The 112791-nt window shown below is 56.0% G+C and carries 120 protein-coding genes, 4 tRNA genes, 1 pseudogene and 1 riboswitch (2 of these 126 running past the window's edge); of the genes and pseudogenes, 95 read left to right on the forward strand and 30 right to left on the reverse strand.

Going from position 1 to position 112791, the window contains the following annotated elements:
* The 4 genes from mshA to CAMM_RS01915 form a co-directional block, all read left to right on the forward strand.
* Positions 1 to 1239 carry the 3' portion of a D-inositol-3-phosphate glycosyltransferase gene (gene mshA / locus CAMM_RS01900; RefSeq protein ID WP_040355151.1) on the forward strand. 30 nt of this gene lie to the left of the window's left edge, so only the last 1239 of its 1269 coding nucleotides appear in the window; the start codon falls outside the window, past its left edge; the stop codon is at positions 1237 to 1239.
* Positions 1240 to 1307: 68 nt separating this feature from the next.
* A complete protein-coding gene (locus tag CAMM_RS01905; protein ID WP_040355148.1) occupies positions 1308 to 2054 on the forward strand; it encodes a phosphoglyceromutase in 747 nt (248 codons plus the stop codon).
* Positions 2055 to 2146: 92 nt separating this feature from the next.
* On the forward strand, positions 2147 to 3400 hold the full coding sequence (locus CAMM_RS01910; RefSeq protein WP_003846757.1) for a sensor histidine kinase: 1254 nt from the start codon (positions 2147 to 2149) through the stop codon (positions 3398 to 3400).
* Positions 3397 to 4089: a response regulator transcription factor gene (locus tag CAMM_RS01915; RefSeq protein WP_003846755.1), complete on the forward strand. Its 693-nt coding sequence runs from the start codon at positions 3397 to 3399 to the stop codon at positions 4087 to 4089. Before CAMM_RS01910 ends, CAMM_RS01915 begins: the two co-directional genes overlap by 4 nt.
* 38 nt (positions 4090 to 4127) lie before the next feature.
* Here CAMM_RS01915 and CAMM_RS01920 read toward each other — a convergent pair whose 3' ends face one another.
* A complete protein-coding gene (locus tag CAMM_RS01920) occupies positions 4128 to 5060 on the reverse strand; it encodes a DUF3109 family protein (protein ID WP_003846753.1) in 933 nt (310 codons plus the stop codon).
* A gap of 34 nt (positions 5061 to 5094) precedes the next feature.
* Between CAMM_RS01920 and CAMM_RS01925 the strand changes: the two genes are divergently transcribed.
* The 5 genes from CAMM_RS01925 to CAMM_RS01945 all read left to right on the forward strand — a co-directional run bounded on the left by CAMM_RS01925 (position 5095) and on the right by CAMM_RS01945 (position 8951).
* The gene (locus tag CAMM_RS01925; protein WP_171974885.1) at positions 5095 to 6024 is read left to right on the forward strand and encodes a Ppx/GppA family phosphatase; all 930 of its coding nucleotides are present in this window, start codon (positions 5095 to 5097) and stop codon (positions 6022 to 6024) included.
* 4 nt (positions 6025 to 6028) lie between these two features.
* A complete protein-coding gene (locus CAMM_RS01930; RefSeq protein ID WP_003846750.1) occupies positions 6029 to 7198 on the forward strand; it encodes a CPBP family intramembrane metalloprotease in 1170 nt (389 codons plus the stop codon).
* Between the two features lie 111 nt (positions 7199 to 7309).
* The gene (gene proC, locus CAMM_RS01935) at positions 7310 to 8107 is read left to right on the forward strand and encodes a pyrroline-5-carboxylate reductase (RefSeq protein WP_003846748.1); all 798 of its coding nucleotides are present in this window, start codon (positions 7310 to 7312) and stop codon (positions 8105 to 8107) included.
* 264 nt (positions 8108 to 8371) lie between these two features.
* Positions 8372 to 8563 (forward strand): helix-turn-helix domain-containing protein, encoded by a 192-nt coding sequence (locus CAMM_RS01940; RefSeq protein ID WP_003846747.1) that lies wholly within the window; start codon positions 8372 to 8374, stop codon positions 8561 to 8563.
* A gap of 286 nt (positions 8564 to 8849) precedes the next feature.
* Positions 8850 to 8951 carry a 30S ribosomal protein bS22 gene (locus tag CAMM_RS01945; RefSeq protein ID WP_003855542.1) on the forward strand — a complete coding sequence of 34 codons (102 nt, stop codon included), beginning with the start codon at positions 8850 to 8852 and terminating at the stop codon, positions 8949 to 8951.
* Positions 8952 to 9027: 76 nt separating this feature from the next.
* Here CAMM_RS01945 and CAMM_RS01950 read toward each other — a convergent pair whose 3' ends face one another.
* Positions 9028 to 10104 carry an HAD-IB family hydrolase gene (locus CAMM_RS01950; protein WP_003846745.1) on the reverse strand — a complete coding sequence of 359 codons (1077 nt, stop codon included), beginning with the start codon at positions 10102 to 10104 and terminating at the stop codon, positions 9028 to 9030.
* A gap of 156 nt (positions 10105 to 10260) precedes the next feature.
* Here CAMM_RS01950 and CAMM_RS01955 point away from each other — a divergent pair, with 156 nt between their 5' ends.
* The 9 genes from CAMM_RS01955 (at position 10261) to CAMM_RS01995 (ending at position 20079) form a co-directional block, all read left to right on the forward strand.
* The gene (locus tag CAMM_RS01955) at positions 10261 to 10476 is read left to right on the forward strand and encodes a glutaredoxin family protein (RefSeq protein ID WP_040355116.1); all 216 of its coding nucleotides are present in this window, start codon (positions 10261 to 10263) and stop codon (positions 10474 to 10476) included.
* Positions 10477 to 10677: 201 nt separating this feature from the next.
* Positions 10678 to 12030, forward strand: a complete 1353-nt coding sequence (locus CAMM_RS01960; RefSeq protein WP_040355114.1) for a glutamyl-tRNA reductase — start codon at positions 10678 to 10680, stop codon at positions 12028 to 12030.
* Positions 12031 to 12032: 2 nt separating this feature from the next.
* Complete coding sequence (hemC, locus tag CAMM_RS01965) at positions 12033 to 12935, forward strand: hydroxymethylbilane synthase (protein WP_003846739.1); 903 nt, start codon at positions 12033 to 12035, stop codon at positions 12933 to 12935.
* 299 nt (positions 12936 to 13234) lie between these two features.
* Positions 13235 to 14959 (forward strand): uroporphyrinogen-III synthase, encoded by a 1725-nt coding sequence (locus CAMM_RS01970; protein ID WP_003846737.1) that lies wholly within the window; start codon positions 13235 to 13237, stop codon positions 14957 to 14959.
* An 87-nt stretch (positions 14960 to 15046) separates the two neighbouring features.
* Positions 15047 to 16039 carry a porphobilinogen synthase gene (gene hemB / locus CAMM_RS01975; protein WP_040355110.1) on the forward strand — a complete coding sequence of 331 codons (993 nt, stop codon included), beginning with the start codon at positions 15047 to 15049 and terminating at the stop codon, positions 16037 to 16039.
* A gap of 49 nt (positions 16040 to 16088) precedes the next feature.
* Positions 16089 to 16982: a hypothetical protein gene (locus CAMM_RS01980; RefSeq protein WP_003846734.1), complete on the forward strand. Its 894-nt coding sequence runs from the start codon at positions 16089 to 16091 to the stop codon at positions 16980 to 16982.
* Between the two features lie 71 nt (positions 16983 to 17053).
* The gene (locus CAMM_RS01985) at positions 17054 to 17539 is read left to right on the forward strand and encodes a hypothetical protein (protein ID WP_003846731.1); all 486 of its coding nucleotides are present in this window, start codon (positions 17054 to 17056) and stop codon (positions 17537 to 17539) included.
* 59 nt (positions 17540 to 17598) lie between these two features.
* Complete coding sequence (gene hemE, locus CAMM_RS01990; RefSeq protein ID WP_040355140.1) at positions 17599 to 18657, forward strand: uroporphyrinogen decarboxylase; 1059 nt, start codon at positions 17599 to 17601, stop codon at positions 18655 to 18657.
* A complete protein-coding gene (locus tag CAMM_RS01995) occupies positions 18658 to 20079 on the forward strand; it encodes a protoporphyrinogen oxidase (RefSeq protein ID WP_003846727.1) in 1422 nt (473 codons plus the stop codon). It begins immediately after the preceding gene.
* Positions 20080 to 20177: 98 nt separating this feature from the next.
* Here CAMM_RS01995 and CAMM_RS02000 read toward each other — a convergent pair whose 3' ends face one another.
* Entirely contained in the window at positions 20178 to 21014 is an 837-nt protein-coding gene (locus CAMM_RS02000) for an NAD(P)-dependent oxidoreductase (RefSeq protein ID WP_040355139.1), read from the reverse strand.
* A gap of 40 nt (positions 21015 to 21054) precedes the next feature.
* Here CAMM_RS02000 and CAMM_RS02005 point away from each other — a divergent pair, with 40 nt between their 5' ends.
* The 9 genes from CAMM_RS02005 (at position 21055) to CAMM_RS02045 (ending at position 28624) form a co-directional block, all read left to right on the forward strand.
* Positions 21055 to 21369 carry a DMT family transporter gene (locus CAMM_RS02005; RefSeq protein WP_003846723.1) on the forward strand — a complete coding sequence of 105 codons (315 nt, stop codon included), beginning with the start codon at positions 21055 to 21057 and terminating at the stop codon, positions 21367 to 21369.
* A gap of 82 nt (positions 21370 to 21451) precedes the next feature.
* Positions 21452 to 21772 carry a hypothetical protein gene (locus CAMM_RS12835; protein WP_147581027.1) on the forward strand — a complete coding sequence of 107 codons (321 nt, stop codon included), beginning with the start codon at positions 21452 to 21454 and terminating at the stop codon, positions 21770 to 21772.
* A 281-nt stretch (positions 21773 to 22053) separates the two neighbouring features.
* Entirely contained in the window at positions 22054 to 23376 is a 1323-nt protein-coding gene (gene hemL / locus CAMM_RS02015; protein ID WP_050759849.1) for a glutamate-1-semialdehyde 2,1-aminomutase, read from the forward strand.
* Between the two features lie 74 nt (positions 23377 to 23450).
* Positions 23451 to 24059, forward strand: a complete 609-nt coding sequence (locus CAMM_RS02020) for a histidine phosphatase family protein (RefSeq protein WP_040355105.1) — start codon at positions 23451 to 23453, stop codon at positions 24057 to 24059.
* Between the two features lie 37 nt (positions 24060 to 24096).
* Positions 24097 to 24711 (forward strand): TlpA disulfide reductase family protein, encoded by a 615-nt coding sequence (locus CAMM_RS02025; protein ID WP_003846716.1) that lies wholly within the window; start codon positions 24097 to 24099, stop codon positions 24709 to 24711.
* Between the two features lie 39 nt (positions 24712 to 24750).
* Entirely contained in the window at positions 24751 to 25506 is a 756-nt protein-coding gene (locus tag CAMM_RS02030; RefSeq protein WP_003846715.1) for a cytochrome c biogenesis CcdA family protein, read from the forward strand.
* A 27-nt stretch (positions 25507 to 25533) separates the two neighbouring features.
* On the forward strand, positions 25534 to 27168 hold the full coding sequence (locus CAMM_RS02035; protein ID WP_003846713.1) for a cytochrome c biogenesis protein ResB: 1635 nt from the start codon (positions 25534 to 25536) through the stop codon (positions 27166 to 27168).
* Positions 27169 to 27300: 132 nt separating this feature from the next.
* Positions 27301 to 28359: a c-type cytochrome biogenesis protein CcsB gene (gene ccsB / locus CAMM_RS02040; RefSeq protein ID WP_003846711.1), complete on the forward strand. Its 1059-nt coding sequence runs from the start codon at positions 27301 to 27303 to the stop codon at positions 28357 to 28359.
* A gap of 4 nt (positions 28360 to 28363) precedes the next feature.
* Positions 28364 to 28624, forward strand: a complete 261-nt coding sequence (locus CAMM_RS02045; RefSeq protein WP_003846710.1) for a helix-turn-helix domain-containing protein — start codon at positions 28364 to 28366, stop codon at positions 28622 to 28624.
* 13 nt (positions 28625 to 28637) lie between these two features.
* Here CAMM_RS02045 and CAMM_RS02050 read toward each other — a convergent pair whose 3' ends face one another.
* Complete coding sequence (locus CAMM_RS02050; protein WP_040355133.1) at positions 28638 to 28958, reverse strand: hypothetical protein; 321 nt, start codon at positions 28956 to 28958, stop codon at positions 28638 to 28640.
* Between the two features lie 42 nt (positions 28959 to 29000).
* Here CAMM_RS02050 and CAMM_RS02055 point away from each other — a divergent pair, with 42 nt between their 5' ends.
* Complete coding sequence (locus tag CAMM_RS02055) at positions 29001 to 29330, forward strand: DUF4229 domain-containing protein (RefSeq protein WP_003846706.1); 330 nt, start codon at positions 29001 to 29003, stop codon at positions 29328 to 29330.
* A gap of 14 nt (positions 29331 to 29344) precedes the next feature.
* Here CAMM_RS02055 and CAMM_RS02060 read toward each other — a convergent pair whose 3' ends face one another.
* Together CAMM_RS02060 and CAMM_RS02065 are read right to left on the reverse strand one after the other, a co-directional pair.
* Complete coding sequence (locus tag CAMM_RS02060; protein WP_003846705.1) at positions 29345 to 30244, reverse strand: AEC family transporter; 900 nt, start codon at positions 30242 to 30244, stop codon at positions 29345 to 29347.
* Positions 30245 to 30247: 3 nt separating this feature from the next.
* A complete protein-coding gene (locus tag CAMM_RS02065; RefSeq protein ID WP_003846704.1) occupies positions 30248 to 31129 on the reverse strand; it encodes a 1,4-dihydroxy-2-naphthoate polyprenyltransferase in 882 nt (293 codons plus the stop codon).
* Between the two features lie 213 nt (positions 31130 to 31342).
* Here CAMM_RS02065 and CAMM_RS02070 point away from each other — a divergent pair.
* Together CAMM_RS02070 and CAMM_RS02075 are read left to right on the forward strand one after the other, a co-directional pair.
* A pseudogene (locus tag CAMM_RS02070) lies at positions 31343 to 32518 on the forward strand (MFS transporter).
* Positions 32519 to 32698: 180 nt separating this feature from the next.
* On the forward strand, positions 32699 to 33877 hold the full coding sequence (locus CAMM_RS02075) for an NAD(P)-dependent malic enzyme (RefSeq protein WP_003846698.1): 1179 nt from the start codon (positions 32699 to 32701) through the stop codon (positions 33875 to 33877).
* Positions 33878 to 33894: 17 nt separating this feature from the next.
* Here CAMM_RS02075 and CAMM_RS02080 read toward each other — a convergent pair whose 3' ends face one another.
* The 6 genes from CAMM_RS02080 to CAMM_RS02105 are packed head-to-tail and all read right to left on the reverse strand — an operon-like array spanning position 33895 to position 39707.
* On the reverse strand, positions 33895 to 35166 hold the full coding sequence (locus tag CAMM_RS02080; protein WP_373871610.1) for an alpha/beta fold hydrolase: 1272 nt from the start codon (positions 35164 to 35166) through the stop codon (positions 33895 to 33897).
* Positions 35167 to 35177: 11 nt separating this feature from the next.
* A complete protein-coding gene (menE, locus tag CAMM_RS02085; RefSeq protein ID WP_040355097.1) occupies positions 35178 to 36317 on the reverse strand; it encodes an o-succinylbenzoate--CoA ligase in 1140 nt (379 codons plus the stop codon).
* A gap of 15 nt (positions 36318 to 36332) precedes the next feature.
* Positions 36333 to 37175 carry a metal ABC transporter permease gene (locus CAMM_RS02090; protein ID WP_003846694.1) on the reverse strand — a complete coding sequence of 281 codons (843 nt, stop codon included), beginning with the start codon at positions 37173 to 37175 and terminating at the stop codon, positions 36333 to 36335.
* The gene (locus tag CAMM_RS02095) at positions 37159 to 38046 is read right to left on the reverse strand and encodes a metal ABC transporter permease (RefSeq protein WP_003846692.1); all 888 of its coding nucleotides are present in this window, start codon (positions 38044 to 38046) and stop codon (positions 37159 to 37161) included. The genes CAMM_RS02090 and CAMM_RS02095 overlap by 17 nt, the downstream gene beginning before the upstream one ends.
* Before the next feature lie 9 nt (positions 38047 to 38055).
* Positions 38056 to 38766: a metal ABC transporter ATP-binding protein gene (locus CAMM_RS02100; protein WP_003846690.1), complete on the reverse strand. Its 711-nt coding sequence runs from the start codon at positions 38764 to 38766 to the stop codon at positions 38056 to 38058.
* On the reverse strand, positions 38763 to 39707 hold the full coding sequence (locus tag CAMM_RS02105) for a metal ABC transporter substrate-binding protein (RefSeq protein WP_415270370.1): 945 nt from the start codon (positions 39705 to 39707) through the stop codon (positions 38763 to 38765). Before CAMM_RS02105 ends, CAMM_RS02100 begins: the two co-directional genes overlap by 4 nt.
* 87 nt (positions 39708 to 39794) lie before the next feature.
* Here CAMM_RS02105 and CAMM_RS02110 point away from each other — a divergent pair, with 87 nt between their 5' ends.
* The 4 genes from CAMM_RS02110 to CAMM_RS02125 all read left to right on the forward strand — a co-directional run bounded on the left by CAMM_RS02110 (position 39795) and on the right by CAMM_RS02125 (position 42205).
* Positions 39795 to 40313, forward strand: a complete 519-nt coding sequence (locus tag CAMM_RS02110) for a metal-dependent transcriptional regulator (protein ID WP_003846685.1) — start codon at positions 39795 to 39797, stop codon at positions 40311 to 40313.
* Between the two features lie 126 nt (positions 40314 to 40439).
* Positions 40440 to 41618 (forward strand): IS256-like element ISCoam1 family transposase, encoded by a 1179-nt coding sequence (locus CAMM_RS02115; RefSeq protein WP_040355768.1) that lies wholly within the window; start codon positions 40440 to 40442, stop codon positions 41616 to 41618.
* Between the two features lie 49 nt (positions 41619 to 41667).
* Positions 41668 to 41862, forward strand: a complete 195-nt coding sequence (locus CAMM_RS02120) for a FeoA family protein (RefSeq protein WP_003848007.1) — start codon at positions 41668 to 41670, stop codon at positions 41860 to 41862.
* Positions 41863 to 41905: 43 nt separating this feature from the next.
* Positions 41906 to 42205 (forward strand): hypothetical protein, encoded by a 300-nt coding sequence (locus CAMM_RS02125; protein ID WP_003848008.1) that lies wholly within the window; start codon positions 41906 to 41908, stop codon positions 42203 to 42205.
* Positions 42206 to 42425: 220 nt separating this feature from the next.
* On the opposite strand, the gene CAMM_RS02130 is transcribed toward CAMM_RS02125, so the two are convergent.
* Together CAMM_RS02130 and CAMM_RS02135 are read right to left on the reverse strand one after the other, a co-directional pair.
* Complete coding sequence (locus CAMM_RS02130) at positions 42426 to 42887, reverse strand: DoxX family protein (protein WP_050759876.1); 462 nt, start codon at positions 42885 to 42887, stop codon at positions 42426 to 42428.
* Between the two features lie 187 nt (positions 42888 to 43074).
* Complete coding sequence (locus CAMM_RS02135) at positions 43075 to 44022, reverse strand: 1,4-dihydroxy-2-naphthoyl-CoA synthase (protein ID WP_040355771.1); 948 nt, start codon at positions 44020 to 44022, stop codon at positions 43075 to 43077.
* A 35-nt stretch (positions 44023 to 44057) separates the two neighbouring features.
* On the opposite strand from CAMM_RS02135, the gene CAMM_RS02140 reads away from it, so the two are divergent.
* The 3 genes from CAMM_RS02140 (at position 44058) to CAMM_RS02145 (ending at position 47094) form a co-directional block, all read left to right on the forward strand.
* Positions 44058 to 45083: an o-succinylbenzoate synthase gene (locus tag CAMM_RS02140; RefSeq protein WP_003848012.1), complete on the forward strand. Its 1026-nt coding sequence runs from the start codon at positions 44058 to 44060 to the stop codon at positions 45081 to 45083.
* A 96-nt stretch (positions 45084 to 45179) separates the two neighbouring features.
* Positions 45180 to 45371 (forward strand): hypothetical protein, encoded by a 192-nt coding sequence (locus CAMM_RS12840; protein WP_003848013.1) that lies wholly within the window; start codon positions 45180 to 45182, stop codon positions 45369 to 45371.
* Positions 45337 to 47094: a vWA domain-containing protein gene (locus tag CAMM_RS02145; RefSeq protein WP_003848014.1), complete on the forward strand. Its 1758-nt coding sequence runs from the start codon at positions 45337 to 45339 to the stop codon at positions 47092 to 47094. The genes CAMM_RS12840 and CAMM_RS02145 overlap by 35 nt, the downstream gene beginning before the upstream one ends.
* Here the strand turns inward: CAMM_RS02145 and CAMM_RS02150 are convergent.
* Positions 47009 to 47665 (reverse strand): response regulator, encoded by a 657-nt coding sequence (locus CAMM_RS02150; RefSeq protein ID WP_003848015.1) that lies wholly within the window; start codon positions 47663 to 47665, stop codon positions 47009 to 47011. The genes CAMM_RS02145 and CAMM_RS02150 overlap by 86 nt on opposite strands.
* A 9-nt stretch (positions 47666 to 47674) precedes the next feature.
* Positions 47675 to 48439 carry a sensor histidine kinase gene (locus tag CAMM_RS02155; protein ID WP_050759877.1) on the reverse strand — a complete coding sequence of 255 codons (765 nt, stop codon included), beginning with the start codon at positions 48437 to 48439 and terminating at the stop codon, positions 47675 to 47677.
* Between the two features lie 85 nt (positions 48440 to 48524).
* Between CAMM_RS02155 and CAMM_RS02160 the strand changes: the two genes are divergently transcribed.
* The 8 genes from CAMM_RS02160 (at position 48525) to CAMM_RS02195 (ending at position 56283) form a co-directional block, all read left to right on the forward strand.
* Positions 48525 to 49223, forward strand: coding sequence for an ABC transporter ATP-binding protein (locus CAMM_RS02160; RefSeq protein ID WP_003848017.1), 699 nt, complete (start codon positions 48525 to 48527; stop codon positions 49221 to 49223).
* The gene (locus CAMM_RS02165) at positions 49220 to 50626 is read left to right on the forward strand and encodes an FtsX-like permease family protein (protein ID WP_003848018.1); all 1407 of its coding nucleotides are present in this window, start codon (positions 49220 to 49222) and stop codon (positions 50624 to 50626) included. The genes CAMM_RS02160 and CAMM_RS02165 overlap by 4 nt, the downstream gene beginning before the upstream one ends.
* On the forward strand, positions 50619 to 51587 hold the full coding sequence (locus tag CAMM_RS02170; protein WP_003848019.1) for a S41 family peptidase: 969 nt from the start codon (positions 50619 to 50621) through the stop codon (positions 51585 to 51587). The genes CAMM_RS02165 and CAMM_RS02170 overlap by 8 nt, the downstream gene beginning before the upstream one ends.
* An 11-nt stretch (positions 51588 to 51598) precedes the next feature.
* On the forward strand, positions 51599 to 52132 hold the full coding sequence (locus tag CAMM_RS02175; protein ID WP_003848020.1) for a hypothetical protein: 534 nt from the start codon (positions 51599 to 51601) through the stop codon (positions 52130 to 52132).
* Between the two features lie 31 nt (positions 52133 to 52163).
* A complete protein-coding gene (gene menD, locus CAMM_RS02180; RefSeq protein WP_003848021.1) occupies positions 52164 to 53792 on the forward strand; it encodes a 2-succinyl-5-enolpyruvyl-6-hydroxy-3-cyclohexene-1-carboxylic-acid synthase in 1629 nt (542 codons plus the stop codon).
* A gap of 8 nt (positions 53793 to 53800) precedes the next feature.
* Positions 53801 to 54241 (forward strand): DUF3592 domain-containing protein, encoded by a 441-nt coding sequence (locus CAMM_RS02185; RefSeq protein ID WP_003848022.1) that lies wholly within the window; start codon positions 53801 to 53803, stop codon positions 54239 to 54241.
* 154 nt (positions 54242 to 54395) lie between these two features.
* Positions 54396 to 55583, forward strand: coding sequence for a glycosyltransferase family 4 protein (locus tag CAMM_RS02190; RefSeq protein ID WP_003848023.1), 1188 nt, complete (start codon positions 54396 to 54398; stop codon positions 55581 to 55583).
* 10 nt (positions 55584 to 55593) lie between these two features.
* The gene (locus CAMM_RS02195; RefSeq protein ID WP_003848024.1) at positions 55594 to 56283 is read left to right on the forward strand and encodes a demethylmenaquinone methyltransferase; all 690 of its coding nucleotides are present in this window, start codon (positions 55594 to 55596) and stop codon (positions 56281 to 56283) included.
* Here CAMM_RS02195 and CAMM_RS02200 read toward each other — a convergent pair.
* Entirely contained in the window at positions 56280 to 57494 is a 1215-nt protein-coding gene (locus CAMM_RS02200) for a geranylgeranyl reductase family protein (RefSeq protein WP_003848025.1), read from the reverse strand. The genes CAMM_RS02195 and CAMM_RS02200 overlap by 4 nt on opposite strands.
* 109 nt (positions 57495 to 57603) lie before the next feature.
* On the opposite strand from CAMM_RS02200, the gene CAMM_RS02205 reads away from it, so the two are divergent.
* A complete protein-coding gene (locus tag CAMM_RS02205; RefSeq protein ID WP_040355775.1) occupies positions 57604 to 58593 on the forward strand; it encodes a polyprenyl synthetase family protein in 990 nt (329 codons plus the stop codon).
* Positions 58594 to 58718: 125 nt separating this feature from the next.
* Positions 58719 to 58801, forward strand: a tRNA-Tyr gene (locus tag CAMM_RS02210).
* A gap of 144 nt (positions 58802 to 58945) precedes the next feature.
* Here the strand turns inward: CAMM_RS02210 and CAMM_RS02215 are convergent.
* Entirely contained in the window at positions 58946 to 60550 is a 1605-nt protein-coding gene (locus CAMM_RS02215) for a CitMHS family transporter (RefSeq protein ID WP_003848029.1), read from the reverse strand.
* Between the two features lie 229 nt (positions 60551 to 60779).
* On the opposite strand from CAMM_RS02215, the gene CAMM_RS02220 reads away from it, so the two are divergent.
* The 13 genes from CAMM_RS02220 to CAMM_RS02280 all read left to right on the forward strand — a co-directional run bounded on the left by CAMM_RS02220 (position 60780) and on the right by CAMM_RS02280 (position 69644).
* Positions 60780 to 62462, forward strand: coding sequence for a sensor histidine kinase (locus CAMM_RS02220; RefSeq protein ID WP_003848031.1), 1683 nt, complete (start codon positions 60780 to 60782; stop codon positions 62460 to 62462).
* Entirely contained in the window at positions 62459 to 63115 is a 657-nt protein-coding gene (locus CAMM_RS02225) for a response regulator (protein WP_003848032.1), read from the forward strand. The genes CAMM_RS02220 and CAMM_RS02225 overlap by 4 nt, the downstream gene beginning before the upstream one ends.
* A 124-nt stretch (positions 63116 to 63239) precedes the next feature.
* Positions 63240 to 63312 (forward strand) — tRNA-Thr (locus CAMM_RS02230).
* A gap of 47 nt (positions 63313 to 63359) precedes the next feature.
* Positions 63360 to 63431, forward strand: a tRNA-Met gene (locus tag CAMM_RS02235).
* Between the two features lie 98 nt (positions 63432 to 63529).
* Positions 63530 to 63605: transfer RNA gene (locus tag CAMM_RS02240), tRNA-Trp, on the forward strand.
* 147 nt (positions 63606 to 63752) lie between these two features.
* A complete protein-coding gene (gene secE, locus CAMM_RS02245; protein ID WP_040355780.1) occupies positions 63753 to 64070 on the forward strand; it encodes a preprotein translocase subunit SecE in 318 nt (105 codons plus the stop codon).
* A 109-nt stretch (positions 64071 to 64179) separates the two neighbouring features.
* Complete coding sequence (gene nusG, locus CAMM_RS02250) at positions 64180 to 65067, forward strand: transcription termination/antitermination protein NusG (RefSeq protein WP_040355782.1); 888 nt, start codon at positions 64180 to 64182, stop codon at positions 65065 to 65067.
* 167 nt (positions 65068 to 65234) lie between these two features.
* Positions 65235 to 65681: a 50S ribosomal protein L11 gene (gene rplK, locus CAMM_RS02255; RefSeq protein ID WP_003848036.1), complete on the forward strand. Its 447-nt coding sequence runs from the start codon at positions 65235 to 65237 to the stop codon at positions 65679 to 65681.
* Positions 65682 to 65762: 81 nt separating this feature from the next.
* Positions 65763 to 66479, forward strand: coding sequence for a 50S ribosomal protein L1 (gene rplA, locus CAMM_RS02260; protein ID WP_003848037.1), 717 nt, complete (start codon positions 65763 to 65765; stop codon positions 66477 to 66479).
* 85 nt (positions 66480 to 66564) lie between these two features.
* Entirely contained in the window at positions 66565 to 67083 is a 519-nt protein-coding gene (locus CAMM_RS02265) for a DUF1990 domain-containing protein (RefSeq protein ID WP_040355783.1), read from the forward strand.
* Between the two features lie 288 nt (positions 67084 to 67371).
* Positions 67372 to 67887: a 50S ribosomal protein L10 gene (gene rplJ / locus CAMM_RS02270; RefSeq protein WP_003848042.1), complete on the forward strand. Its 516-nt coding sequence runs from the start codon at positions 67372 to 67374 to the stop codon at positions 67885 to 67887.
* A gap of 76 nt (positions 67888 to 67963) precedes the next feature.
* Complete coding sequence (gene rplL / locus CAMM_RS02275; RefSeq protein WP_040355786.1) at positions 67964 to 68350, forward strand: 50S ribosomal protein L7/L12; 387 nt, start codon at positions 67964 to 67966, stop codon at positions 68348 to 68350.
* Between the two features lie 283 nt (positions 68351 to 68633).
* Complete coding sequence (locus CAMM_RS02280; protein WP_040355789.1) at positions 68634 to 69644, forward strand: NADP-dependent oxidoreductase; 1011 nt, start codon at positions 68634 to 68636, stop codon at positions 69642 to 69644.
* Here CAMM_RS02280 and pgfA read toward each other — a convergent pair.
* Positions 69641 to 70597 carry a cell envelope lipid trafficking protein PgfA gene (pgfA, locus tag CAMM_RS02285; protein WP_003848050.1) on the reverse strand — a complete coding sequence of 319 codons (957 nt, stop codon included), beginning with the start codon at positions 70595 to 70597 and terminating at the stop codon, positions 69641 to 69643. The two genes, CAMM_RS02280 and pgfA, sit on opposite strands and share 4 nt — an antisense overlap.
* A 503-nt stretch (positions 70598 to 71100) precedes the next feature.
* Here pgfA and rpoB point away from each other — a divergent pair.
* The 10 genes from rpoB (at position 71101) to tuf (ending at position 87855) form a co-directional block, all read left to right on the forward strand.
* The gene (rpoB, locus tag CAMM_RS02290) at positions 71101 to 74595 is read left to right on the forward strand and encodes a DNA-directed RNA polymerase subunit beta (protein ID WP_003848052.1); all 3495 of its coding nucleotides are present in this window, start codon (positions 71101 to 71103) and stop codon (positions 74593 to 74595) included.
* 110 nt (positions 74596 to 74705) lie between these two features.
* The gene (locus CAMM_RS02295) at positions 74706 to 78701 is read left to right on the forward strand and encodes a DNA-directed RNA polymerase subunit beta' (RefSeq protein WP_040355792.1); all 3996 of its coding nucleotides are present in this window, start codon (positions 74706 to 74708) and stop codon (positions 78699 to 78701) included.
* A 110-nt stretch (positions 78702 to 78811) separates the two neighbouring features.
* Positions 78812 to 78929: riboswitch (TPP riboswitch) on the forward strand.
* Positions 78920 to 79525 (forward strand): ECF transporter S component, encoded by a 606-nt coding sequence (locus CAMM_RS02300; protein WP_003848055.1) that lies wholly within the window; start codon positions 78920 to 78922, stop codon positions 79523 to 79525. It overlaps the preceding riboswitch by 10 nt.
* Entirely contained in the window at positions 79525 to 80961 is a 1437-nt protein-coding gene (locus tag CAMM_RS02305) for an ABC transporter ATP-binding protein (protein WP_003848056.1), read from the forward strand. Before CAMM_RS02300 ends, CAMM_RS02305 begins: the two co-directional genes overlap by 1 nt.
* Complete coding sequence (locus tag CAMM_RS02310; RefSeq protein WP_003848057.1) at positions 80954 to 81724, forward strand: energy-coupling factor transporter transmembrane component T family protein; 771 nt, start codon at positions 80954 to 80956, stop codon at positions 81722 to 81724. Before CAMM_RS02305 ends, CAMM_RS02310 begins: the two co-directional genes overlap by 8 nt.
* Positions 81725 to 81860: 136 nt before the next feature.
* On the forward strand, positions 81861 to 82634 hold the full coding sequence (locus CAMM_RS02315) for a nucleoside/nucleotide kinase family protein (RefSeq protein WP_232051023.1): 774 nt from the start codon (positions 81861 to 81863) through the stop codon (positions 82632 to 82634).
* A 321-nt stretch (positions 82635 to 82955) separates the two neighbouring features.
* Positions 82956 to 83327 carry a 30S ribosomal protein S12 gene (rpsL, locus tag CAMM_RS02320; protein ID WP_003848060.1) on the forward strand — a complete coding sequence of 124 codons (372 nt, stop codon included), beginning with the start codon at positions 82956 to 82958 and terminating at the stop codon, positions 83325 to 83327.
* 4 nt (positions 83328 to 83331) lie between these two features.
* Positions 83332 to 83799: a 30S ribosomal protein S7 gene (rpsG, locus tag CAMM_RS02325; RefSeq protein WP_003848061.1), complete on the forward strand. Its 468-nt coding sequence runs from the start codon at positions 83332 to 83334 to the stop codon at positions 83797 to 83799.
* A gap of 347 nt (positions 83800 to 84146) precedes the next feature.
* Entirely contained in the window at positions 84147 to 86276 is a 2130-nt protein-coding gene (fusA, locus tag CAMM_RS02330; protein WP_003848062.1) for an elongation factor G, read from the forward strand.
* Between the two features lie 388 nt (positions 86277 to 86664).
* Positions 86665 to 87855 carry an elongation factor Tu gene (gene tuf / locus CAMM_RS02335; RefSeq protein ID WP_003848063.1) on the forward strand — a complete coding sequence of 397 codons (1191 nt, stop codon included), beginning with the start codon at positions 86665 to 86667 and terminating at the stop codon, positions 87853 to 87855.
* A 76-nt stretch (positions 87856 to 87931) separates the two neighbouring features.
* Here tuf and ppc read toward each other — a convergent pair whose 3' ends face one another.
* Positions 87932 to 90694: a phosphoenolpyruvate carboxylase gene (gene ppc / locus CAMM_RS02340; protein ID WP_003848064.1), complete on the reverse strand. Its 2763-nt coding sequence runs from the start codon at positions 90692 to 90694 to the stop codon at positions 87932 to 87934.
* Between the two features lie 146 nt (positions 90695 to 90840).
* Here ppc and CAMM_RS02345 point away from each other — a divergent pair, with 146 nt between their 5' ends.
* Positions 90841 to 91524, forward strand: coding sequence for a GTPase domain-containing protein (locus CAMM_RS02345; RefSeq protein WP_040355795.1), 684 nt, complete (start codon positions 90841 to 90843; stop codon positions 91522 to 91524).
* Here the strand turns inward: CAMM_RS02345 and CAMM_RS02350 are convergent.
* The 6 genes from CAMM_RS02350 to CAMM_RS02375 are packed head-to-tail and all read right to left on the reverse strand — an operon-like array spanning position 91521 to position 94918.
* Positions 91521 to 92084, reverse strand: coding sequence for a hypothetical protein (locus CAMM_RS02350; protein WP_003848066.1), 564 nt, complete (start codon positions 92082 to 92084; stop codon positions 91521 to 91523). The genes CAMM_RS02345 and CAMM_RS02350 overlap by 4 nt on opposite strands.
* Positions 92077 to 92838 (reverse strand): DUF6286 domain-containing protein, encoded by a 762-nt coding sequence (locus tag CAMM_RS02355; RefSeq protein WP_003848067.1) that lies wholly within the window; start codon positions 92836 to 92838, stop codon positions 92077 to 92079. Before CAMM_RS02355 ends, CAMM_RS02350 begins: the two co-directional genes overlap by 8 nt.
* On the reverse strand, positions 92835 to 93752 hold the full coding sequence (locus CAMM_RS02360) for an Asp23/Gls24 family envelope stress response protein (protein ID WP_003848068.1): 918 nt from the start codon (positions 93750 to 93752) through the stop codon (positions 92835 to 92837). The genes CAMM_RS02355 and CAMM_RS02360 overlap by 4 nt, the downstream gene beginning before the upstream one ends.
* Entirely contained in the window at positions 93752 to 93943 is a 192-nt protein-coding gene (locus CAMM_RS02365; RefSeq protein ID WP_003848069.1) for a hypothetical protein, read from the reverse strand. Before CAMM_RS02365 ends, CAMM_RS02360 begins: the two co-directional genes overlap by 1 nt.
* A gap of 37 nt (positions 93944 to 93980) precedes the next feature.
* A complete protein-coding gene (locus CAMM_RS02370) occupies positions 93981 to 94331 on the reverse strand; it encodes a hypothetical protein (RefSeq protein ID WP_003848070.1) in 351 nt (116 codons plus the stop codon).
* Between the two features lie 41 nt (positions 94332 to 94372).
* A complete protein-coding gene (locus CAMM_RS02375) occupies positions 94373 to 94918 on the reverse strand; it encodes an Asp23/Gls24 family envelope stress response protein (protein WP_003848071.1) in 546 nt (181 codons plus the stop codon).
* Between the two features lie 743 nt (positions 94919 to 95661).
* On the opposite strand from CAMM_RS02375, the gene rpsJ reads away from it, so the two are divergent.
* Genes rpsJ through rpsQ form a run of 11 tightly spaced genes read left to right on the forward strand, consistent with a single transcriptional unit; the run spans position 95662 to position 100813 of the window.
* Positions 95662 to 95967, forward strand: a complete 306-nt coding sequence (rpsJ, locus tag CAMM_RS02380) for a 30S ribosomal protein S10 (protein ID WP_003848085.1) — start codon at positions 95662 to 95664, stop codon at positions 95965 to 95967.
* 29 nt (positions 95968 to 95996) lie between these two features.
* Entirely contained in the window at positions 95997 to 96653 is a 657-nt protein-coding gene (gene rplC / locus CAMM_RS02385) for a 50S ribosomal protein L3 (protein ID WP_147581028.1), read from the forward strand.
* A complete protein-coding gene (gene rplD, locus CAMM_RS02390; protein WP_003848087.1) occupies positions 96650 to 97315 on the forward strand; it encodes a 50S ribosomal protein L4 in 666 nt (221 codons plus the stop codon). Before rplC ends, rplD begins: the two co-directional genes overlap by 4 nt.
* A complete protein-coding gene (rplW, locus tag CAMM_RS02395; RefSeq protein WP_003848089.1) occupies positions 97308 to 97610 on the forward strand; it encodes a 50S ribosomal protein L23 in 303 nt (100 codons plus the stop codon). Before rplD ends, rplW begins: the two co-directional genes overlap by 8 nt.
* Before the next feature lie 28 nt (positions 97611 to 97638).
* Positions 97639 to 98475, forward strand: coding sequence for a 50S ribosomal protein L2 (gene rplB, locus CAMM_RS02400; RefSeq protein ID WP_040355823.1), 837 nt, complete (start codon positions 97639 to 97641; stop codon positions 98473 to 98475).
* Between the two features lie 13 nt (positions 98476 to 98488).
* A complete protein-coding gene (gene rpsS / locus CAMM_RS02405) occupies positions 98489 to 98767 on the forward strand; it encodes a 30S ribosomal protein S19 (protein WP_003848093.1) in 279 nt (92 codons plus the stop codon).
* Between the two features lie 3 nt (positions 98768 to 98770).
* Positions 98771 to 99133: a 50S ribosomal protein L22 gene (gene rplV / locus CAMM_RS02410; RefSeq protein ID WP_003848094.1), complete on the forward strand. Its 363-nt coding sequence runs from the start codon at positions 98771 to 98773 to the stop codon at positions 99131 to 99133.
* Complete coding sequence (gene rpsC / locus CAMM_RS02415) at positions 99133 to 99876, forward strand: 30S ribosomal protein S3 (RefSeq protein WP_003848095.1); 744 nt, start codon at positions 99133 to 99135, stop codon at positions 99874 to 99876. The genes rplV and rpsC overlap by 1 nt, the downstream gene beginning before the upstream one ends.
* A 3-nt stretch (positions 99877 to 99879) precedes the next feature.
* The gene (rplP, locus tag CAMM_RS02420) at positions 99880 to 100296 is read left to right on the forward strand and encodes a 50S ribosomal protein L16 (protein ID WP_003848096.1); all 417 of its coding nucleotides are present in this window, start codon (positions 99880 to 99882) and stop codon (positions 100294 to 100296) included.
* Entirely contained in the window at positions 100296 to 100526 is a 231-nt protein-coding gene (rpmC, locus tag CAMM_RS02425) for a 50S ribosomal protein L29 (protein WP_003848097.1), read from the forward strand. Before rplP ends, rpmC begins: the two co-directional genes overlap by 1 nt.
* A 2-nt stretch (positions 100527 to 100528) precedes the next feature.
* Entirely contained in the window at positions 100529 to 100813 is a 285-nt protein-coding gene (gene rpsQ, locus CAMM_RS02430) for a 30S ribosomal protein S17 (protein WP_003848099.1), read from the forward strand.
* A gap of 190 nt (positions 100814 to 101003) precedes the next feature.
* Here the strand turns inward: rpsQ and CAMM_RS02435 are convergent, their stop codons facing one another.
* Positions 101004 to 101762 carry a hypothetical protein gene (locus tag CAMM_RS02435; RefSeq protein ID WP_003848100.1) on the reverse strand — a complete coding sequence of 253 codons (759 nt, stop codon included), beginning with the start codon at positions 101760 to 101762 and terminating at the stop codon, positions 101004 to 101006.
* A gap of 164 nt (positions 101763 to 101926) precedes the next feature.
* On the reverse strand, positions 101927 to 102742 hold the full coding sequence (locus tag CAMM_RS02440) for a sortase family protein (RefSeq protein ID WP_040355828.1): 816 nt from the start codon (positions 102740 to 102742) through the stop codon (positions 101927 to 101929).
* 65 nt (positions 102743 to 102807) lie between these two features.
* Here CAMM_RS02440 and CAMM_RS02445 point away from each other — a divergent pair, with 65 nt between their 5' ends.
* From CAMM_RS02445 to CAMM_RS02470, 6 genes are all read left to right on the forward strand, one after another.
* Positions 102808 to 103497, forward strand: a complete 690-nt coding sequence (locus CAMM_RS02445) for an NUDIX hydrolase (protein WP_003848102.1) — start codon at positions 102808 to 102810, stop codon at positions 103495 to 103497.
* A 252-nt stretch (positions 103498 to 103749) separates the two neighbouring features.
* Positions 103750 to 104118, forward strand: coding sequence for a 50S ribosomal protein L14 (rplN, locus tag CAMM_RS02450; RefSeq protein ID WP_040355831.1), 369 nt, complete (start codon positions 103750 to 103752; stop codon positions 104116 to 104118).
* A 4-nt stretch (positions 104119 to 104122) separates the two neighbouring features.
* Positions 104123 to 104437 (forward strand): 50S ribosomal protein L24, encoded by a 315-nt coding sequence (gene rplX / locus CAMM_RS02455; RefSeq protein WP_003848104.1) that lies wholly within the window; start codon positions 104123 to 104125, stop codon positions 104435 to 104437.
* Between the two features lie 2 nt (positions 104438 to 104439).
* Positions 104440 to 104991 (forward strand): 50S ribosomal protein L5, encoded by a 552-nt coding sequence (rplE, locus tag CAMM_RS02460; RefSeq protein ID WP_003848105.1) that lies wholly within the window; start codon positions 104440 to 104442, stop codon positions 104989 to 104991.
* A gap of 159 nt (positions 104992 to 105150) precedes the next feature.
* Complete coding sequence (locus tag CAMM_RS02465) at positions 105151 to 106242, forward strand: HNH endonuclease signature motif containing protein (RefSeq protein ID WP_075761510.1); 1092 nt, start codon at positions 105151 to 105153, stop codon at positions 106240 to 106242.
* 94 nt (positions 106243 to 106336) lie between these two features.
* Positions 106337 to 107122 carry a formate/nitrite transporter family protein gene (locus CAMM_RS02470; RefSeq protein WP_003848328.1) on the forward strand — a complete coding sequence of 262 codons (786 nt, stop codon included), beginning with the start codon at positions 106337 to 106339 and terminating at the stop codon, positions 107120 to 107122.
* On the opposite strand, the gene fdhD is transcribed toward CAMM_RS02470, so the two are convergent.
* Both fdhD and CAMM_RS02480 read right to left on the reverse strand, forming a co-directional pair.
* Positions 107119 to 107973 carry a formate dehydrogenase accessory sulfurtransferase FdhD gene (gene fdhD / locus CAMM_RS02475; protein ID WP_003848327.1) on the reverse strand — a complete coding sequence of 285 codons (855 nt, stop codon included), beginning with the start codon at positions 107971 to 107973 and terminating at the stop codon, positions 107119 to 107121. The genes CAMM_RS02470 and fdhD overlap by 4 nt on opposite strands.
* The gene (locus CAMM_RS02480; RefSeq protein WP_003848325.1) at positions 107973 to 108251 is read right to left on the reverse strand and encodes a DUF6457 domain-containing protein; all 279 of its coding nucleotides are present in this window, start codon (positions 108249 to 108251) and stop codon (positions 107973 to 107975) included. Before CAMM_RS02480 ends, fdhD begins: the two co-directional genes overlap by 1 nt.
* A gap of 342 nt (positions 108252 to 108593) precedes the next feature.
* On the opposite strand from CAMM_RS02480, the gene rpsH reads away from it, so the two are divergent.
* The 7 genes from rpsH to secY form a co-directional block, all read left to right on the forward strand.
* Positions 108594 to 108977: a 30S ribosomal protein S8 gene (rpsH, locus tag CAMM_RS02485; protein WP_003848323.1), complete on the forward strand. Its 384-nt coding sequence runs from the start codon at positions 108594 to 108596 to the stop codon at positions 108975 to 108977.
* Positions 108978 to 108992: 15 nt separating this feature from the next.
* A complete protein-coding gene (gene rplF / locus CAMM_RS02490; RefSeq protein WP_003848320.1) occupies positions 108993 to 109529 on the forward strand; it encodes a 50S ribosomal protein L6 in 537 nt (178 codons plus the stop codon).
* A 3-nt stretch (positions 109530 to 109532) separates the two neighbouring features.
* Entirely contained in the window at positions 109533 to 109934 is a 402-nt protein-coding gene (gene rplR, locus CAMM_RS02495; RefSeq protein WP_040355942.1) for a 50S ribosomal protein L18, read from the forward strand.
* 34 nt (positions 109935 to 109968) lie between these two features.
* Positions 109969 to 110589, forward strand: coding sequence for a 30S ribosomal protein S5 (gene rpsE / locus CAMM_RS02500; RefSeq protein WP_003848315.1), 621 nt, complete (start codon positions 109969 to 109971; stop codon positions 110587 to 110589).
* Positions 110590 to 110593: 4 nt separating this feature from the next.
* Entirely contained in the window at positions 110594 to 110779 is a 186-nt protein-coding gene (rpmD, locus tag CAMM_RS02505; RefSeq protein WP_003848313.1) for a 50S ribosomal protein L30, read from the forward strand.
* Between the two features lie 7 nt (positions 110780 to 110786).
* A complete protein-coding gene (gene rplO / locus CAMM_RS02510) occupies positions 110787 to 111236 on the forward strand; it encodes a 50S ribosomal protein L15 (RefSeq protein WP_003848312.1) in 450 nt (149 codons plus the stop codon).
* Between the two features lie 318 nt (positions 111237 to 111554).
* A protein-coding gene (secY, locus tag CAMM_RS02515) for a preprotein translocase subunit SecY (RefSeq protein ID WP_075761511.1) crosses the window boundary here: on the forward strand, positions 111555 to 112791 show its 5' portion. Its footprint extends 92 nt past the window's final position; 1237 of the gene's 1329 nt are visible here — the first part of the coding sequence; the start codon lies at positions 111555 to 111557; its stop codon lies beyond the right edge, outside the window.

Raw genomic sequence — 112791 nt, forward strand, 5'->3', positions numbered from 1 at the left:
TCGCCGATTGCCCAGCCCGGCTCAGGCGATGCCGGCGGGATGAATGTCTACGTGCTGTCGATTGCAACGCAGCTGGCACGCATGGGTATTGACGTGGATATTTTCACCCGCGCGACGCGTCCCAGCCAGGGCGAAATCGTGGACGTCGAGCCGCACCTGCGCGTCATTAATATTATTGCTGGGCCGTATGAGGGCTTGAGCAAGGAAGAATTGCCCACGCAGCTGGCTGCATTTGCCGGCGGCATGGTGCAATTTATCAAGTGCAATGAGTTGTACTACGACTTGGTGCATTCGCACTATTGGCTCTCCGGCCAGGTCGGCTGGTTGTTGCGCGATCTGTGGGGCACTCCTTTGGTGCACACCGCGCATACGCTCGCGGCGGTGAAAAATGCGTACCGCGCCGCTGATGATTCCCCGGAATCAGAGGCACGGCGTATCTGTGAGCAGCAGTTATCAGATAATGCAGATGTCTTAGTGGTTAACACCGACGAAGAAAAAAGCGAGCTCATTGCGCATTATGACGCCAATGATTGCCATATCTCGGTGATTACCCCAGGTGCGGATACTGAGCTTTTTACCCCCGGGACTGACCGTAATACCGAGCGCAGTCGCCGTGAGTTGGGTATTCCTTTGCACACCAAAGTGGTGGCTTTTGTCGGCCGATTGCAGAAATTTAAAGGCCCCGAGGTGCTCATCCGCGCCACAGCAGAGCTTTTTCAGCGGGATCCGCACCGGGATCTGCGCGTGGTTATTTGTGGTGGGGCATCCGGAGGGTCGTCAAAGGTGCAAAATTATCATGACTTGGCCAAGGAATTAGGTGTTGCGCACCGCATTCGTTTCTTAGATGCGCGCCCGCCGGAAGAACTCGTGGCTGTTTACCAGGCTGCGGATATCATTGCCGTGCCCAGCTACAACGAGTCTTTTGGGCTGGTAGCCATGGAAGCCCAGGCCACGGGGACCCCGGTCGTCGCAGCGCGCGTTGGCGGATTGCCCATCGCCGTGGACCACAATGTCACGGGCTTGCTTATCGATGGCCATGATCCCTCACTGTGGGCAGATTCTTTGGCCGAATTGTTAGATGATGACCAGCGGCGCATCACGATGGGCGAGGAAGCCGTGCGGCATGCGGCCAAGTTTAGCTGGGCGGCATCAGCGCAGCAGTTGCTGAAAGTCTATGAGCACGTCACCCAGATGGATATGTCGGAGTGCCACGGTCCGCGGCAGGCCACCGGAATTTAGCAATTTAGCCACCCACATCACAGTATTTAACAACGCGTGAGGGGTATTTTCGTGGCATGCTTGAAGGCATGACTAACGGAAAGCTAATTCTTTTACGCCATGGCCAGTCCACGTGGAATAAATCCAACCAATTCACCGGTTGGGTCGATGTGGATCTCACCGAACAAGGTGAGGCAGAAGCAAAGCGTGGCGGGCAGATGTTGGTAGAAAGCAATAACCTGCCCACTGTTGTGTACACCTCCTTGCTGCGTCGCGCGATCCGCACTGCCAATATTGCGCTGAATGCGGCAGACCGTCACTGGATCCCAGTTATCCGTGACTGGCGTTTGAATGAGCGCCACTACGGCGCGCTGCAAGGGCTTAATAAAGCAGAGACCAAAGACAAGTACGGCGAAGAGCAGTTCATGCAGTGGCGTCGTTCCTACGGCACCCCACCGCCAGAGCTTGCCGATGACGCTGAGTACTCCCAGGCCGAAGACGTTCGTTACGCAGACCTAGATACTGTTCCGCGCACCGAGTGCCTCAAGGATGTTGTGGAGCGTTTCATTCCGTACTTCAAGGAAGAAATTCTGCCTCGCGCACAACGCGGTGAGACCGTGCTGCTGGCAGCACACGGCAACTCCCTGCGTGCGCTGGTGAAGTACTTGGACGATATCTCCGATGACGATATCGCCGGATTGAATATCCCCACCGGTATTCCGCTGGTGTATGAAATCACCGAGGACGGCAAGGTCGTCAACCCAGGTGGTACCTACCTGGACCCAGAAGCTGCGGCAGCTGGGGCAGCAGCAGTTGCAGCGCAGGGCGGTAAGTAAGTTAGTTTCGGCTGGCACAAATACCCCAGGGAGAGCATAATTTCCCTGGGGCGTTTGCACGTTAACGCTCACACCATCAAACAAGGAGATCCGTGGGGATAGTCATTGCATTTCTCGCAGGTATAGTTGCCTGCCTTGTGGCAATGCCAGTTTCGCGTTTCATCCAGCGCCGAATTTTAAGCTCTCGCCAATCTAGCTCCATTGAAGCTAATCAGGTCACGACGGTAAGCCAAGTTCTGCACTTGGCTATTCAGGGCGCGCCCACGGGCGTGACGGTGGTGGACCAAACCGGTGACGTCATCTTGTCCAATACCGCGGCTCATGAAATGACGATTGTGCATGATCGCTCCATTAACCCTGAGCTGTGGAAAGTGGCAGAAAAGGTCTTTGAGGACAAAGAAGAGCGCACCATTGACCATTCCATTTCCAAGCGCCGAACGGGCAACCGCGTGTTGCAGATTCGCGCGGTGGTCAAACCGCTCACGCTTATCGATGACCGGTTTGTCATCATTTTCGCCACCGATGAATCCGAAGCCACGCGCATGGAATCCGCGCGACGGGATTTCGTGGCCAATGTGTCACACGAGTTAAAGACCCCGGTCGGCGGCATCGCCTTGCTGGCGGAAGCCTTATTGGATTCGGTTGATGATCCTGACCACGTGGATTATTTCGGGACCCGCGTGCAAAAAGAGGCCTACCGCATGGCGGATATGGTCAATGAACTTATCGCGCTGTCGAAACTACAGGGCGCCGAAGCACTGCCTGAGCTGGAACCAGTCTCTGTTGATGCCGTCATCAATGAAGCCATCGTGCGCAACCAGTTCACCGCCGAAGCTCATGAAATTCAGATCACGCGCGGTGTGAGCGTCGATGCCTACGTCGAAGGCGATAAGGCTTTGTTGGTCACAGCCGTGTCCAATCTGATTTCCAATGCTGTGCACTATTCCCCGGAGGCAATGCCAGTATCGATTTCGCAAAAACGCGTCAACGATGATGTCGTGGCTATCCGCGTGACAGACCGCGGAATTGGTATCGCGGCGGAAGACCAGGCGCGCGTATTTGAACGCTTTTTCCGCGTTGATAAAGCCCGATCTCGGCAAACCGGCGGCACTGGCCTAGGATTAGCAATTGTAAAGCACGTTGTGGCCAATCACGGAGGAAACATCAAGCTGTGGTCTCGCCTTGGTACTGGCTCAACTTTTACAATCGAACTTCCTATTTATCACGAGCCCGAGCCGGAAAAGATCCCAGCGGCGACAGATAATGAACATGAGAGGCCTGCGAAGGCTGACCTGCATTCCGCGGTCGCTAGGGCAGCTTCTCGTCGAAAGGATAAAACCTCATGACGACCATTCTCATCGTCGAAGACGAGGAATCGTTGGCAGATCCGCTAGCATTCCTGCTTCGCAAAGAGGGGTTTGAACCGATCGTGGCACACGACGGCAAAACCGCACTAGCGGAATTTGAACGCCACGATGTGGACATCGTATTGCTCGACCTGATGCTGCCTGGGATGTCCGGCACTGATGTGTGCAAGCAATTGCGTGCGACCTCCTCCGTGCCAGTCATCATGGTGACCGCACGCGACTCCGAAATTGATAAGGTCGTTGGCCTTGAACTCGGCGCCGATGATTACGTAACGAAGCCTTATTCTTCCCGCGAGCTCATTGCGCGTATTCGTGCAGTCTTGCGCCGCGGTGGGGAAGCAGCCGAAGTCGATGAAGAATTTGAAGACCAGATTCTTGAAGGCGGGCGCGTGCGCATGGACGTGGAGCGCCACACGGTATCTGTGGACGGCGAACCGGTATCCATGCCGCTGAAAGAATTCGATCTGCTTGAGTACTTGCTGCGCAATACCGGACGCGTGCTCACTCGCGGGCAACTTATTGACCGTATTTGGGGCGCCGATTATGTCGGCGATACCAAAACCTTGGACGTGCACGTCAAGCGCCTACGTTCCAAGATTGAAGCAGAACCGTCCCGCCCACAGCACCTCGTCACCGTGCGCGGGCTGGGATATAAGTACGAGGTCTAAAGACGCATACGGTACGAAAGCCGGCAGGTAGGAAAGTGCTACCAGCCGGCTTTTGTGCTTGCTGGGTGAAGTGGCAAGTCGATATTGGCCGACTTGGCGGCATCGCGAAGCCGGGCACGCTCTTCGCAGTGCGCGGCCAAAAGCTCATAAGATTCCTTGCCCATCAATGCAGTGAGCTCCGAAACATGCGAACGCCACATCGGCTCTGGTGAATTATGGCAGGCAGAATCCGTGGTGCAGTACCAATCAAAATCTTCGCCGCCATTGCCCCAACCGCGGCGGTCATATTCACCGAGGGTGGTGCGCAAGATTTCTTGGCCGTCCGTGCGCTCTTCCCATTCCTCATGGCGGCGAATAGGCAGCTGCCAGCACACTTCTGGTTTTGCAACGGTAAGTTCCTGGTCTTCTGCCACAGCCCACTGGTGCAACGCGCAGCCCGCGTCAGTCGCCCAGCCAGCACGGTTGGCAAAGATGCAGGCACCATCTTGGACTTGGGTTTTCAAGGCGGGTTCCGGCTCGCCATCATCGCCGTCGAGTTCATCCCAGACCAACCAGGGTTCAATTTGAAGCGGGTCTTCCGCAGCCAAGAAAGAATCCACGTCTGCTGGACGGTTTTGCCAATATTTCGCGGGCATTTGGGCCACGGCGTCATAGAGTTGATCGCGGTCGGTTTCATCAGCCATGAATGCGCCGTGACTACAGCAGCCCACATCGGGGTTAGCAGAGTCGATGCCAAGGCAGCGTTCGGTGCCGAACTGGCAGGTGTAATGGGACTCTATCCAGGTTAAATCCACGCTGAAGACATGGTGTTCATCTTCAGGGTTGGTAAATTCAAACCATTCCCTGGGAAAGTCCGGCGCTAACTCGCGGCCTGCGCGGATGGATGCGGCGGCCGGAGAAAAATCGGGGAAACCAAGATGAACGGTTTTCGACGATGGTTGATACTGCTGTAAAAAATCCGGGCGATTCACACTTACCCACGGTAGACCTACTACGCTATTGGGTGTGCGATTAGGTGTATTAGATGTCGGAAGCAATACTGTCCACCTCGTGGCAGTCAATGCCACAATTGGTGGTCGGCCGACCCCAATGAGTGACTGGAAGACTCCGTTGCGCCTTGTGGAGCAATTAGACGACGACGGCAATATCCACCCCAAGGGTGTCAAGCGGCTTATCTCTGCCGTCAGCGAAGCTTCTGAGCTGGGCAAAAAGCTTGACTGCGATGAATTCATCGCCTTTGCTACCTCCGCGGTGCGCTCTGCGCCGAATTCTGATGAGGTCTTGGCGCTGGTGGAGAAAGAAACCGGTGTTGCTCTAGAAATCCTCACGGGTGAGGAAGAAGCACGCCTGACCTTTTTGGCGGTGCGCCGTTGGTATGGCTGGTCTGCGGGCCGCATTACTAATATCGACATCGGCGGTGGATCCCTTGAGCTTTCGACCGGTACAGATGAAGAACCAGAGATGGCCTTTTCCTTGGATCTGGGAGCTGGCCGGTTGACGCATAACTGGTTTGATACCGACCCACCTGCCAAAAAGGATGTACAAGCCTTGCGCGATTACATCGACGCTGAGCTGGTTGATGCCGCAAAGCAGATGAAAACCCTCGGACCCGCACGCCTCGCAGTCGGAACCTCAAAGACGCTGCGGTCTTTGTCTCGACTGACAGGTTCTGCACCTTCATCGGCGGGCCCGTTCGTGCAGAGAACGCTGACTGCGGCCGGTTTGCGCCAGCTGATAAACTTTATTTCTCGTATGACCGCGGCAGACCGCGCCGATCTTGAAGGCGTAAGCTCAGATAGGTCACACCAAATTGTTGCTGGTGCTCTCGTGGCTGAAGCAGCCATGCGTGCACTGGGCCTAGACAAGTTGGAGATCTGCCCGTGGGCATTGCGTGAAGGCGTGATCTTGCGCCGGACTGACAAGGGACTGGATTAAGAACATGGCTGAGGATAAGCAATTAACTGTTGCCGAACTGCTTGCTCGTAGCGCCAAAGAGCGTGAGCGTCGTGGAAGCGCAGATACCTCTGCGCAGGAAGAAGAGGGCAAGGAAGTGCCACGTCGTCGACGTCGGCGCAGCCTGGATGAAGGCGGCATCTCCGTTGCGGAGCTCACCGGCTCCATCAAGCGTGTCAAAGCTGAGCCTTCACGTTCCCGCCACTCCGAAGCAGCAGATTCAGCTAGCTCAGTAACCCCTGCTCCAGAAAAGACCGAGAAGCCTGCTGATACTTCGGCGGCTAAGTCTTCAAGCGCTGCAGAAAAGGCGAAGCCAAAGGCCGCGGAGACTCCTGCAGCTTCGAAAACCTCCGCACCATCGAAGGCCTCGACTGCTGATAAGCCTGCCGAAAAGAAGGAATCGCCAAAGAAGACTGCGAAGCCTGCAGCTGCTGCTGCCTCTGGAGCTGCGGCCACGGCTGGTGCTAAGGCAGATGCGAAGGCTGATTCTGAGCCAGTAAAGAAGCCTGATACTCCTGCCACCGATGACACGACAGTCATCAAAAAGGTAGAGACCGAGCCGCAGGCTGGTTCTGCCCCTGTTGAATCCAAGGCCACCGCTAAGGCTGATAAGCCGGCGGCAAAGGCGGACAAGCCTGCTGCTAAGGCCGAAGGTAAGTCAGCCGCAGCGCGCGTCGATGAGACCACCGTGATGCCGGCACAACCGGCGCCTGGAAAACAGGCGAAGAAACAATCGGCAGCAGCGGCTGCTCCGGCAGCGGCATCAGCTTCGGCTGCACCAGCCGCGGCTACTACCGACGCAGCCACAGGTGAGATCCCGGTGGTTACAGAGGACACTCGTCCTTCCGAAGCGCAGGTTGCTCAGCGTGAAGAATACAACGTTGACGCGGACGATGATGACAAGCTCAGCGCAGTATCTATCGTGGTGCTGTCCTTGGTGGGAATTATCCTCGGTGCGATTGTCTTCAAGGGTTTTGAGGTTCTGTGGGGTCGCTTCGATCGCATCATCGTGTCGATTCTCGCACTAGTCGTCACCGGCGCGATGGTGGGAGTTGTGCACGCTTTGCGTACCGCACGTGATTCCGTGTCTATGACCTTGGCCGCAATTGTGGGTTTGGTCTTAACATTTGGTCCCTTGCTCATCATCGTGCTTTAACAATCAAGCTCTACTTTTCTGGTTCTTAACGTCCAGATGGCTTCAAGAAAATAGCCGGTCACTTCAAGTTTGTGGTGGCCGGCTTTTGCGATTTCTGGCACGCTGGATCGCATGACAAAAATTGCAGTTATTGGCGGTGGCCAGATCGGTGAAGCACTCACCGGTGGTCTCATCGCATCAGGATTTGATGGACAAGACATTGTTGTAACCAACCGCCGGGCCGAGCGCCGGGAAGAGTTTGAGAGCACGTACAAGGTCAACACCACGGATAATAACCAAGACGCCGTCACAGGCGCGGATGTTGTCTTTGTCTGCGTCAAGCCGTACGCCATCGTGGAGATGTTTGAAGAAATCAGCGATAGCTTGTCGGATAACGCAGTGGTTGTGTCCATGGCTGCAGCAATCACTCTCGACAAGCTCGAGGGGGCAGTGGGGCCGAAGGTTCCAGTGGTGCGTTCGTTGCCAAATACGCCGATGTTGGTTCGTAATGGCATGAATGTTGTCGTCCCGGGTAAAAACGTCACCAGCGAGCAGCTAGACACCGTTAAGGAGCTACTGTCGACGGTCGGTCAGGTTTTGGAAATCACCGAAGACAAGATGGATGTGGCAGCAGCTCTGGCTGGCTCAGGCCCGGCGTACTACTTCCTGGTGACCGAGGCGCTTATCGACGCCGGCGTAAACCTTGGCCTGACCCGTGAACAAGCATCGGAATTGGCCAACGTGACGGCCGCTGGTTCCGGTCAGCTCTTGGTGGAATCAGAGCGTAACGCCAGCAGCTTGCGCTACGGCGTGTCGTCGCCAGGCGGCACCACGGTGGCTGCTTTGCGTGAGTTGGAAGAGTCTGGCATTCGCGGCGCATTCTTCCGCGCCATCGATAAGTGTGTAGAGCGCACCCGCTCCCTGAACTAGTCGTTCGGCTGGATCGTCGCTTTTGTGAATAATGTGACAAATCTGACTCGAGTGTCCTGAGCGCTTCATGTTTCCCTCGTTATGCGCAGGGTAAATAACGTACGTGTGATACATGCGGGGGTGAAATAAATAGTTGTGACAGGAAATTTTTACACTTGAGTCGCATTAGTCACATGTTTCACGTTAGGCTGGTTCCAGCACGAGCGTGAAAATTCTGTGGGAGGGGAAGCCTGCAGCGCGTTTCGGGCTGAAAGGTATTGAATTATGGCTAATGAAGATAAAGGGACCTTTCTCACTGTCGCAGAGGTCGCAGATATTATGCGTGTCTCGAAAATGACGGTGTACCGATTGGTTCATGCAGGTGACTTGCCAGCCGTTCGCGTGGGACGTTCGTTCCGTGTGAATGACAAGGCGGTTCAGGACTACTTGAATAACTCGATTTACGACGTTGGATAGTCTGCCTGCACTCGTTCTCGCAGCGCCCTCCTCTTTGTGTCACGCAACGTGCAAGTAACACGCACCATGCGGACAGAAGGTGGAGGGCGCTGTTGTATCTCATAGGCATTCCGCTGCGCACAAAGCAGGGTCGTTTTGGGAGCTGGTACATCGATCAGTAGAATGGTGTGCATTCGTGTCAGTGCCCGCGCGCCGATTCTGGCTGCGGCCTGCTAAAGAGTGCACCTTGAGCGGGCAAGGACCTGACAGGTTTAGTACGTACTAAAAGTTCGAAAGGAAACCTCCTATGGGTTCAGTTATTAAGAAGCGTCGTAAGCGCATGTCGAAGAAGAAGCACCGCAAGATGCTTCGCCGCACCCGCGTGCAGCGTCGTAAATTGGGCAAGTAGAGCTTCTCGCCCCAAGGCTCTGAGTCTTCCACTTCGGTGGGAACTCAGAGCCTTGTTCTATATCCGGGCGTATTTCTTAATTTCTGGGCTGGTTGCCCTTTTTATTGCTGCGCTTGAGTAGAAAGCGCCAGCTGCCGACGGAAAATACGGCAGTCAAAAGCGCGGGGAGGCCATAGGCGCGAATGGCGCGGCGGACTGAGCGGTAGTCGCGGATAAGCCAGTCATTGTCTTCGGCGAAATCACGCAGCTTCTTATCGGGGTTAATCGCCACGGCGGTGCCGACCATGGACAGCATGGGAACGTCATTGGCGGAATCGGAATAAGCGGTGCAGCGGGAAAGATCGAGCTGTTCAATGGTGGCTAGGGCTGCCACGGCATGGCTTTTGCCCGGCCCGTGCAAAATATCGCCGACTAATTTGCCGGTGAATTTGCCATCTTTGACCTCCGCGACGGTGCCAAGCGCGCCGGTAAAGCCAAAACGCTGGGCAAGAATCTGCGCCAACTGCACAGGCGTTGCGGTAACCAACCAGACCTGCTGGCCGGCATCTAAGTGCATCTGCGCTAACTCGCGGGTGCCGGGATAAGCGCGTCGGGCCATGGAATTGTCCACAATCTCTTCGCACAGGGCCACCATGTCGTCCACGGACCGGCCGCGGAAAAAGTCCAGGGCCAACTCGCGGCCTTTGTCCACATCCTGGGCGTTTTCTTTACCGGAGATGCGAAATTTAATCTGCTTCCACGCAATCATGCGGATTTGTTTGAAAGTTAAAAACCTTTTGCGGGCAAGGCCTAGCCCAAAGGAAAGGAGCGACGAGCCTTGGATCAACGTGTTATCCACATCGAAAAACGCCGCAGCACCGGTATCGATCGGGATATCCGGGTCAGCGGCGGTGATGTGCTTGCTACCTGCAGCGTCAAAAGAGCCGGATACTGAATCCACGCCTTTGGCGTAGGAATCAAAATCTAAACCATAGACTTCATTAATGGCAGCTCCGGCCGCGGCTTCGCCGGCTTCGCGCTGTTCCTCATCGCCAATGGGTGGCAGGTAGGTATTTTCAAGGAAATTACGCAGGTTGCCCCGGCTGGCAGTCCAATTTGCTAAGAAATCGCGAGGAGAATCCGGAAAGCCTGGAGGGGTAGGGTTAGATGTCATCGCGTTCCTGGGAGAGAAGTTAAAACTTAAAGTCTTTCAGTAATGTTTCTATAGTAATGGTTTTAGCCCTGCTCGTCTTGTGCAAAACAGGACGGGATAGTTTGAGGGGCCCACGTGCTGGTCAAAAGGAGATGTGCCATCCACACCGTAGAATTAATGGTTCGTACAACCTGCGGATCCTGCAAGCGTGTTCATGAACAAATCACCCCAGTGGTTGAAGCAGCAGGCGCGGAGTTAATCGTGCGCAACGTTGACCATGACCAGGAGCTCGCAGCGGAATACGGGGACCGCGTTCCGGTTGTAGTAGTTGACGGGGAAGAATTTAGTGCCTGGGAAGTCGACAACGAAGAACTCGCAGCGGAGCTTGCATAAACCATCGGCGTGTCGGCGGCGGTTCGGGAATCGTGGACTAAAAGGGTATCCTTTGGTTTGATCTAATTTATCGTACTTTTTATTGATACACGGAGTGTGGCGTTCAGGCGCTGAGGTTGCCATGACGCGGCGAAAGTGCCGGCCCTACATACAAGCTGCCATCGACGTTTGCGCTGCACCCGAACACCTGGAGGAATGTTCATGAGCATGCTCGTTGTGGGAATGTCCCACCAGTCCGCCCCAGTGGCGCTGCTAGAACGACTCAGCATGGATGACACGGTTCGCAATGACACCTGTGAGGTTTTAATTCAAACGCCTTCGTTGTCGGAGGCAATGATTGTGTCGACGTGTAACCGGCTCGAGGTCTACACCGTCACGAATTCTTTCCACAGCGGTGTGCAAGACGTGGTGAAGGTTTTAGCCGCCAATTCGGGCGTGGATGAAGACGAGCTGCGTGGCTACTTATATGTCCGCTATGCCGATGCCGCAGCAGAGCACTTGCTCACGGTCACCGCGGGCCTTGACTCCATGGTGGTAGGCGAACAGCAAATCATTGGCCAGGTGCGCACCGCGTATCAGCTTGCAGCAGAACAGGGCGCAGTGGGCCCACGCATCCATGCGCTGGCACAATCTGCGCTGCACACGGGCAAGCGCGTGCACTCTGAAACCAAGATTGATGAAGCCGGCTCCTCCATGGTCTCTTTTGCCTTCGACCAGGCCATGATGGCCATGGGTGCGGTTGATCTGACAGGCAAGACCGCTTTGGTCTTAGGTGCTGGAGCGATGTCCTCGCTCGCTGCTACGCAGGCCGGACGTTTGGGCGTGGACAAGCTGATTATCGCCAACCGCACCTTCGACCGCGCTGAGCGCTTGGCTGGGCATGCGCAAGAAGCTGGGGTGTATGCAGAGGCCATCGACTTTGCTCAGCGTGCTGCAGTGCTTGTCGATGTCGACGTGGTCATCTCCGCCACCGGCGCCCAAGAATTCACGCTGAGCAAAAATGATATCCCCGAGGGTCATAATTTGATGGTCATTGACCTGTCCTTGCCGCGGGATATCGATGATGCCGTGGCAGACCACAAGGGTGTGACCTTAATTAACATCGAGCGGCTGAGCCATTCTTTAGACGCCGCAGATACCGAGGTCGCAGGCGGCACGGATCCGCAGGTAGAAGCCCGCGCCATCGTGCGCGAAGAACTCGAAGCCTATAGCTCCGCTCAGCGTGTACGCGAGGTCGTGCCCGCAGTCGCAGCATTGCGCCGTCGCGCTGCCGACGTGGTCGAATGCGAATTGGGACGCTTGCAGCAAAAATCGCCGGAGCTTACCGATGATCAAATTGGCGATGTCTCCCAAGCGCTGAAGCGAGTAGTGGACAAACTCTTGCATGAGCCCACCGTGCGCGCGAAGAAGCTGGCTGCAGATTCCGGTACTGTAAGCCATGAAACTGCACTGCAAGAGCTATTTGGCCTGCAGCTAGAAGGCTCCGGCGTAGCCGTCGATGTCAAAGAATTACCCGAAAATCTTGATGTTCCTGCATCAGGAAAGGATGTTTAACCATGTCTGAACTCAAAAAAATTGGCACCCGCGGCTCCAAGCTCGCTACCACCCAGGCCGGCCATGTGCGCGATTGGATTACTGACAACGGCACCCCGAGCGAATTACATATCGTTACCACCGCGGGCGATGTGAATATGGCACCCGTCGAGCGCATCGGCGTCGGCGTATTTACCCACGCTCTGCGCGAGGCACTGCATGAGCAAGAATGTGATATTGCAGTCCACTCTTTTAAGGACTTGCCGACCGCGCCCGATGAGCGCTTTCACCTGATTGTGCCCAAGCGCGAAGATAACCGCGAAGCATTGATTGCACGCGATGGACTCACTCTCGATGATCTGCCCGAAGGTGCGAAGGTCGGCACGTCTGCGCCACGTCGAATCTCTCAGCTGAAGGCAATGCGTCCCGATCTGGATATTCGCCCTCTCCGCGGCAATATTGAAACCCGCATGTCGTATGTCACCAACGGTGAACTCGACGCTGTGATGTTGGCTTATGCCGGTTTGGTGCGTGCAGGTTATGCCGATCGCGCAACGCAGGTCTTTTCTCCCGACGTTCTCATGCCAGCTCCCGCGCAGGGCGCGCTGGCAGTAGAAGTAAACGCGCAAGACGCTGAACTGGTCAACGCGGTCAATGCCATCGCGGATGCCAAAGCTGGCCTGCAGGCCGCGGGCGAGCGCGCTATCCTGCGCCGCCTCGAAGCCGGGTGTACCGCACCGGTGGCTGCAACGTCTGTCATTGAAGACGACCTGATCACCGTCCACGGCGGGGTCTTCCAGCTTGATGGTTCCCGCCAGGCCGTAGCTTCTGAGACTGGTCCGTTGGAAAATTCTTATGAGCTTGGCATTAAAGTTGCCGAAGCGCTCATTGAACAGGGAGCGTTTGAAATTATCGAAGCCAGCTAGGCACCCGCAAAACAGTGTGAGATGGCACCTGATATAGGCGCGGGTTTTGATTGCGGCCTATTCAACTTATATGGTGTAAATATCACAAGGTCTATTGCGGATGTTTTATCGGCTCCCTTTAAGGGCCCCCAGGGCATAAAACCCTGGGCTTTTGGCCGTAATGACCAGTTTATATTTTCCGTTTTCCACATTGGCTCAACGGTCTTTAGCGCGCAGCGCAGTCACCGGCACGTTGTAGATGGCGGCGCGCGGCGGCAAAGACCATCTTGATTGCCGTTGACACTAGAAAAGAACCCTTAATGAGCAATGCCGTGCCCCAGCTTGGGAAAGTGATCTTCGTTGGCGCAGGCCCAGGAAATCCTGAGTTGCTGACCGTACGTGCCCGTGAAGTGCTAGCCCATAACGCGATCGCGATCGCCGATACTGAGGTTTTAAACGGTGTGAGGGACATAGTCGGCACAGCTCTTCCTGTTCCTGAAGATAAACTCGCCGCGCACGAAGCCGAGTATGAGCAAATGGTCGCTGATGCCAAGGCTCAAGGCGCACGCCGCAAGCCACCTCGTCCGGCAGCACCAACTGCTGCGGAATTGCGCGAAGCAACCCCCACGAATGGGGAATCCGGCGTGGAAGCCAATGTGGCCGCCATGCAGCAGGGACTCAAAGATGCCCAGGATTTTGCGGTTACGCACTCACATCCGGAATCTTTAGACGTTATTCGTCTGGTTACGGGCAACCCGCTCAACCGTGAGTCCATCAAGGCAGAAATTACTGCCGTGGCGGCCGCCGGCCTAGAATTCCAGGTGGTGCCAGGGATGTCCTTGCCATCGACAGTTCCATCATTTGCCGGTCTGGCGCTGGGGTCCACGTACACGGAAGCTGATGTCACCGATGGGGAAGTGGACTGGGACTTGCTGGCGCAAGCCGCACAACCTTTGGTGCTGCAGGCTGCAGCAGAGCACCTGCCACTGATTTCCGAAGAGTTGCTCTCGCGCGGATTGCCCGCGGAGACTGAAGCTTTTGTCACCGTGCACGGTACAACCCGGTTGCAGCGGACGTATGAAACGAACCTGGGAACCATCGGCAAGCTCAATGCGGAGCTCGTCGGGCATTTGGTGGTCACTTTGGGCCGTACCTTTGATGACCGCACCAAGTACTCCTGGTGGGAAAACCGTTCGCTCTATGGCTGGCGCGTGCTCGTGCCACGTCCGAAGGCGCAGGCCGCGCCGATGTCGGCACGCCTGGCATCCTACGGTGCAATCCCGCAGTCCGTACCCACGATTTCCGTGGAGCCACCGCGCAACCCCACGCAGATGGATCGCGCAATCAAGGGAATTGTCGAAGGCCGCTACAAGTGGATTGTCTTTACCTCCGTCAATGCCGTGACCGCGGTGTGGGATAAAATTGCCGACCTCGGCCTGGATGCTCGTGATTTTGCTGGCGTTAACCTCGCTGCAGTCGGCGAGAAAACCGCAGAGGCCATTCGCCAAAAGGGCATGACGCCAGAGGTTCTGCCTAAGCCCAACCGGCAAAACGCCGAAGGCCTGGTGGATGTCTTCCCGAACTTCGTCGAAGATATTGATGCCGTCGGTCGCGTGCTGCTACCGCGCGCAGATATTGCAGGCGAAGCCCTCGTAACCGGCTTGGAAGCACTCGGCTGGGAAGTCGATGACGTGGTGGCTTACCGCACTGTGCGCGCTGCACCGCCGTCAGCAGAAGTACGCGACATGATTAAATCCGGTGGTTTTGATGCCGTGGCATTTACCTCCGGATCTACCGTGCGCAACCTCGTTGGCATTGCTGGCAAGCCGCATCAGCGCACGATTATCGCCTGCATTGGCCCGTCGACGAAGGCCGCAGCCGAAGAGATGGGGTTGCGCGTTGACGTGGTTCCAGAAGTTGCTGACGTGCCATCGCTTGTCGATGCCCTCGCGGACCACGTAGCCGCCCTGCGCGCTGCCGGTAATCTACCTGCGCCGCGCAAGAAGCGTCGCGCACGCAAAAAGACGGTTAAAGTTGAGAAGTAAAAGCACAGAGTAGCTGATGTTTATCCAGCATCAGGTTCCTGTCTTTTAAACCATATTGAAGTCTTTGTTGAAGGAGCCTGATTAAAGGTGAGCTATTTCCCTCATCGTCGTCCACGTCGTCTGCGCCAAAACCCGGCCATGCGCCAGCTGGTTGCCGAAACCCAGCTGTCGCCGCGGGATCTAATCTTGCCGATGTTTTTCGCCGATGGGATTGAGCAACCGAAAGAGATTTCCTCGATGCCTGGGGTATACCAGCACACCGAGGAATCCTTGGTTCAGGCCGTCCGCGAAGCCTATGAGGCCGGCGTGCGCTGCGTGGACCTGTTTGGCGTCCCGCGCGAGGAAGACAAAGATGCCCAAGGCTCCCCAGCCTGGGATCCGGAAGGTGTACTCAACCGCGCGCTGCGCTTGTTGCGCAAAGAATTTGGCAATGACATCTTGCTGATGGCCGATACCTGCCTGGATGAGTTTACCGACCACGGTCACTGCGGCGTGCTTGATGAACAAGGCCGCGTGGACAACGACGCGACCTTGGAACTCTATGTCGCTATGGCCATTGCCCAGGCGCGCGCCGGTGCTCATATTGTGAGCCCCTCTGGAATGATGGACGGGCAAATCGGCGTGATCCGCGAGGGCCTGGATGCCGCTGGCTTTGAAGATGTTGCCATCATGGCTTATTCCGCAAAGTACGCCTCGGCCTTTTTCGGGCCGTTCCGTGAGGCGGTTGGTTCCTCGCTCGAAGGCGATCGCCGCACCTACCAGCAAGATCCGGCAAACTACCGCGAATCCATGCTGGAAGTAGACATGGATATCGAAGAAGGCGCGGACTTTGTCATGGTCAAGCCCGCTCTTCCTTATCTGGATGTACTCGCCGGTGTGGCTGAGCGTTCGCCCGTTCCTGTTGCTGCCTACCAAGTCTCTGGTGAGTACGCCATGATTAAGGCGGCGGGAGCAAATGGTTGGATAGATGAAAAAGCCGTTATGATGGAGTCTTTAATCTCAATCAAGCGTGCTGGCGCTGATCAGATTTTCACCTATTTCGCTACCGAAGCAGCTCGCATGCTGGCGAAGGATGCTTAAGCGCTAGCTTCTTCCCAGTTCGAAGCCGTCTCAAGGAGGCCTCCCCACAGTGATTTCCGTGCCATCGACTGCTAAGCAGCACAACACCCCCGCCCCTCACGGAGCAAGCCCAGTAGAGCAGCCGCAGGATAAAGACGCCAAGCGCAACTTGCCGGAACATCACGAGGCAGCACCGAAGCCTCCTGCTAACGACGAGAAATCGGGCAATTCCGAACAACAACCGGAATCCGTACGTTTACTCATTGCGGTGATGGCCGGCGCCATCGCCCTGGAATTTATCCACCAAGTCTTTTCTTTTATTCTGGCCATCATTAACTTCGATGTCCTCAAGGCCACCGCGAAGCGCACCGTGGGTGAAGATTCGGCGATGTCAGAGACGCTGATCAATATCGGCGCGTGGGGTTCTTTGGCACTGACCACATTGATCTCCCTATCCATCATCGCCGTGCTGGCGATCATGGTGTGGCTGCTCAATAAAAAGTCTAAGCACGCTGGTACTGCCCGCCGCATGCTCTTTATCTTCTCCCTGTACTTCACCTTCCGTCTCTTCCTGGTATTTATGACCAGGCCCGCTACGGGAACAGACTCTCCAGACTGGTTGTACGTCATTGACGGCTCGCTCCAGATTCTGGTCGGCGTAGCTGCAGTCTTGGTGCTGGTCTTTTCCTCGCGTGAGGAAACCTTGGAATATACCGGCGAGATGGAAAAGCTGCGTCAATTAGAACAAGAGCAAAAGAAGCTGCAGGAACAGCGCGCTCGCGAGGCCAAAGAGAAACTGGACAAGGGCGGCAAAGGCGGAAAGAACGACAAAAACCGCAAGAATGTCCAGGATGAAGAAGACTACGGCACCTTCAAGGGCATGGTCGGGCGCTGGTTTAAGTCGGGTAAGAAAAACGATAACGAAAAGAATAAGAAAAACGACAAGAACCAGGACTCGAAGTAAGGTCGAAGCTAGCCAGCGCTGGTGACAGCACTAGAGTTACAGCAGAAATACACAACATAAGGATTTGCGCGATGGACGATTTCGATCGACGGCAAGGACCGGTTGATTACAACCGCGGGTACACCCCTCCGCGCATTCCGCATGAGGTTTCACCGGCGTCGCTGCGCTGGGCTTATTGGATTCTGGTTGTTGCCGCCGTGGTCATGCTGTGCGCGGGACTGTTTGGTATTTTCGGCACCGGTGCAGAGCCGGTAGTAGAAGAACCTGGACCGGTGAAATTTAACCGCTATTTGATCGCCGGGATCAATATCGTTGGCGCCATTATTATTTCCGTGACCTCGCCGCAATTGGCGCAAGGTTCCAAACTCGCCCGCCGCATCATCACGGTCACGGCAGCAGTGGTGCTTTTTGTCATCGTCGCTGGCTTCCTCATTGGAGTCTCCGGGTTCTTCCTAGTTGTCATCCCCGTGCTGGTAGCCGCCGGATTACTGTTGATGTTCCGGCCGGCATCGAATGACTTCATCGCGAAGAAAGCTGGCGACCCGAACTGGGATTGATCCCCACGACATACTGCAGGACTCATACTTTCGGACGATAGTGGGGCATAATGGCAGTTATGTCGAAACGTCATCTCACCAATGCTCCCTTGCTTGATGCTGCTGCTGGCAAAACCCCATCGCGCCCAGCAGTGTGGTTTATGCGCCAGGCAGGTCGTTCACTACCGGAATACCGCACCGCACGCGAGGGCATCACGATGTTGGATTCGTGCTTCATGCCAGAGCTGCTAGCCGAAATTACGCTCCAACCAGTACGCCGTCACGATGTTGACGCCGCGATTTTATTCTCCGATATCGTTGTTCCGCTGCGCGCTGCTGGAATCGGCGTTGATATTGTCGCCGGACGCGGCCCCGTAATGGACAAGCCGGTTCGTACCCGCAGCGATATTGATAATCTTCCTATCCTCGATGAGCACGTGGATGAGGTCGCTGATGGTATCAGGATCATCTTGGATGAACTCACCGATACCCAAGCGCTCATCGGCTTTGTTGGCGCGCCCTTTACCCTGGCGTCGTACCTTGTTGAAGGTGGTCCTTCGAAAAACCACGAAAAGACCAAAGCGCTCATGCATTCTGAGCCAGAGACCTGGCACGCACTGATGAAGCGTTTGGTTCCCACCATTATTAACTTCCTGGATGTTCAAATTGATGCTGGCATTGATGCCATGCAGCTCTTTGACTCCTGGGCGGGCTACCTCAACCGTGAGGACTACCGTAAATACGTACTGCCATATTCCACGCAGATCCTTGACCATGTACAAGGCGTAGTACCTCGTATTCACTTTGGCGTGGGCACCGGAGAGCTATTGCCAGCGATGGCCGAAGCGGGTTCGGAAGTCATGGGCGTGGATTACCGGGTGCGCATGGATGAAGCTGCCGAACGCATCCACGCCGCGCACGGTGCGCATGCATTACAGGGTAACTTGGATCCCGCAATGTTATTTGCTGGCGACGATGCCGTGCGCCAGGCAGTACGCTCAATCCGCGACCAGGTGGCAACCGCCCAACAAGCAGGTCATGCAACCGGGCATATCTGGAACTTGGGACATGGCGTCCTGCCAACCACGGAAGCAGAAGCAATTACGCGTGCTGTCGCGATCATTCACGAGGAGGGCTAAATGAGAATTGCCATTGTTGGCGCAGGTCTAGCGGGGTTAACCACCGCGTATGAGCTTCGACAGGCACAATCTGGACACGATGTGCACGTTGACGTATTCGAAGCCTCAGATCGAATTGGCGGCAAGCTTTTTACCGTGCCGTTTAATGATGGGCCCGTCGACCTTGGCGCGGAAGCTTTCTTGGCACGCCGCGAGGATGCGCTGGAGTTTTTCGCCGACCTTGGCCTAGAGCAATCCTTGGTGGAGCCTTCCGGAAAATCCTCGCTGGTTTATTCCGCTGACACCTTGGATAACCTGCCCCGCGGCGGAGTCATGGGCATTCCCTCGTCTTCAGCCCCGATTACACACTTGATCAGTGCGGACACCGCAGCGCGTATCGATGCGGAAAAAGACGCGGAGGCCATTGACTGGACACCGGGAGAAGACCGGAGCATCGGCAAGCTAGTGCGCGAGCGCTACGGCGATGAAGTAGTCGACCGCGTGGTCTCGTCGTTACTCGGTGGGGTGTATTCCTGCCTGGCTGATGATTTAGGCATTCGCGCGACTGTCCCGCAGTTGGCAGAAGCACTTGACGGCTTGGCTGAAGCAGGGGAGAAGGTCACCTTGTCCGGTGCCGTATCCAAGATTGAGCAGTCCCGTCCAGCGCCGACTGATGGACCAAGTAAGCCCGTATTCAATGCCTTTTCCGGCGGCTATGCCGAGTTGTATGAAACCCTCGCGGAAAAATCTGAAGCAGATATTCACCTGGATACCTTCGTTTCAGGCATCAGCTTTGATACCAAGACACAGCAATACACGATCACTGGGCAGGGAATCCCGGGGGATACCGAGCCATATGACCGCGTGGTTGTAGCGACCCCGGCGCCGACGACTGCGCGCTTGCTCGCCAAGGTGGCTCCAGAAGCTGCCGAAGCACTCCGGCCGGTCAAGCTGGCAAGTTCTGCGGTGGTGGGGCTGAAATTTGATTCGGATGAAGGTTTGCCTGATGCCTCCGGCGTGCTGATTGCTGCGGATCAGCCGGGCGTGCACGCCAAGGCGTTTACGTTTAGTTCGAAGAAATGGCCACATATCAAAGACCGCATTGGCCAGGGTGCGCTCATCCGCGTGAGCTTTGGTCGCTTCGGTGATGACTCTTTGGCGCGCGAAGAAGAAGATACCTTGGTCGACTATGCCTTAGATGATCTGCTGACCATCACCGGCTTTGATGCCCGCGCAGCTGGGGTGAGTGAAATCTATACTCAGCGCTGGTTCGGCGGGCTGCCGCGTTTTGATGAACATCATCTGGCAACGGTTGCCACAGTGCGGGAGAAGATTACCGCGCAGCCAGGACTCGAAGTCACCGGCGCTTGGGCCGGCGGGGTAGGAGTACCCGCGGTCATCGCCGATGCGCGTGCGGCAGCTAACCGTATCCTCAGTAGCTAGATATTAAGGCGACCTGACCGGCGATAATACGAAAGCCCAAGCTGTTTCCACATGTGGAAGCAGCTTGGGCTTGTGCGTTAGCTGGTTAAAACCTCGCGCTAGTCTTTGCAGTAGACGAAGATGGAGGAGAAGTCCTCATCGCCGTGGCCGAGTTCTTGCTGGCGTTCAAAGTTTTGCATCGCTGCTTCCACGGCAGGCAGCGGCACTTTCGCGGTATCTACCATCAACTTGGAATCCTTACACAAAGCATCCACAGTGAAATCACCCGGGCTGGTCGCGCGTTCGCCCACGATAAATGGTGCTTTCATATTCTTCATGAATGCCAAGCCGGTGATATCCAGCATCTGCAAAATCTCATCTTGCGCCAGGCCTTCCGCCTCACCCAGGTTGAGTGCTTCCAGAACACCTTGCGCGGTGACTGAGAGCGCCAAGTTGGCCAGCAGCTTGCCGGTGGCGGCTTTGGCCGCAGAATCTACACCGATGAGCTTTTCCTCACCGGCCCACGGACGGGCAATATCTAGTGCTACTTCCCGGCGGGATGCATCTGGGGTTCCGACATAAACGCCTAGTTCGCCGTTGCGCGCTGGGATCAAGGAACCGACCACGGGTGCGTGCACATAGGAGTCAACAGCCTCGGCGAATTCGCGGGCTGCCTCCGGCGAGACAGTCGTGGTATCAATCCAGGTAATACCCTTAGGAATCAGGTTCTGGGAGATAACCACCTCGCGGATGTCATCAGGACCAAAGAGGGACGTGATGATCACTTCTGCGTCCTTGACGGCGTCCGCCGGGGAGTCGGCCAGGGTGGCGCCTTCGTCAACTAGAGGCTGCGCGCGCTTAGCCGTGCGGTTCCACACTGTGACGTCGTGGGATTTCATCACGTGACGCGCCAGTTCGGAGCCCATGCGACCAGTACCTAAAAATGCAATCTTCATAGTTGCCCATTGTGCCAAAGATTTGCCAAAGTAGGAGGTTATGGCATGGATCATTCTTATTCTTTCCGGCGCATTTGAGTCCGTGTGGGCTATTGCTTTGTCCAAGGCAGAAGGATTTACGCGATTATGGCCGTCGGTAGCCTTCTTTGCCGCACTAGCTATCTCCATGGGCGGGCTGGCCTGGGCCATGAAATCTCTTCCTGTGGGTACCGCTTATGCGGTGTGGGTAGGTGTTGGCGCTTCGATTACCATCCTGTATTCCTTTGCCGCCGGCGAAGAAGCCGTGACGACGTTAAAAATTATCTTCCTGCTGATGATCGTCGCCGGCATCATTGGCCTGCGCGTGGTCAACTAAGGAACCACAAGGCGTAGATCTGGGATATCTGCACCCGGAAATTTCAATACCGGACCTTGTTTCGCCGGCGGGGGAGCTGGCTGTGGAGCAGGACGCGGTGGTGCAGGCCGAGGAGCTGGTGGGGGAGGCGGCGGTGGCGCCGGAGCTGGCGCTTGCGGTGGTACAGGCTGCGGTGCTGGAGCCGATTGTGGCTGTGGCACAGGCTCGGCAGGTGCGGGCACTTCCGGAGGAGATTCTGGGGTGCCTTCTTGTTCCTCCAGAGGGTCAGGCAAGGCGGACGATGACGCTGATTGTGATGTCCGTGACGCAGCGAGACGCTCAACAAAATCCTCGCGCCGAGAAATCGGCTGCGGCACATGCGCGGGTTGCCACTGATGAGCACTGTGCGAGGCCGTGCGCGTAATTGGTTTTTCATCAACTCCGCATGCAGTCAACCCGCTTGCGCCGATAGCTAAGATTAAGCCCACCAGCAGCGGATACCTTCCACGGCGGGTGGTGGGATAAACAACAGATGGAACATCGAAAAGCATTGCCGAACCCCCGAATCTGGCAAGAAAGATAAAGAAGAATCCCCCGAGACTTCTCATATAAAACCTAAGGTGAGTTTAACCCGGCTGAACCGATGCCGCATCACAGCAGTTACTCAAACTTTTGTATAGCCACAAAATACGTACAATGAAGGCTATGGTTTCTTCCCCGGACTCTTCCTTGTCGTCTGCAACGTCTACTTCTGCGCAGTGGTTTTCGCGCGCCGAGAAGGTTACGCCAGGTGGCGTGAACTCTCCTGTGCGCGCCTTCGGCTCCGTCGGTGGCCAAGCGCGTGTCATTGCCTCGGCGCAGGGCTCCAAGCTTACCGATGTTGATGGCAATACCTTTGTTGACCTGGTTGGCTCCTATGGCCCGATGATTCACGGCAATGCCCACCCGGATATCGTTCAGGCCGTGCAAGATAGCGCACGTGATGGCCTGAGCTTTGGTGCACCAACTGTTGGCGAGACCCTGTTGGTGGAAGAGATTATCTCTCGTACCGCTGCGGAAAAAGTCCGCTTGGTCAACTCCGGTACGGAGGCCACCATGTCCGCGGTGCGCTTGGCACGTGGGTTTACCGGCCGCGCCAAGGTCTTGAAGTTTGACGGCTGCTACCACGGTCACGTGGATGCGTTGCTGGCCGCGGCAGGTTCCGGCGTGGCAACGTTGGCGCTGCCAGATTCCCCGGGTGTCACCGGTGCGGCGGCCGCGGATACCATCGTGGTTCCTTATAACGATCTGGACGCCGTCAAGCAGGCTTTTGCCGATAATCCAGGAGAGATTGCCTGCATTATCACCGAAGCCGCAGCCGGCAATATGGGCACCGTGGCACCGGAGGAAGGTTTCAACCATGCGCTCAAAGACATCGCGCATGCTGATGGCGCGTTGTTGATTTTGGATGAGGTGATGACTGGGTTCCGCACCTCGCACCAGGGCTGGTTCGGCGTCGACCATGTCGCCGGTGACTTGGTCACCTTCGGCAAGGTTCTCTCCGGCGGGCTGCCCGCAGCCGCTTTTGGTGGACGCGCGGACATCATGGATTACTTGGCACCAGTCGGGCCCGTCTACCAGGCAGGAACGTTGTCCGGTAACCCAGTGGCAATGGCATCAGGTTTGGCATCGCTAAAGCTTGCCGATGAATCCCTGTACCCGCGCCTTGCCGCCCACGCCGATAGGTTGTCGGATCTGATTTCTTCCGCACTAGATGGCGAAGGTGTAGCGCACCATATGCAGCGTGCTTCGTCGATGCTGTCGATTCGCTTTGCGGATGGTGAAGGCCGCAACTTTGATGACATGAAGGCAGCGGATACCTTCCGCTTTGCTCCGTTCTTCCACGAGCTATTGCAGGCTGGGGTCATGGTTCCACCGAGCCCATTTGAGACGTGGTTTGTATCTGATGCGCTAACGGACGATGATTTTGAGGTAATCGAAAAAGCGCTCAAGCCCGCAGCACGTGCTGCAGCACAGGCAACGGCGTAAGTTTTTTAAGCTCCACTTAGCGGTTTAGGCTGTTGAGTTGAGCCTGGAAAAACCAATTGGAAGGAACCCCAGCTGTGACGAAAACTCTCGTCCACCTCGTGCGCCACGGCGAGGTCCACAACCCAGATCGAATTTTATATGGCCGCATCCCCGGCTATCATCTCTCGGCCCGTGGGCACTCCATGGCGGCGCGCACCGCGAAGGCTTTTGAAGACCACGATGTCACCTATTTGGCGGCGTCACCGCTGCAGCGCACCCAAGAAACGGCACAGCCTTTTGCTAAGGTCACCGGTCTGGACGTGGAAATCGATAAGACGCTGATTGAATCCGGCAACCGCTTTGAAGGCTTGCACGTTAAGGGTCTGCGCTCCGCGCTGTGGAATCCGCAACGCTGGCCGCTTTTGCACAATCCCTTGCAACCAAGCTGGGGTGAGCCGTTTACTGAGATTGCTTCGCGCATGATGGACTCGGTCGAACGCGCGCGTGCGCACGCCGAAGGTCATGAGGCGATTTTGATCAGCCACCAGCTGCCCATCGTCATGGTGCAGCGCACCGTCTTGGGCTTGCGTTTAGCGCATGCGCCATGGAACCGTGAATGCGATCTGGCTTCCGTATCTACCTTGGTCTTTGACGGTGAGCAGATTATCGATATTTTCTACTCATCACCTGCACAAAGCATCTAATTTTCCTGCACCATACCCCGTTGAGAAAGTCTAGTTCATGTTTGATACCAAGCGCCTTGCGTCAGCAGCTGTAATTGCTGCCGCTAGCGTGCTCTTAGCCTCGTGTGCCCAAGAATCCGACAACGCGCAAAATGCTGTTGCACAAGGCGCCACGTTCGAATTCATCACGCCAGGCGGACAGCAAGAGATTTTCTATGAGGAACAAGACCGCAAACCGCTGCAGTCTTTTTCCGGCGAATCCTTGATGGATGAATCCGAAACCATCTCTTTAGATGACTATGAAGGTGAAATCGTAGTCCTGAACTCGTGGGGACAGTGGTGCGCACCGTGCCGCGCGGAAGTCGATGATTTGCAGCGCGTGCAAGAAGAATTAGATGAACGTGATCTTGGCACGGTACTAGGCATTAATGTCCGCGACTACAACCCACAGATCGCGCGCGATTTTAAAGAAGACAACGGGGTGACCTTCCCGTCGATCTATGACCCGCCATTTCGCACGGCAGCAGCACTCGGTGGTGTTCCCACCTCCGTGGTGCCCACCACCATTGTCCTGGATGCTCAACACCGTCCAGCAGCCGTCTTCTTGCGTGGCATCACCGAGCAAGATGTCTTAGATGTGGTCGATGACCTCGAGCAGGAACAAGCGAGTTAACACGTGACTGATATTGGAAGTGCCTTTGCAGATACGGCCATGAGTGGGCCGTTATTGCTGGGGCTTTTAGCAGCGGCTGCCGCCGGGCTGGTCTCATTTGCCTCGCCATGCGTGGTGCCGCTGGTACCGGGCTATATGTCCTATCTCGCCGGGCTTGTCGGCGGCCAGGTGGAATTTAAAAATAACCAACCCGTGGTCACCAAACAACGCCAATGGGCAGTCGTGGGTGCAGCATTGCTGTTTATCCTCGGGTTTACCATTGTGTTCGTGCTCGCGACCGTGTCAGTATTCGGCGCGATTTCCATGCTCACACTCAACGCGGGCACACTCATGCGCATCGGCGGCATCATCACCATCTTGATGGGCATCGTGTTCATGGGCGGTATCGGCTTTATGCAAAGCGATACCCGCATGGCCCCGAAGCGCTGGACCAATTGGCTGGGCGCGCCACTGCTCGGCGGAGTATTCGCCTTGGGCTGGACCCCATGTTTGGGACCCACCCTGGCCGCGATTATTTCCGTATCCGCAGGAACCGAAGGCATGACAGCGGTGCGTGGCACCTTGTTAATCATTGGTTACTGCCTGGGCTTGGGCTTGCCATTTCTCCTTGTTGCGTTGGGCTCTGTTCGTGCCATGCGCAGCGTCGAGTGGATGCGTAAGCACTCCCGCATGATTCAAATCATCGGTGGTATCACCATGATCATCGTTGGTGTTTTGCTTGTGTCAGGCGCATGGGCATACTTCATCAACTGGGTTCGTCAATGGACCGTCGAATACGGCATGACGCTAATTTAAGCGTAGAAATAGGAGACCGTCCCCACCATGAAGAAAATCCGCACTGCCCTTCGCCGTTCCTGGCACTGGCTTACCAGCATGCGCACCGCGCTGGCATTGTTATTCTTGCTCGCTCTGGCAGCGATCCCCGGATCCCTGCTGCCGCAGCGTGACCTAAATGAATCCAATGTCAATGATTTCATTGCCTCCAATGGCCGCGTCGCAGAAATCTACGACAAGCTACAGCTTTTCGATGTCTTCAACTCCACCTGGTTCAGCGCCATTTTCGTGCTGCTGACCATTTCCTTGGTGGGCTGTATCGTGCCGCGTTCCTGGGATCACTACAAAGCGTGGAAGACCCCACCAACCCGTGCGCCGCGCAACCTGCACCGGATGCAGATGCACGCCAAGGGCGAGACCGAACGCAGCTTTGAACAGATGCAGGCGCAGGTCAAAACCAAGCTCAAAAAGTGGCGCGTCTCCGAATTTCAACCCAACGAGGACCGCGCGGGCGCCTATGCCATTTCCGCCGAACGTGGCTATGGCCGCGAGCTGGCGAACCTGATCTTCCACATTTCTTTGGTTGCGGTGCTCATCACCGTCGCTTTTGGCCGCTTGGTCTACTACGAAGGCCAGGTCATCGTGGTCACCGATACCGGTTCTACCGACTTGGAACGATCAAACGAGTTTTGTAATACCTCGCTGTCGAACTATGACAGCTTCCGCGCCGGAGCGCTTTTCGATGGCACCGGCTTGCATGACTTCTGCTTCCAAGCCCATGATTTCGTGGCAGATTACCTGCCTAATGGCCAGGCAGAGATGTTTACCTCGAATATCTCCTTTGCCAAGGGCGATGAGATCTTCCAAGACCCAGAGACTTGGGAAGATTATGAGCTCAAGGTCAACCACCCACTGCGCACGGATAACAACCGCATCTACCTGCAAGGCCACGGCTTTGCACCGACGGTTACGGTGGAATGGCCCAATGGCGAAAAGCGCACCCAAACGGTGCAATTCCGCCCCGATGACCCGACTTTCTTCCTGTCTTCTGGCGTGATGCGCTTTGACCCACCAGCGGGCATGTACCCGGATCTTTATGATCGCCGCCAAAACCAGCTTGCTATTCAGGGGCTATTTGCACCGACCGCCAGCTGGGACGGCGAAAATAATGAACTGCTGACTTCCAGCTACCCATCGATGACAGATCCAGCGATGGCCGTGGATATCTACCGCGGTGATGCCGGGTTAGATACCGGTACCGCGCAATCTATCTTCGACCTGGATTCTTCATTGGTGCACTCTGGTCAGCTCCAGCGCATCGACCGTGTGAACTTAACGATGGATGAATCCGTAACCCTGGATGATGGCACTACGGTGACCTTCAATGGCGCGAATGAATACGCCAACTTCCAGATCTCTTACGACCCCACACAAAAGTGGGTCTTGGTCTCCGCAATGACCATGCTGATCTCTTTGGTCTTCTCACTGGTGATTAAGCGTCGCCGTATCTGGATCCGTCTGCGCCCGATTGAAGGTGGCACGGGCACCGCCATTGAAATGGGCGGTTTGGCACGCACAGATCGCGCCGGTTGGTCAGAGGAATTCGACGAGCTCTACCGCGACTTGCTGGAGCTGCCTGACCCGGATGAAGTCGAGGAAGACGTATTGTTCGCAGAAGACTAAACCTCAAGTATTTCTCGTGCTCAGCACCCTGTACTCAATCGTCCGAAAGTTGGTTACGGTTGGACAAAAGTAGTAGGGTGTGTGGGTATATACGCCACTTTGTGTGGTCTAACTCCGATAGGTAAGAAATTGATGCCGGTTAATCAGAATCTGTCTAACTTCTCAGACATTGCGTTTCAGACTGCATTTGTGGTCTACGCAGTCGCACTAGTGTTTTCGCTGGTATATTACGGCCGTCTCAATGGTGTTATTACCGCCCGCCGCGAACACGCCGAGGCTCAAGCGAAGACTCGTGAAGACTCCAAGGCCAGCGTTAAGGCCACGGCCAGCGTTGCTGCCCAGGGTGGTGACTCGAGCGATGCTCTCGCTGTGGATGAGGCGGCGAATGAAACATCGACAAGCGTCTCTGCGTCCGATATCGCTGCCCAAGAATCCAAGGTGGACCGCCTTGGCGGCATGACGAACTCGCTGCTGTGGGTTGCCTTGGCACTTCACCTGGCCTCCATTGTGCTGCGTGGTTTAGCGGTTAATCGCTTCCCACTGGGCAATTTGTACGAGTATATGATGATGATCACCTTCGGCGCGATGGTGGCGGTCATGATTGCAATGCAGCGCAAAGAGTGGCGCACCTTGTGGCCATGGGTTCTTACCCCGCTGCTGGCATTGATGTTTTATGGCTCCACCAAGCTTTATGCCGAATCTGCACCCGTGGTGCCGGCGCTGCAGTCCTACTGGCTGCCCGTGCACGTGACCATCGTGTCCCTGGGTGGTTCCTTAGGTATTGTCTCCGGTATTGGCTCCATCTTGCACTTGCTGCGCCGCGCGCAGCCCAAGGGCAAGGAAAAGGGCTTTTTCGGCACCGTGGCTAAGCCGTTGCCATCGGCGAAGAAGCTCGACCAGATGGCTTACCGCGTCGCCGTGGTGACCTTGCCAGTGCTTGGCCTGGGTATCGTGCTGGGCGCAATTTGGGCCGAAGCTGCCTGGGGTCGTTTCTGGGGCTGGGACCCGAAGGAAACTGTCTCGTTTGCGACCTGGATTTTGTATGCCGCGTATCTGCACGCCCGTGCAACACCATCGTGGGCGAAGTTTGCGCCGTGGATTAATATCATCGCCTTGGCTACGATGATCTTTAACTTGTTCTTTATCAACATGGTGGTCTCCGGTCTCCACTCCTACGCTGGGCTAAATTAATTTCATGAGCAATCCAACACGCAAGAAGCAAGGAAAGCCCGCCAGCGATAATCACACGCTGGTGGAGTTGGGTCAGCTGCTTGCGCAGCGGCGCCGTGATTCTGGGATCGTGCAGCAGGATTTAGCAAAGACCGTGGGCGTATCCCGCTCTACGTTGCACACCATTGAACACGGTGGGGAAGGCGTGCGCTGGGAAAAGGTCGTTGCCGTGGCGCACGCGCTGAATCTTGATATCGAGTTCGTTCCCCAAAAATCCGTGAGCTAATTTTTTCAGCTAGCTAGTCTTCAGACCGCGGATTATTCCTATTATCCGGGTTATCCCGGTTGTCCGTGTCATCGGAGGAATCCGGTAAATCTTTCCGGTTGCCTGATTGTGGGCGACGCTTTTCTTCTGCCGCACGCTCGCGTTCGCGGCGTTGTTTGAAAGCTTCTTTTTCTAATTCCCACAAGAAGTTTTCATCATCATCGGGGCCTTTAATTTCCCGCTGCGGTGGCGCAGCGGTGGTCTTTGCCTTCTGGTTCCACGAGCTGGGGCCAAAGGCTTTCCAGACTAAAACAACGGCTGCGATAATCAGTAGCAGTATTAATATTCGACCCATGTAGGCCATTCTACGGGGCGAAAATCGAAGGAGGTAAACTCAATGCCTGTGGATGATCAAGCACCAATTCCAGACCCTGAACTTCGGAAGAAGTCCCGCCGGGCTGTTGTAAAATATGGCCTCGCGCGCCTTGCCCTGTTTGTGGTTTTGACTATCGTCATTCAAACCGTGGCGGTTGTGATCGATGCACCGATTCCTTTGGTATTTACCGCCCTGCTGGCGTTGTTTGTCGCACTGCCGCTGTCGATGTTGATTTTCTCGCAGTGGCGCATGGAAGCTACCCAATCCATCGGGGAATACTCCCAGCAGCGTAAAGAACACAAAGCCTGGGTACAGCGCGAGCTGTCCGGCCGTGGCGATAGCGAAGACTAAAGCTTTGCTGGGTTTTACCGCCCAAAGAGCATAGCGATAATCAACATCACCGGCAGCGATGCGAACGTGGTGATAAAGACCGTATCGCGAGCAATGGTTTGACCCGTTTCATAGGTCGCCGCGTAGTTATAGACATTTTGTGCTGTCGGCAATGCACACAAGATGGTGCAGGCATAGACCAGGTTCTCATCCATTCCCAGCAAGGTGGCGGTAAGAAAACCGGCCAGGGGCATAGCAAAGAGTTTGAGCGCGGATGCGGTCAGGACTGCTGGGCGCATCTCCTTGTCGGAGAGCACGGTGCTGCCGAAAATAGACGCACCGAAGCTCATGAGCACCATTGGAATGGATGCGCCGCCCAACAAGGCGATGGGTTCGGCGACTGGATCAGGAAGTTGCCAACCCATGATTGCGACGACAAAGCCGGCAATCGATGCGGCGACAACGGGGTTGAGCAGTCCTGCCTTGATTGAGCCCAAGATGGATTGACCGCCAATCAGACCCAAATAGATCGGGGTAAAGACCATCATCTGCAACAACATGATGGGAACGACGTGCGTGGCATCGCCGATAACGTAAATACTGACCGGCAGGCCAATATTGACGGAGTTGAAATAACTCGCTGACGCGGAGCCAATACCAATGCCGCCTGCACCTTGGCGAAAGAAGATAGCGCCATAAATCACCGAAACCGCAACGGTGGCCACGGTGATGACCAAGGTGACAGGGGTGAGGAAGTTTTCCGGGTCGGCTGTGGAGACGGCATCGAAAAGCAGCGCTGGCGTCGCGGCATAAAAGGCGACGCGGTTGAACATGAGCCGTTCCATATCGGTACGGATGATTTTCGTGCGTGCCAAAAGCCAGCCGACCGCAATAACGGCCAAGATGATGGCAAAACCTGTAATGACGCCCAGCATAAATTACACCAACGCCACTGCAAGACCGGAAACAACAGCCCAAATCAGCATGGCCCGGCCCGTCAGGCCCAGTACCGGAATCAGCTGCGGACCACGCGCACCGCGATTGACCGTGCGCACGGATTTCAGAGCAAACGGGATGTAGACCAAGCCGACAAGCGCCAGCCACGAACCAATAGCAATGAGGATGGTGTAGACCACCGGCAAGGTCAGCAATACCGTAAAGAGCATGCGTGAGCGGGCATCACCCAAACGCACCGCGAGGGTGATCTTTCCGGTTTCGGAATCCGAGGGGATATCGCGAATATTATTGGCTAGGTTCACCGCCGCGCTCATGCCGCCCACACCCAGCGCGAGCAGCAGACCAGTCCACGACAGCGTTCCAGCCTGGGTAAATTGCGTACCCAATACGGCGATGAGCCCAAAGAAGATAAAGACGGCGACTTCTCCCAGACCACGGTAGCCATAGGGGTTTTTGCCGCCGGTGTAAAACCATGCCCCGGCTATGCAGAAGGCTCCGATGAGGATAAACCACCACGCGCCAGCAGCCAGCGATAACCAAATGCCAGCGATGGCTGCGACGGCGAAGGAACCAAAGGCTGCATATTTTACGTGCTGTGGCTTGGCCAAACCGCCACCGGTCAGCCGTTGCGGGCCAGAGCGATCATCATCGGTACCTCGGATGCCATCGGAGTAATCATTGGCAAAGTTGACGCCAATGATTAACGCCCAGGCCACAATCAGTGCCAGTAGTGCCCGGCCAAAGTGAAACCCGCCGATCCCCGCCGCGGCACCGGTACCTGCGAAAACAGGGGCAAATGCATTCGCCCAGGTGTGTGGGCGCGCGCCCTCAAGCCAATTTTTTGCACTAGACATAGCGTTCATTGTCTCACGAAGAGCGAATGCGCGTCGCAGCGGTGCAGCACGACCACGAATTCTATCGTGACGTAGTCGCCGATGATGTCAGGGGAGTTGCGGTGCTTACTTCACTGCATTTATGCATGGTTCGTAGTTACAGATAGCCAGGTGAGCGCTACTGTGTAGGGGAGTTTTCTCTCCACCCTTTCCCACACCCCATTTCCAGGAAGAAGTGTCGCCATGTCTAATGCCGCCGCAACTGAATCCCGCTTCCCGCTGATTCCTTTGACCGCGATGAGTTTTGCGGCTTTTGTCTATGTGACTTTTGAGATGTTTGCCGTGGGCCTCATTAGTCCCATGGCCCAGGACTTAGACGTGGCGGAATCCCGCATCGGGTTATTAATGACAATCTATGCCGGGGTTGTCGCCGTGGTGACCATCCCCGCGATGATTTAGCTGGGCCGATTTAATAAGCGCACCGTATTCTTAACCACCCTGGGCTTTTTAATTACCGGCATCGTGATTCAAGCACTCACGGTCAATTACTCGATGCTGGCTGTTGGGCGTATTACTGCGGCGCTAACCCATGGCGTGTTTTGGGCATTAGTGGGACCGATGGCCGCGCGCATGTCGCCGGGCAATACAGGCAAGGCCGTCGGCATTGTCTCCGTGGGCTCGACGATGGCCTTGGTCGTGGGTTCTCCTTTGGCCACTTGGTTGGGAGGACTGATCGGCTGGCGCCCAACCACCTGGGTACTAGGTGTGCTTACTATCGCAGCCGTTGCGGTCTTATTGCCGACGGTGCCGTCTTTGCCACCGCTGCCCAAAAATGACGCGGCGCAAACAAAGCACCACATGCCCTGGGATCTGATCTCCTTGGTGCTGTTTTTAATGCTCGCGGTCACCGGCGTATTTTCCGCCTACACCTACCTGGGTCTTATTCTTTCTGAAACTGCTGGTGCCGGACTTGTCTCCATCGGACTCTTTGTCTTCGGCGCACTCGGCTTATTGGGCGTTACCGTTGCCACCCGCACCGTCGACCGCCGCATGCTGCGCGGCAGCGTGCACACCACCACGCTATTTCTTCTCGCGGCCATCGTGGGGCAGCTGGCGTTTGGCTCAGATGGCGTGATGTCCGTCGTGCTGATTTTCATCGCCATCATTGTCTTCGGTGGGGCATACGGCGCATTACCGACGCTGGGAACCACCATTTTCTTGCACGCAGGGCGGAAAAACCCGGATGCGGCGTCGTCTTTGTATGTCGTGACCTATCAAGTGGGTATTGCCTCCGGTGCGGCTTTAGGTGCGATGGCAGTCGATGCCTCCTGGACCGCCGGTACCTTATGGATCATGGCGGCGCTGGCTTTGGCGTCCACCTTGGTCCTCGCGCTATGGTCGCGCCCACTGCTGCGCTAATTGGGTGAGGTCTGATTTATATTCACTGTTAAGTGACGTTTTGCAAAGATGGCAACAAAGGTCAGCCGAATATTCACAAATGTTCGCAATACGCATTTCCTATTGGGTGACCGAATTGGTTACTGTTTTCGGTTTAGAAACTACTCCCGATAATCTCGCAAGAGATAGCTAGGCAAAACGATGACTGCAGCATTGAAACGCAATACTCAGAATCTCACCGAAGAAGAAATCTTTGACGCGCACGCTGGCGGCAAGCTCTCGATTGCTTCGACCCGCCCCCTACGCGATATGCGTGACCTTTCTTTGGCTTACACCCCAGGTGTGGCCAAGGTATGCGAGGCCATTGCTGCCGACCCAGAAGTTGCCCGCACGCACACCGGCGTTGGCAACACCGTTGCTGTTATCTCCGATGGCTCCGCAGTTTTAGGTCTGGGCGATATCGGACCGCAGGCCTCCCTGCCTGTCATGGAGGGCAAAGCACAGCTGTTTAGCGCGTTTGCTGGCCTGAAGTCCGTCCCCATCGTGCTCGATACCCAAGACGTTGATGAACTAGTTGAGACGATCGCTCGCTTGGCACCATCCTTCGGCGCTATCAACCTGGAAGATATCTCCGCACCACGCTGCTTTGAGATCGAACGTCGTCTCATTGAGCGCCTCGATATCCCTGTTATGCACGATGATCAGCACGGTACTGCCGTGGTTATCCTCGCCGCACTGCGCAACTCTTTGAAGCTGCTCGGTCGTGAGCTTGCAGGCCTGAAGATTGTCATCTCTGGTGCTGGTGCGGCCGGTGTAGCAACCGTCGACATGCTCACCAATGCAGGCGCGACCGATATCATCGTGCTGGATTCGCGTGGTGTTATCCAAAAAGACCGCACCGACCTTTCGCCAACCAAGCAGGCGTTGGCTGCCAAGACCAATCCACGCAACGTTACTGGCGGCGTCAATGAAGCCTTTGAAGGCGCAGAGCTTTTCCTCGGCGTGTCTGGTGGCAGCATCGGTGAAGAAGCCGTGAAGTTGATGGCTCCCCAGCCCATCATTTTCACCCTGGCAAACCCAACCCCAGAAATCGATCCAGAGATCTCACGGAAGTACGCCGCGATTGTTGCGACCGGCCGCTCTGATCTGCCGAACCAGATCAACAATGTCCTGGCTTTCCCAGGTATCTTCGCTGGTGCACTCGCTGCGAAGGCCGCGAAGATCACCCCAGAGATGAAGCTGGCTGCTGCCGATGCCATTGCGTCCATCGTCGCAGACGAACTCGAGCCAGGCTGTATTGTGCCAGAAGCTATCGATGGCCGCGTTGCTCCAGCAGTTAAGGCCGCAGTCCAGGCAGCCGCTGAAGCGCAAGGCGTTTAGTAAAGGCCTTAAGGCCTTTACCTTTCTTCTACTAGACCGCGCAGGCGGGCAAAGATGCCTGCTCCATCATGGCCAATGCCGTCGTGTTGGAACGCATTGGTGACGTCGAATCTCAGGTCGCCGTAGGTCTGCGCGGTCTTTAGTGATTCTTCGAAAGGAACATAGATGTCATCGAGGTATATTTCAGCAGCGGAGATGGGGGCATCGCTAAGCGCTGTGGCATCATAGGGCGAGGATTGCCACTCGTGCGCTGCTACTGCCATCGCTGCTTCTTTATCGGGAATAAGAGCCGGATCTTCGTCGAATTGCCACGGGAAGATGTGCTCGCCGGTGAGATAGAACTTTTTAGCCGTACGCGGATCGAGGTCCTCTTCGAATCCCGGGATTTCTTCACGCATGCGGTGCGCCGACCAATTGGTGGCCTTTTGCCCACCGACGCCGCCATAAATGCTTTCGTGGATTGAGGCATACAGAGGATTACCGGCAAAAGAGACTTGCGCGCCGACGGTGTTGAGGAAATCCGTGCGCAGGCGCTTTTCGCCGCCGTGGGCGTGGAAAGGATTTTCCAGCAGATACGCCAGCGAGTGGAATCCGACTCCGCGGCCTAGATTGATGCCGATGGTGCGAAAACGTCGTGCCGACAGCTGCTCGCCGGTCGGCAGAATTTCCGCTGAGTCTTCCAAGTGTGCGCAGATTTCGCGAATGCGATCTTCCGCCCACGGATACTCGCGGTAGAAACGATCGTGGCGTACTTGCAGCTTGGCAAAGGTGGTGCGATATAAATCATCGACGCTTTTCTCCAGCGTCGGCAAACCGCCAGTAAGGTAAGCGTGCTCAACGGATTCGGGGTGGCGGGAAAGATACGCCGTAATACAGAAGCCGCCGAAAGACTGGCCAAAGAGCGACCACTTGTCGATGTTCAAATGCTTGCGCAGCGCTTCTGCATCCTCGACGATGTACTCCTGGCGCAGTAAGTTCAGACGCTTCGCATCCGCTGGGTTTGCCGAATCGATGCGGTGCGAATTCCCTGTGCCGCGCTGATCAAGCAAAATAACGCGAAACTCTTTGAGCATTTCCCCAACCACGCCCGTAGCATTCAGTGGTCGAGGAGCGGGCGAGCCCGGTCCGCCTTGCAAATACACAATCGCAGGTGCGTCATGTTTATCGGGGGCAACAATCTCGCGTGCGAAAAGCTCGAAAGTCTCACCATCCGGGGCATTAAAAGGATCCCAGGGGACCTGGATGGTGTGGGTGAAAAAGTCATAGCCGAAATGTCGATTATTGCGCATAACACCTAACATTACGGCGAAAATAGTTTCACTACCGCCTGTCGGTCAATCTTGCCGGGGCCAGTGACTGGCATCTCCGCTAGATGCTTGAGATCTTTCGGCAGCTGCCAGCGTGGAGTGTGTGCTTCTTCGAGTGCTTCTAAAATATCGGTCATCGACGCATTACCGGTATAAGCCGCGACAATTGCCTGTCCCAAGCGTGGGTGGGGGATACCCACAACACATGTCTGGTCAACGCCTGGAACTTTTAGCATCGCAGTCTCCAGCACCTCTGGGTGCAGCTTGAGCCCGCCAGAATCGATGATGTTATCCAAGCGCCCTGTCACGGTGAGCACGCCATTTTCTAAGACACCGCCATCAGAGGTTTGAAACCACCCGGGCTCCGCGAAAGCTTCATGGCCGGGCGCATTGCGATAACCATGCGCGATGGTTGGCCCACCTAGATAAATGCGGCCCTCATCCACGCGTACCTGCGCGCCGGGCAAGGCTACTCCGTCATAGACACAGCCACCGGCAGTCTCAGAAGAGCCATACGTGGTCACAACGTTGATCTGCATTCTGGCTGCTGACTCCAACAACTGCGGATTAGTGGCAGCACCGCCGACCAAAATTGCATCATAGGATTGCAAAGCTTCGATACCCACCTGGGTATCCATTGCCTTGGCCAGCTGCATCGGAGCGAGCGAGGTATAAGTACGCTCCCCAGTTTCTTTTAACTCCCGGGTAGCGCGCGCGAACTCTGTGATGTGAAAGCCTGCTGAGACATCAATAGCTAAGGGCTCAACCCCTGCGACCATGGAGCGAATAAGCACTTGCAGACCAGCGATATGGTGCGCTGGCATCGCGAGCAACCAGTGCCCCGGCCCACCCAGGTATTGGTAAGTCGCATCTGCACTAGAGATCAGGTTATGCGCCGTGAGCTGTGCGCCCTTCGGAGTACCAGTCGAGCCTGAGGTGGGCACCACCAATGCGATTTCCGCGTCGATTTCTTCGCCCGCGCGCTGTGAATTTTTCAACAGCGTGGACTTAGTCTTATCCGCAGCGGGCAAAGGTAGCAGCGAATAGCGGCCCGTGATGGCTAATTCCAGGTCAGGAAGGATAGCAAGCGGATCGGCAGGCGAGATAGGCAAAGGACGAAGAACATGTGGCACGACTGAAAACCTTAGTCAGTTAATGCCAACTTTCGCGGTGCGACGTTGCACGATAGTGAAACGGAGAATAAGAATTACGACAAAGATTCCCGCGTAGGTCACGGCCATAAAGGCCGAGGTTGATGCGTTAGCGTGATAAGCCAGCCAGAAACCAACCGGTGCGGTGCAGATGGCAATAATGCAGGCGGTAAGAAACAGCATCGGCACGCGATTGGTGAGAAGGCGCGCGCAGATGGCGGGAAAAACCATGAGTGCGATGACCAGCATGGCACCAGCTGCGTGGAAAGCAACGGTAGCAGTGGCAGCAACCAAAGCCATGAAGATGGTGTGCAGGCCCCGTGTGCGGATGCCAGCGACACGGGAGTAGCTGGGATCGAAGGTCGCGGTAGTCAGACGCGGCATGGTGGTCAAGATGAAAGCAGCATTGACGGCGGCTACGGCCATCATGATGAGGCTATAGCCGGGATTGGTAAAAGCAACTAGGTTCAAGTCACCGATGAGCACTACGTGAACGTCTAAGTGCACGTTAGACATGCGAGTGGAAATCAGAATAATGCCGGCGGAAAAAAGTGCAGGAAAGATCAGGCCGAGTGCCGCATCATTAGTGATGATTCCGCTTCGTCCCAACCAATCGGTGCACAGGGCCACGGCGAGACCACCGAGTGCGGCAGTCAATAGCAGCCAGGGGGAATCGATATCGGAGGTAAAGAGATATCCGACGGCGATGCCGGGTAAGACAGCGTGGCCGATTCCATCGATAAGCATGCTGTCGCGCTTTAAAACCACGAAGACTCCTGGAATCGCGCAGGCCAGCGCTGTGGTAATCGCTAATATGCAGGCGCTAAGAGCTAAAGACATGAGTGGAGCGCACCTTCTTTGCTGTGAGGGAAGCGGCTGCGATGAGTCCTTGAACCAAGACAATCGCGGGGCCGGTGGGGATGGATCCAACTGCAGTTTCGCCCGCGGCAATAGAGAAATACGTGCCAAGCACAGCCGAAAGCCCGCCGATTGCCCCGGAGCAGGCGATGAAAGGGATTAGCCGGTTAGTCCATTGCCGCGCGGCGACGGCGGGCGCAATGACGACAGCGACCATCAGCACGACGCCAACCACTTTGACGCCGATGACGGTGATTGCTACCAGGGCGATAAATCCCAAAGATCTGACGATATTTAGTTTGATGCCCGCTAGCTGGGCGAAAGGGGCGTCAAAGACGACAGCGGATTGCTTAAGGTGTACCAACGAAAGAATAAGCAATACGCCGCCGCCAATGACAAGTGCGGATTTCACATCGGCGCGGGTGAGCGTCGAGGCATTGCCCAAAAGGTAATCTTGGATTCCGGCTTTGCCGGGGATGGGATTACGAGAAATGTATTGAAGCAATAGCATGCCGAGTGAAAAGAAAGTCGTTAATGTTGCAGCCATCGCAGCATCCCGATGAATCACCGTGCGGTCAGTGATAACGGAGATAATGGCGACGGCTACTAGGCCCGTGATGATAGAGCCTGCGATGAGCAGCAGGGGATTGCGGCCATCTAAGCCAAAAGTGGCGACGAAAAGGAATACACCGAGGAGACCAAGCAAACTGGAGTGCGCGATGGCATCGGCGATCAACGCTTGGCGCTGGACTAACACTAAAGGTCCTAAGGCGCCGGCGCAGACACCGATGATGACCGTGCCCAAAAGTGCTTGGGTATACGTGTAGTCCGTGAGGAGATCAAAAGGGTTCATAATGGGGGACTAACGTGGGAGGGAAAAGAGCTGGGAGATGGCGGTATCCGTTAGGGTTTGCTGGGTTGGACCGGAGGAAATGATGCCGCCGGTACCAAGCAAGATAACGTCATCGCAATAGTCAGCGACTTCAGCCAGGTTGTGATGAACCAGCAATATCGTGACGCCACTATCGCGTAAATCGCGCAATACACTGACGATGGCGTCCTGACTTACGGCATCCACGCCGGCGAAAGGCTCATCGAGGATGAGCAAGTCTGGGTCAGTAGCAAGCGTGCGCGCCAGCAGTACCCTTTGTCGTTGCCCGCCTGACAATGCGGCGATTGGTCGTTTGGCTAAATTTGCAGCGCCGGTACGCTCTAATGCCCGATGCGCTGCGGCTTTTTCTTCTTTGCCAGGCCAGCGATACCACGGTAGCCGAGCGCTAAGTCCCATGATGGCGAGATCTCCCACAACAGCGGGAAAAGACCAATCTAGTGCAGCTTGCTGCGGCATATACCCGAGCCGGTCACGAAAATCTTCCAGTGACTTGGCATCGAAAGTGATGTGCGCGCCGGGCTCAGCGCGAACGAGGCCAACGGCTGCTTTGACGAGAGTGGATTTACCTGCGCCATTCGCGCCGACAAGACCGGTTATACGGCCGCGTTCGACATGCGCGCTGATTGAGTCCAGTACTTTATTGGCGCCATAGCTGACCGAGAGATTTTCAATGTCGATCATTTACTCAGGCCTTCTGCGACCGCTTGAGCATTGTGGGCAAAAGCCCCCAGATAAGTATCAGTTGGCTCAGTTGCGCCGAGGGTATCTGCGAAGAGTTCTTCATCAGAGACCTCCACTGCCCAGCCGCGGGATTCTACCGCTTCGCGCAGCGCGGTAATGGCCTGCGGATTGGCCTGGTTGTCCTGGAAGATAACTGGTATTTCTTTCTGGGCAATCAGATCCGCGAGTTCTGAAATCTCCTGGGGTGACTTTTCAGCATCAGTACTGACGAAGTCCGTGGCGTGAACTTCAAAGTCAAAAGTGTCGCCAAAGTAGTTGAACGCATCGTGGCCGGTAATAAGGGTGCGAGAGGAGACGTCGGCAAGCATTGCTTCCGCGGCTTGGGCTGCGGCGTCGATTTCTTCCGAGTAGGCCTTGGCATGGGCATGGTAGGAATCCGCGTTAGCGGCATCGACTTCAGCGAGCTTGTCACCAATGTGGCTTACAACCTCGGTCCAAAGCTCCGGTGAGTTCCAAATATGAGGGTCATAAAGCTGCTCACCACCGTCGCCTACCTCGTCCCATGAAAGAAGCTTGGAGGGATCCAATTGCTCACCGACCGCCAGCTGCCGCTCACCGAGCGACTCCAACTGCTCAATCATCTGCGCTTCAAGGTGCAATCCATTCCACAGCACGAGGTCTGCAGCCTGCATTTGCTCGATGTCTTTGGTGGAGGGCTGGTACGTGTGTGGGTCACCGCCCGGTCCGACCATGGTGATGACATCAGCATCTGGGGCGAGGTTTAGCGCCGCATCAGCCAGGTAGCCCGTGGTCGCATAGATCGTCAACGGTTCGGAGCCGTCAGCTCCAGTTGCGTTTTGCGCAGTGGTTGCAGAACATGCCGTGAGCGCACATGCAGTGCCAATGGCGCTAAGCCCTAAAAGTATTCGTTTCATTTCCATCCTTGAATGTTTAAGTTCAATGGGTTGAACAATTGAAAGCATACGGATGAAGATTTGTTTTTAAAACGGTTTGTTTAGGATGGGGGTATGCATGTGACAGATTTGCCGGAGCGCACGCAGGACTACCTCAAGGAACTGTTTGACCATGAAGAGCGCAACGGGGTAGACCTTCCGCTCGCGCTAGGCGATCTTGCGGCTGCGTTGAATCAAAAATTGCCAACCGCTTCTGAGGCTGTCAAGCGGCTTGCCGCCAAGGAATTAGTAGTGCATGAGCGCTACCGCGGGGTGATGCTGACGGAATTGGGGCGCGATTTGTCCCGGCAGGTTGCCCGCCGGCATCGCCTTTTGGAGACCTTCCTGGTGGAAACGTTGGGTTATACCTGGGATGAAGTCCACGATGAAGCGGACGTATTAGAGCATGCCTGCACCGACCGCTTTATCGGGCGTCTCGATGCCCACCTGAATCACCCCACCCGCGACCCGCACGGTGATCCGATTCCGCGTGCCGATGGCTCCATCGACCCGCTTTCTACCTGCACTCTTGTGGGGCTTTCGGTTGGTCAAAAAGTCAGGGCTAAGGGAACAGAAGTGTGTCCAGGATCCTGATATATCCCCAGGTTGTCTCTAATAAAGCGTAGGTATGTAATCTTTTCAGTGTTATAAACAGCTCAATCTCGGTCAATACCGGGATCAGTACCAAACCTGTGTTACCTGCCGTTATCTGCTGGTGGAATGACGAAAAACCATCCACTATGCCCGGTCTGCCATGAGCTGATGAAACGCAATGGATTTACCTCCAAAGGCACACAACGCTGGCGCTGTAAATCCACAACCTGCGGCGCTAGCACCACGAAACAACGCCGCGATAAGCGACTCGCTGCGGACTTTAAACGCTTCATCACCCATGTCACAGGCCAACAATCCATGGACACCATCGCCTGTGACATGGGAATATCACGCCGCTACCTCAGCACCCGGTTTCGCACCTTCTGGTACATCCCCACCCCAGACCCAGTCGATCCCCACCGCATCTTCGACCAACTATTTATCGACGGAACCCACCTCTCTGCCGGTTGTCTACTAATTGCCTCCACGAAAAACCACATCGTCAACTGGGTTTGGGCGAAAGAAGAAAACACCCATGACTACCTCAGGCTGCTCCAACCGATCCCCGCACCCCTGATGGTTTGCTTAGACGGTGGACGCGGTGCCTACAGCGCCATCAAAAAAGACTGGCCCAGCACACGCATCCAACGCTGCCTCGTCCACGCCCAACGCGTCGTACGCCGCTATGTCACCTCACAACCACGCACCAACGCCGGACAAGACATCTACCGCCTGGCACGCACACTCAGCCGAATTACCGACCTGGACCAAGCAGCTCAATGGTCGGCACAACTGCACAACTTCTATGTGACATACAAGGACTACCTCAACGAAAAGACCTTGTCGATCATCACCGGGAAAAGAGAATTTACCCACCTTCGAGTGCGTAAAGCCTATTACAGTCTCGAAAACCTCGACCGTAAACAATGGCTATTTACCTACCTCAACCCACCACAGAATCCGGCTGACCCCGATATTAAGTGGGCCTGCACCACCAACAGCCTGGAAGGCGGATTTAACTCCCCACTCAAACAACACGCCAGACTCCACCGAGGAAGAAGCGGTGAACGACAACGCAAAACCATCGACTGGTGGCTATACCTGCGCACACATCGCCCGAAAGACCCACAAGAAATAGCCAAAGAATGCAATTGGGGCCGTGACGCACTGTCCAAGGTAAACGCCACGACCCACAACGAGAACCAAGCCAACCAAGAAACAGGAAGACCAGCCCTCTACGACAACGCTATCTCAACCGAATACAGCCACAACCTCGGCATCCAAAAAGGCTGGATCGGCACCTAACCCGACACGCCGATAGACACGTTTTTGTTCCCTTAGCCCAAAAGTCATCATGGAGCAGGTCAATGATGACGATCCTGAGCTACTGCGCTTCCTTGCAGCACAAAACATGCGCCCTGGTGCTGAGGTTGAGCTAGTGAAACCACCGCTTGCCGGGCTATTGCACATCAGTGTTGATGGCGGTGAACCCTTTGCGCTTGCTGAGGTCGCCGCGCGCGAAATTACGGTGCGTTCGAATACGGAATAGCTTCCAGTCTTTGCCTGTCCGATCCAGCCGCTAACTTGGGTTCATGGATAAAGAGCAGGCGATCAAAATTGCTAACAACTTCGACCCTACACATCAGTGGGTACCTTCGACTCAACTGAGCAATGGCGGTTGGATTTTGGATCCATCCGATGCCCGAATCGTCATGGATGACGGCGTAGTGGTCACGACTGTTGGTCTTCCCGGCATGTATATCGCTCCTGAGGGGCTCCCGTACATGATGTATGGTCCGCCTGGGAGCTGGCCGCGAGATGCTATTGAAGCTCTGAGTGAATTGACCGAGACGGGCGAAAGCGAATATATCGAGCTGTTTGACGAAGATTAATTCAACGGCGCGGGCAAAACGGGGGCGACATAATCAAGTTGACTCCCATTCGTACAGTCGCTGCGGATTGCCTTCTCATAAGGGATTGAGGATTAATCGACATTAATCGCGGGGCAAAACCTAAAAGGCCGGCACCTGAAGGTACCGGCGGAAAATAACGCGGACTCATTGCGGAACCAAGCCAGGTGAAGTGCCCTGGTAGATTGTCCGAGATTTGAGGTTAGGCAGCTACTGGAGTCTTTGCAGCGGCTTCTTTGTTCTTGAAGATGAAGTTGTCTGCGGCGTACTGGCCAGGGCCTGCTGCGAGAAGAATTACTGCAACAGCGGCGATAACCATAACTAGCTCCCAGCCGTTCTCGGTAACCATCACACCGGAGCTGAAGTGGCCGCCCCAGATACCGGCGCCAACCATCTGCAGTGCAACAAGTGCGGCAGCAATACGGGTAATCAGACCGATGAGAATCAAGATGCCACCGACAAGTTCAATGGCGGCTGCGATAGGTGCTGCGATGCCAGCGGCAGGAACGCCCATACCGGTGAAGGCATCAGTAGTTCCCGCAATGGTCCACTCGTTGAACTTCTGCCAGCCGTGGGCAATGAGAACTACGCCCAGGATGGTACGTGCGATGAGAAGGCCGGCGGACTCAGTGGGAGACTTAAAGGTTGAAGTGAAATTCAGCATGGTGAAAGTGTAAATCATCGATATTGTCGCGTCAACTTAAAGCTTTAACTAATTTTATAACGTCTTCTAACGTAGCTTGGAAGTAGTAGCGTGTCGGGGTAATTTTGCGGTAGATGGCGTCGACAAAGGTCGGCGCAAGGTACCCCACAGCCCCGAGTGAGTAAATCGCGCGGGGCTGTTGTATTTCCTAGTAGTAGTAAGGGAATTCTTCCCAATTCGGGTCGCGCTTTTGAAGGAAGGAGTCGCGGCCTTCGACGGCTTCGTCGGTCATATACGCCAGGCGGGTGGCTTCGCCGGCGAAGACTTGTTGGCCCATGAGGCCATCGTCGGTGAGGTTGAAGGCGAATTTCAGCATGCGCTGCGCGGTCGGGGATTTGGTGTTGATTTCGCGGGCGGCTTCGATGGCTTCTTGTTCGATGTCTTTGTGGTCGGCCACGATGTTGACCGCGCCCATTTGTTGCATGCGCTCAGCCGAGTAAGTGCGGCCGAGGAAGAAGATTTCGCGGGCATATTTTTGCCCGACCATCTTCGCTAGGTAGGCAGAGCCGTAGCCGGCGTCAAAGGATCCGACATCGGCATCGGTTTGCTTAAACGCAGCTTCCTGGCGGGAGGCGATGGTCAGATCACAGACGACGTGCAGGGAGTGCCCGCCACCGGCGGCCCAGCCATTGACCACGGCAATAACTACTTTGGGCATGGTGCGAATCAGACGTTGTACTTCCAAGATGTGCAGGCGGCCGCCTTCGACTTTCTCACGTGCGGTATCGACTGTATCGGCGGTTTCACCTTCGGCGTAGCGGTAGCCGGAGCGGCCGCGGATGCGCTGGTCGCCGCCGGAGCAAAATGCCCAGCCGCCGTCTTTTTCACTCGGGCCATTGCCGGTGAGCAGCACCGTTCCGACATCCGGGGTACGGCGCGCGTGGTCGAGTACGCGGTAGAGCTCATCGACGGTATGCGGGCGAAAGGCATTGCGTACTTCCGGGCGGTCAAAGGCAATGCGCACGATGCCATTGGCACGACCTTCGCCCACGTGGCGGTGGTAGGTGATATCGGTGAGGTCAGAAAAGCCGTCCACCGCACGCCACTGGGGGGCGTCAAAAGGATTATCGGTGCTATAAGTTCGGGTTGCAGTCATGCACTCTAATCTAGTCGCCGCCTAAAGTAGGCAGCATGCAGATCGACGATATCCTAGACCGCGCGCATGTAGTGGCGCTTCCTTTGGCCGTAAAATTTCGCGGAATCACCACCCGCGAAGCATTGCTTATCGATGGCCCCGCAGGCTGGGGAGAATTTTCCCCTTTTGTGGAATACCAGCCCGAAGAAGCAGCGCACTGGTTAGCCGCAGGCTTAGAAGCAGCCTATGACGGTTTCCCAGAATCTGTGCGCGATACCGTCGAGGTCAATGGCACCATTCCGGCCGTAGCCGCGGAGCAGGTGCCGGAGGTGATGGCGCGTTATCCGGGCGTGCGCACCTGGAAGGTCAAGGTCGCAGAACCAGGCCAAAGCTTGGAAGAAGACATCGCGCGCGTTGCAGCAGTGCGTGAGTACGCCGCGGTGCACACTCCTAATTTGGTATCCAATATTCGCGTGGATGCCAACGGCGGGTGGAGCGTGGACGAGGCCATCGAAGCGGCGAAAAATATGATGCCGCTGGATTATATGGAACAGCCCTGCCGCACCACGGAAGAACTAGCGCAGGTGCGCAGCCAACTAATGCGGGCGGGGTTGTTTGTCCGCGTGGCGGCCGATGAATCCATCCGCAAAGCCAGTGACCCCTACCGGGTGGCGCAGTTGCAGGCGGCGGACGTGGCCATCGTTAAGCCAGCGCCGTTGGGCGGGGTGCGCAACACGCTGGACATTGCGCGCAACCTGCGCGATCGCCACATGGATATCACGGTAGCCTCCGCATTAGATACAGCCGTGGGAATTTCCATGGGCTTGGCCACGGTGGCCGCGCTGCCACGCATTTTTGATGATGAAGACATTGACGTGGTTCCGGCTGCTGCAGGTCTTGCCACAGGGTCACTATTTTTAGAAGATGTTGCCGCCCCGCGTGCGCTTATTGATGGCTCTTTGCCCGCCGCTCCCATCGCCGCCGACCCGGATCGCCTGGCGGCCTTGGCTGCTCCTGCTGAGCGGAAAGACTGGTGGTTCGAGCGCGTGCGGGAGTGCTTTGCGGTTTTGGATGCAAAATAACTTCTAGCACTGTGTGCTGCAGCGATGCGGGTAAAAGTGATGTTCTCGGCTTGATAAGTGTTGTGAGGTATCTAACCTGCCGATAATCTGTGGCGCATGGCTCACGGTAAAATCTGGGCCAGTATCACCATGGCGTTGGGGCTTGTTGCAACGAGTGCTCCGATCGCCTCCGCACAAGACAGTAATGCAAGCACCGTTGCACCCACCATGGTCATCCTGGATGCCTCGGGTTCGATGATTCCGAATTGGGTTTATGACCTATGGCACCGGAACTTCCAATGCACCTGAGGAGCACGATGCCGGCTGTCGGGATGTCACCACGTTGGCGCCGGTGCGCAGTGGGCAGTTGGATGATATCCGTGGGGAAGTAGACGATATTGAAGCATCGGGCTATACCCCGATGGGGTCAGCGCTTCGCCAAGCAGCAGAAGAGCTTCCGGCTGAAGGGGAGCGTTCCATTGTCTTAGTCTCTGATGGCATTGATACCTGCGCACCACCGCCGGTGTGCGAAGTTGCGGAAGAATTACATGACCAGGGCATCGACTTAATCATTAATACCGTGGGATTTTTAGTCGATGACGAAGCCCGGTCGGAACTGGAGTGCATCGCTGATGCCGGCGGTGGCCAGTATCTGGATGCCGATGATGCCGAATCCTTAGCCGAGTCCATGAAAATCTTGCACTCGCGCAGTATTAACGCCTACGAGTCTGACTTGGAAGAATACGAAGGCTCCGCGAATGAGAGTGAGCCTACGCAAATCCCAGCCGACGTCGAGGCGTTTTCTTCCCCGCTGCACGATCACGGCACGGCGTTTAATGACATCAATGGCGATGCTCAGCACTGGCGAATCCCGGTTGAAGAGTCAGAACGGGTTGCGCTGTCGGCGCTGACGGTGCAACCGCCGAGCTTTGGTGGTTTAACCGATGGCCGATTTGGGTTGGATCTGGAATTTACTGATTTTTCCTGCCAAGCTTCCACGTGGAGTGATGCCGATTCCAGCTCCGCACAGGGCGTGCAATCAGCCGCAGCACTGAGCGTGCACATGGGCGAAGACTGCGGCGATGAGGGCTACGTGGATTTTTCACTCACGCGCCGGGGAAAATATCTGCGAGGTCAAGATATCCCGGTGGAGCTGAAAATCACCCGATTAGTAGGCGAGGACACCTCTGCGGTACCTGAACCGGAAGAAGCATCGGACATACCGGCTGTGGAGCTTCCTGATAACGCAGAGGATGCCAGCCCTGGAACGTGGTTCGAGGATGCCGCGGAGCTGCCCACGGCCGAAGACGCAGCTGTAGCGACAGATATTGTGCCGGGCGAAACGCATTTTTATAAGGTGCCCGTGGAGTACGGCCAACGCCTAGCCGCAGCGATTAAGTCCGGTGGTACGGATGTGGAACGCGCGCCGGGGGTTTCGGTGGACCAATTGGAGGTCAATATCTACAACCAAGCACGGCAGCCAGTCGCCAGCCCGGAATCAGTGACGTTAACCAGTGACGAGCCTAAAACCATTGGTCATAAAGCCCCGCTGAACTACCGCGTGATTGATGGTGGCACCAGTGCCACCGAGCGGCTATGGCAAGACGGTGAGCAGTATATCGCGGTTAAATACATGCGAATAGCTGGCGGTGGAAACGAAGAAGTCGGGGACGCTGAACAACACACCGCGCGCTATACGCTCGCGGCACTTGTCGATGGCGAGCCGCAACCAGGCCCGACATTTGAGGCTGCCGCACAACCCGGTACAAGCGATGATGCAGCGGATGCTGATACAGCAAAAGATAGCGAGGAGACTGAGACCGCAGCAGAAAACTCTGATGAGGGCTTTGGTGTTCTCGGCTGGGCTCGGTGTGCTGGTGCTCATTGCCGCAGCGGTGGTATTAGTGCGCCGCCAGAAGTAATGACAGCAGAAATTACCGCAGTAGTTACCGTAGGTTCTGGGTGGCGAGGTATTCCAAAATTGCCTTCACGCGGCGGTTATCTTCGGAAGCGTCAAGGCCGAGCTTCATAAAAATATTAGACACGTGCTTGGCCACTGCGGCGGTAGATAGCACGAGCTTGCCGGAAATATCCTTGTTGGATAGTCCGCGGGACATCAACTCCAAAACCTCAGTTTCACGCGGGCTTAACGCCGCCAGACCAGAGCGCGAGGTCGACATGAGCGCGCTGGCTACCGTGGGGTCGATAACGGTACCGCCGCCAGCCACAATCGCCAGGGAGTCTAAGAAGGACGCGACTTCGCTGATGCGATCTTTGAGCAAGTAACCGGTACCACCAGTGGCATCGGCGAAAAGCTCCGAGGCATAGACTGGTGCGACATATTGGCTGACCACCATCACCGCTAAATCTGGGTAGGTCTGCCGCAACGTCACCGCTGCTTGCAGGCCATCATCGGACATCGATGGTGGCATGCGAACATCGGTAATCACCACATCGGGGACTTGTTGCTCCACCTCGCTGATAAGTTCCGGGGCGCTGGCTGCTTGGCCAATGATGTGGTGACCGCGGCGTTCTAACAGGCCAGCGATACCTTCGCGCAGCAGCGCGGAGTCATCGGCCACGACGATTGAAAGTTCTGCCATTGCTAATCCCTAATCCTCAGTCTTGTTGTGGGTGTCGTGGTTATCGTCGGTGTCTGTGGGTACCGTGCCCATAGTAAAGGTTGGTTGGCCGCGCTCAATGAGTAGGGGAATACGCGCAGATAGGCTGGTGGGTCCGCCCTCTGGCGACGTAATCTCTAACCACCCACCAAAAGCATCGAGCCGATCGCGCATGCCGGCAAGCCCTGCGCCGGGTTTTAAGCGGACCCCGCCGGGGCCTTGATCGACCACTGAGATGTGTAAGTGCTTATCGGCGATAAGAAGTACGGATACCTCAGCGCCCGGCGCGTGCTTGGCAGCGTTGGTTAACGCTTCGGCGCAGAAGAAATAGCCGGCGGCTAAAACGCTGGGGGAGAGCTCTGGCAGCGGATGCGGGGCAGAGACAAGTACGTGTGGACCGTGGGCCGCGGCCATATCTTTCACCGCAGCAACTAGGCCGCGCTCGGATAACACCTGTGGGTGAATGCCGTGCACGGTTTTGCGCAGTGCCTCTAATCCCTTATTTAGATCCTGTTGTGCGGCAGCGATTAATTCGACGACCTCCGGTGGGGCATCGAGTAGTGCTTCACCGAGTTTGATCGACGCAGCAACGAGGTATTGCTGGGTGCCATCGTGTAAGTCGCGCTCGATACGGGAGCGCTCTACCTCGTAGGCATCGGCGATGGCGCGCCGGGATTTAGTCAGCTCAGCAATCTTTTCGGCCTGGATCTGCTCATGGGTTGTTCCCTTGGCGTGCCGTTTGCGCTTTCTCCACATGCAGCCCAGGGTAGTGCCAGCACTACCTGAAAGTGCAATGCTGGCACCATGGTTTTTAACCCGCCAGCCGAGTGAAATAAGAAGCATGGAAAATAACACCGCAAACATATTGCATCTCGAAGACGTCACCAAGGACTTCGGTGGTGCCCCAGTCCTGTCCGGCATCACCCTTGATATCAACGCGGGCGAAACCGTGGCCGTCATGGGCCCATCGGGCTCCGGCAAATCCACACTCTTGCATTGCATGTCCGGGGTACTCACACCGACCTCCGGCCAGGTGGTCTTCAACAACGCCGTGCTTTCCGATGCCTCCGATGCCGCCCGCTCACGCACCCGATTGGCAGATTTTGGCTTCGTCTTCCAAGACCACCAGCTACTGCCTGAGCTCAGTGCACTCGATAACGTGGCACTGCCGGCCATGCTCAATGGCACCTCGCGAAACAAGGCGCGCAAACGTAGCGAGGAATTGCTGAACCAACTAGGACTTGGCTCCTTGGTGGATCGTCGTCCCGGCCAGGTCTCTGGTGGCCAGGCACAACGCATTGCGATTGCGCGCGCATTGGTGACCTCACCCGCGGTCATCTTCGCCGATGAGCCCACCGGTGCACTGGATCAAGCTACTGGACATGAAGTCATGCAGATGCTTTCCGCAGTTGTCCAACGCACCGGCGCCGCACTGATTCTGGTCACCCATGACCCGGGCGTTGCCGACTGGATGGAACGCCGCGTGGAAATCCGTGATGGCATCATCCACGACGATCGTTTGGTAGGTGGACGTCGATGAAAACCAGCACTTTAGTTCTTGACCTTCACAAAGCCGCGTTGCGCACTCGCACCGGCACCGGTCTGGTGACCTTGATTGCCATCGTGAGCGTCACGGTCAGCTCTACCATCGCATTCCTCGTTGCCGGTGGCACGTGGATGTTTTATCAACGGTCACAACGCCCCGAAGATTTTCCTGCGCTGCACGAAGCCATGGGGGTCCCCGCAGATTCGGGGACGATGAATATCTGGGTCGTATTGGCCTTCTTCGCCTGTGCATTTCTGGTGCCTACGATTTTCTCCTTGACTGCGCAAGCGGCAATCCTGGGGGCATCGGGACGCGAAAAACGCCTGGCTACTCTGCGCTTGATTGGTCTGTCGTCTGGGGATATCACCCGCATGACCATGTTAGAAACCGCAGTGCAGGCGATTATTGGCATTGTGTTGGGTGGATTGATCAGCGTGCTTTTAACACCTGTGTTTTCCAACCTGACTTTTCAGTTTGTCCCCGTCAACACAACAGAAATCATCCTGCCCTGGTGGGGTTATCTCACCGTGGCTCTAGTGGTCTTTGGTTTGGCCATCGGTGCTTCCATCGCCGGCATGCAACGAGTACGCGTGGAGCCCTTGGGCGTATCGCGCAAAGAAATGCCGCCGGCGGTGAAATACCGTGGGGTGATCATCTTCGTCATTTTCACCATCTTTACCCTGGTCATGGTCTATCAAGCAGACCTTGAATCGAGTTTCGCGTTTCTCTCCCTGACCGCCGTCGTGGTCTTTTTCAACATCATGTTGATCAACTGGCTCGTGCCATTCCTATTGCAGGTGCTGTATCGGCTGCTGTCCATCGCGCCGGGCACTTCGCATTTTGTCGCTAGTCAGCGCATCGTCGCCGATGCCAAAACCACGTGGCGACGCAGTGCCTCCATGGCCTTTTTCGGAGTGATCGCTGGGTACTTGGTTGTATCACCGATTGTGAAAGATTCCATGTCCGAGTTGATGGCCGCAGATCCCGGAATCCACGCGATATTTAGCGATATCACCGCGGGTAGTCTCTTGACCCTGTGCTTTGGGTTCGTCCTATCATCCATGGCGATCTTTTTGGGGCTGTCCTCACAAATCTTCGAACAGGCTCACTTGACTCGTTCCCTGCACTTGATGGGTGTGCGTCGAAGCTTTTACTTCCGGACCCAGCTATTTGAGACCCTCGGCCCGATCATCATTGTGTCGCTGATTGGCTTCGTCTTCGGCGCCCTGCTGGGCATGGTGATGCTCACCGGTGCTATGACCGATGTGAATTACATAGCGCGCTTCCTTCTCGCCGGTGCTTTCTTGGTCGTCGGCTGGTTGTTTACCATCATCGCAATTTCGGCAGTCGAACCCCTTCGTAAGCGCACGCTGACGATTGGACGAGACAATGCTTAAGAAAGTACTCCTGTCCACTGGCGTCATTATCGTCGGAGCACTGCTTGCCGCCGTGTACTTCCTAGGGCCCACGATGGGCGCGATGTTTACCGGAAAGGCCATCTTTTTAGGCAATGACAGCCCGAAGCGCTACGGCAATGCCGTACTGACGTTGGCCGAAACCCAGGGTATTCATGCTGACTCAGATGACTTTGCCCGCGCCAAGGTAGAAGCCCAGGCTGCCATTGAATCCGCACAGTCCCGCGAGGACCTCTACGAGCCTTTGAAAAAGGCCGTGAAAGCTGCCGGTGGCAAGCACTCCAACTTGGTCACACCAGACCAAAACGCCGAGATTGAAGAGGCAATTGAGACTGCAGAGCAGCCCAGCATCGAAAGCGACGGCGATATCGTCACCGCGAAGGTGCCTGCTGTAGACCGCAATGCCGATATTCAAAGCTATGCAGATACGCTTGCTGCCGGAGTGGAGGACGCCGCGTGTGTGGTAGTTGACCTGCGCGGCAATGGTGGCGGAGATATGGGCCCAATGCTCGCTGGCCTGTCACCTCTATTGCCCGATGGGGATGCGATGTATTTCCATTCCGCGATGGGAGATAACCCGGTTACCGTTGATGGCACCGCTGTCTCCGGTGGCGGCACGGCAGTTAGCGTCGAGGCGCAGAAAAACCTCGATGTTCCGATCGCAGTGCTTGTCGATGCCGGCACGGCGTCTTCCGGGGAAGCGACCATGGTGGCGTTTAAAGGCTTAGAAAATGCTGTGTCTTTTGGTCAACCCACTGCAGGTTATGCCACGGCTAATGCGGTCTATGACTTCCCGGATGGCAGCTATTTGATGCTGACAATCGCGCAGGATATGGACCGAAATGGCGAAGTTTACGGCGATAGCCCAATTGCACCAGACCACGTTGTCGATGATGAATTAGCTGCCGCACAAACCTGGCTATCAAAGCAGGGTTGCCGGTAGCGTGTGAAGACATGAATGAACGACCACGCCAATATTTCCCTGGCGATGACGACCCGCAGCGCGATCCGCAGTACGGTCAGCCACAACAAAACTATGGGCAACAGCCTGGTTATCAGCAACAGCCGGGATACCAGCAATCCGGCTATCAGCAACCACACGCTCAGGGCTACTACGAGTTCCCCGAAGAAGAACAGACGTATATGGCAGAGACCGGCCGGGTAAATTCGGGCTCCGGTGGCGATGGCGCTTCCAAAGGGCTTACAGCGACCTTGGGCGTGATTGCTGCCCTAGCTCTGCTGGCTGCGGGTGCATTATTGTTTTTGTGGCGCTCATCGGCCGCAGAAGCCGAGAAAGAACCACCACCGCCAGTGACAGAAACCGCCACGGAGACCGAGACGCAGATGCAAACGGAAACCGTGACGGAGACGGAAACAACGACGGTGACGGAAAACCCGATCCCGGATATGTCAGATTTGCCGGAGGTTCCTGAGGATCCCGACCAGGTGGAAGATTGGATTAATGATCTTTTCGGGCAGCGGCAATAAGCAATTTGGTCACGCACAGTAGATTAGAGGCATGAATTCGACGTCTTTGAATCTCGCCCAGGCCGTAGCAGCACAACTATCCCGACATGTCACCGATGTCGTGCTGTGCCCGGGCTCGCGTAACTCGCCTTTATCCTTGGCACTGCTAGCCCGCAAGGACCTGCGCGTTCACACTCGCATTGATGAGCGCACCGCCGCCTTTTTCGCACTCGGTTTAGCGCGGGTGTCCGGACGCCACGTCGCGGTCGTGATGACGTCCGGTACCGCGGTGGCTAATACTTTGCCCGCGATGGTTGAAGCGCACTACAGCCACATTCCACTGGCTATCATTAGCGCCGACCGCCCGGCACGTTTAATCGGTACCGGTGCTTCGCAGACCATTGAACAACAGGGAATTTTCGGAGTCTATGCCGATACCGTGCAGGTGACAGAGCCCATGGATATTCCGCAGATCGCAGAGGCTTTTACTTCCCAGCGTCAAGTACACATCAACGTCGCATTAGATGCGCCGCTACTGGGTGATTCTGCCTTGGAGGCTCCAACGGATCTCACCGAGCAGCGCGCACCGCTTCCCGGCTGGGTCAACCACGGCGAAGTAGACGTGGACTTATCGCGCAACACCTTGGTAATCGCCGGTGATGAAGCATGGGCGGTGGAAGGTTTAGAAGATATCCCCACCATCGCAGAACCAACTGCGCCCGCGCCATATCATCCAGTACATCCCGCGGCCGCACGCGTATTTCGAAAAGACCAAGTATCCGCCAATGACTACGTCGTTAACACCCGCGTAGAACAAGTCATTGTTGTCGGCCATCCCACCTTGCACCGCGATGTCATGGCGTTGATCTCCGACCCAGATGTTGATGTCATCTGCCTGTCCCGCACGACAGATGTCACCAACCCGCGCGGTGAGCACGCACGCATTGGCACCACCGTCAAAGTCACCGGTGAACCAACCCGTGACTGGATGAAAATTTGCGAGGGTGCTGCAACCGCTGGCTCTGATGCCGTGCGTGAGGCACTAGAAAACGCCGACCACGGATTTACCGGGCTGCATGCAGCAGCCGCAGTAGCTGACACCCTGGCGGTCGGCGATGCCGCCTTTATCGGCGCATCCAACCCAATTCGCGATATGTCCCTGGTGGGGCTGCCTTTTGACGGCGTTGACGTGTACTCCGCCCGCGGCGCCGCTGGTATCGACGGCTCTGTATCCCAGGCAATCGGTGTCGCTATTGGAACCCAAACCCGCGAGCGTGACCTGCCACGCGCACCGCGCACAGTAGCGCTATTGGGTGATATCACCTTCTTGCATGATCTCACCGGCATGATCTTGGGCCCAGACGAAGTTCGTCCGGAAAACCTCACCATCGTTATTGCTAATGACAATGGCGGCGGCATTTTTGAAACCCTCGAGACCGGCCAGGATGCATTGCGCGGTGAATTTGAAAAAGCCTTTGGCACCCCACACGATGTGGACATTGAACCACTGGTGGAAGGCTTTGGGGTAGATTACCGCCGCGCTGATAGCGCTCAGGAATTGCTGGATACCTTGGCCGAACTAGCGGAGTTTGCCGTTGGCATCACTGTGGTGGAAGCCCGCGTGAGCCGTAATACGCGCCGGGCATTGCACCAGGAAATCTCCTCGAAGAACGAGTTCTAGCAAAAGCCATGCGCTATCGAGTTCGCCGACGCGTCAACCAGCTCATCGTTACCTTATATGCCGCAGCCCTATTGGCTTCGGCGGCGATGGTGGTAGGGCCGTTGATCAATGACATCAAAATCGCCGCTGACCCGCAGCGCGCCTTGGGCACCATTACTGGTGTTGATTGGATGCGCACGGCCGTGGAATACCAAGACGCCGACGGCATTTATTACCAGCCATCGTCTGGGCTGTTGTACCCCACGGGTCTTGCCCCTGGGCAACAAGTGTGGGTGACATTCGCCGGCGATAACCCCGAGCTGGTCAAAGTGGAAGGCCGCGAGTGGACCTTGTCGATTATCCCTGCGATATCGGTAGCCGTCATCAGCTCGATTATCGCCGGAGGAACGTGGTGGCTGGTCAACTACCGGCGCACGAAGAAGTCCGTACCGGAGACAGCCGAGGAGTAACCAGCGGCGCCACAAACGGCAGCGCCGAGATCGGCGTTACAGCCAAGTGCGGCGACGATGACTATGATGGTCGGCGTATTAGCGTAGGTAATTTATCCACAATTTCGTGCAGATTTTACGCAAATATAACCTTATTCGCCGAAGATGAGAGACTATGCGTGTAGCGATTGTTGCGGAATCCTTTTTGCCCAATGTCAATGGAGTAACTAACTCCGTGCTGCGAGTATTGGAGCACCTGCACGCAGAAGGACACGACGCAATGGTCATCGCACCCGGTGCACGCGATGGGCAAGAAGAAATCAGCGACTACCTAGGATTTCCAATCCGTCGGGTACCCACGGTCAAAGTACCGTTGATTGATTCGCTGCCAGTCGGTGTTCCCACCTCCGTCGTCGATAGCGAATTGCGGGAATTTCAACCGGATATTATTCACCTCGCCAGCCCGTTTGTACTCGGTGCAGCGGGAGCGTTTTCTGCGCGCCAGTTGCGTATTCCGGCGGTCGCGCTGTATCAAACTGACGTGGCAGGATTTGCCACCAAATACCAGCTGTCGGCTTTAGCTTTTGGTGTGTGGGAGTGGTTGCGCACCATCCATAACGCCTGCCAAATGACCTTGGCGCCGAGCTCATTGACGATTGCCGAATTAGAACGCCACAACATTAAAAATGTCCGTCACTGGGGCAGGGGCGTGGATGCGGTGCGCTTTCACCCATCCAAGCGCTCGGAGGCTTTGCGCGAGATGTGGGATCCATCGAAAAGCAAACGCATCGTGGGCTTTGTCGGGCGCTTGGCGGCAGAAAAAGGCGTGCACCGGCTAGCTGCTCTCAATGACCGCGATGATATCCAGCTGGTGATCGTCGGTGATGGCCCAGAGCGGCCACTGCTGGAAGCGCAGCTGCCCACGGCGAAATTTATGGGAGCTTTGGGTGGCGAAGAACTCGCCCAAGCCTATGCCTCACTAGATGTGTTTGTGCATGCCGGGGAATTTGAAACCTTCTGCCAAGCGATCCAAGAAGCCCAAGCCTCTGGGGTGCCCACCATTGGCCCCAATGCCGGCGGCCCCGTGGATCTCATTGACGAAGGGGTCAATGGCTACCTGCTGGAAGTCGATACCTTCATTGAGGACTTGCCCGCGGCGGTTGATGCCATTGATAGCCCGGAATTTGGGCTACGTGCTCGTGCGTCCATAGAGAATAAGACGTGGGAAGCATTGTGCCGTCAGCTCATGGGCTATTACGAAGAAGTACTTGAGTCCACGCGTAGGGTTCCGCTGACTATTTTGGGCCAGCGTCCGGAGCTTCCACGGTGGGCTGCGCGAGCTCTTGGCGCGCGCGTAGCTTAAACTGTGCTGCGTGGGTAAAAAGGCAGATCTTAATAAGAAGCCCTTTGACGTTGCATCGATGTTTGATGCCGTCGGGGAGAAATACGATATCACCAATACGGTCCTTTCCTTTGGCCAAGACCGCCGGTGGCGCAAGCTCACGCGGCAGCGTTTGAACCTCAAACCTGGGGAAAAAGTCCTGGACTTGGCTGCCGGAACTGCGGTATCGACCGTGGAGCTGTCCAAGTCCGGCGCGTGGTGCGTGGCGTGTGATTTCTCACGCGGCATGCTGGCCGCTGGCGAAGACCGCAATGTTCCTAAAGTAGCCGGCGACGGCATGCGCCTGCCGTTTGCAGATTCGACTTTTGACGCAGTGACCATCTCTTATGGGCTACGCAATATTCATGACTTTGAACTAGGGCTACGCGAGATGGCGCGCGTGACCAAACCCGGCGGGCGCTTAGCGGTGGCGGAATTTTCCAAGCCGGTCATCCCTGTCTTCGGCACCTTTTATAAAGAATATTTGATGCGTCTTTTGCCACCGATGGCCCGTTTGGTGTCGTCAAACCCGGATGCTTATATCTACCTCGCGGAGTCCATCCGCGCCTGGCCGGAGCAAGAAGCGCTCGCTGCGATTATCAACCGCAATGGCTGGACGGACGCCGGTTGGCAAAACCTCACCGGCGGAATCGTCGCCTTGCACTCGGCCATTAAGCCCTAATAAGTCGAGTCCCACAACGGCGAGCCACAGCGCGCAGTGGCTACCGCGCTGCCGGCCGCGCGCCACAAACGTGCGGTGATATCCCGGTCCTCGTCAGTGATGAGGTTGCCCATCAAACGAGCAGCCAGGTGCATCGGACCGCGCAAGCCAATCGGTCCTGCTACCGGAAGAAACTGCGGGTAGGTGAGAACTCGCGCAAGTGTGCGCGCCAGGATGAAGGCCTCGCCGTATTCTTGGCGCAACAGATCCGGCCATACCAAGGTGAGATCCTTGTTGGTGCCTAGCAGTTGCGCCGCAAGCGCCGCGGTTTCTAGGCCATAATCGATACCTTCGCCATTGAGTGGGTTTACACACGCGGCGGCATCGCCAATAATCATCCAGTTGGCACCTGCGACGTTGGAGACCGCACCGCCCATGGGCAGTGCCGCGGATGTGATAAATTTCTCAGGCCCTAATTGCCACTCGTCGCGCTGCTGGCTGGCATACAGCGACAGTAATTTCTTGGTATTGAGCTTGGCTGGGCGCTGTGCCGTCGAAAGCGCACCGCAACCTAAGTTGACCGAGCCATCACCGATAGGGAAAATCCAGCCATAACCAGGCTGGACTACACCATCTTCATTTCGAAGTTCTACGTGCGAATGCATCCACGGCTCATCCGAAAATGGGGATTCGCAGTAGGAGCGGGCAGCGATGCCAAAGACTTCACCCTTGTGCCAGATGCGCCCTAATTTTTGCCCAAAGGTAGAGCGCACACCATCGGCAACGATGACTTCACGCGCACGAATCTGGGTCTCACCTACGCTGAATTCAGTGAGAAAATTGCCATCGAGCTGGGGATTAGTAGCAGCGTTTCCGGCTAAAAGCGTGGCGCCGGCGGCCACCGCGGCATCGACAAGCAATGCGTCTAAACGGTGCCGTTGTAGCGCAGTTCCCTCATCACAGGGGTAGGTCGATGGCCACGGCGCGGTGGCCGAAGTACCAAAGCCATGCAGCTTTAAACCCCTATTGCGGTAGGTGGGATTGACCTCCACGCCCAGTTGGTTGAGCTGGTGAAGCCCACGCGGTGTGAGGCCATCACCACAGGTTTTATCGCGCGGAAACTCCGCGGAATCAATCAGGACTGTCTCAAAACCGCGGCGTACGGAATGCAGCGCAGCAGCTGCTCCACTGGGCCCCGCGCCGATGACCGCAACATCATAATGCTCAACCATGCAAACTATTGTCGCACGCGGGTACCCTGAAGTGGGTTATGCGTCTAGTTTCGACTACGGTTATTGTTTGTCTAAATTTAGTTTCATCGAGCACAAGGACCTGTATACAATGAGCAATCACGCCGTGGATCTGGGGGATGACCAGCTCAATGATCGCGTTGCTGCCGGCGTTGCCGCTGTTGAACGCTTGCTGCACGATGAAACCAACCGCGGGGCGTCCTTCGTCTCTGACAAAGCCCAGCATCTATCCGAAGCAGGTGGCAAGCGATTTCGTCCCATAATGTCGCTGCTGTCGTCTGAATTTGGATCAGAACCAGGCAGCGAAAAAGTCATCAAAGCTGCCACCGTGGTGGAAATGGTGCACGTAGCCACGCTGTACCACGACGATGTCATGGATGAAGCTGACCGTCGTCGCGGTGTGGAATCAGCTAACTCGCGCTGGAATAACTCCGTGGCTATCTTGGCTGGCGATGCTTTATTAGCGCATGCCTCACGCTTGATGAGCCAGCTGGATACCCATACCGTTGAGCAATTCGCGGCCACGTTTGAAGAGCTAGTGACTGGGCAGATGCGCGAGACCGTCGGTGCGGGCGAAGCAAACCCCATTGATCACTACATGAAGGTCATCCAAGAAAAGACCGCCGTGCTGATTGCTTCCGCCGGTTACTTTGGTGCCTACCATTCCGGAGCTCCCAAAGAGCACGCCGAGGCGCTGCGCACCATCGGTGGTGCCATTGGCATGGTCTTTCAGATTGTCGATGACATCATCGATATCTTCTCGGAATCCCATGAATCCGGCAAGACTCCCGGAACGGATTTGCGCGAAGGTGTCTTTACCTTGCCGGTCTTATACGCCCTTGAAGAAGATTCTGAGGCCGGGCAAGGACTGCGTGAGCTGCTGACCGGCCCGCTGGAGGCCGATGAGGACGTAGAGCGTGCATTAGAGTTGCTGCGTGCGTCCAAGGGCCGCGAACGCGCGCTCGAGGTGGTACAGCGCTACATCGACATCGTCTCGGCGGAGTGTGCCACCCTGCCGGATATTCCGGCGACCCGTGCGTTGCGTAACCTCGCGTCGTATACCGCCGACCGCGTGGGCTAGGAGTACAAGTTTGTACACACGCTGGCAACGGTCGAAGGAGTACGTGCGTTACACCCGGTGACCTGCCGATTTGCCATATAGCTAGGTGTGCATAGTAGAGTAATGAACCGCACCGAATAGTGCCTGCCAGGTTGTCCGAGCGGCCAAAGGAAGCGGACTGTAAATCCGCCGGCTTACGCCTTCAGAAGTTCGAATCTTCTACCTGGCACAAAAATAACGTGGAGCCCCAGTTGAGTTTCTTAACTGGGGCTCCACGTTTCTGCATCGCTCGGCTCGAGCGAGCCTGCGTGCGCTTGTGATGCTTACGCGGAGGCCTTAGCGAGGCGCCGATGTGGGCGCCTCCGCGCGGCGTTTAGGCAGCCAACGGAATGACGCCGACGGCGATAGCTGAGGCCAGCATGGCGAGAGACACAATCACAGCGCGCCACAGCACCTTCTTGTGGTGATCGCCTAGGTTCACCTTCGCCAAAGACACCAGCAGCAAAATAGCGGGCACTAATGGCGACTGCATGTGGACGGGCTGGCCGGTAATAGAAGCGCGAGCCATCTCTACCGGTTCAATGCCAAAGTGCGCGGCGCTTTCTGACAGCACCGGCAAGATGCCGAAGTAGAACGCGTCATTGGACATGAAAAATGTCATGGGGATAGACAGCAAGCCGGTAATCGGTGCGAGGTAAGCGCCCATCGAATCCGGGATAACTGAGGTAATCCAGGACGCCATGGCATCAACCATGCCGGTGCCGGAAAAGACGCCGACGAGCACGCCTGCGGCCAGCACCATGGAGACCACACCAACGATGGAGGAGGAGTGGGCCAGCATTTCAGTGGCCTGATCTTTGACCTTCGGGAAGTTCACCGCGAGCGCCAAGCCCGTGCCGACCATGAAGACAAATGCCAGCGGCAAGATATCGGCAACCAAAGCGACCATGACGACCAGGGTGAGCACGAGGTTGAACCAAATCAGCTTCGGGCGCAGCGTAGAACGGTGTGGGTCCAGCATGGTGTCGGTGAGACCATCAGAGGGATCTTCTTCGACCTCTGACAAGGACACGTGTTCTTGTGCATGTTCATTTGAGTTGTCTTCGCGGACATCGACAAGCACTCCGCCTCCGTCTGAGCCATCTGGGACGGTGTCGTCTGGGGTGCGACCGTTCGGCGTCGTGCCGCTTGGCGTCGTGCCTGCTCCGCCGCTGCTACCGGTGCCGCCGGTGCCAGCACCACCTGTGACAGTGCTTCCGCCATTGCTGTCATCCTGGAAGCGGGAAGTATCTACCGAACCGCCCAAGCGCTTGCGCTCGGCGATGCCCAGGAACCACGCAAAAGCGAAGACCACGATGACGCCAACAATCAGAGACGGGATCATCGGGACGAAAACTTCCGCTGGGTCAAGACCCAAGGCGGCCGCAGCGCGCACGGTTGGTCCGCCCCAAGGCAAAATATTCATGGTGCCGTTGATAAGACCTGCAACCACCGTTAGCACCACTGGGCTCATGCCCATGCGCAAGTACAGCGGCAACATCGCAGAGGTGGTGATAATAAACGTGGTGGAGCCATCGCCGTCGAGGGAAACAACCCCGGCTAGCAGCGCGGTACCCAGCACAATCTTGGCGGGGTCATTGCCCAACGCGCGGGTGATAATCCGGATGAGGGGATCAAATAGTCCCACATCGATCATGATGCCGAAGTACATAATGGCAAACATCAACAATGCTGCGGTCGGCGCCATATCTTTTATGGCTTCCATGACCATGTCGCCAATGCCCAGGCCAGCGCCGGCAATAAGGCCGAAGATGGTCGGTACCAAGATCAACGCGATCATAGGCGTGGAGCGGCCGAGCATGATCAGCGTCATGAAGGTGACGATCATGGCAAAGCCTAATCCGACGAGAATTCCATCGGATAGCGTGTGCGTTGGCGCGTATTCCGCTGCCAACGTGACAATAGTGGGGGAGAACATCCTGACTCCTTGGACGGGTATAGGTGCGATAGCCGCAGTAGCACGGCAAGTGCCCTGGAAGACTAGAGCTAGCCTAAAGTGGTGCCTGTCACTGTCCAAGTGTTTGGCGCGTTAGGTAACTAATAGTGCAATTTCATCTTTTAGTGCATTGTGCTCATTCAATTTGTTGCGTGTGGTTTGCCGTGCTCAAATGAGGTATTGCTCGCTGAAACGATGAAGGGTTTAACTCATGCGCTTTGCCACCCGCGTGCTCTTATTGCAGCTGCTTACCGTGGTTGCGGTAGTAACCACCAGCACGGTGGTTTTTATCGGGCTGAGCATCGAGCAGCTTCGCGATGAAGCGGAGACCTCCGCGCTGATGATTGCGCGCACCATTGGTTCTGACCCGCAGGTGCGTGAGTTGGTCGCGGAAGAAACGCAAGATGCGGAAAACCCTGCGGCAGAGGTACTCGCGCAGGGCGAAATACAGCACTACGCGGAAGCTGCTGCGGATTCCACTAGCGCGTTATTTGTGGTCATTACCGATAACAACGGCATGCGTCTCGCGCACCCTGATGAAGATCTGTTGGGGTTGCAAGTAAGCACCAGCTTTGCGGAAGCCCTCGCCGGCAAGGAAGTAGTGGCCTGGGAAAAGGGCACACTGGGGGAATCGGCGCGCGCTAAGGTGCCGGTCTTTGCCCCGGACAGTGAAACGCCGGTGGGAGAAATCAGCGTTGGCTTCGAACGCAATGGGGTCTTTGATGACCTGCCCCGCACCTTGCTGTTTATCGTGGCGGCGGCCTTGCTGGCCTTGCTCATCGGGATTATCGCCATGTTTGTTCTGCGCAAGCGGTGGGAACAGCTAACCCTGGGAGTGCAACCAGAAGAGCTGGTGGTGATGGTACAAAACCAGGCGGCAGTTCTAGACGGCGTGGGCGATGGAGTCATTGCGTTAGATACCGAAGGCACTATCCGTTTAAGCAATGGTTCGGCAAAACAGATTTTTGGCCTTCACAGCGCCGAGGGGCGAAGCCTGACAGATCTGGGGCTTCCCGACGATGTGGTTGCGGACTTGCAAGCCGGGGTGGCCCGCGATGGCATCGTGGCCAATGGCCGCGTGCTGTTCTTGGAGGCACGTTCGGTAGACCGCGGCGGGCAATCGCTGGGTGCAGTCATCGTGATCCGTGACCGCACTGATGTGATGGCGTTGTCAGAGCGTTTAGAAACCGTGCGCACGATGACGTCTGCGCTGCGGGTGCAACGCCACGAATTTGCCAATCGCATGCATGTGGCCGCCGGCTTGATTGAATCCGGCAGGGATGGCGAAGCCGCGCAGTTCTTACGCGCTATGCGCAGCCGGGGCCCGGTGGATTATCCACTGATTGGCACCGAGCTCATCTCCGAGCCGTTCCTACAGGCATTTTTGGGCGCGAAATCCTTAGAGGCTTCCGAGCGTGGCGTGAGCATGCAGATCCGCGAAGAGACCTTGGTGTTGGGCAAAGTGGCCGAGGTGGAAGATATTGCCACGGTGCTGGGTAATCTCGTCGATAATGCCATTACCGCAGCGGTAGCAAACCCCGAGATGCGCCTGGTGGAAGTCACGCTTATGGATGATGCCACCGAACTGGTGATGGTCGTTGCAGATTCGGGCCCGGGTATTACCCCAGGAGAAGATCCTTTTGCGCATAAAACCCACGTGGAAGAAACCGAGCAGGGCGAAGAAGTGGTGCCTGCTGAACAAATTCGCGGACGCGGGATTGGGTTGACGCTCTCGCAGGAGATGGCGCAGCGTCGCGGCGGCGAGGTGTGGGTCATTGAGCGCGGTGGGGAACCGTCGGGCCGAGGTGCGGTATTTGGTGCACGCCTGCCCGGGGTGATGGAACAAGATCCCAGCTTCAACTACCGTGAAGTGCGAGAGGAAGAAGGCAAATGACGGATCGCACTTGGTCAGTACTCGTCGTGGATGATGATTTCCGCGTCGCGGGCGTGCACGCAGATATCGTGCAGGAAGCCCCTGGCTTTAGCGTGCATAATACGGCTCGCTCCATTGCTGAAGCTGTCGATGCCATCCAATCCTCCCCGCCGGATTTGATGTTGGTCGATGTCTTTTTGCCCGATGGTGATGGTGTGGAATTAGTCCACCGCAGCGGGATTGATGCCTTTGTGCTGAGCGCCGCGGATGAAGCATCCACCGTGCGCCGCGCATTGCGTTCTGGAGCCTTGGGCTATTTGGTCAAACCCTTCCAGCGCGCGCAGTTGCTGGACCGTCTCGACCGCTACGCGCGCTACCGGCACGTGCTGGATGGCAAACGTGGCATGCGGCAAGACAAGATTGATCAAGCGTTGGCCATTTTGCATGGCACGGCACCAGCCATGCCGGCGTCGAGCTCGTCGACGGAGCAGTTGCTTCTCGATGCCTTGGGCAGCGGCGAGCTATCCGCCACCGCGGCGGCAGAAATCGCCGGAGTCTCGCGGCCGACGGCGCAGCGGCGCTTAGCGACGATGGCTAGCCAAGGCATCGTGCAGATTCGCCTGCGCTACGGGGTGGCCGGAAGACCGGAACATCTCTACTCCAAAATGGAGTAAAATCGGACCTTACAAGCACAGGTAAAATAGCGTGCTAACTGGCGATTTGTGTTTGTATGTCGTTTCGGGTTAATCTTTTCAAGGCTTCAGAGAGAGCGCGAAAGCACATTATCAAAGAAGCTAAGCCCCCTTAGCTCAGTCGGCAGAGCGTTTCCATGGTAAGGAAAAGGTCGACAGTTCGATTCTGTCAGGGGGCTCTGTTCATTTATGGCTCAGGAATTTCCCTAGTTCTTAAATGGCCTCTGGCGGTGTAGCTCAGTGGTAGAGCAAGCGACTCATAATCGCTGTGTCGCGAGTTCAATTCTCGCCATCGCTACCGGGTAAATGCTCCCGCAACATCGATTGCAAAATCGGCGAAGCAGGATGTGTTTTATATCCCAGATGATGACTCTGGTAACGTGTACATCGTCTTAAAGGGGCGTGGCGCAATTGGTAGCGCAACGGTCTCCAAAACCGTAGGTTGCAGGTTCGAGTCCTGTCGCCCCTGCCAAATACATAGTGAGGCCCGGCCAGCAATGGTCGGGCCTCACTGCTATTTCAATGGTTGGCCGCTAGGGTGGGCTTTGGTAGACTCATCCAGGTTCAATAAGATCTGCGAAGATCTTTGTACGTATTTTTCTTGAGGAGCATTCTCACCGTGACTGACAATTCTGGGGCACAACGCCCAACAGGCAAGCGCCAACGCTCAGGTGCTGCTGAGACGTCCACGGATGCGTACCAGAACAAGCGTGTCGTACGCGTTGAAAGCGGTGAAGGTGACGGCAAGCCAGGCGGCGGTGCCGTAACTTTCGTGCCGGAGGTTGTCTCCGAAATCAAGAAGGTTGTCTGGCCAACCGCCAAGGAAATGGTGCAGTACACCCTTGTTGTATTCGCCTTCCTCATCATTTTGACTGCTTTGGTGTGGGGCGTAGATACGCTCACCGGCATGGGCATAGAATGGTTGCTAGTTCGCTAGCGTTATACAAAATAGCTTTTTTCCCGTAGAATAGCCGCTAAGTTCACTATCATCCCGCTAGTTCCTCCCCGTGGAACGGCGGGATAATTTATTGAAGATGGAGCACAATATGACCGAAAATAACGAGAGCACCAACCCCGAAGACACCGCCAACAACGTCGGCGAGGCTTTTATCGAATCCATGCAGACCCAGGCTGCGGAAGCAGTCGAGGCCGCTGAAGACGCAGACACGAATCCAGCAGGAACTGAGCCAACAGAAGCTGAGTCAGCAGAAGCTGAATCCGTAGAAGCCGAGCCAGCCGAGGCTGAGCCAGAAGCGGAGGAAGCAGCCGCTGAGGGTGATGCAGATGCGGATTACCGTCGTCGTTTGCGCAAGTACACCAAGGAGCTCAAGGAGCTTCCTGGTCAGTGGTACATCATCCAGTGCTACTCCGGCTACGAAAACAAAGTAAAGACCAACCTTGATATGCGTGCGCAGACTTTGGAAGTAGAAGACTCCATCTTCGATGTTGTTGTGCCTATCGAGCAGGTCTTGGAAAACAAAGACGGCAAGAAGAAGCTCGTCAAGCGTAAATTGCTGCCAGGCTATGTCTTGGTGCGCATGGAGCTTAACGATGCCGCGTGGTCGGTTGTTCGTGACACCCCAGGTGTTACCAGCTTCGTGGGCAACGAAGGCAATGCCACCCCAGTGAAGCACCGCGACGTGGCGAAGTTCTTGCTGCCAAAGGAAGGCGCAGCAGCCGCAGGCGATGCAGCTGCCAATGCCGCCGAGGGCGAGCAGGTCATCTCCATGCCAGAGAAGGAAGAGGCCAAGAAGTACGCACACGACTACGTCGTTGGCGAAGCAGTGACTATCTTGTCTGGCCCATTTGCCTCCGTATCGGCAACGATTTCCGAAATTGATGAAGAAACCGGCAAGATGGTTGGCCTAGTCTCCATCTTCGGCCGTGAGACCCCAGTGGAGCTTTCCCCAACCGAGATTGAGCGCATCAATTAATTTGGGTAATACCCCGCCTCTAGATTAGGCTAGGTCGACGTGTGTAAATTTGCTTGCACACGTCGATTTTTTCATTTACTCCCCGGTGGCCGCACAAGGTGGCATCCGGACGGGCCCTGCTATTCATCGTGGTGGGATAACCCGGTATCACGGAAAGAGGTAATTCGATGGCACCTAAGAAAAAGAAGAAGGCCACAGGCTTTATCAAGCTGCAGATCGAAGCAGGCGCTGCTAACCCAGCTCCTCCAGTTGGTCCTGCACTTGGTGCACACGGCGTCAACATCATGGAATTCTGCAAGGCGTACAACGCTGCAACCGAATCCATGCGCGGCAACGTCATCCCAGTAGAAATCACCGTCTACGAAGACCGTTCCTTCGACTTCATCCTGAAGTCCCCACCAGCAGCTAAGCTGCTGCTCAAGGCTGCAGGCGTCAAGAAGGGCTCCGGCGTTCCACACACCGACAAGGTCGGCTCTGTGACTTGGGATCAGTGCAAGGAAATTGCAGAGACCAAGAAGAACGACCTCAACGCTCGTGACATCGAGGCCGGCGCAGCGATCATCGCTGGTACCGCTCGTTCCATGGGCATCACCGTTGACGGCGCTCCAGAATAAACAATTTCATGTGGCAGGGCCTGCTCTGGCCCGTTAAACACCACAACAATCCACCATCTCATTCTTAAGGATTTGATTTAAATGAGCAGGAACTCCAAGGCATACAAGGCAGCAGCGGAACTCGTTGACCGCGACCGCCTGTACCGTCCACTCGAGGCAGCGAAGCTGGCGAAGGAAACTTCGTCGAAGAACTTCGACGCAACCGTTGACGTCGCTTTCCGCTTGGGCGTTGACCCACGTAAGGCAGACCAGCTGGTTCGCGGCACCGTATCTTTGCCACACGGCACCGGTAAGGACGTTCGCGTCGCAGTCTTCGCTGAAGGCGAAAAGGCTACCGAGGCAGCAGAAGCTGGCGCAGACATCGTCGGCACCGAAGAACTCCTCGAGGCCATCAACGGTGGCAACCTGGACTTCGACGTTGCTATTGCAACCCCAGACCAGATGGCCAAGGTTGGCCGCGTAGCCCGCGTTCTGGGCCCGCGTGGTTTGATGCCTAACCCTAAGACCGGCACCGTTACCAACGACGTTGCGAAGGCAGTTGCAGACGTTAAGGGCGGCAAGATCTCCTTCCGCGTTGACAAGGCAGCTAACCTGCACGCAATGATTGGTAAGGCATCCTTCGATGCTGAGAAGCTGGCTGAGAACTACGGCGCATTGCTCGACGAGCTTATGCGTATCAAGCCATCTTCCTCAAAGGGTATCTACCTGCGTAAGGTCACCCTGTCCACGACCAACGGTCCTGGCATCCCAGTCGATGGTTCTGTACAGAAGGGCTACGCAGAGGAAGCCTCTAACTAGTCATTCAAACGCTTAACGCCCTCACTTTTGTGAGGGCGTTTTCGTCTTAGTACAGCCCTTGTATTTCCGAGGGAGGAAAGGCGCAATGCGAGATAACAGCGACCCAAGCTACCGCGATTTGTCGTACCCACGGCACATGGTCGGGGCGAGTCTTGCGCTTGCCGATGCCACCTGGATCCCGGATAGCACTTGGCACGTCGTGGACTACTCGGACAAGATTGGCCACGGGGAGGCTGATTTCTCGCAGGCGGTAGATAACCTCTTATCCTGGCGAGCGCACCGCGCCGCACGTGTTCGCGTCAAAGGTGAGCCCACTGTCGGGGAAACCGTGCAACTGTATTTCGGCCCGACTGTCTCGCCGTGCCGAATAATTTCAGTTGAACGCAGTCCACAGCGCGTGGCTTTGGTCTACGGCACCATGTACGGCCATATCGAATGCGGCGAAGAAGCCTTTATTATTGAGCGTAATTCGGCTGATGACGTCATCGGACGCTGCGTGGCTTTTTCACGTCATTCATGGTGGCTAGCCAGGGTATTTAGTACGCCCGCTCGCTACGTTCAGTGGTGGGCAACGCGGCGCTATGTACGGGGCATGGCACCGTGATTTGGAAAATGTGGTAGTAGCGCGTTAAGGTAAGTCCCGAAGTTTGAACGAGCCTTTCTGGTTCGCGCTCAAGTTTCACCGAAGACCGTAGGTTATCTGAAATCCGTTCAGATCGAAGGTCCCCGCACTCATCGGGGCAGCCCACGCAGGAGACACTTGTTGCACTCTAAGTCTGAAAAAGACTTGTTTGTGTGGCCTCGTGCTCTTGCACGGGGCTTTTTTGATGCCTGTCATCAAATTTGCTCCGGCGGAACAAAAGAGATGTTTTGAAAGGAGGCGAGTAAGAAAATGGCAAACCCAAAGAACACTGCGGAGTTGGCTGAGCTGAAGGAAAAGATCGCTGAATCCTCTTCCATCGTTATCACCGAGTACCGCGGCCTGTCTGTTGCACAGCTTCAGGAGCTGCGCACCAACCTGGGCTTTGATGTTGATTACTCCGTCGCCAAGAACACCCTCTTCAAGATCGCTGCCAACGAAGCTGGCATCGAAGGCCTTGACGAACACCTCTCCGGCCCAACCGCTTTCGCCTTCATCAAGGGCGAAGCAGTCGACGCTGCAAAGGTTATGAAGAAGTTCGCCGATGACAACGAAGCACTTGTTGTCAAGGGCGGCTACATGGACGGCAGCGCACTGTCTGCTGACCAAGTCAAGGCTATCGCCGACCTGGACAACCGCGAGACCACTCTCGCAAAGCTGGCTGGCGCAATGAAGGGCAACTTGGCAAAGGCCGCTGGCCTGTTCAATGCCCCTGCTTCTCAGGTTGCACGCCTTTCGGCTGCACTGCAGGAGAAGAAGGAAGCTTAAGTCGCACACCACGTGCGCACCACAAACAACAATTTGTCGGGTTTAGAAAAAACCGACTACAGAAAGGATGCCTACCATGGCTAAGCTCACCAAGGACGAGCTCATTGAAGCGTTCAAGGAAATGACCCTCATCGAACTCTCCGAGTTCGTTAAGGAATTCGAAGAGGTCTTCGACGTAACCGCTGCTGCTCCTGTAGCTGCTGTTGCTGCTGCACCAGGTGCAGAAGCTGCTGCTGCTGAGGAAGAGAAGGACGAGTTTGACGTTGTCCTGACCGATGCTGGCGCAAAGAAGATCGGCGTCATTAAGGCTGTTCGCGAACTCGTTTCCGGCCTGGGCCTGAAGGAAGCTAAGGAGCTCGTAGAGGGCGCACCTAAGGCTATCCTCGAAGGCGCAAACAAGGACGACGCTGAAGCTGCTAAGGCTAAGCTGGAAGAAGCTGGCGCTTCCGTCGAGCTCAAGTAATTTCGAGCTAACCTTTAAAAACCCTCCGCAACCGTTGGAATTTTCATTCGGTTGTCGGAGGATTTTTTGATCCCAAGGCGTCTTGGATTTGCGCTGTCCGCAAGGCGGCTCTAAGTGGGCGAGAGTCCAGTTGCTGCTTAACAGTGGCTACATCCGCATCGAAAAGCGTCGTGCGTGTCCGTCGGTAGTCTGGGGCGTTGGCGCACCGGAGTAATTGCCTGTGCGCTCTAATTCAGAAGACGTTTTAACGCAGTTTCGAAAAGATTGAGGAGAATTTTCCACAATGTCTAACAACACAAGTACTCAAATCCAACTTACTAACCGACCTACCGGATGGCCAACGCATGATGATTTCCGAGCAGCCACCGTCGAATACCACGAACTGGAACCAGGGCAGGTTCGCGTTCGCAATGAGTTCGTCTCTGTCGACCCTTATATGCGCGGGCGTATGAATGACACACGCAGCTATGTCGCACCGTTTGCACTTGGTGAGACTATTACCGGGGGAGCAGTAGGCCGCGTGATTGAGTCGGCATCAGATTCGTTGGAGGTAGGCACTGCGGTGCTACACCAGCATGGCTGGACCGATATTATCCAAGCCGACGCCGAGACCTTCCGTCCCGTGCCGGATATTGACGGAGTTCCACTATCCGTGCACCTGCACATCTTGGGCATGACAGGGCTTACTGCCTATGTCGGCCTGACCGCTATTGCTGGTTTGAACAAGGGCGATACAGTATTTGTCTCCGGTGCAGCTGGTGCCGTGGGTACCGCCGTTGGCCAAATCGCTAAGCAGCTGGGGGCTGGGCGGGTAATCGGTTCTGCGGGCTCAGCCGATAAGGTTGCTTTGCTTACGGAAAAATATGGCTACGATGAGGCCTTTAATTACAAGGAAGTTAATGTCCGCGAGCAGCTGCCGAAGTCAGCTCCAGATGGCGTTGATGTCTACTACGACAACGTTGGCGGGGACCACTTGGAAGCAGCGCTGGATGTCATGAATGACGGCGGTCGCATCGCGTTGTGCGGCGCCATCTCAGGATACAACGCCACCGATCGCACCCCAGGGCCGGATAACATGGCCAATATTATTACCCGCGGGCTCAAGCTGGAAGGGTTCACCTTGGCCAATTACTTGGACCTAGCGCCGGAGTTCCGCGAGAAGATGAGCCCATGGTTTGCTGAAGGCAAGATTACTTACGATGAGACCGTCGTTGACGGCATCGAGAACACCGTCGATGCTTTCCTTAACATGATGCGCGGCGGCAATACCGGCAAGATGCTGGTCCGAATTTAACGCTTACGGCGAGGCCAGAAGGTGCCAACGAGGCCTAAGACTGCGAGGATACCGCCGCCGATAAGCAGGCCGAGACGCACATTGCGGGCGGTGGATTCTTTCGGCACCTCCGCGGCTTGGGCCAGCATGGCGGCGCGGTCTTCATCCGTGCTTGAGGCGTTGAGCACCAGGGCATCGTGATCGGCATTGCCCTCGCGGTCCGCGTAGTAGTCGTGGATGTCTACATCCATGCCGATCAGCAAACCGGTTTCTTGATCCACATAGAGCTCACGGGTTCCAGAATGGAAAAGGTAGCCGGCCTCGGTACCGCCGTCTTCAGTTTCTAACTGCGTGGTATTAAAAGCACCGGCGTACAACGTGGCAACATTGACCGGCTCAATTTCTTGGTGGTAGCGGTAGACGGTGCGGCCGTCAACTTCGAGCTCTTCTTCAAAGACTGCATCCCGTGCTGCCCTTAACGTGGGATCATAAGCCGGGTATGTGGTCTTGGCGGCATCGGAAGGAAACTTAAACCAATAGCCATCGACCGCCGAGGTGGTCATGGGGGAGGCGAGTTGGTAGCTAATGTCTGCCTCGCTGGTGGCTTCACCAGTAATGCGGTCAATGGAGTAATTCCAGATTTGTGCCTGCACCAAGTTCTCGATGGCACCATCGTCGCCAAAGCCGCGGAACGTTGATTCACCAATGCTGACGGTCGCATTTTGTGCATCCGAAGGATCTTGGACGTCCACGTGCATCTGATAAGTGACCGGACCGTTGTATTCCTCGGTGCCTTCTTCGCTCCTTTTTAAAGCGGTGCCATCTTCATCGGTCAACGTATAGGTTGCGCCAGTCAGATCGAGGGGAAGTCGCGCGCTGGCATGTAAAAATTGCGGGGTCACAATGCCTGCAACCAGCAGGGCGACGCCGAGACCTAGCAGCACAATGGAGATAACTCGAGACTTTGGCAGCATGGATATTTAGTCTACCTGTCGCCTAGGTAATCTAATGGCGCGCGGGCCGTATGTTTCATATTCCCGAAAGCTCGTGGTAGATTGCCGCGGTAGGACACGACGTGCAATGACACTTAAGTCCGCGCGGTAGTGCTGCCAGATTTCTTAGCTGTTTGTGCACACCAAGGCCCAAAATACCGATATTGGTAGAGTGTGTGTAAGAATTGACACCAGCACACCGCGCGTAAGCTGCAGTGATCCGGAGCAGCTTGTGCAATAGTCGTTGTCGAATAAAAAAGTCAAGTCTGACTTTACATGGGGGAAAAGTTAGACTAGGCTATTTCTTTGCGCTGGAATCCGGATCTTCAGTGCGCATTTAGCCTTGACGAGCGGTGATGGCAAAGCCGATTTGACAGGGTGATTTTGTGCTATCTGAACCCGATTATTCCACAGCAGACCGAATGCTAAATCTACCAGCGGTTTTCGTTCTTCAAGGTGGTTCTTGACAGAGCGTTCCGCGTGAGGTGCTGGAAGGACCCATCTTGGCAGTCTCCCGCCAGACCAAGTCAGTGGCCAATATCCCTGGAGCCCCGAAGCGTTATTCGTTCGCTAAAATCAGCGAACCTATTGCGGTTCCGGGCCTCCTTGATCTACAACTTGAATCCTTTGCATGGCTCATCGGCACGTCCGAGTGGCGTGAGCGTCAGCAGGAAGAGCGTGGCGAAGAACACGTTTCCTCTGGCCTCGAAGATATCTTGGCAGAGTTGTCTCCAATTCAGGACTACTCCGGCAACATGTCTTTGTCTCTGTCTGAGCCACGCTTTGAGCCGGTGAAAAACACCGTCGACGAGTGCAAGGAAAAGGACATCAACTACTCTGCTCCGCTTTATGTCACGGCAGAGTTCATTAACAACGACACCCAGGAAATTAAATCCCAGACCGTCTTCATTGGTGATTTCCCAATGATGACTGATGAAGGCACCTTCATCGTCAACGGCACCGAGCGTGTTGTTGTCTCCCAGCTGGTTCGTTCCCCAGGTGTTTACTTCGACCAGACTATTGATAAGTCTACGGAGCGTCCTTTGCACTCCGTGAAGGTCATCCCATCCCGCGGTGCTTGGTTGGAATTTGACGTGGACAAGCGCGACACCGTTGGTGTGCGCATTGACCGTAAGCGTCGTCAGCCAGTGACCGTTCTTCTGAAGGCTTTGGGCTGGACCGAACAGCAGATCCGCGATCGCTTCGGCTTCTCCGAGCTGATGATGTCGACCCTGGAATCTGACGGCATCGCCAACACCGACGAAGCATTGCTGGAGATCTACCGCAAGCAGCGTCCAGGTGAGCAGCCAACCCGCGATCTTGCACAGTCCTTGCTGGACAACTCCTTCTTCCGCGCAAAGCGCTACGACTTGGCACGCGTTGGCCGTTACAAGGTCAACCGCAAGCTGGGTCTTGGTGGAGATCATGAGGGTCTGATGACCCTGACCGAAGAAGACATTGCAGTAACCCTGGAATACTTGGTTCGTCTTCACACCGGTGAGCGTGAGATGAAGGCACCTAATGGTGAGATGATCCCGGTTAACACCGATGACATCGACCACTTTGGTAACCGTCGTCTGCGTACCGTTGGCGAATTGATCCAAAACCAGGTCCGCGTTGGCCTGTCCCGCATGGAGCGTGTTGTGCGTGAGCGCATGACCACGCAGGATGCGGAGTCAATTACGCCAACGTCATTGATTAACGTTCGTCCAGTTTCGGCAGCGATTCGTGAGTTTTTCGGTACCTCCCAGCTGTCACAGTTTATGGACCAGAACAACTCGCTGTCGGGTCTTACCCACAAGCGTCGTCTGTCCGCGCTAGGCCCGGGTGGTCTGTCCCGTGAGCGCGCTGGCATTGAGGTCCGAGACGTTCACCCATCTCACTACGGCCGTATGTGCCCAATTGAGACTCCCGAAGGTCCAAACATTGGTCTTATCGGTTCCTTGGCTTCTTATGCTCGCGTGAATGCTTTCGGCTTCATCGAGACTCCTTACCGCAAGGTGGAAAACGGCCGGGTTACCGACGAGGTTCGTTACCTGACCGCTGATGAAGAAGACCGTTACTCCATCGCGCAGGCTGAGGTGGAGCAGGACGCTGACGGCAACATCGTCGGCGACCGTATCGAGGTTCGCCTCAAGGACGGCGATATCGGCGTGACCGACGCTAATGGCGTCGACTACGTTGACGTGTCTCCACGTCAGATGGTTTCTGTTGGTACGGCCATGATTCCGTTCTTGGAGCATGACGATGCTAACCGTGCCCTGATGGGTGCGAACATGCAGAAGCAGGCTGTTCCACTGGTTCGCGGCGAAGCACCTTATGTTGGTACCGGTATGGAGCTGCGCGCTGCATACGATGCCGGCGATATGGTCATCTCCCCGAAGGCCGGCGTTGTTGAAAACGTCAACGCTGACCTCATCACCATCATGGATGATGAAGGTGTTCGTGATACCTACATGTTGCGCAAGTTTGAGCGCACCAACCAGGGCACGAACTACAACCAGACTCCGTTGGTCAACATGGGCGACCGTGTTGAGGCAGGCCAGGTGCTTGCCGATGGCCCAGGTACCCACAATGGCGAAATGTCGTTGGGTCGTAACCTGCTCGTGGCGTTTATGCCATGGGAAGGCCACAACTACGAGGATGCGATCATTCTGAGCCAGCGCATCGTGGAAGAGGACGTTTTGACCTCGATCCACATCGAAGAGCATGAGATTGATGCTCGCGATACCAAGCTGGGTGCAGAAGAGATCACCCGTGAGATTCCAAACGTGTCCGAAGATGTTCTTCGTGACTTGGATGACCGCGGCATCATCCGCATCGGTGCCGATGTTCGCGCTGGCGATATTCTGGTGGGCAAGGTGACGCCAAAGGGCGAGACCGAGCTGACCCCAGAAGAGCGCTTGCTGCGCGCCATCTTCGGTGAGAAGGCTCGCGAAGTTCGCGATACTTCCATGAAGGTTCCACACGGTGAAACCGGCAAGGTCATTGGCGTTGCTCGTTTCTCCCGTGAAGACGATGATGATTTGGCGCCTGGCGTCAATGAGATGATTCGTGTCTACGTTGCGCAAAAGCGCAAGATCCAGGACGGCGATAAGCTCGCTGGCCGCCACGGCAACAAGGGTGTTGTGGGTAAGGTGCTGCCTCCAGAGGACATGCCATTTATGGCTGACGGCACCCCAGTAGACGTCATCTTGAACACCCACGGTGTTCCACGTCGTATGAACATTGGTCAGGTTCTCGAGCTGCACTTGGGCTGGCTGGCACACACCGGCTGGACCGTAGACACCGAGGATCCAAAGAACGAAGAGCTGCTGAAGACTCTGCCGGAAGAACTGTACGATGTTCCAGCGGATTCCTTGACTGCAACGCCAGTATTCGACGGTGCAACCAACGAAGAAATCTCACGCTTGCTGGCTTCTTCGAAGCCAAACCGCGATGGTGATGTCATGGTCGACGAAGACGGCAAGACTGTCCTCTTCGACGGTCGTTCAGGTGAGCCATACCAGTACCCAATCTCGGTTGGTTTCATGTACATCCTGAAGCTGCACCACCTGATTGATGAGAAGATCCACGCACGTTCTACCGGTCCTTACTCCATGATTACCCAGCAGCCACTGGGTGGTAAGGCACAGTTCGGTGGACAGCGCTTCGGTGAGATGGAGGTGTGGGCCATGCAGGCATACGGCGCGGCTTACACCCTGCAGGAACTGCTGACCATCAAATCCGATGACGTGGTTGGTCGTGTGAAGGTCTATGAAGCAATTGTTAAGGGCGACAACATCCCGGATCCAGGTATTCCTGAGTCCTTCAAGGTGTTGCTCAAGGAGCTCCAGTCCCTGTGTCTGAACGTGGAAGTTCTTTCCGCTGACGGCACACCGATGGAACTTTCTGGCTCTGATGACGACGATATGGAATCTGGTTCTTCCATGGGCATTAACTTGTCCCGTGACGAGGGCTCTTCCGCCGACATCGCTTAACAAGTGCACTGTGTCCTTGGCGCGAATGCGTTAAGGACACACGAAACGTTATTTAGAACTAAAAGCCAATCAACTTCCTCCGTTTCAGGAGGATGAAAGGGAGACGTTACGTGTTCGACGTAAATCTCTTCGACGAGCTTCGTATTGGACTGGCCACCGCCGACGACATCCGCCGTTGGTCTAAGGGCGAGGTAAAGAAGCCTGAGACCATCAACTACCGCACCCTGAAGCCAGAAAAGGACGGCCTTTTCTGTGAGCGTATCTTCGGCCCTACCCGTGACTGGGAGTGCCAGTGCGGTAAATACAAGCGTGTCCGCTACAAGGGCATCATTTGTGAGCGTTGTGGCGTTGAGGTCACCAAGTCCAAGGTTCGTCGTGAACGCATGGGCCACATTGAGCTTGCTGCTCCCGTGACCCACATCTGGTACTTCAAGGGTGTCCCATCCCGTTTGGGCTACCTGTTGGACCTTGCTCCAAAGGACCTGGAGCGCATCATCTACTTCGCAGCCAACATCATCACGTCCGTTGATGACGAGGCTCGCCACAACGACCTGTCGACTCTCGAAGGCGAAATGCTTTTGGAGAAGAAGGACGTTGAAGATGACGTCAATGCTGAAATTGCTGAGCGTGCAGCCAAGCTCGAAGATGACCTGGCTGCTCTCGAAGCAGAAGGCGCGAAGGCTGACGCACGCCGCAAGGTTCAGAATGCTGCTGATAAGGAAATGCAGCACATTCGTGAACGCGGTGAGCGTGAGGTCGCACGTCTGGATGAAATCTGGAACACCTTCAACAAGCTTGCTCCAAAGCAGATGATCATTGATGAGACCATCTACGAAGAGCTGGTTGACCGCTACGAAGATTACTTCACCGGCGGCATGGGTGCGGAAGCAATCCAGACCCTGATTCGCAACTTCGATCTCGATGCAGAGGCCGAAGAGCTGCGCGACGTCATCAACAATGGCAAGGGCCAGAAGAAGATGCGTGCACTCAAGCGCCTCAAGGTTGTTGCTGCATTTCAGCGCTCGGGCAATGACCCAGCTGGCATGGTCCTGGACTCTATCCCAGTGATCCCACCAGAGCTGCGCCCCATGGTGCAGCTCGACGGTGGACGCTTTGCAACCTCTGACTTGAACGACCTTTACCGTCGTGTCATCAACCGCAATAACCGCCTCAAGCGCATGATCGATCTCGGCGCACCTGAGATCATCGTCAACAACGAAAAGCGCATGCTGCAGGAATCTGTAGACGCGTTGTTCGATAACGGTCGTCGTGGTCGTCCAGTTTCTGGTCCAGGCAGCCGTCCGCTGAAGTCCTTGAGTGACTTGCTCAAGGGTAAGCAGGGACGTTTCCGTCAGAACCTGCTGGGTAAGCGTGTTGACTACTCCGGTCGTTCCGTCATTATTGTCGGTCCTCAGCTGAAGCTGCACGAGTGTGGTCTTCCGAAGCTGATGGCGCTGGAGCTGTTTAAGCCATTCGTTATGAAGCGTCTGGTGGAAAACGACTACGCGCAGAACATCAAGTCTGCAAAGCGCATGGTCGAGCGTCAGCGTCCAGAGGTCTGGGACGTTTTGGAAGAAGCAATTTCCGAGCACCCAGTTCTTCTCAACCGTGCACCAACCCTGCACCGCCTGGGCATTCAGGCATTCGAGCCGAAGCTGGTTGAGGGTAAGGCTATTCAGCTGCACCCACTGGCTTGTGAAGCATTCAACGCCGACTTCGACGGTGACCAGATGGCAGTTCACCTGCCACTGTCCGCAGAAGCACAGGCTGAGGCTCGTGTGCTGATGCTGTCCTCCAACAACATTTTGTCCCCGGCATCTGGTAAGCCACTGGCTATGCCACGTCTGGACATGGTGACTGGTTTGTACTTCCTCACCATGAACAAGCGCGAGGACGAAATTGGTGGCAACGGTCGCTACGCTCCAGCGGATGAGAACGGCCCAGCACAGGGCATGTACTCCTCCTATGCGGAAGCGATCATGGCGTATGACCGCGGCGTTCTTGGCCTGCAGGCACCGATCAAGGTTCGCCTTGACCACCTGCGCCCAACCGAGGCAATTGAGGCAGCTCAATTCCCAGACGGTTGGACCAAGGGCGAGTCCTGGTTGGCTGAAACCACCCTGGGCCGCATCATGTTCAACGAGCTTCTGCCATGGAACTACCCATACCTAGAGGGCGTCATGGTCCGTAAGGGTGGCTCCAAGGACATTGTTCTGTTGGGCGATGTCATTAATGACCTCGCTATCAAGTACCCAATGATCACCGTTGCTCAGGTACTGGACAAGATGAAGGATGCCGGTTTCTACTGGGCAACCCGCTCTTGTGTCACCATTACCATGCACGACGTTCTGGTTCTTCCAAACAAGACCGAGATGCTCGAGTCTTACGAGAAGGAAGCAGAGCGCATCGAGCGCAAGTACTGGGATCAGGGTGCGCTGACTGAGCGTGAGCGCTACGACCGTCTGGTTGAGCTGTGGAAGGATGCAACTGACTCCGTGGGTAACGCGGTCGAGTCACTGTATCCAGATGACAACCCAATTCCGATGATCGTGAAGTCTGGTGCAGCAGGTAACATGCGTCAGATCTGGACCTTGGCCGGTATGAAGGGCATGGTTGTGAACTCTAAGGGTGACTACATCACCCGTCCGATTAAGACTTCCTTCCGTGAAGGTCTGTCGGTTCTGGAGTACTTCAACAACTCCCACGGTTCCCGTAAGGGTCTGGCCGATACCGCGCTGCGTACCGCTGACTCGGGCTACCTGACCCGTCGTCTGGTTGACGTTGCGCAGGATGTCATCGTTCGCGAAGACGACTGTGGCACCCGTCAGGGTGTTCGCGTTCCAATCGCGGAAGAGATTGCAGAAGACACCTTCGCAATCCACGAGCTGTGGGAGACCTCAGCTTCGGGCCGCGTTGTCGCAACAGATGTCAAGGATTCCGAGGGCAATGTCGTCGCCGAAGCTGGCGCAGACTTGACCGACGAACTCACTGACAAGCTGGTTAAGGCTGGCATCCCAGAGATCAAGGTCCGCTCGGTTCTGACTTGTCAGACCCCAGCCGGCGTCTGTGCGAAGTGCTACGGCAAGTCCATGGCTTCTGGCCAGCTGGTCGATATCGGCGAAGCAGTCGGTATTGTTGCTGCTCAGTCCATTGGTGAGCCTGGTACCCAGCTGACCATGCGTACCTTCCACCAGGGTGGTGTCGGTGGCGATATTACCGGCGGTCTGCCACGTGTTCAGGAACTATTTGAGGCACGTAACCCGAAGAACCGTGCACCAATCGCTTCTGTCGATGGCACCGTGTCACTGTCCGATGAAGGAAACTTCTGGACGTTGACCATTACCCCAGACGATGGTTCGGACAATGTGGTCTACGAGAAGCTGTCGAAGCGTCAGGGCCTGGCTCAGGTTCGTCGCCCGATGGAGTCCAACCCGAATGCGATGATCGAGCGCTCCTTGCGCGACGGTGACCATGTCACCACCGGTCTTCGCTTGATGCGCGGTGCAGCTGACCCACACGACGTACTTGAGGTTCTCGGTCGTCGTGGCGTGGAAAAGCACCTCATTGATGAGGTTCAGGCTGTTTACCGTACTCAGGGTGTAGCCATCCACGACAAGCACATCGAGATCATCATCCGTCAGATGCTGCGTCGCGGTACTGTCATCGACTCGGGTAACACTGACTTGTTGCCAGGTACTTTGGTTGACCTTTCTGAGGCTCGCCAGATCAACTCCGCTATGCAGGCAGAGGGCAAGGAACCAGCTCAGCTGCGTTCTGAGATTATGGGTATTACCAAGGCTTCCTTGGCTACCGAGTCTTGGCTGTCTGCTGCGTCCTTCCAGGAGACCACGCGTGTGCTTACCGATGCCGCTATTAACAAGCGCTCTGATAAGCTCATCGGTCTCAAGGAGAACGTCATCATCGGTAAGCTGATCCCAGCTGGTACCGGTATCTCCCGTTACCGCAATATCTCCGTCAAGCCAACCGAGGCTGCCCGCAACGCGGCATACTCGATTCCAACTTACGGCGATTCCATCTACGGCGACGATGGCTTCGGTGAATTCACCGGCGCTTCCGTCCCACTGGATGAGGACTTCACCTTCTAGGTAAAAGTCCAGCGTAAACTACAGCGCCCGTGCTCTGAATATTTCAGGAGCACGGGCGCTGTTCTTATTTGCCCAAGGTAATAGCCCTCTGGTAGTTGTTGAAAGGCATCACATTCATTTACGGGTGCTCGCGAGCAAAGTGCGGGCTGAGAACCCCAGTGCAGGCGCTGGGAAACCGTCGAACTTGAACCGGATAATGCCGGCGAAAGGACAAAGAAATGGTTACTGTAGCTAACCCTGCTCGCTCCTTAAATTGGCGAGTTGTCGATATCATCGTTGCCTCCATCTTGGCAGTCGCATGCGGCCTGGTCTTCGTTTTCTGGAATTCCGTGGGCTACGCGTGGTTCATGGCCATGGACGCACTCACCCCAGGCCTCGGTGGTCTTGCCACCGGTATCTGGCTGGCTGGTGGTGTCATCGGCGCACTGGTCATCCGCAAACCCGGCGCAGCGATCTATGTCGAAACCCTGGCCGCAACGGTCTCCGCCGTCTTCGGCTCCCAGTGGGGCCCGGAAACGTTGTACTCCGGCCTGGCGCAAGGATTGGGTGTAGAGATCGTCTTCGCCATCTTCTTGTACCGCCGCTTCAGCCTGACCGTCGCCGCATTGGGCGGTGTCGGTGCAGCGCTTGGCGCCTTTGTCTTGGAACTATTTACCTCCGCCAATATTGCCAAGTCCCTGGAATTTAACCTCATCTACTTGGGCTGTCTCATTGTCTCCGGTGCCATCTTGGCCGGCGTGTTGAGCTTTGTGGCAGTTCAAGCACTAGCCAAGACCGGGGCGTTAGATCGCTTCGCCGTCGGACGCGAGCAGCGCGCAATTTAATGCCACAAATCATCACGCGGGGTTTGAGCTGGCAGCACGCCGGCCGTAATTCCCCGGCTATTTCTGACCTTGATTTAACAATTGAACGCGGCGAGAAAATCTTGCTCGCCGGCGACTCCGGTTCCGGGAAATCCACGCTGCTGGCAGCGCTTGCAGGCGTACTCGGCGGGGATGATGAAGGAACCTTATGCGGCGAACTGACCATCAATGCCGGCACCGTTGGGCTGGTTCTACAAGATCCTGACTCACAGGTTATTGCTTCACGCGTCGGTGATGACGTGGCCTTTGGCTGTGAAAACCTGGGGCTAGACCGCGATGAGATCTGGCGCCGCGTTCACATGGCATTGGAGCTGGTGGGTTTGGATCTCAGCATCGATCACCCCACCGCACGGCTTTCTGGCGGGCAAAAGCAACGCCTGGCGCTAGCCGGGGTGATTGCCATGGGTGCCGAGGTCATCTTATTGGATGAACCCACGGCAAACTTGGACCCGCAAGGCTCTGCCGATGTCGTAGCCGCCGTGCAGCACATCGTGGAAGAAACCGGCGCAACCCTGATTGTCATTGAGCACAATTACAAGGAATGGGCACCCGTTCTAGACCGTGCCATTGTTTTGGAGCACGGCAAATTAGTCTATGACGGCGATAGTGCCACGGCCATCGCTAAGCGGCGCATCACGGGCCTACCCGCCGCGCAGCCAGTGCTTAACGATGCCCCCGCCGCGCTTTTCTCTCACAACCTGGTCACACGGTTCGGCCCGGCTCGGACCCTTGCTGTGCCCGAAGGCGCGTCGACGGTCATTACCGGAGCTAATGGCTTGGGCAAGACCACGTGGCTGATGACAATGGCCGGGCTGCTGAAACCCGTAGCCGGTGAGCTGGGATATTCCGCAAGCATTCGCCGCGGTTTAAAGGCCAACCCGCATGCCTGGACCTCGGCCCAACTAGCACAGCGGATTGGTTTTGTGTTTCAAAACCCCGAGCATCAATTCGTCGCGCGCAGCGTGCTCGAAGAAATGCGCGTGGGTCCCAGCGTCATGCGAACGCTTTCCAAGCGAAAGCTTCTCAAACAGGATCGCCGCGGGCGAGCCCAAGATGAGCAAGGTGCTTTCGCAAGGGTGGGGGAGAAGGAGGTCGAAGAGCGCATCGACAAGCTCTTGCACCGCTTGCGGCTGACCTCGTTGGTAGAAGCGAACCCCTTTACCTTATCTGGTGGGGAAAAGCGCCGGTTGTCGGTTGCGACTGCCTTGGTGACCGCACCCAGCGTGGTGTTGCTGGACGAGCCCACCTTTGGCCAAGACCCGCAAACCTTTGCGGAACTGGTGTGGATGATCCGCGAGCTTGTCGATGACGGTGTCACCGTGGCTTCTATTACCCACGATGAGCTTTTTATCTCCGCCTTGGCCGATTGCCACCTGGTGGTGAGCGCTGATGCCTAATGTTTTATCTGAGGTCAACCCGCTGACCCGCCTGGCACTCATCTTGGTTTTAACCACCCCACAATTGCTCTCAGTGGATTGGGTCAGCGCCGCGGTGTCTTTGGCCATTACCTTTATGTGCGCCCCCTTGTGTGGGGTGGGGATTAAACGGCTGTTGGCGATGAGCTGGCCGCTGTTTATCATCGCGCCCATCTCTGGGGTGTCCATGTTGCTTTATGCCCAAGAAGGCGGCCGGGAGTACTTTTCTTTCTGGTTGGCAACCGTGACTGATAACTCCATTGAGCTGGCTTTAGCGATGATGCTGCGCGTGCTCGCTGTCGCCTTGCCCGTGATTGTCCTAGCGCGTGATATTGACCCGACTGAGCTCGGCGACGCCCTTGCCCAAATCCTGAAACTACCCCCGCGCTTTGTCATCGGTGCGGTAGCTGGCGTGCGGATGCTAACGCTATTTAAAGAAGACTGGCACGCCATGGCCCAGGCCCGCCGTGCCCGCGGGCTCGCTGATCGTGGAAAGATAGCGCATTTGGCGTCCATGTCTTTTGGGCTGTTGGTCTTAGCGTTGCGTCGCGGCGGCAAACTAGCCACTGCCATGGAAGCGCGCGGTTTTGCCCGACCCATTCCGGGTGGAGGTCGGCGCACCTGGGCGCGGGAATCCAGGCTAGTGGCTACGGACTGGTGGGTCATGCTCGCCGGTGTTATTTTGGCGTCGCTGCCTGTGCTTGTCTCGGTTGTTACTGACTCGTGGCGCTTTTTGGGGCTGTAGAAACTACGCGGAGATTTTGCCCGCAATTTTGTACAAAAAAGAATTTTTACGCATACCATGGAATGAATAAAGTTCTACTTCGAACTTGTGGCAAAGCATTTGAAAGGTGTGGCTAGGAAAGTACAGGATTGCCGACGTGCAATTCTTATTGGCTCATCCCAATTCCATGACTGTGATTATTAAAACCACCATTGACCCTGCAGCAAGTGCCGAGGGCGTACCAACCGGGTTTATGCCCAGCGAAGATAGTGCATCGGAGGAAGCAACAGCTGTTCCCGGTCAACACCGGGAAGAGAGCGATCCGCCCGATACCATCGAAGCCTCAACCTTTGAACAGGCCCAAGACCTGTTAGAGAACAAGATTGCGGAACTGGCAGAACAGCGCAATAAGCCTATGAAGCCGATTACCGTGCTTATCGATGGCCCCTCCGGCGCTGGTAAAACCTGGTTTGCCGCGCGCTTATCGGAGCACACCCAGTGGCAAACCGTGCACTTAGATGAGTTTTATCCCGGCTGGCAAGGGCTAGAAAAAGGCAGTGAGATGGTCAACAGCCAAGTCTTGCGCAAAATGAACCCGGGGTTTTGGCGCTGGGACTGGAACGCTCACGCACCGGCCGAGTGGTTTAGCTTGGATGGTCGCGACAACCTGATTGTCGAAGGGGTTGGTGCAGTCACCACTGCCAATATTGAAGCGGCAACAGCGCGTGGTTCGGTAGTAACCGTGATGGTCACTGGACCGCGTGAAGCCCGCAAGTCCCGCGCACTCGACCGGGATGAAGGCTATGAAGACTGGTTTGAAACCTGGGAGCGCCAGGAATTAGAACACTTCCAGCGGCTGGTCGACGAAGGCTTGGAACCGGATGTGGTGTGGGAGTGGCATTACTCCACCAGTTCCGTCCATAGCGCTTAGTTGCGGTGGGTGCATTTGTGCAGATCAGCGCCGGAAATGGGAGAAGAACTCCCCGTCAGCGGCGTTTTGTGAAAGTCGCGCTTTCTTTGGTAGTGTTGGCAAAGGTTCGTTGCATTATGTGACGAAGAGTCTGATCCTTTTCTCAGCTTTACACGCCAGTCAGTTGTGACTCGGTGGGGAATAGGTATCTGGACACGCGGTAGGACCCCGGAAAAGAGTCCTCATTTTTGCGTGTATTGGTACTTGTTTCTCACCGAAGAGCTCCAACCCGGCAGGCAGTGCGCTGAGGCAAGTAATTTCTACCGATAAGAAAGACTGGTTATGCCAACTATTCAGCAGCTGGTCCGCAAGGGCCGCAATACCCCGCGCACTAAGGTCGCTACCGCTGCGCTGAAGGGCTCCCCTCAGCGTCGCGGTGTATGCACCCGCGTGTACACCACCACTCCTAAGAAGCCTAACTCTGCTCTGCGTAAGGTTGCCCGTGTGCGCCTGACCACCGGCATTGAGGTTTCTGCATACATTCCAGGCGAGGGCCACAACCTGCAGGAGCACTCCATGGTGCTTGTCCGCGGTGGTCGTGTGAAGGACCTTCCTGGTGTCCGTTACAAGATCGTTCGTGGCTCCTTGGATACCCAGGGTGTCAAGGACCGCAAGCAGGCCCGTTCCCGTTACGGCGCAAAGAAGGGACAGTAATACAATGCGTAAGAATGCTGCACCAAAGCGTCCCGTAGTCAAAGATCCTGTTTACAACTCTGAGCAAGTTACTCAGCTGGTAAACAAGGTTCTTGTCGACGGCAAGAAGTCCACCGCAGAGCGTATCGTCTACGGCGCTCTGGAGATCTGCCGCGAAAAGACCGGCACCGATCCAGTAGGTACCTTGGAAAAGGCTCTTGGCAACATCCGCCCAGACCTTGAGGTTCGTTCTCGCCGTGTTGGTGGCGCAACCTACCAGGTTCCAATCGAGGTTCGTCCAGTTCGTGCTAACACCTTGGCACTGCGCTGGATGGTTACCTTCACCCGTCAGCGTCGCGAGAACTCGATGATCGAGCGCTTGGCAAATGAGATCTTGGATGCATCCAATGGTCTGGGCGCTTCCGTGAAGCGTCGCGAAGACACCCACAAGATGGCTGAGGCCAACCGCGCCTTCGCTCACTACCGCTGGTAGTTTGTGGCTGACTATGACCCGAGCAACACACCGGTTAAGTTTGCGCTGCAGCGCTTGTCGATGCAGCGACCTAAGCGCACTTTGCGTTTGGGCCGGATAACTTAAAAATGTGACCTGCTCGGGTTATTGTTTTCAATGCACAACGGACAAAATTGCCACTAGAGCGCTATGAACTAGCCCGAAGTAAGATTCTTAAGATAAATTTCATCTGAGAATTCCCCCTCCGGGCTGCTAAAGGGCGCGAATAATGGCAAGATTGAACGAGAACTACTGTACGTAACTGCGTTTGTGTTAAAGAAGGATTCTGAGACAACAAACGTGACAACAAACGAGTTGGGGTATTAACCGTGGCACAAGAAGTGCTTAAGGACCTGAAGAAGGTCCGCAACATCGGCATCATGGCGCACATCGATGCCGGTAAGACCACCACGACCGAGCGTATTCTCTTCTACACCGGTATCAACCGCAAGGTAGGCGAGACCCACGACGGCGCATCCACCACTGACTGGATGGAGCAGGAGAAAGAGCGCGGTATCACCATTACCTCCGCTGCTGTTACCTGTTTCTGGGAGGGCAACCAGGTCAACATCATTGACACCCCGGGTCACGTTGACTTCACCGTTGAGGTTGAGCGTTCCCTGCGTGTCCTAGATGGCGCTATTGCCGTATTCGACGGCAAGGAAGGCGTGGAGCCACAGTCCGAGCAGGTGTGGCGTCAGGCTGCGAAGTACGACGTTCCACGTATCTGCTTCGTCAACAAGATGGACAAGATGGGCGCGGACTTCTACTACACCGTGGACACCATCGTTGACCGCTTGGGCGCAAAGCCATTGGTTATGCAGCTGCCTATCGGCGCTGAAGATGACTTCGACGGCGTTGTTGACTTGCTCGAGATGAAGGCTCTTATGTGGCCAGGCAAGGTTGCCATCGGTACCGAGGCAACCGAGGCTGAAATCCCAGCTGACTTGGTCGACCGTGCCAACGAGTACCGCGAGAAGCTCGTGGAGACCGTTGCTGAGTCCGACGAAGAGCTCATGGAAAAGTACTTCGCTGGCGAGGAAATCACCATCGACGAGCTGAAGGCTGCTATCCGTAAGCTGGTCATCGCTTCTGAGATCTACCCTGTTTACTGTGGTACCGCGTACCGCAACAAGGGTGTCCAGCCACTGCTCGACGCAGTCATCGACTTCCTGCCTAACCCACTGGACGTGGGCGAGGTTCACGGCCACGCTGTGGGCAATGAGGACGAGGAGCTTGTTCGTAAGCCTTCCATTGACTCCCCATTCTCCGGCCTGGCTTTCAAGCTTGCTGCTCACCCATTCTTCGGTCAGCTGATCTTCGTCCGCGTTTACTCGGGCAAGGTCACCCCTGGTGATGAAGTACAAAACACCACCAAGGGCAAGAAGGAGCGCATTGGTAAGCTGTTCCAGATGCACGCCAACAAGGAAAACCCTGTTGAAGAAGCTGTAGCTGGTAACATCTACGCAATCATCGGCCTGAAGGACACCACCACTGGTGACACCCTGTCTGACCGTGCGAACCCAATCATTCTGGAGTCCATGGACTTCCCAGACCCTGTTATCAAGGTCTCCATCGAGCCTAAGACCAAGGCCGACCAGGAGAAGCTGGGTACCGCAATTCAGAAGCTTGCTGCTGAGGACCCAACCTTTACCGTCGAGCTGGATGAAGAATCCGGTCAGACCGTTATCGGCGGCATGGGCGAGCTCCACCTGGACGTTCTTGTTGACCGCATGAAGCGCGAATACAAGGTTGAAGCGAACATCGGTAACCCACAGGTTGCTTACCGCGAGACCATTCGCAAGGCTGTGGAGTCCCTGGACTTCACCCACAAGAAGCAGACCGGTGGTTCTGGTCAGTTCGCCAAGGTTATCGTCACCATCGAGCCTTACAACCCAGACCCATCCGAGCTGGAAGAGGGCGAGTCCGCTACTTACAAGTTCGAAAATGCCGTCACCGGTGGCCGTATTCCTAAGGAATACATCCCATCCGTCGATGCTGGTATTCAGGACGCAATGCAGTACGGCTTCCTCGCAGGCTTCCCATTGGTCAACGTTAAGGCAACCCTGGAAGACGGCGCTTACCACGACGTTGACTCCTCGGAAATGGCCTTCAAGTTGGCTGGTTCACAGGTTCTGAAGGAAGCTGTTGCTAAGGCAAAGCCGGTACTGCTGGAGCCTTTGATGGCAGTGGAAATCACCACTCCTGAAGAGTTCATGGGCGATGTTATCGGTGACGTTAACTCCCGTCGTGGCCAGGTCAACGCCATGGAAGACCGCGCTGGCGCCAAGCTGGTTAAGGCAAAGGTCCCACTGTCTGAGATGTTCGGCTACGTAGGCGACCTGCGTTCCCGCACCCAGGGCCGCGCAAACTACTCGATGGTCTTCGACTCCTACGCTGAGGTTCCATCCTCCGTTGCTCAGGAGATCATCGAAGAGCGCACCGGTGGCGGAAAGTAAGCTGTTTGCTTTAATTGCTGCCTGACCACGGCGCGGTTGGCTCTTCGCCAGTAGGGCCAACCACGTTCAGGCGGCTACCCCAGGAGGGTAGGGGTCACGCTGAATCAATAGGTACAATCTTGTTGATTGAGCTGGCCGTTACCCTCCTAGGATCCGAGATGATTCTTGTCGAGGACTAACGTCCGCACAAATCTTCCGCGGACAACCTCAAACCCCTTTTAGCTGGTTTGAAAATTCCGTGGCATAAATCTAGGATCGTGTAACTGGCACGAAAAGAAAGCGTCATGGGCGCTTGGTATTATCTTCCGGGATATTCTAAGTGCTGTGACAACTGTCAATCACGTGGCTGCGAAAGTCGTAGTCACAATGAAGTCCAGGAGGACATACAGTGGCAAAGGCTAAGTTTGAGCGTTCGAAGCCGCACGTAAACATCGGCACCATCGGACACGTCGACCACGGTAAGACCACCACGACCGCAGCTATCACCAAGGTACTGGCAGACCAGTACCCTGAGGAGAACGAAGCGTTCGCTTACGACATGATCGATAAGGCTCCTGAGGAGAAGGAGCGTGGTATTACCATTAACATCTCCCACGTTGAGTACTCCACCCCTAAGCGCCACTACGCACACGTAGACGCTCCAGGCCACGCGGACTACATCAAGAACATGATTACCGGTGCTGCTCAGATGGACGGCGCTATCTTGGTTGTTGCTGCAACCGATGGCCCAATGCCACAGACCCGTGAGCACGTTCTTCTTGCTCGCCAGGTTGGCGTTCCTTACATCCTCGTTGCACTGAACAAGTGTGACATGGTTGACGATGAGGAAATCATCGAGCTCGTTGAGATGGAAGTTCGTGAACTTCTGGCTGAGCAGGAGTTCGACGAGGAAGCTCCAATCGTTCACATCTCCGCTCTGGGCGCCCTGAACGGCGAAGAGAAGTGGGTACAGTCCGTCGTTGACCTGATGCAGGCTTGCGATGACTCCATCCCAGACCCAGTTCGTGAAACTGACAAGCCATTCTTGATGCCTATCGAGGACATCTTCACCATTACCGGTCGTGGCACCGTTGTCACCGGTCGTGTTGAGCGCGGTCAGCTGAACGTTAACGAAGACATCGAGATCATCGGTATCCAGGAGAAGTCCCTCTCCACCACCGTTACCGGTATCGAGATGTTCCGTAAGATGATGGACTACACCGAGGCTGGCGACAACTGTGGTCTGCTTCTGCGTGGTACCAAGCGTGAAGAGGTTGAGCGCGGCCAGGTTGCTATTAAGCCAGGCGCTTACACCCCTCACCGCAAGTTCGAGGGCTCCGTCTACGTCCTGAAGAAGGAAGAGGGCGGCCGCCACACCCCATTCATGGACAACTACCGTCCACAGTTCTACTTCCGCACCACCGACGTTACCGGTGTTGTGAAGTTGCCTGAGGGTGTCGAGATGGTCATGCCTGGCGATAACGTCGACATGTCCGTTGAGCTCATCCAGCCAGTTGCTATGGACGAGGGCCTGCGCTTCGCTATCCGCGAAGGCTCCCGCACCGTTGGCGCTGGTCGCGTGACCAAGGTTATCGAGTAATTCATTACTTCATAACTAACGCCTAATCCGCTTTCCTCTCTCGTGGAGGAAAGCGGATTTTGCATTTGTGGGGTGTCTATCCCGAAGTGCGCAGACCCGTGGCGAGTCCGTTCATGGTTACCTGGATGGTCTTGGAAACCAAGAAGGAATCATCGCCTGCGCGATAGCGTCGCAATAGTTCAATCTGAATCGCATTCAGCGGCAGTAGATACGGATAACGCCTGTGCACGGAGCGCTCAAGTCGTTCATTGCCGGCCATCAACGACTCATGCCCGGTGATGCGATGAAAGACCTCGCGGGTTAGTTCATACTCGTCAACGATGGTGGTAAACACCCGTTTCGATGTCTCGGCATCATCGACAAGCGTAGAATAGATTTTCGCCAGATCCATCGATGCCTTACCCATGACCTGCGCCATGTTATCGAGCACCGAGCGGAAGAACGGCCAGGCCTGATACAACGTGCGCAGATCGTCCCACCGCTGGTCATCCTCGCCTGCCCATTGGGTAATACCCGATCCCACACCGAACCAGCCGGGAAGGTTCACGCGCGATTGCGACCAGGACAAAACCCAGGGGATAGCGCGAAGGTCGGAGATGGACTCGGTTTGTTTACGAGCCGTCGGGCGTGAGCCCAAGTTGAGATCGCCGATTTCATGCAGGGGAGTGGACTGCGTGAAGTAGTCAATAAATCCTTCATCGTCGCGCACCAATTGCTTGTATTTCTCGCCAGCTAGCGATGACACTTCGCGCATGATGTCATAAGCACGCTCTGGCTGCTTCAGCCTTTCGGTATCAAGCAGTGAGGCCTCTAACGTGCCGGCGACAAAGGCCTCGAGGTGGCGCCGTGCTGAGGTCGCTGTGCCATAACGGGCGGAGATGACCTCACCTTGTTCTGTAATCCGCACCGAGCCACGCACGGCACCTTCCGGCTGCGCCAAGATGGCATCGTAGGTGGGCCCGCCACCACGGCCGACCACACCGCCGCGGCCATGGGAAAACCGCAGCGCGACCCCATGTCGCTCGCAGGCATCGACGATGTCAATTTGCGCGTCATATAACGCCCAGTTGGCTAAGAGGTATCCGCCGTCCTTATTGGAATCCGAATAGCCTAGGACGACTTCTTGGGTATCATTTCGGCCGCGGAGGTAGTGGCGGTAGAGATCGACTTCCCAGAGCTCTTCCAAAATGCGTGCGCCCGCTTGCAAGTCTTCGATGGTTTCAAATAGTGGCGCGATATCCACCGATCCCACAAGGCGCTGCTGCGCCGGATCAAAGCTGATGATGCCAACTTCTTTCAGCAGCACCATCGGCTCTAAAATATCGCTGACGGTACCGGTCATAGACACGATGCAATGCGGTACTACCTCAGGACCCAGGTCATTAATGGCCTCCGCCGCCGCGCGGAAAATTCCCAACTCCCGTTCAGTGGTTTCGCTAAAGCCCTTCGACCACCCAAATGTCAGCGGACGCGCAGACGTCAGCTCCGCAATGAGAAGCTCACGCTTGGCATTTTCATCCAAGTCCTTGTACCCGGCGCCGGCTGCAGTCACGCCAGCTGCCGCGAAGAGCTCGTCTAAGACGAATTCAAAAGACTCCGAGTTCTGCCGTAAGTCCAACGCATTGAGGTGAAACCCGAAAGTGTCAACGGCAGAGCGAATTCGCAGCAAACGGTCTTCGGCGATGATGGCGTCATTAAACTGCCGCAATGACCGGTCGATCACGCTGAGGTCCGCCGCAAACTCCGACGGAGAGGCATACGGTGCAAACTCTCCTTGCTCCGTATCGCTCTGCGTATTCGCGATGGCGGCCCGGGTGGCCACCATGCGTCCGTGTACACCATGGATGGCGCGGCGATAAGGCTCATCCACGCGACTAGGCACATCATTGTTGCCACGAGCGGCCAGCTCCTGCAGTTCGGCAGAACTTTCCGAATAGCGGTCGGATAGGCTCAGCTCCTTTTCCAGCAGCGCCAGCTCGTCCACGTAGTATTCCAACACCGTATCGGCGGCCTGACGCGTTGCATATCGCAGGGTTTCACCGGTGACATACGGGTTGCCATCGTGGTCGCCGCCAATCCAGGAACCTGTGCGCACGACCTGCCGGTTCGGCACCGCCGAGCCAAAAGCCTCGCGCAGACCAGCGATGGTATCGCGATTGATCGCCGGTACCTGCTCCAATAGACTCCGCTTGAAATAGCGCAGGCCGACATTGGCTTCATCTTCAATCTGCGGCCGGGCAATCCGAATCAACGCGGTCTGCCACAAAATGGTCATCCGCAAATGCGCTTCGCGCTCAATCTCCGCCAGCCGGGCTTTTCGCCGCGTAGTTTCCGGTTGCGCAAGAATCCCGTGGCGCTCACGCAGCAACGCAATAATGCGCGCCTGCACGTCAAACACGGTACGCCGACGCGTCTCCGTTGGGTGCGCAGTAAACACCGGAGACACCTGCGCTGTATCCAATACCCGGGTGATATCACTCGTGCTGATATCGCCGGCCGCCTGCAACTTCGCCAGCACAGCCTCCAAGGAAGCATCCGGTGCCGGGGCACCTTCATCCTCGCGGGCAGCCAGCGCCGATTCATCGTCCAAGTCTTCCGCGATATTCGCCATCAACGCAAAGTGGCTAAAGGAGCGCGCAACCAGGTTGATTTTATTTTCATCGACCGCGCGAAAAGCAGACAGCAAAGCCTCCGCGTCTTCCTCCCCGCGGGCCACACCAAAAGCCAATCGGCGGGTGCTTTCCACCAACTCGTAGACGTCTTCGCCTTCTTGCTCGGCGATGACTTGCCCAAGGATGCGCCCCAGGAGACGGATATCGTCGCGTACCTGTTCACTCATAGCTGCAAAATTCCTTTCACGAGATAAGCAGTGCTATTGAACATAGTCGCTGTCACCGTGTGATGGGGGTAATTCGCAAAATGGGTGTAGCAAAATTAACAATGTGTGCTTTTTACTTCCCGCAGCGGCGGTTTAAGGTTGGGGGCATGAAAGATCCCACGCGCATTGATGATGTTCTCCACGCCCTGCGAAGGACGTGGGCTGGACAGCCGGATCTTTCCCTGCCTACCCTGATGGCGATGGCAGCCACCCAGGGCATCGGCTGGGGCAGCAGCGATGAAGAGCTCATGGACTATCTCACCGACATTGCCACGCAGTACCCGCCAGAGCTGTCCCCAGGTGACATCACGGCAGGGGAGGGCTTCATGCTCAGCTTGTTGGATAAGACCATGCGCATTTCGCTTATCGATGCCCACGTCATCGTCCGTAACGGCCCCGGCCACCCGACCGTCGTGTGGGAATATGACACCTTTCGCACCACGGGCCCAGGATTTCCCGTAGTCATTACCGATACCTCCGGGATTGACCACCGTCTCGGAGTAACCGAGCGGATTACGCGGCTAGACACACAAGAAAAGCGCGAGAGCCTCCAGGGGCTTTCTCGCGCTGATATCGGGGATATCGTCTATGTCATTGTTACTGACGACGGCCGAACTATTGCTTTATCTCGCCGGCTTGAGGTGGCTTCCGCTCAGCGGCGCAGCTTAGATGTGCAGACCTACCAGTGGACCCGAGTCATCCAGCATGCACCGCTAGTTATTGAACTCGCCGGCGGGGAGCACATGGACCTTGGCACTCCTGCCAAAGTCCTGCTCGCGGCCACCAGTTAGCTCGACTTGCCCACCTTGTCGAAGTGCAGGTTATACACCGTTTGCACATCCGCATCTGGAAACGCGGCGCGGAAATCCTGCTCGGTCTCTTCGACCATGCGGCGAACCTGAGCAAGCTCAGTGGTAGCGCGCGCCAGCACGGTAAAGGTCAAAGTGCGCTGCTTTTCGATGACCGTAACCCTGCTCTTTGCGCTTTGGATGCCAGGTTGTTTTTCCAAAGCATCCGCAATACCTTGCCCAGCGCTGTTAAACAGTGTGGTCACCGAGCCCTGATCATCACTCACGGCCGACTCCACGGCATTAAACCGTTGGGTGCGTACATTGGCAATGGTCAACCAGATGCCTAAAAATAGCGCGATGACGCCCACGGCAATCAACACGTAGAGGTACCAGCTTTGCTCCGGAATACCGGCCCACACATCATGTTGGACCCAGGTGGCGAGGTAATTGGCAAACTCCACGTTGAAGTACATCAGCACTGGCCACACGCCGAGCACGATGAGAACAAGAGCTAAGAGGATAAAGATTGTGCGGTCTAGACCGCGTAATGCCTTAGACATTGTTTCCCAACTCCTGCTTCTTTTCGACTTCGACGCTGACGTCGACCTTCGTGCCCAATTCCTTCAAGGCGTCCTTGGCGCTATCGCTCACGCGCTGCGCCAACATCGGATCATCGACGTCTCCAGCGATAGTGATCTCAACCTTGAGACCCTTTTTGGTATTGCCCGTGGTTCGAGTCTGCGCCGTGCTCACGCCCGGGATACGCCGGGTGGTACCACTGACCAAACGTGCAATATCAACGTTGCGAATCCACATGGTGGTAGCACCATCTTCGGTAGACGGGCTGACGGGCACGTGCGTCATCCGCCCTGGGCGAACCGCGATGATAAAGAAGATTAGCCCCACGACCATGGATGCCACACCAGCCCACACCATCCACATGGGAAGCGGTGGGGTGCCGATAAGCCGAAACACCGGCGCACTCCACAAGGTTTGCGGGGAATTCGTATAACTAATCCACACATCGCGCCAAGCCACACACGCCAAGGCGATGAGCGCCAGCCCCAGCAAGATGGCGAGCCACTTAACTGGTGGTGCCAGCCGCGGTTGCTTGCTACGAAACTTCGGCGCGGGATTATCCACCGTGGTGTGCGCGGAGGTGACATAACCATCTGCAGATGTCGACGCCGTGGTCTTATGCTGTGGTTCCGCAACTTCTAAAGTCGTATCGGTTTCTTCCGTCTTCGGAAATTCCTCCGTGGAGTTGTCCGCTGCCTCAAACTCGACGGTCTCAAACGATGGATCCTTACTCATGACCGAGCTCCTTTCTCATCGTTTGCCTCACCGTTTGTCTCAGCGAGTGCGCTCCACGGCTTAATCTCGGGACTGAAGACCTCCACCGGGTGAACCTCAATATGCCGCAGCTGTACGGGCTGTGGCGCGTTAACGCGCGACGGCTCCGGGTTGGCGGATTCTACGTGGATCTCACGCAGCGGCTGTTCCTCAGGAACCTCCACCGGTTTCAAATGCAGCTCGCGGGGAGTAAATTCTGGCACGTAAACCTCCTCCACATAACTGTTGACCTCACCACTCGGGCGGATCTCTACTTCTTCCGGGGTCTCCACAGAACGCACCTCGACGGGGTCAGGGGTAGACACCGACGTGGCATCGATAAGCGACTGCTGTGGTGCCACCGACCTCACCTGAGTCCTGTCTTCCCACTGCGACGGATCAAAACGCCGCACATTCGTGGACGAGGACTTGGTGGTTGGATGAGAAATCTTCGACGGATTGATCACCGGAATTGCCGCGTGAAAATCAACCGCGGCGGCGGCTGCCGAATTGCTCACCCGCGTACTAGGTTCCAAATGCCCCACGGTGACGTTGACGCGGGTGGTGGAATAACCGGTAAATTGTGCCAGCGCTGAGACAATAGCTGCGCGTGTTTGCGCTGCTACCTGCGTGACCGGGGACGGCCATGCCACGGCGATGGTGGAATCAACCGCTGTCATCTGGGTATCCGGATCGGCCTGGACAATGCTGCGTGGATACCCACGTCCGCCAATGCCCGCCAGCTTGGAATCAATACCTACCGTTCCCGGAACAGCTTGAATGGCTTGGGCGACAATGCGCTCTAACGTACGGACGCTGATCTCTGTGGTGCCCGGGGCGTTAGCAACGTGGACACCACCAGCGACCTTCTCTGGTGCGTGTGGTGTAGTTGTCATTAGCCGCGGCCTTTACCTACGACGTTATTCCAAATTTCACCCAAGTTAATACGGCCATCAAAGTGTGCACCGATAACTCCGCCCACGGCGCCTAAGATTACTGCCAAGAAGAACAGTGACCAGGCGTTGGTGATGATGGCAATCGCTAAAATAATGCCCAGTGCGACGCCAATATAGGTGTAGTTCTTCATAAGAACTCCTTCGCTATGTTGTTTGAGAAATGGCTCTTTACGTATTTGTGCCAGAGATGGCGTCGGCAAAGATGACATCAACGCGGGTCAGCTCCGAGCAAGCAGCCATAGCCGCTTGCCGGATCTCTGCTCCAAGTTCCTGCAATACCTTTTCTGCGGAGACATCAACGACGACGTGAATTTCAATAACTGTGTCTTCGCGGGGGGAAGGTTTGCGAATGCCGCCTACCCGCGCCCCTGCGAACAGCAACGAGACCTCGCCGAAAGACCCGGCTGATAACTCAGCGACGCCATCAAGGCTCACCACCGCATCTTTAATGCGTTGCGCGGTGTCCAAGTCGAGTTGGAACTGGTGCCCTTGCGGCAAAGAGGTGCCGGCAGATGTCATAACCAAGACTTCCGTTCTACTTCTACTTACGCCAGGAGAGATTAGAAGTGGTTGATGGCTGGGTTTTGCTGTGCTGCGACAGCCGCATTGTTGTTATCGGACTCGTCCTGGGAGTCTTCAACCTTTTCATTAGGCAGCTTGACGTCGTGGACAACCACGTCCACGCGCTCGACATCCAAGCCCGTCATGCGCTCGATGGCGTTGATGATGTTGCGGCGGATAGCCTCAGCCAGTTCGTGTATGGCAACACCGTATTCCGCGATGATGGCGACCTCAATGGAGGACACTCCTTCTTCTACCGTGACGGAGACACCCTGGCGGACGTCTTCATTGCCGCCGAAGGACTCACGGATGGTGCCTACCAAGCGGGCGCCGCCGCCACCGAGGGCAGCAACGCCGGATACCTCACGCGCAGCGATGCCGGCGATCTTGGAGACAACAGCATTATCGATGGTGGTGGTACCGTACTCGGTTTCCAAGTTCTCATTGACCTTGCGTGGGCTTTCAACCGCATCAGTGGTTGCGCCGGTGGTTGCTTCCGCAACAGTCTTTGGGGTTGGGGTGTCGTTAGTGTTGTTGTCAGCCATGGTATTTCACTCGCTTTCATTGGATACTTAGGAAATTTCAGCGTTCGCGCCCTTGAAACAAAGGGGAACACAATAAAGCCTACGTAATAATGCCTGCCTGGGAGCCGGACCGGGGAAATCTTTAACGAAAATAGACACAATCGTTACCGGAAGTTTTCCCACGAACATAAATAGCGTTTGGTGCGAGTGCCGTTAGATCGGTGCTGGCTGTGGTAAGAAGTGAAATTCCTAACGTTTTAAAAAATGGTTTGGAAAATGTGCCGTAGCATGCTTAAATACATAGGTTGCCTTAACACGTCGTAAGGCGCACGGTTTCGACCGTGTACTAAACGGCGCTGGTGAGGTGAACATGACACCTTCGATGTCAGTACGGAAGTGCAACGACGGGAAGGCTGGTTATATCGGGCGATGTCCGCGCTGAAGCAGAGACAACCCGAGACGCCAGACCGGAGAAGGAGCATGGCAAATGAACAGCGGCAGTATACGTAAGGGATTTTTGCGTGCCACGCATAATGCGTGACTACACCATCCCCTTCCGGATTTTGGCTCACTATGAACCAGTACTGTGCCTGCGCGTTTGCCAGGTTGCAGTCGCTGTTGTGTAAGTCAGAATCAAACTGGCGTTGGCACCAGGCTCTTTGCCCGGACAACGTTATAGAGAACATCGAGAAGCAATTTCCCACCGCTTCGCGCCCCGGATACGCCGGGAATGTGAAAGTGGGGAAGCGAGGAAGAGGATAAGCGTGGCGGGACAAAAAATCCGCATTCGGCTGAAGGCCTACGATCACGAGGCAATCGACGCTTCTGCAAAGAAGATCGTTGAGACGGTAACCCGCACGGGTGCTCGTGTTGTCGGCCCGGTGCCACTACCGACCGAGAAGAACGTATACGCCGTTATTCGTTCTCCACACAAGTACAAGGACTCTCGCGAGCACTTCGAGATGCGCACCCACAAGCGCCTCATTGACATTCTCGACCCAACCCCGAAGACCGTTGACGCTCTTATGCGCATCGACCTTCCGGCAAGTGTCGACGTCAATATCCAGTGATCGACGAATAAAACTTTGGTGGAGAAATAATAATGACTAACGAGATCAAGGGCATTCTGGGCAAGAAGCTCGGCATGACTCAGGTCTTCGACGAGGAGAACCGCGTAGTACCGGTAACCGTCGTCGAGGCTGGGCCATGCGTTGTGACCCAGATTCGCACCGTAGAAAACGATGGCTACAACGCTATCCAGATCGCCTATGGCGAGATCGACCCACGCAAGGCAAACAAGCCAGCATCCGGCCACTTCAAAAAGGCTGGTGTAACCCCACGTCGCCACGTAGCAGAAATCCGCATGGATGATGTCACTGCTTACGAGGTCGGCCAGGACGTTACCGTTGAGGTCTTCGAAGGCATCACCTTTGTTGACGTTACCGGTACCTCCAAGGGTCACGGCTACGCTGGTGCTATGAAGCGCCACGGATTTGCTGGTCAGGGCGCTGCTCACGGTAACCAGGCTGCTCACCGCCGCGTCGGTGGTATTGGCGGCGCTGCTACCCCAGGCCGCGTCTTCAAGGGCAAGCGCATGGCTGGCCGCATGGGTTCCGATCGCGTAACCACGCAGAACCTTAAGATTCAGAAGATCGATGCCGAGTCCAACCTGCTGCTCATCAAGGGTGCAATCCCTGGTGTTCGCGGTGGCCTCGTCACCGTCAAGACCGCAGTGAAGGGCGGTGCACACGCATGAGCAACCTTAAGCTAGACGTTCAGACTGCTGAAGGTAAAACCAATGGCTCTGTCGAGTTGCCGGCCGAGATCTTTGACGCCGAGGTGTCCATCGCTTTGATGCACCAGGTTGTCAACGCTCAGCTTGCTGCTGCTCGTCAGGGCACCCACTCGACCAAGACCCGTGGCGAGGTTCGCGGCGGTGGCCGTAAGCCTTTCCGTCAGAAGGGTACTGGTCGCGCACGCCAGGGCTCCATCCGCGCACCTCATTACACTGGTGGCGGCACTGTACACGGCCCGAAGCCACGCGACTACGCACAGCGCACCCCTAAGAAGATGATCAAGGCTGCTCTCTTCGGTGCTCTGTCTGACCGTGCTCGCAACGAGCGCATTCACGTAATCGAAGAATTGGTAGCTGGCCAGACCCCATCTACCAAGTCTGCCAAGGCATTCATCGAGCGTCTGACTGACCGCAAGACCATCTTGCTCGTCGTTGGCCGTGAAGACCTGAATGCTCGCCGCAGCGCCAACAACCTGCCTAACGTTCACATCCTGGACGCTGGTCAGCTGAACACCTACGACGTTCTCAACGCTGATGACGTTGTGTTCTCCGTTGAGGCTCTGCACTCCTTCATCAACCGCGCAGGCGGCAAGGATGAGGCTAAGGAGGCCAACAATGCCTAAGACTGTTAACCCACGCGACATCATCCTCGCACCAGTAGTGTCTGAAAAGTCCTACGGTCTGATGGAGCAGAACGTCTACACGTTCTACGTCGCCACGGATTCCAACAAGTCCCAGATTAAAGATGCCGTAGAGAAGATCTTCGGCGTGAAGGTCGACTCCGTTAACACCGTTAACCGCGAGGGCAAGCGCAAGCGCACCCGCACCGGTTTCGGCGTACGTAAGTCCACCAAGCGCGCCTACGTGACTCTCCGTGAAGGCAGCGACTCCATCGACATCTTCGGCGCAAGCGCCTAAGAGGAAAGTCGAGAGGTAAGGAATAATTATGGCTATTCGTAAGTACAAGCCGACAACTCCGGGTCGCCGCCAGAGCTCCGTTTCCATGTTCGAAGAGATCACTCGTTCGACCCCGGAAAAGTCTCTGCTGCGCCCAATTTCTAAGACTGGTGGCCGTAACAACTACGGCCGCATCACCACCCGCCACATCGGCGGTGGCCACAAGCGTCGTTACCGTCTGATCGACTTCCGTCGTCACGACAAGGACGGCGTTCCGGCAAAGGTCGCTCACATCGAGTACGACCCGAACCGCACCGCAAACATTGCTTTGCTGCACTACTTCGATGGCGAGAAGCGCTATATCATCGCTCCGAAGAACCTGAAGCAGGGTGCTGTTGTTGAGGCCGGCGCTAATGCCGACATCAAGGTTGGTAACAACCTGCCACTGCGCAACATCCCAACCGGTACCATCATCCACGCTGTGGAACTGAAGCCAGGCGCTGGTGCAAAGCTTGCACGCTCCGCTGGTTCTTCCATCCAGCTGCTGGGTAAGGAAGGCAAGTACGCCATCTTGCGTATGCCATCTTCCGAAATCCGCCGCGTTGACATCCGCTGCCGCGCAACCGTTGGTGAGGTCGGCAACGCTGACCAGATGAACATCAGCTGGGGCAAGGCTGGCCGTATGCGCTGGAAGGGCGTTCGCCCATCCGTTCGTGGTGTTGTCATGAACCCAATCGACCACCCACACGGTGGTGGTGAAGGTAAGACTTCTGGTGGCCGTCACCCAGTATCCCCTTGGGGTCACAAGGAGGGTCGCACCCGCAACCCGAACCGTTACTCCAACAACATGATCGTACGACGTCGTCGTCCGAACAAGAAGCGCTAAGAGGAGGTAAACAATGCCACGCAGCCTTAAGAAAGGCCCATTCGTAGATGAGCACCTCCTCAACAAGGTGGATGCTCAGAACGAGGCAAACACCAAGCAGGTCATCAAGACCTGGTCTCGCCGCTCGACCATTCTCCCTGATTTCATTGGTCACACCTTCGCCGTCCACGACGGTCGTAAGCATGTCCCAGTTTTCATTGATGACTCCATGGTCGGCCACAAGCTCGGCGAGTTCGCACCAACCAAGACCTTCAAGGGTCACGTCAAGGAAGATAAGAAGGGACGTCGATAAGCGATGAGTGACACCATCACCTCCGCATCCGCAACGGCCCGTTTCGTTCGCGTAACCCCAATGAAGGCACGTCGCGTAATCGATTTGGTTCGCGGCAAGTCCGTATCCGAAGCTCTTGCTATCTTGAAGTACGCCCCACAGGGTGCTGCTAAGCCAGTGGCAAAGGTTGTAGCTTCTGCTGCAGCTAACGCTGAGAACAACTTCGGTCTGGACCCACGCACCCTGGTCATCTCCGAGGCTTACGCCAACGAGGGTCCAACCATGCGTCGCTTCCAGCCACGCGCCCAGGGCCGTGCATTCATGATCCGTAAGCGCACCAGCCACATCACCGTGGTGGTCGAGAGCCAGAAGGAAGGGGCCAAGTAATGGGCCAGAAAATCCATCCTCACGGCCTACGTTTGGGCATCACTTCCGACTGGAAGACCCACTGGTTTGCCGACAAGGACTACGCAAACTACGTAGCCGAAGACATCAAGATCCGCGAGTACCTCTCCAAGGGTCTCGAGCGCGCCGGCATCGCCGACGTCGTCATCGAGCGCACCCGCGATCGCGTTCGCGTCGACATTCACACTGCTCGTCCGGGCATCGTGATTGGCCGTCGTGGCGCTGAGGCTGACCGTATTCGCCGCGAGCTGGAAAAGCTCACCGGCAAGATGGTTGCCCTCAACATCCTTGAGGTCAAGCAGGTCGACGCCAACGCAACCCTGGTTGCGCAGTCCATCGCAGAACAGCTTGTCAACCGCGTGGCTTTCCGTCGCGCGATGCGCAAGGCTATTCAGGGCGCTATGCGTCAGCCACAGGTCAAGGGCATCAAGGTCTTGACTTCTGGTCGTCTGGGCGGCGCTGAAATGTCCCGCACCGAGCGCTACCACGAAGGTCGCGTTCCACTGCACACCCTTCGCGCGGAGATCGACTACGGCTTTGCAGAAGCACACACCACTTTCGGCCGCATTGGCGTCAAGGTGTGGATCTACAAGGGCGACGTTGTCGGTGGCGTGCGCGAGTCCGAACTGAACGCTCCGTCACAGGGCCGCAACCGCGGTGACCGTGGCGGCCGTCCACGCCGTGGTGGCCAGCGCCGCCAGCGTGCACAGAAGCAGGAGGGCTAATTCATGCTTATCCCTAAGCGCGTAAAGTACCGCCGCCAGCACCGCCCAACCCGTAGCGGTCTGTCCAAGGGTGGTAACCGCATCACTTTCGGTGACTACGCAATCCAGGCTCTGGAGCCTGCTTACGTCACCAACCGTCAGATTGAGGCAGCACGTATTGCCATCAACCGCCACGTCAAGCGTGGTGGCAAGGTATGGATCACCGTCTACCCAGACCGTCCATTGACCCAGAAGCCACTTGGTGTTCGTATGGGTTCCGGTAAGGGTCCAGTTGAGAAGTGGGTGGCTAACGTTAAGCCAGGTCGCATTCTCTTCGAGATGACCTACCCGGATGAGGCTACTGCAGTAGAGGCTCTGCGTCGTGCAGGCCAGAAGCTGCCTTGCAAGGTCCGTATCATCAAGAAGGAGGACCAGTTCTAATGGCACTAGGTACCCCTGCCCACGAGTTCCGCGAGCTCGACAATGCTGAACTGGACAAGCGTCTTGCGGATGCGAAGGAAGAACTGTTCAACCTTCGTTTCCAAAAAGCTACCGGTCAGTTGACCAACAACCAGCGCATTGGCGCCGTCAAGCGCGAAATCGCTCGTATCTACACCGTTCTGCGTGAGCGCGAGCTTGGTTTGTCGGTCGTTCCGGGAGCTGAGGCATAATTATGAGTGAGGCAATTGTGAACGATACCCAAAAGGAAAAGGGCAACCGCAAGAACCGTACCGGCGTTGTTGTTTCCGACAAGATGAACAAGACCATTGTTGTCGAGTTGGAAAACCGTAAGCAGCACGCACTGTACGGCAAGATCATGCGTAACAACCCACGTGTTAAGGTCCACGACGAAGACGAAACCGCAGGCATCGGCGACCGCGTTCTGATTCAGGAATGCCGTCCTCTGTCGAAGGACAAGCACCACCGCTTGGTTGAAATCGTCGAGAAGGCTAAGTAAGACTTATACCCTCTCAACGCTTTAACCGCGGATGAGAAAGCGACCTATGTGAGCAATCACGTAGGTCGCTTTTTGCTTGTCGATGCACCCTCACGCATCAAACAACTAAGCCCCCTTCCCACCGAATAGGTGATGGAAAGGGAGCTTCGAAGTTAGCTAGCGAAATAGCTTGAAAGCTTGAAGACTTAGTTTAAGCAGTCAAGAAGCGACGTGCAGCAAATGCTGCAGCGCCCAGCACGGAGATTGCAGCCAGAGCAGCAAGCACACGCGCTACAGTGTTGTCGCCGGTCTCAGCGTTAATGCCGCGGTCACCTAAAGTGGTGGTCTCGCAGTTTTCGCCGTTTCCTTCGTTGGTGCCGCCACCGTTATTAGGGGTTTCGCAGTCCTCGCGGTCGTTTTCATTGCCAGGGGTGCGCTCGCGCTCACGTTCGCGCTCGCGGTCACCCTCGCCGCCGCCTTCGCCCTCACGGTCGCCGTCGGAGCCTTCGTAATCACAGGTGTAGCCGAACTTCTTGGCTGCAGCCTGGTCAGATTCGAACTTGTCCTGCTCGGTCAGTTCACCTTCGAGGTTTGCTGAATCGGTGACGTAGTACTGGCCATCTTCGTGCTTGAACCAGGTAGCGCCTTCAGACTCGAAGGATTCTGGAAACTCGCCATCCCACTTGATGTTGAGCTCGGCATTGGCGTCGTCGGCGCACTCTACGCGGGAGTTGGAACCGCCGTCATAAGGGGTTTCGCCTTCTTTGACGCGCTCACGCTCACGTTCACGTTCGCGGTCACCTTCATTCTCACCATTGTCGCCGTCGTTGTTGTTTTCGTTAACGCCACGGTCCCCGAGGGTGGTGGTTTCTTGCGGGACCGCACCTTCAGATGCACTTGCTGGAATACCAGCGAATGCGATTGCGCCAGTTAGCGCGGCCGCGGCTAGGGAAGTGCCAAGACGCTTCATACTGTTTCTCCTATTTGAATTGTGTGAAAATGCGCGGAACGAGATCCACATAGGCCCCACACGCACTACCAGAGACATTAACAACATCATTCACGGGAGTCACACAGCGACACGCCAGAAACTATTGAAACTTCTTTAACATTCGTAACATTGGTAACAAGTTGCTAAATCGCATCAACGACTCGGTCATACTGCCAACCCACCACGGCATTTTTTACTGCAGCTTTCAAAAGGTTGGGCGGCTGGATGCAACTAATGGTCAACAGCCTGCCTGGGGTAGCAGAGGTGCCCCAGATTTCTTCTGACTGGGAAAGTCCTGACTTTTCCGGCTCATGCATATCGGTGGCTTCATAAACCAGCCACAAATCACCCGATTCCTGGGTGCGGATAAACATCTCATCGCCGATGCTTACTTGGTGCTCCTCCGCGCTGCCGTCATAAAGATCATTGAAGACAGCCGGCACTCCGGCGCCGGTATGGCCTGCGATGACCACGATGTCCGAGGCATCGGTACCCGGCAGCGAATATGGCCGGTCATCGGCAGTGTAGACACAGGCCTCCGACATTGTGTCTGGGTCAATGGCTCCATCGCTGGTCGCGCAATCATTGCTTTCAAATTCGGCGTGCAAATCGATCCCCGGGATATACATCTCCACCGGCCGCGAAGGCTCCACGGTGACATCCAAGGGTGCCGGAGAAGCCGACGTCGCCACGGGTTCTTCCGCGATCTTATTGTCCGTCGAGGAAACTATCACGGCCGTAATCGAGACAATCAGCACAACCAACAGCGCAATCGCGATATAAAGGCGCATGCGGGGAGGGATGGCGAAGATGGCATCGACAAGCTTTTGGCGCAAAGTCTTGCGCGGGCCTAACGTGCCCCGACCGCGCTTCTCGCGTGGTGGGGGACGGTGATATTCCGGCGGCCTGGAAGCCGGGCGTTGATAAGAACGCCGCGGATAATTGCGCCCTGAAGTCATACCGAATGCCCACCTTTTATCGAATGAGAAGTTATCTTCTTATGATAGGGCTATCATGAGGGCTTATGAATAATCCGCAACCCCGAGGTCCCTTGCGCGATGAGCTCGGCGCGGCAAAATACCGGCATGAGGCCATCGCCGCGGTCTTGCGCGCTACTCCCGGGCGCGGCCTGCAGGTCATGGCGCATCGCCGCGAGCGCGAACCTTTCGCCGGCCAGTGGGCATTGCCATCGGGGCCGTTGGAAGTTGATGAAACCATTGAGCAGACCATTCGCCGGCACGTGGGCGTGCAGGTTAACTTCATGGAGCAGTTGAGCACCCGTTCTTCCTTGGACCGGGATCCTTATGACCGCACCGTGGCAACAACACACGTTGGCTTGGTTGCATGGGATGAGCTTGTCGATGCATCCTTTGTCGACCTTGAACAAGACTGGGCCTTTGATCACGGCGATATTGTGCGTGAGGCTGTGGCGCGGCTGCGAGCGAAACTGTCGTATACCAATATTGCTTTTGCATTAAGTCCTGCCGAATTTACGTTGGCTGATTTGGCACGCGCCTATGAAGCCGTGCTGGGGTATCCGGTAGCGGTGAGCAACTTGCAGCGGGTGCTCAAGCGCCGCGGACAATTGGAATTAACCGGTAGCTTCTCCCGGCCTGGTCGGGCAGGGGGCAGGCCTGCGAAACAATTCCGCTTTGTGCACCGGGAATTAGTGGTCACCGATCCCTTCGCGGCGTTTGCTCCAGCCGGGTCCTGATTTGGCGGGCGACAGCCGTCGCCGGAGGTTTTGACCTGCAACTTCAGCGATTTGGAGCAGCGGTAGCGGGTGTGGTTTAATGCTTAGGTTGCATTGCGCGGTGAAAGCGCGGTGTGGTGCGTTTCCGAACCACGCGAACTTCACTCGGGTAAGGCTTTGGCCTTTGCCCCCGCGAATGCATGGAAAGCAAAAGACCGCGTGTGTCAAGGTCGGAAATTTTGGCACACATTAATCCAGGTCAGGAGACCCATAGTGATTCAGAAAGAATCGCGTCTACGAGTCGCCGATAACTCAGGTGCACGTGAAATTCTGTGCATCCGCGTCCTCGGTGGATCCGTACGACGTTTTGCTGGCATTGGCGACACCATTGTCGCAACTGTCAAGGAAGCAACCCCGGGCGGCAACGTTAAGCAGGGCGAAATTGTTCGCGCTGTTATCGTGCGCGCCAAGAAGGAAACCCGTCGCCCAGATGGTTCCTACATCAGCTTCGACGAAAACGCAGCTGTCATTTTGAAGAACGACAGCGAGCCACGCGGTACCCGCATCTTCGGCCCTGTTGCTCGTGAGCTTCGTGACAAGAAGTTCATGAAGATCGTTTCACTTGCACCGGAGGTGATCTAATCTTATGAAGATTCATAAGGGAGATATGGTGATTGTCATTTCGGGCCCAGATAAGGGCGCGAAGGGCAAGGTCATCGAGGCATACCCAAAGCGTGAGCGCGTCCTGGTAGAGGGCGTTAACCGCATCAAGAAGCACGTTGCAAATTCTGCTCCAGAGCGTGGCGCAGAATCCGGCGGCATTGTTACCCAGGAAGCACCAATTCACGTTTCTAACGTTGCAATTGTGGACTCCGAGGGCAACCCGACCCGCGTCGGCTACCGTTTTGATGAAAACGGCAAGAAGGTCCGTATCGCGCGTAGCAACGGGAAGGACATCTAAACATGAGCGAGAATTACACCCCTCGTCTAAAGACTCGCTACCGCGAGGAAATCAAGGATGCTCTGAACAAGGAGTTCTCCTACGACAACGTCATGCAGATCCCTGGCGTCGTTAAGGTTGTTGTCAACATGGGCGTCGGCGATGCTGCTCGTGATGCCAAGGTCATTAACGGTGCTTTGGAAGATCTGACCGCAATTACCGGTCAGAAGCCACAGCTGCGCCGTGCACGTAAGTCCATCGCGAACTTCAAGTTGCGCGAAGGCATGCCAATCGGTGCCCGCGTCACCCTTCGCGGCGACCGCATGTGGGAGTTCTTGGACCGCCTGCTGACCATCGCGCTGCCACGTATTCGTGACTTCCGCGGCCTGTCGGACCAGCAGTTCGACGGCAATGGTAACTACACCTTCGGTCTGGCCGAGCAGACCATGTTCTACGAAATCGACGTAGACAAGATTGACCGCCCACGTGGTATGGACATCACCGTTGTTACCACCGCTACCAACGATGAGGAAGGCCGCAAGCTGCTTCGCGAGCTTGGCTTCCCCTTCAAGTAAATAGCCTTTCAACACCCCGTTAGCCTCAATCGAGGTTCACGGGGTGTTGTTGCTTTTTGTGGATAACTCGCCGCATTCGTTGACGCGTCAGCGTAGTTATCCACAGCTTGTCGATGCTTCCCTCGCGCCCGTTGTGCCGTGCCGTTTAACGTCGAAGGCATGGACATATTCCAAGCATTCGTGCTTTTAAACAGCCACGGGGTGAGTCTCCTGCGAGCTATCGCTGAGCGCTCGCCGTACGATGTGGCCAGCTCCGGCATCGCGCTGTCGACGGCCAAGCAATACGCCACGCTTGCCGATGTCCTTTTCGGCCCCGCCGACTCCCCACGCCTCCAGCGCGACTCCGTCGCCCTCGCCGAACAGCGCGGGCTCAGCGTGGAGCATTTGTTGATGGTCAACAAACACGCTAAGAAACTCAAAAAGCGCGGTGCCGCGTGGAAACTCCGCGCAGAACTCATCGCGCATCAAGGCAGCTTCGAAGAAGTCGATGCCTATGGCGCACAACGCGTCAAAGAGGAAGCCGGCGAGACGCCAAAAGAACCCGGGGTTCGCATTGGCCGCGCGGTCAACGGCATGCGCACCCTCACGGTGACCGATACCCAGCGGCGCATCACCGATTTTGAAAAGACCCTCGACGCCACCGACACCTCTGACCAACCCCGCTCCACAGCACTGCTGGAAGCGTTCTGGAAACGAGTCGACGGCAGCGGCGGAGTACTACGCCCCGAATACCGCACCGTGATTGCCATCGGCCTGGATGATTTCGCGAAAGTATCGTGCGGCAACGGCGACGAAGTCATCGTAGGCTTATCGGATGGCACCACCATGACCGGAGCAGAACTTATCAATGCTGCGCTTGCCGGTGCACTGGGTGAGAACCTGTATGCCGGGCTGTTTCACCCAACGGCTGGCCCCGTCAACCTCTACGAGACCCGGTTTGCCTCGTTGAAACAGCGCATCGTGGCCACCGCAGAAAACCTTGTCTGCCCCTGGCCTGATTGCAACGTGCCGGCCGATAGGTGCCAGGTACACCACATCGACGCCCATAAAAATGGCGGCCACACCTCACCGTCGAATCTGACGATGTTGTGCCGTTATCACAACGGCGTCAACGACGATGATCCCAAGAAACGAAGACGCGGGCGAGTAGCGCGCTACCGAGGGAGGATTCATCACACCTCACCGGGCGGGAAGCGACGGTGCAATACCCACGAGCTTTCCTCCATGGGGGCGATGAACCTTATCAGCTAACTATTTACCGGCCATCCCATTGGGCGCATCCATTAGTTAACCGTTAAAGTGTTACCGGTTAAAGGATTTTGCATGCATTGGGAAGGTACTAATAGTGAGTTTAAACGAGTCCATTGAGGCCGGTGTTTCGAAAAAGCTCGTCCTATTCGACCAGGACCAGCCGCGCTTTGCTGTGCGCGGAATCTTAGCCGGCGCCTACTTAGCGCTGGGCACGGCATTTGCTGGCGTCGCCGGCCAAGTCACCGAAAATCTAGCGCCGGGGACAGGCTCCATTGTCTTCGCGGCTCTTTTTGGCCTCGGATTATTTTCCATCGTGATTTTAGGCGCGGAGCTAGCCACCGGCTCGATGATGTTTTTCTGCTATGGCGCAGCCACTAAGCAACACAGCTGGGGGAAAGGTGTGTGGATGGTCTTTTTGACCACCATCTACAATCTTATCGGCGTAGTCATCATCGGCGCCGCTTTGGGCATGTCCGCCAAATTCGCGGACATGGATCCGACGCACTTGCTGTCGACGATTTCCATCGGCAAGGTGGAAAAGCCCATCGACGGAATGCTCGTGGAAGGCATGGTCGCAAACTTCGTCGTCAACATGGCAATTATCGGCGGCATTTTAGCCAAAGAAGTAGTCTCGAAGTTCTTTGTCATCGTGCCGATTATTGCGATCTTCGTAGGTCTGTCGACCGAGCACGTCATCGCCAATTTCTGCGTGATGGTCATCGCCCTGTTTTCCTCCGATCCGATTCCTGCCGCGATGACTGTCGGTTCCATTTCCATCAACTGGGTTGTGGTCTGGATTGGCAACTTCATCGGCGGCGGACTGCTCATGGGCGGTGTGTACGCCTGGCTGAACAAGGGGCCGAAGGAATACCGCGATTAACTCGCCGTTTCTTTCGCTGCAGGCTGCTGCAAGCGGCCAGCGTATAAATTAAAGCGGTCTCCACGGGCAAAACCCACGAGGTTCATGCCCACATCGCGCGCAGTATCAACCGCCAGTGAAGACGCCGCCGAGACCGCAATCAGCGTGCCAAAGCCCGCCATCGCAGCTTTTTGCACCAGCTCAAAAGACGCGCGCGAACTCATAACCAAGATCAGGTCATTGGCCGGCAGCATGCCCTCCATGATCAAATGCCCAATGACCTTATCGGCCGCGTTGTGCCGGCCAATATCTTCGCGCACCACAATCGGGTTGCCGTCATAATCAAAGGCACCCGCCGCGTGAATCCCGCCAGTCTTGCGAAATTGCTTTTGATATTCCCGCAGCTTATCCGGCAATGTCGCCGCCAACTCCGGATTTAATTCCCGTTCGGGAATAGGGTGGTAAAGTTTCTGTGTTAACTCTTCTATCGAGGAGGTGCCGCAGACGCCGCAGGCGGAGTTCATCATCGTCAAGCGAACTGCCTCTGGCTGCAAAACCACGTTATTATCTAGCTGCACGTCGAGGACGTTGTAGGTATTTTCCCCCTGCGCGTTCGTGCCGGCGCAATACCGTGCCACGGCGATATCCTCCACGGTGCGAATGTGGCCTTCCGAATGCAAAAAGCCGTGCGCGAGCTCAATATCATTGCCCGGGGTGCGCATGGTGGTGGTCATGGTTTGCCCACCCACCCGAATCTCTAGCGGCTCTTCCGCAGTGACCGTATCGGCGCGGGTGTCTTGTTCCCAGCCCGTGCCATCATTGGTGCGACGCATGCGCGTGACTGCATAATTCTGATTCAAACGCCCTGCCATTAGCTCTCCTTATCTTGTGTGCAGTCGGCATTGACTAACGCACTTATCTTGTCGATGTTTCCCTCAACCTCTTCCGGGCTGTTTGACGCTAGGCCGACTAAAAATGCGGTCAATGGTGCCGCGGGGCGGGAGCGGTTATGCGCGACATCGCGGGTGAGATCAAGCAAAGCGCGAATATGCGAAGTGGCGTGATCCGGCGGAAGGTCTAAGGCCTCGGCGGCCTCCACCAGCCACTCGTGCGCGGTCTGAACCGCCTTGTCATCTGGGGACTTACTCATACCCACACTGTAGTACGTCGGGGCAAATTGGAAATATGTGAAATTAACATCAGGGGTTTGGAAAAAGCCAGCTAAAACGGTAAAGTAGCACGTCGGACTAGCGCTAAGCTGCAATGTTGCGGTTAACCTGCACGAAAGCGGCTGTGATGGGCTAATCCGAGCACGATTTTAATACATCTACTTTGTTGTAGGCCCCTCGCCAAAATAGCGGCCCGTGTATGCATCAAAGGGTGGCGAGCGCCCTCCGGTATTGACCGGTGGGAGCGTAAGTAGCCCGAAATCACACGGAAAACGCAGGTGGGTTAGGGAACCGCGACAAGAAAGGCAAACGGTCACTTAACTATGACCATGACAGATCCAATCGCGGACATGCTGTCGCGCGTGCGCAATGCAAACCATGCGCAGCACGACACCGTGTCTATGCCGACCTCCAAGCTCAAGGCAAACATTGCTGAGATCTTGAAGCAGGAAGGCTACATCGCTGACTACTCCGTCGAAGGACACCAGCTGTCCCTCGAGCTTAAGTACAACAACCGTGAGCGCTCCCTTTCGGGTCTACGCCGCGTGTCTAAGCCAGGTCTGCGTGTGTACGCAAAGTCCACTAACCTGCCAAAGGTTCTAGGCGGCCTGGGCGTGGCCATCATCTCCACGTCTTACGGCCTTCTGACCGACCGTCAGGCTACCGAGAAGGGTGTAGGCGGAGAAGTCCTCGCCTACGTCTGGTAAAGGGAGGTATGCACAATGTCACGAATTGGTAAGGCACCCATCGCTTTGGCGAATGGCGTAGAAACCAAGATCAACGGTCAAAATGTTGAGGTTAAGGGCCCAAAGGGCACCCTTCACGTTGAGATCCCAGCTCCAATCACCGCGGAAGTTGAGGACAACGAAATTCGCGTTGTCCGTCCTGATGATCACCGTGAGAACCGTGCACTGCACGGCCTGTCTCGCTCGCTCATCAACAACGCCGTCGTTGGTGTCACCGAGGGTTTCACCATCAAGATGGAAATCTTTGGCGTCGGCTACCGTGTAGCGCAAAAGGGTAAGGACCTGGAGTTCGCTCTGGGTTACTCTCACCCGATCCTCATGGAGGCTCCTGAGGGAATTACCTTCGCTACCGATGGCACCACCAAGTTGTCCATCTCCGGTATTGACAAGCAAATCGTCGGACAGATCGCTGCGAACATCCGTCGTCTTCGTAAGGACGATCCTTACAAGGGCAAGGGCATCCGTTACGCAGGCGAGCAGGTCCGTCGCAAGGTCGGAAAGACGGGTAAGTAAGCAATGGCAAACACTGAAACCGCAAAGCGCACCCCAGTCGGCAAGGACATCTCCACCCGACGTCGCGAAGCACGTGCTCGTCGCCACTTCCGCGTCCGTAAGACCCTGCGTGGCACCCCAGCGGCTCCTCGCTTGGTTGTCCACCGCTCCTCCCGCCACATGCACGTTCAGCTTATCGATGACATCGCAGGCCACACCTTGGCTGCTGCATCCTCGATGGAAGCTGACGTGCGCGCACTGGAAGGCGACAAGAAGGCTAAGGCCTCCAAGGTTGGCGCACTGATTGCTGCGCGTGCCAAGGAAGCTGGAGTCGAAAAGGTCGTCTTCGACCGCGCAGGCTACAAGTACCACGGTCGCGTCGCAGCTCTTGCAGACGCGGCTCGCGAAGGTGGTTTGAAGTTCTAATGGTCAACGGAAACATCAACGGAAGGAACGCCTAATGTCGGACCGTGAACAGCGTGACGGCGGACGCTCCGCCGAAAACAACAACAACCGTGGCGGCCGCGGCCGTCGCGACGATCGTCGTAACCCGCAGGACAACGAGCGCGATAAGTACATCGAGCGCGTTGTCACCATCAACCGCGTCTCCAAGACCGTCAAGGGTGGACGCAACATGTCGTTCACCGCACTGGTCATCGTTGGCGACGGCCAGGGCATGGTTGGCGTTGGCTACGGCAAGGCTAAGGAAGTACCTGCTGCTATCCAAAAGGGTGCAGAGGAAGCTCGCAAGAACTTCTTCCGCGTTCCTATGGTCGGCGGCACCATCACCCACCCAGTCCAGGGTCGCGACGCAGCTGGCATCGTTATGATGAAGCCTGCCGCACCTGGTACCGGTGTTATTGCTGGTGGCGCTGCACGTCCAGTGCTTGAGTGCGCTGGCATCCAGGACATCCTGTCGAAGTCTCTCGGCTCCGATAATGCCCTCAACGTCGTCCGCGCAACCGTGGACGGCCTGAAGCAGCTGGTCCGCCCTGAAGAGGTTGCCGCACGTCGTGGCAAGTCCTTGGAAGAGGTCACCCCAGCCCGTATGCTGCGCCTGCGCGCAGGACAGGAGGCATAATCCAATGGCTCTGAAGATTACACAGGTAAAGGGCCTGGTAGGCACCAAGCCAAACCACCGCGCAAACATGGAGGCTTTGGGCCTCAAGCGCATCGGTCATTCTGTTATTCAGCAGGACACCCCGATCATCCGTGGTATGGCCAATAAGGTACGTCACCTGGTCACCGTCGAAGAAGTGGCAGGGGAGTAGATAAACCATGGCTGATATCATCAAGCTGCATGATCTGCGCCCATCAAAGGGTGCAAACACGTCGAAGACCCGCGTTGGCCGCGGTGAGGCATCAAAGGGCAAGACTGCCGGCCGCGGTACCAAGGGTACCCGCGCACGTCGTCAGGTTCCGGCTGCCTTCGAAGGTGGCCAGATGCCTATTCACATGCGTCTGCCTAAGCTCAAGGGCTTTAAGAATCCAAACAAGATTACCTACCAGGTAGTCAACGTTGAAGATTTGGCAACCGCATTCCCACAGGGTGGCGAGGTAGCAGTAGCTGACCTCGTTTCCGCTGGCCTGGTCCGCGCTAAGCAGCCGGTCAAGGTTCTGGGCGAAGGCGAAATCAGCGTCAAGCTGAACGTCACCGCAGACAAGTTCTCTAAGTCTGCAGTAGAAAAGATCGAGGCTGCTGGTGGTTCCACCACCGCAACCAAGTAGTAGGTTAATTTAAGACTTACTGAGGGCTTCATCTGAACATCACGTTCGGGTGAGGCCCTTTCTTGTTTTGTTGCGCGCAACCAGCGAAAGTCTCCGCGGTAGTCCTTGATCACATCAACGAGAACTCGCGGGCGCAAGCAGGTAAAGTTGACCAAGGCATAACCGGTCCCGAAATACCACCTAGCTACTAAAGGCTGGTAGTGTTTCACTGTTGTGTAAGTAGCGCTCATTACGAGACGCAATTGATAGCGAAATTTTATTTAGTGTGCTTTCCTCCTGCCTAACCTTGGCCCGGTAGGGAAGTCTCAGGAGGCATTTGTGTCCGCCATTATTCAGGCATTTAAGGACGCCGATCTCCGGAAGAAGATCATTTTCACCATCGTAATGATCATTGCTTACCGAATCGGTGCCCAAATCCCGACCCCGGGAGTGGATTACGCAAGCATTACGGCGCAGCTTCGTCAGCTCACCCAAGAATCGGGCGACCTGTATTCGGTCATCAACCTGTTCTCAGGCGGAGCGCTGCTGCAGTTGTCGATATTTGCAATCGGCATCATGCCGTATATTACGGCCTCGATTATTGTTCAGCTTCTCACGGTTGTGATTCCGCACTTTGAACAGCTGAAGAAGGAAGGTCAGTCCGGCCAATCCAAGATGACGCAGTACACGCGTTATCTCACGCTGGCATTAGCATTATTGCAATCAGCCGGCATCGTCGCGCTTGCGGACCGCCAGCAACTTCTCGGCCAAGGCGTAGAAGTACTGAACCCGGATCGCAATATCTTTACCCTTATTGTCATGGTTCTCGTCATGACCTCCGGTGCTGTCCTCGTGATGTGGATGGGCGAGCTGATTACCGAAAAGGGCATCGGCAACGGCATGTCCCTGTTGATCTTCGCGGGTATTGCCACGCGCCTGCCTACCGACGGTCTTCAGATCCTGCAAAACAACGGCGGCCTAGTCTTCGCCATGGTTGTCGTGGGCGTCGTCATCCTCGTTGCAGGCATTACCTTTATCGAGCAGGGACAGCGCCGCATCCCCGTTCAGTACGCCAAGCGCATGGTCGGCCGTCGTCAGTACGGTGGTTCTTCCACCTACCTGCCGCTGAAGGTTAACCAAGCCGGCGTGATTCCAGTGATTTTTGCATCCTCACTGATTTACATGCCAGTGCTGATTACTCAGATCGTCAACTCCGCGCAGGCGACTCCGCCGGATAACTGGTGGCAGCGCAACGTCATCGCCTGGCTGCAAGCGCCATCGTCGTGGCAGTACATCCTGGTGTATTTCGTACTGACGATCTTCTTTTCTTACTTCTATGTCTCCGTTCAGTACGATCCGGCCGAACAAGCAGATAATATGAAGCGTTACGGCGGTTTTATCCCAGGTATTCGCCCGGGCCGCCCGACCGCAGAATATTTGGGATTCGTCATGAACCGCTTGCTCTTCGTCGGTGCTATCTACCTCGCGCTGATTGCCGTGATGCCAAATATCCTGCTCGACATGGGCGTCGGTGGCCAAGGTCAAGGTGGTGGCATGTCGGCATTCGGCGGTACCG

This window comes from Corynebacterium ammoniagenes DSM 20306 (assembly GCF_001941425.1).
GTDB lineage: Bacteria > Actinomycetota > Actinomycetes > Mycobacteriales > Mycobacteriaceae > Corynebacterium > Corynebacterium ammoniagenes.

Coding starts and splice junctions, on each gene's coding strand:
- CAMM_RS01905 (WP_040355148.1), top strand. CDS start 1,308: ATGACTAACGGAAAGCTAATTCTTTTACGCCATGGCCAGTCCACGTGG.
- CAMM_RS01915 (WP_003846755.1), top strand. CDS start 3,397: ATGACGACCATTCTCATCGTCGAAGACGAGGAATCGTTGGCAGATCCG.
- CAMM_RS01930 (WP_003846750.1), top strand. CDS start 6,029: ATGGCTGAGGATAAGCAATTAACTGTTGCCGAACTGCTTGCTCGTAGC.
- proC (WP_003846748.1), top strand. CDS start 7,310: ATGACAAAAATTGCAGTTATTGGCGGTGGCCAGATCGGTGAAGCACTC.
- CAMM_RS01940 (WP_003846747.1), top strand. CDS start 8,372: ATGGCTAATGAAGATAAAGGGACCTTTCTCACTGTCGCAGAGGTCGCA.
- CAMM_RS01945 (WP_003855542.1), top strand. CDS start 8,850: ATGGGTTCAGTTATTAAGAAGCGTCGTAAGCGCATGTCGAAGAAGAAG.
- CAMM_RS01950 (WP_003846745.1), bottom strand. CDS start 10,104: ATGACATCTAACCCTACCCCTCCAGGCTTTCCGGATTCTCCTCGCGAT.
- CAMM_RS01955 (WP_040355116.1), top strand. CDS start 10,261: ATGGTTCGTACAACCTGCGGATCCTGCAAGCGTGTTCATGAACAAATC.
- CAMM_RS01960 (WP_040355114.1), top strand. CDS start 10,678: ATGAGCATGCTCGTTGTGGGAATGTCCCACCAGTCCGCCCCAGTGGCG.
- hemC (WP_003846739.1), top strand. CDS start 12,033: ATGTCTGAACTCAAAAAAATTGGCACCCGCGGCTCCAAGCTCGCTACC.
- CAMM_RS01970 (WP_003846737.1), top strand. CDS start 13,235: ATGAGCAATGCCGTGCCCCAGCTTGGGAAAGTGATCTTCGTTGGCGCA.
- CAMM_RS01985 (WP_003846731.1), top strand. CDS start 17,054: ATGGACGATTTCGATCGACGGCAAGGACCGGTTGATTACAACCGCGGG.
- hemE (WP_040355140.1), top strand. CDS start 17,599: ATGTCGAAACGTCATCTCACCAATGCTCCCTTGCTTGATGCTGCTGCT.
- CAMM_RS01995 (WP_003846727.1), top strand. CDS start 18,658: ATGAGAATTGCCATTGTTGGCGCAGGTCTAGCGGGGTTAACCACCGCG.
- CAMM_RS02000 (WP_040355139.1), bottom strand. CDS start 21,014: ATGAAGATTGCATTTTTAGGTACTGGTCGCATGGGCTCCGAACTGGCG.
- CAMM_RS02005 (WP_003846723.1), top strand. CDS start 21,055: ATGGCATGGATCATTCTTATTCTTTCCGGCGCATTTGAGTCCGTGTGG.
- hemL (WP_050759849.1), top strand. CDS start 22,054: ATGGTTTCTTCCCCGGACTCTTCCTTGTCGTCTGCAACGTCTACTTCT.
- CAMM_RS02025 (WP_003846716.1), top strand. CDS start 24,097: ATGTTTGATACCAAGCGCCTTGCGTCAGCAGCTGTAATTGCTGCCGCT.
- CAMM_RS02030 (WP_003846715.1), top strand. CDS start 24,751: ATGAGTGGGCCGTTATTGCTGGGGCTTTTAGCAGCGGCTGCCGCCGGG.
- CAMM_RS02035 (WP_003846713.1), top strand. CDS start 25,534: ATGAAGAAAATCCGCACTGCCCTTCGCCGTTCCTGGCACTGGCTTACC.
- ccsB (WP_003846711.1), top strand. CDS start 27,301: ATGCCGGTTAATCAGAATCTGTCTAACTTCTCAGACATTGCGTTTCAG.
- CAMM_RS02045 (WP_003846710.1), top strand. CDS start 28,364: ATGAGCAATCCAACACGCAAGAAGCAAGGAAAGCCCGCCAGCGATAAT.
- CAMM_RS02050 (WP_040355133.1), bottom strand. CDS start 28,958: ATGGGTCGAATATTAATACTGCTACTGATTATCGCAGCCGTTGTTTTA.
- CAMM_RS02055 (WP_003846706.1), top strand. CDS start 29,001: ATGCCTGTGGATGATCAAGCACCAATTCCAGACCCTGAACTTCGGAAG.
- CAMM_RS02060 (WP_003846705.1), bottom strand. CDS start 30,244: ATGCTGGGCGTCATTACAGGTTTTGCCATCATCTTGGCCGTTATTGCG.
- CAMM_RS02065 (WP_003846704.1), bottom strand. CDS start 31,129: ATGAACGCTATGTCTAGTGCAAAAAATTGGCTTGAGGGCGCGCGCCCA.
- CAMM_RS02075 (WP_003846698.1), top strand. CDS start 32,699: ATGACTGCAGCATTGAAACGCAATACTCAGAATCTCACCGAAGAAGAA.
- CAMM_RS02080 (WP_373871610.1), bottom strand. CDS start 35,166: ATGCGCAATAATCGACATTTCGGCTATGACTTTTTCACCCACACCATC.
- CAMM_RS02090 (WP_003846694.1), bottom strand. CDS start 37,175: ATGTCTTTAGCTCTTAGCGCCTGCATATTAGCGATTACCACAGCGCTG.
- CAMM_RS02095 (WP_003846692.1), bottom strand. CDS start 38,046: ATGAACCCTTTTGATCTCCTCACGGACTACACGTATACCCAAGCACTT.
- CAMM_RS02100 (WP_003846690.1), bottom strand. CDS start 38,766: ATGATCGACATTGAAAATCTCTCGGTCAGCTATGGCGCCAATAAAGTA.
- CAMM_RS02105 (WP_415270370.1), bottom strand. CDS start 39,707: ATGGAAATGAAACGAATACTTTTAGGGCTTAGCGCCATTGGCACTGCA.
- CAMM_RS02110 (WP_003846685.1), top strand. CDS start 39,795: ATGCATGTGACAGATTTGCCGGAGCGCACGCAGGACTACCTCAAGGAA.
- CAMM_RS02115 (WP_040355768.1), top strand. CDS start 40,440: ATGACGAAAAACCATCCACTATGCCCGGTCTGCCATGAGCTGATGAAA.
- CAMM_RS02120 (WP_003848007.1), top strand. CDS start 41,668: ATGGAGCAGGTCAATGATGACGATCCTGAGCTACTGCGCTTCCTTGCA.
- CAMM_RS02125 (WP_003848008.1), top strand. CDS start 41,906: ATGGATAAAGAGCAGGCGATCAAAATTGCTAACAACTTCGACCCTACA.
- CAMM_RS02130 (WP_050759876.1), bottom strand. CDS start 42,887: ATGCTGAATTTCACTTCAACCTTTAAGTCTCCCACTGAGTCCGCCGGC.
- CAMM_RS02135 (WP_040355771.1), bottom strand. CDS start 44,022: ATGACTGCAACCCGAACTTATAGCACCGATAATCCTTTTGACGCCCCC.
- CAMM_RS02140 (WP_003848012.1), top strand. CDS start 44,058: ATGCAGATCGACGATATCCTAGACCGCGCGCATGTAGTGGCGCTTCCT.
- CAMM_RS12840 (WP_003848013.1), top strand. CDS start 45,180: ATGGCTCACGGTAAAATCTGGGCCAGTATCACCATGGCGTTGGGGCTT.
- CAMM_RS02145 (WP_003848014.1), top strand. CDS start 45,337: ATGACCTATGGCACCGGAACTTCCAATGCACCTGAGGAGCACGATGCC.
- CAMM_RS02150 (WP_003848015.1), bottom strand. CDS start 47,665: ATGGCAGAACTTTCAATCGTCGTGGCCGATGACTCCGCGCTGCTGCGC.
- CAMM_RS02155 (WP_050759877.1), bottom strand. CDS start 48,439: ATGTGGAGAAAGCGCAAACGGCACGCCAAGGGAACAACCCATGAGCAG.
- CAMM_RS02160 (WP_003848017.1), top strand. CDS start 48,525: ATGGAAAATAACACCGCAAACATATTGCATCTCGAAGACGTCACCAAG.
- CAMM_RS02165 (WP_003848018.1), top strand. CDS start 49,220: ATGAAAACCAGCACTTTAGTTCTTGACCTTCACAAAGCCGCGTTGCGC.
- CAMM_RS02170 (WP_003848019.1), top strand. CDS start 50,619: ATGCTTAAGAAAGTACTCCTGTCCACTGGCGTCATTATCGTCGGAGCA.
- CAMM_RS02175 (WP_003848020.1), top strand. CDS start 51,599: ATGAATGAACGACCACGCCAATATTTCCCTGGCGATGACGACCCGCAG.
- menD (WP_003848021.1), top strand. CDS start 52,164: ATGAATTCGACGTCTTTGAATCTCGCCCAGGCCGTAGCAGCACAACTA.
- CAMM_RS02185 (WP_003848022.1), top strand. CDS start 53,801: ATGCGCTATCGAGTTCGCCGACGCGTCAACCAGCTCATCGTTACCTTA.
- CAMM_RS02190 (WP_003848023.1), top strand. CDS start 54,396: ATGCGTGTAGCGATTGTTGCGGAATCCTTTTTGCCCAATGTCAATGGA.
- CAMM_RS02200 (WP_003848025.1), bottom strand. CDS start 57,494: ATGGTTGAGCATTATGATGTTGCGGTCATCGGCGCGGGGCCCAGTGGA.
- CAMM_RS02205 (WP_040355775.1), top strand. CDS start 57,604: ATGAGCAATCACGCCGTGGATCTGGGGGATGACCAGCTCAATGATCGC.
- CAMM_RS02215 (WP_003848029.1), bottom strand. CDS start 60,550: ATGTTCTCCCCCACTATTGTCACGTTGGCAGCGGAATACGCGCCAACG.
- CAMM_RS02220 (WP_003848031.1), top strand. CDS start 60,780: ATGCGCTTTGCCACCCGCGTGCTCTTATTGCAGCTGCTTACCGTGGTT.
- CAMM_RS02225 (WP_003848032.1), top strand. CDS start 62,459: ATGACGGATCGCACTTGGTCAGTACTCGTCGTGGATGATGATTTCCGC.
- nusG (WP_040355782.1), top strand. CDS start 64,180: ATGACCGAAAATAACGAGAGCACCAACCCCGAAGACACCGCCAACAAC.
- rplK (WP_003848036.1), top strand. CDS start 65,235: ATGGCACCTAAGAAAAAGAAGAAGGCCACAGGCTTTATCAAGCTGCAG.
- rplA (WP_003848037.1), top strand. CDS start 65,763: ATGAGCAGGAACTCCAAGGCATACAAGGCAGCAGCGGAACTCGTTGAC.
- CAMM_RS02265 (WP_040355783.1), top strand. CDS start 66,565: ATGCGAGATAACAGCGACCCAAGCTACCGCGATTTGTCGTACCCACGG.
- rplJ (WP_003848042.1), top strand. CDS start 67,372: ATGGCAAACCCAAAGAACACTGCGGAGTTGGCTGAGCTGAAGGAAAAG.
- rplL (WP_040355786.1), top strand. CDS start 67,964: ATGGCTAAGCTCACCAAGGACGAGCTCATTGAAGCGTTCAAGGAAATG.
- CAMM_RS02280 (WP_040355789.1), top strand. CDS start 68,634: ATGTCTAACAACACAAGTACTCAAATCCAACTTACTAACCGACCTACC.
- pgfA (WP_003848050.1), bottom strand. CDS start 70,597: ATGCTGCCAAAGTCTCGAGTTATCTCCATTGTGCTGCTAGGTCTCGGC.
- CAMM_RS02300 (WP_003848055.1), top strand. CDS start 78,920: ATGGTTACTGTAGCTAACCCTGCTCGCTCCTTAAATTGGCGAGTTGTC.
- CAMM_RS02305 (WP_003848056.1), top strand. CDS start 79,525: ATGCCACAAATCATCACGCGGGGTTTGAGCTGGCAGCACGCCGGCCGT.
- CAMM_RS02310 (WP_003848057.1), top strand. CDS start 80,954: ATGCCTAATGTTTTATCTGAGGTCAACCCGCTGACCCGCCTGGCACTC.
- rpsL (WP_003848060.1), top strand. CDS start 82,956: ATGCCAACTATTCAGCAGCTGGTCCGCAAGGGCCGCAATACCCCGCGC.
- rpsG (WP_003848061.1), top strand. CDS start 83,332: ATGCGTAAGAATGCTGCACCAAAGCGTCCCGTAGTCAAAGATCCTGTT.
- ppc (WP_003848064.1), bottom strand. CDS start 90,694: ATGAGTGAACAGGTACGCGACGATATCCGTCTCCTGGGGCGCATCCTT.
- CAMM_RS02345 (WP_040355795.1), top strand. CDS start 90,841: ATGAAAGATCCCACGCGCATTGATGATGTTCTCCACGCCCTGCGAAGG.
- CAMM_RS02350 (WP_003848066.1), bottom strand. CDS start 92,084: ATGTCTAAGGCATTACGCGGTCTAGACCGCACAATCTTTATCCTCTTA.
- CAMM_RS02355 (WP_003848067.1), bottom strand. CDS start 92,838: ATGAGTAAGGATCCATCGTTTGAGACCGTCGAGTTTGAGGCAGCGGAC.
- CAMM_RS02360 (WP_003848068.1), bottom strand. CDS start 93,752: ATGACAACTACACCACACGCACCAGAGAAGGTCGCTGGTGGTGTCCAC.
- CAMM_RS02365 (WP_003848069.1), bottom strand. CDS start 93,943: ATGAAGAACTACACCTATATTGGCGTCGCACTGGGCATTATTTTAGCG.
- CAMM_RS02370 (WP_003848070.1), bottom strand. CDS start 94,331: ATGACATCTGCCGGCACCTCTTTGCCGCAAGGGCACCAGTTCCAACTC.
- CAMM_RS02375 (WP_003848071.1), bottom strand. CDS start 94,918: ATGGCTGACAACAACACTAACGACACCCCAACCCCAAAGACTGTTGCG.
- rplD (WP_003848087.1), top strand. CDS start 96,650: ATGAGCAACCTTAAGCTAGACGTTCAGACTGCTGAAGGTAAAACCAAT.
- rplW (WP_003848089.1), top strand. CDS start 97,308: ATGCCTAAGACTGTTAACCCACGCGACATCATCCTCGCACCAGTAGTG.
- rplB (WP_040355823.1), top strand. CDS start 97,639: ATGGCTATTCGTAAGTACAAGCCGACAACTCCGGGTCGCCGCCAGAGC.
- rpsS (WP_003848093.1), top strand. CDS start 98,489: ATGCCACGCAGCCTTAAGAAAGGCCCATTCGTAGATGAGCACCTCCTC.
- rplV (WP_003848094.1), top strand. CDS start 98,771: ATGAGTGACACCATCACCTCCGCATCCGCAACGGCCCGTTTCGTTCGC.
- rpsC (WP_003848095.1), top strand. CDS start 99,133: ATGGGCCAGAAAATCCATCCTCACGGCCTACGTTTGGGCATCACTTCC.
- rplP (WP_003848096.1), top strand. CDS start 99,880: ATGCTTATCCCTAAGCGCGTAAAGTACCGCCGCCAGCACCGCCCAACC.
- rpmC (WP_003848097.1), top strand. CDS start 100,296: ATGGCACTAGGTACCCCTGCCCACGAGTTCCGCGAGCTCGACAATGCT.
- rpsQ (WP_003848099.1), top strand. CDS start 100,529: ATGAGTGAGGCAATTGTGAACGATACCCAAAAGGAAAAGGGCAACCGC.
- CAMM_RS02435 (WP_003848100.1), bottom strand. CDS start 101,762: ATGAAGCGTCTTGGCACTTCCCTAGCCGCGGCCGCGCTAACTGGCGCA.
- CAMM_RS02440 (WP_040355828.1), bottom strand. CDS start 102,742: ATGACTTCAGGGCGCAATTATCCGCGGCGTTCTTATCAACGCCCGGCT.
- CAMM_RS02445 (WP_003848102.1), top strand. CDS start 102,808: ATGAATAATCCGCAACCCCGAGGTCCCTTGCGCGATGAGCTCGGCGCG.
- rplX (WP_003848104.1), top strand. CDS start 104,123: ATGAAGATTCATAAGGGAGATATGGTGATTGTCATTTCGGGCCCAGAT.
- rplE (WP_003848105.1), top strand. CDS start 104,440: ATGAGCGAGAATTACACCCCTCGTCTAAAGACTCGCTACCGCGAGGAA.
- CAMM_RS02465 (WP_075761510.1), top strand. CDS start 105,151: ATGGACATATTCCAAGCATTCGTGCTTTTAAACAGCCACGGGGTGAGT.
- fdhD (WP_003848327.1), bottom strand. CDS start 107,973: ATGGCAGGGCGTTTGAATCAGAATTATGCAGTCACGCGCATGCGTCGC.
- CAMM_RS02480 (WP_003848325.1), bottom strand. CDS start 108,251: ATGAGTAAGTCCCCAGATGACAAGGCGGTTCAGACCGCGCACGAGTGG.
- rpsH (WP_003848323.1), top strand. CDS start 108,594: ATGACCATGACAGATCCAATCGCGGACATGCTGTCGCGCGTGCGCAAT.
- rplF (WP_003848320.1), top strand. CDS start 108,993: ATGTCACGAATTGGTAAGGCACCCATCGCTTTGGCGAATGGCGTAGAA.
- rplR (WP_040355942.1), top strand. CDS start 109,533: ATGGCAAACACTGAAACCGCAAAGCGCACCCCAGTCGGCAAGGACATC.
- rpsE (WP_003848315.1), top strand. CDS start 109,969: ATGTCGGACCGTGAACAGCGTGACGGCGGACGCTCCGCCGAAAACAAC.
- rpmD (WP_003848313.1), top strand. CDS start 110,594: ATGGCTCTGAAGATTACACAGGTAAAGGGCCTGGTAGGCACCAAGCCA.
- rplO (WP_003848312.1), top strand. CDS start 110,787: ATGGCTGATATCATCAAGCTGCATGATCTGCGCCCATCAAAGGGTGCA.